General features: G+C 43.3%; 126 protein-coding genes, 2 pseudogenes and 1 other annotated feature (2 of these 129 only partly in view). Of the genes and pseudogenes, 109 read left to right on the top strand and 19 right to left on the bottom strand.

Features of this window, described 5'->3' with window-relative positions; all coding sequences use genetic code 11:
* A protein-coding gene (locus HNQ34_RS04665) for a chemotaxis protein (RefSeq protein WP_183252041.1) crosses the window boundary here: on the top strand, positions 1-884 show its 3' portion. 22 nt of this gene lie to the left of the window's left edge; only the last 884 of its 906 coding nucleotides appear in the window; its start codon lies beyond the left edge, outside the window; it ends in the stop codon at positions 882-884.
* 536 nt (positions 885-1420) lie between these two features.
* Here HNQ34_RS04665 and HNQ34_RS04660 read toward each other — a convergent pair.
* Positions 1421-1858 carry a YkyB family protein gene (locus HNQ34_RS04660; protein WP_183252040.1) on the bottom strand — a complete coding sequence of 146 codons (438 nt, stop codon included), beginning with the start codon at positions 1856-1858 and terminating at the stop codon, positions 1421-1423.
* Between the two features lie 365 nt (positions 1859-2223).
* Here HNQ34_RS04660 and ppx point away from each other — a divergent pair, with 365 nt between their 5' ends.
* The 4 genes from ppx to crcB (HNQ34_RS04640) are packed head-to-tail and all read left to right on the top strand — an operon-like array spanning position 2224 to position 6613.
* Complete coding sequence (gene ppx, locus HNQ34_RS04655) at positions 2224-3750, top strand: exopolyphosphatase (protein WP_183252038.1); 1527 nt, start codon at positions 2224-2226, stop codon at positions 3748-3750.
* 14 nt (positions 3751-3764) lie between these two features.
* Positions 3765-5852: an RNA degradosome polyphosphate kinase gene (locus HNQ34_RS04650; RefSeq protein ID WP_183252036.1), complete on the top strand. Its 2088-nt coding sequence runs from the start codon at positions 3765-3767 to the stop codon at positions 5850-5852.
* A 15-nt stretch (positions 5853-5867) separates the two neighbouring features.
* On the top strand, positions 5868-6260 hold the full coding sequence (crcB, locus tag HNQ34_RS04645) for a fluoride efflux transporter CrcB (protein ID WP_246363789.1): 393 nt from the start codon (positions 5868-5870) through the stop codon (positions 6258-6260).
* Complete coding sequence (gene crcB / locus HNQ34_RS04640; RefSeq protein WP_246363787.1) at positions 6257-6613, top strand: fluoride efflux transporter CrcB; 357 nt, start codon at positions 6257-6259, stop codon at positions 6611-6613. The genes crcB (HNQ34_RS04645) and crcB (HNQ34_RS04640) overlap by 4 nt, the downstream gene beginning before the upstream one ends.
* 10 nt (positions 6614-6623) lie before the next feature.
* Here crcB (HNQ34_RS04640) and HNQ34_RS04635 read toward each other — a convergent pair whose 3' ends face one another.
* The gene (locus tag HNQ34_RS04635; protein ID WP_409978356.1) at positions 6624-7493 is read right to left on the bottom strand and encodes a metallophosphoesterase; all 870 of its coding nucleotides are present in this window, start codon (positions 7491-7493) and stop codon (positions 6624-6626) included.
* Positions 7494-7653: 160 nt separating this feature from the next.
* Here HNQ34_RS04635 and fadH point away from each other — a divergent pair, with 160 nt between their 5' ends.
* The 13 genes and pseudogenes from fadH to HNQ34_RS04570 all read left to right on the top strand — a co-directional run bounded on the left by fadH (position 7654) and on the right by HNQ34_RS04570 (position 16305).
* Positions 7654-8418, top strand: coding sequence for a 2,4-dienoyl-CoA reductase (fadH, locus tag HNQ34_RS04630; RefSeq protein ID WP_183252030.1), 765 nt, complete (start codon positions 7654-7656; stop codon positions 8416-8418).
* A 390-nt stretch (positions 8419-8808) separates the two neighbouring features.
* Complete coding sequence (locus HNQ34_RS04625) at positions 8809-10026, top strand: EAL domain-containing protein (RefSeq protein ID WP_183252028.1); 1218 nt, start codon at positions 8809-8811, stop codon at positions 10024-10026.
* 52 nt (positions 10027-10078) lie between these two features.
* Positions 10079-10315 carry a hypothetical protein gene (locus tag HNQ34_RS04620; RefSeq protein ID WP_183252026.1) on the top strand — a complete coding sequence of 79 codons (237 nt, stop codon included), beginning with the start codon at positions 10079-10081 and terminating at the stop codon, positions 10313-10315.
* Positions 10316-10458: 143 nt separating this feature from the next.
* The gene (locus HNQ34_RS04615; protein WP_183252024.1) at positions 10459-10716 is read left to right on the top strand and encodes a YkuJ family protein; all 258 of its coding nucleotides are present in this window, start codon (positions 10459-10461) and stop codon (positions 10714-10716) included.
* Entirely contained in the window at positions 10716-10865 is a 150-nt protein-coding gene (locus tag HNQ34_RS04610) for a hypothetical protein (protein WP_183252022.1), read from the top strand. Before HNQ34_RS04615 ends, HNQ34_RS04610 begins: the two co-directional genes overlap by 1 nt.
* Positions 10866-10962: 97 nt before the next feature.
* Positions 10963-11163: an antirepressor AbbA gene (gene abbA, locus HNQ34_RS04605; protein WP_183252020.1), complete on the top strand. Its 201-nt coding sequence runs from the start codon at positions 10963-10965 to the stop codon at positions 11161-11163.
* An 83-nt stretch (positions 11164-11246) separates the two neighbouring features.
* A complete protein-coding gene (cbpB, locus tag HNQ34_RS04600; RefSeq protein ID WP_183252017.1) occupies positions 11247-11699 on the top strand; it encodes a cyclic-di-AMP-binding protein CbpB in 453 nt (150 codons plus the stop codon).
* A 78-nt stretch (positions 11700-11777) separates the two neighbouring features.
* A complete protein-coding gene (dapD, locus tag HNQ34_RS04595; RefSeq protein WP_183252015.1) occupies positions 11778-12488 on the top strand; it encodes a 2,3,4,5-tetrahydropyridine-2,6-dicarboxylate N-acetyltransferase in 711 nt (236 codons plus the stop codon).
* Positions 12489-12591: 103 nt separating this feature from the next.
* A complete protein-coding gene (locus tag HNQ34_RS04590; protein ID WP_183252013.1) occupies positions 12592-13713 on the top strand; it encodes an N-acetyldiaminopimelate deacetylase in 1122 nt (373 codons plus the stop codon).
* A 58-nt stretch (positions 13714-13771) separates the two neighbouring features.
* Positions 13772-14014 (top strand): YkuS family protein, encoded by a 243-nt coding sequence (locus tag HNQ34_RS04585; protein ID WP_183252231.1) that lies wholly within the window; start codon positions 13772-13774, stop codon positions 14012-14014.
* A 234-nt stretch (positions 14015-14248) separates the two neighbouring features.
* Complete coding sequence (locus HNQ34_RS04580) at positions 14249-14797, top strand: peroxiredoxin (protein ID WP_183252011.1); 549 nt, start codon at positions 14249-14251, stop codon at positions 14795-14797.
* A 50-nt stretch (positions 14798-14847) separates the two neighbouring features.
* Positions 14848-15307 (top strand): annotated as a pseudogene (locus HNQ34_RS04575) (TlpA family protein disulfide reductase).
* A 329-nt stretch (positions 15308-15636) separates the two neighbouring features.
* Positions 15637-16305, top strand: coding sequence for a potassium channel family protein (locus tag HNQ34_RS04570; protein WP_312856094.1), 669 nt, complete (start codon positions 15637-15639; stop codon positions 16303-16305).
* A gap of 219 nt (positions 16306-16524) precedes the next feature.
* Here the strand turns inward: HNQ34_RS04570 and rnjA are convergent, their stop codons facing one another.
* Both rnjA and HNQ34_RS04560 read right to left on the bottom strand, forming a co-directional pair.
* Positions 16525-18192 carry a ribonuclease J1 gene (gene rnjA, locus HNQ34_RS04565; protein WP_183252007.1) on the bottom strand — a complete coding sequence of 556 codons (1668 nt, stop codon included), beginning with the start codon at positions 18190-18192 and terminating at the stop codon, positions 16525-16527.
* Between the two features lie 3 nt (positions 18193-18195).
* Positions 18196-18405 (bottom strand): DNA-dependent RNA polymerase subunit epsilon, encoded by a 210-nt coding sequence (locus tag HNQ34_RS04560; protein WP_183252005.1) that lies wholly within the window; start codon positions 18403-18405, stop codon positions 18196-18198.
* A 705-nt stretch (positions 18406-19110) separates the two neighbouring features.
* Here HNQ34_RS04560 and HNQ34_RS04555 point away from each other — a divergent pair.
* Positions 19111-19887 carry a Cof-type HAD-IIB family hydrolase gene (locus HNQ34_RS04555; protein WP_183252003.1) on the top strand — a complete coding sequence of 259 codons (777 nt, stop codon included), beginning with the start codon at positions 19111-19113 and terminating at the stop codon, positions 19885-19887.
* 29 nt (positions 19888-19916) lie between these two features.
* Here the strand turns inward: HNQ34_RS04555 and def are convergent, their stop codons facing one another.
* Positions 19917-20471, bottom strand: a complete 555-nt coding sequence (gene def, locus HNQ34_RS04550) for a peptide deformylase (protein WP_183252001.1) — start codon at positions 20469-20471, stop codon at positions 19917-19919.
* Positions 20472-20575: 104 nt separating this feature from the next.
* Here def and HNQ34_RS04545 point away from each other — a divergent pair, with 104 nt between their 5' ends.
* The 6 genes from HNQ34_RS04545 to HNQ34_RS04520 all read left to right on the top strand — a co-directional run bounded on the left by HNQ34_RS04545 (position 20576) and on the right by HNQ34_RS04520 (position 26856).
* On the top strand, positions 20576-21178 hold the full coding sequence (locus tag HNQ34_RS04545; protein ID WP_312856098.1) for a YkyA family protein: 603 nt from the start codon (positions 20576-20578) through the stop codon (positions 21176-21178).
* Positions 21179-21633: 455 nt separating this feature from the next.
* Positions 21634-22743 carry a pyruvate dehydrogenase (acetyl-transferring) E1 component subunit alpha gene (pdhA, locus tag HNQ34_RS04540; RefSeq protein WP_183251996.1) on the top strand — a complete coding sequence of 370 codons (1110 nt, stop codon included), beginning with the start codon at positions 21634-21636 and terminating at the stop codon, positions 22741-22743.
* A 3-nt stretch (positions 22744-22746) separates the two neighbouring features.
* Positions 22747-23724 (top strand): pyruvate dehydrogenase complex E1 component subunit beta, encoded by a 978-nt coding sequence (pdhB, locus tag HNQ34_RS04535; RefSeq protein ID WP_183251994.1) that lies wholly within the window; start codon positions 22747-22749, stop codon positions 23722-23724.
* A 57-nt stretch (positions 23725-23781) separates the two neighbouring features.
* Complete coding sequence (locus HNQ34_RS04530; protein ID WP_183251993.1) at positions 23782-25092, top strand: dihydrolipoamide acetyltransferase family protein; 1311 nt, start codon at positions 23782-23784, stop codon at positions 25090-25092.
* 4 nt (positions 25093-25096) lie between these two features.
* The gene (gene lpdA, locus HNQ34_RS04525; protein WP_183251991.1) at positions 25097-26506 is read left to right on the top strand and encodes a dihydrolipoyl dehydrogenase; all 1410 of its coding nucleotides are present in this window, start codon (positions 25097-25099) and stop codon (positions 26504-26506) included.
* A gap of 110 nt (positions 26507-26616) precedes the next feature.
* Positions 26617-26856, top strand: coding sequence for a hypothetical protein (locus HNQ34_RS04520; RefSeq protein ID WP_183251989.1), 240 nt, complete (start codon positions 26617-26619; stop codon positions 26854-26856).
* Positions 26857-26881: 25 nt separating this feature from the next.
* Here the strand turns inward: HNQ34_RS04520 and HNQ34_RS04515 are convergent, their stop codons facing one another.
* On the bottom strand, positions 26882-27298 hold the full coding sequence (locus tag HNQ34_RS04515; protein ID WP_183251987.1) for a DUF1885 family protein: 417 nt from the start codon (positions 27296-27298) through the stop codon (positions 26882-26884).
* Positions 27299-27409: 111 nt separating this feature from the next.
* On the opposite strand from HNQ34_RS04515, the gene HNQ34_RS04510 reads away from it, so the two are divergent.
* Both HNQ34_RS04510 and HNQ34_RS04505 read left to right on the top strand, forming a co-directional pair.
* Complete coding sequence (locus HNQ34_RS04510; protein ID WP_183251985.1) at positions 27410-27712, top strand: DUF3055 domain-containing protein; 303 nt, start codon at positions 27410-27412, stop codon at positions 27710-27712.
* Between the two features lie 153 nt (positions 27713-27865).
* Positions 27866-27988, top strand: coding sequence for a GapA-binding peptide SR1P (locus tag HNQ34_RS04505; RefSeq protein WP_183251983.1), 123 nt, complete (start codon positions 27866-27868; stop codon positions 27986-27988).
* 280 nt (positions 27989-28268) lie between these two features.
* Here HNQ34_RS04505 and HNQ34_RS04500 read toward each other — a convergent pair whose 3' ends face one another.
* Positions 28269-29741, bottom strand: coding sequence for an aminotransferase class I/II-fold pyridoxal phosphate-dependent enzyme (locus HNQ34_RS04500; RefSeq protein ID WP_183251981.1), 1473 nt, complete (start codon positions 29739-29741; stop codon positions 28269-28271).
* Between the two features lie 239 nt (positions 29742-29980).
* On the opposite strand from HNQ34_RS04500, the gene HNQ34_RS04495 reads away from it, so the two are divergent.
* From HNQ34_RS04495 to HNQ34_RS04480, 4 genes are all read left to right on the top strand, one after another.
* On the top strand, positions 29981-30940 hold the full coding sequence (locus HNQ34_RS04495; protein ID WP_183251979.1) for an NAD(P)H-dependent flavin oxidoreductase: 960 nt from the start codon (positions 29981-29983) through the stop codon (positions 30938-30940).
* Positions 30941-30957: 17 nt separating this feature from the next.
* Positions 30958-31230 (top strand): UPF0223 family protein, encoded by a 273-nt coding sequence (locus tag HNQ34_RS04490; RefSeq protein WP_183251977.1) that lies wholly within the window; start codon positions 30958-30960, stop codon positions 31228-31230.
* 392 nt (positions 31231-31622) lie between these two features.
* Positions 31623-31811: a hypothetical protein gene (locus tag HNQ34_RS04485; RefSeq protein ID WP_183252229.1), complete on the top strand. Its 189-nt coding sequence runs from the start codon at positions 31623-31625 to the stop codon at positions 31809-31811.
* A 126-nt stretch (positions 31812-31937) separates the two neighbouring features.
* Positions 31938-32732 carry an inositol monophosphatase family protein gene (locus HNQ34_RS04480; RefSeq protein WP_183251975.1) on the top strand — a complete coding sequence of 265 codons (795 nt, stop codon included), beginning with the start codon at positions 31938-31940 and terminating at the stop codon, positions 32730-32732.
* A gap of 22 nt (positions 32733-32754) precedes the next feature.
* Here the strand turns inward: HNQ34_RS04480 and HNQ34_RS04475 are convergent, their stop codons facing one another.
* Positions 32755-32940 carry a YlaF family protein gene (locus tag HNQ34_RS04475; RefSeq protein ID WP_183251973.1) on the bottom strand — a complete coding sequence of 62 codons (186 nt, stop codon included), beginning with the start codon at positions 32938-32940 and terminating at the stop codon, positions 32755-32757.
* 116 nt (positions 32941-33056) lie between these two features.
* On the opposite strand from HNQ34_RS04475, the gene typA reads away from it, so the two are divergent.
* From typA to HNQ34_RS04460, 3 genes are read left to right on the top strand one after another with little or no spacing between them, the layout of a single operon-like run.
* On the top strand, positions 33057-34898 hold the full coding sequence (gene typA / locus HNQ34_RS04470; RefSeq protein WP_183251971.1) for a translational GTPase TypA: 1842 nt from the start codon (positions 33057-33059) through the stop codon (positions 34896-34898).
* Between the two features lie 14 nt (positions 34899-34912).
* The gene (locus tag HNQ34_RS04465) at positions 34913-35230 is read left to right on the top strand and encodes a YlaH-like family protein (RefSeq protein ID WP_183251969.1); all 318 of its coding nucleotides are present in this window, start codon (positions 34913-34915) and stop codon (positions 35228-35230) included.
* A 12-nt stretch (positions 35231-35242) separates the two neighbouring features.
* Positions 35243-35530 (top strand): hypothetical protein, encoded by a 288-nt coding sequence (locus HNQ34_RS04460; RefSeq protein ID WP_183251967.1) that lies wholly within the window; start codon positions 35243-35245, stop codon positions 35528-35530.
* Positions 35531-35560: 30 nt separating this feature from the next.
* Here HNQ34_RS04460 and HNQ34_RS04455 read toward each other — a convergent pair whose 3' ends face one another.
* The gene (locus tag HNQ34_RS04455) at positions 35561-35761 is read right to left on the bottom strand and encodes a YlaI family protein (RefSeq protein WP_183251965.1); all 201 of its coding nucleotides are present in this window, start codon (positions 35759-35761) and stop codon (positions 35561-35563) included.
* A 110-nt stretch (positions 35762-35871) separates the two neighbouring features.
* On the opposite strand from HNQ34_RS04455, the gene HNQ34_RS04450 reads away from it, so the two are divergent.
* Complete coding sequence (locus HNQ34_RS04450) at positions 35872-36327, top strand: pyridoxamine 5'-phosphate oxidase family protein (RefSeq protein WP_183251963.1); 456 nt, start codon at positions 35872-35874, stop codon at positions 36325-36327.
* A 36-nt stretch (positions 36328-36363) separates the two neighbouring features.
* Here the strand turns inward: HNQ34_RS04450 and HNQ34_RS04445 are convergent, their stop codons facing one another.
* Positions 36364-36960: a YhcN/YlaJ family sporulation lipoprotein gene (locus HNQ34_RS04445; protein ID WP_183251961.1), complete on the bottom strand. Its 597-nt coding sequence runs from the start codon at positions 36958-36960 to the stop codon at positions 36364-36366.
* A gap of 134 nt (positions 36961-37094) precedes the next feature.
* Here HNQ34_RS04445 and HNQ34_RS04440 point away from each other — a divergent pair, with 134 nt between their 5' ends.
* Entirely contained in the window at positions 37095-38426 is a 1332-nt protein-coding gene (locus HNQ34_RS04440; protein WP_183251959.1) for a PhoH family protein, read from the top strand.
* Between the two features lie 102 nt (positions 38427-38528).
* Here the strand turns inward: HNQ34_RS04440 and HNQ34_RS04435 are convergent, their stop codons facing one another.
* Complete coding sequence (locus tag HNQ34_RS04435; protein WP_183251957.1) at positions 38529-39026, bottom strand: peptidyl-prolyl cis-trans isomerase; 498 nt, start codon at positions 39024-39026, stop codon at positions 38529-38531.
* Positions 39027-39195: 169 nt separating this feature from the next.
* Between HNQ34_RS04435 and HNQ34_RS04430 the strand changes: the two genes are divergently transcribed.
* The 3 genes from HNQ34_RS04430 to pyc all read left to right on the top strand — a co-directional run bounded on the left by HNQ34_RS04430 (position 39196) and on the right by pyc (position 44324).
* On the top strand, positions 39196-39471 hold the full coding sequence (locus HNQ34_RS04430; protein ID WP_221277300.1) for a YlaN family protein: 276 nt from the start codon (positions 39196-39198) through the stop codon (positions 39469-39471).
* A 124-nt stretch (positions 39472-39595) separates the two neighbouring features.
* Entirely contained in the window at positions 39596-40816 is a 1221-nt protein-coding gene (locus tag HNQ34_RS04425; RefSeq protein WP_183251953.1) for an FtsW/RodA/SpoVE family cell cycle protein, read from the top strand.
* Positions 40817-40880: 64 nt separating this feature from the next.
* Positions 40881-44324 carry a pyruvate carboxylase gene (gene pyc, locus HNQ34_RS04420; RefSeq protein WP_183251951.1) on the top strand — a complete coding sequence of 1148 codons (3444 nt, stop codon included), beginning with the start codon at positions 40881-40883 and terminating at the stop codon, positions 44322-44324.
* Between the two features lie 28 nt (positions 44325-44352).
* Here the strand turns inward: pyc and HNQ34_RS04415 are convergent, their stop codons facing one another.
* Positions 44353-45306, bottom strand: a complete 954-nt coding sequence (locus HNQ34_RS04415; RefSeq protein WP_183251949.1) for a COX15/CtaA family protein — start codon at positions 45304-45306, stop codon at positions 44353-44355.
* A 490-nt stretch (positions 45307-45796) separates the two neighbouring features.
* On the opposite strand from HNQ34_RS04415, the gene cyoE reads away from it, so the two are divergent.
* From cyoE to HNQ34_RS04375, 8 genes are all read left to right on the top strand, one after another.
* Positions 45797-46669: a heme o synthase gene (cyoE, locus tag HNQ34_RS04410; RefSeq protein ID WP_312856097.1), complete on the top strand. Its 873-nt coding sequence runs from the start codon at positions 45797-45799 to the stop codon at positions 46667-46669.
* Positions 46670-46751: 82 nt separating this feature from the next.
* Positions 46752-47819 (top strand): cytochrome c oxidase subunit II, encoded by a 1068-nt coding sequence (coxB, locus tag HNQ34_RS04405; RefSeq protein WP_183251945.1) that lies wholly within the window; start codon positions 46752-46754, stop codon positions 47817-47819.
* A gap of 35 nt (positions 47820-47854) precedes the next feature.
* Positions 47855-49720: a cytochrome c oxidase subunit I gene (gene ctaD, locus HNQ34_RS04400; RefSeq protein WP_183251943.1), complete on the top strand. Its 1866-nt coding sequence runs from the start codon at positions 47855-47857 to the stop codon at positions 49718-49720.
* Position 49721: 1 nt separating this feature from the next.
* On the top strand, positions 49722-50342 hold the full coding sequence (ctaE, locus tag HNQ34_RS04395; RefSeq protein WP_183251940.1) for a cytochrome c oxidase subunit III: 621 nt from the start codon (positions 49722-49724) through the stop codon (positions 50340-50342).
* A 4-nt stretch (positions 50343-50346) separates the two neighbouring features.
* Complete coding sequence (gene ctaF, locus HNQ34_RS04390; RefSeq protein ID WP_183251938.1) at positions 50347-50679, top strand: cytochrome c oxidase subunit IVB; 333 nt, start codon at positions 50347-50349, stop codon at positions 50677-50679.
* 111 nt (positions 50680-50790) lie between these two features.
* The gene (gene ctaG, locus HNQ34_RS04385) at positions 50791-51696 is read left to right on the top strand and encodes a cytochrome c oxidase assembly factor CtaG (RefSeq protein WP_183251936.1); all 906 of its coding nucleotides are present in this window, start codon (positions 50791-50793) and stop codon (positions 51694-51696) included.
* 31 nt (positions 51697-51727) lie between these two features.
* Positions 51728-52195, top strand: a complete 468-nt coding sequence (locus HNQ34_RS04380) for a DUF420 domain-containing protein (RefSeq protein WP_183251934.1) — start codon at positions 51728-51730, stop codon at positions 52193-52195.
* A gap of 92 nt (positions 52196-52287) precedes the next feature.
* A complete protein-coding gene (locus HNQ34_RS04375) occupies positions 52288-52578 on the top strand; it encodes an Asp23/Gls24 family envelope stress response protein (protein WP_183251932.1) in 291 nt (96 codons plus the stop codon).
* Between the two features lie 26 nt (positions 52579-52604).
* On the opposite strand, the gene HNQ34_RS04370 is transcribed toward HNQ34_RS04375, so the two are convergent.
* On the bottom strand, positions 52605-52964 hold the full coding sequence (locus HNQ34_RS04370) for a YugN family protein (protein WP_183251930.1): 360 nt from the start codon (positions 52962-52964) through the stop codon (positions 52605-52607).
* Positions 52965-53186: 222 nt separating this feature from the next.
* Here HNQ34_RS04370 and safA point away from each other — a divergent pair, with 222 nt between their 5' ends.
* From safA to HNQ34_RS04355, 3 genes are all read left to right on the top strand, one after another.
* On the top strand, positions 53187-53771 hold the full coding sequence (gene safA, locus HNQ34_RS04365; RefSeq protein WP_409978355.1) for a SafA/ExsA family spore coat assembly protein: 585 nt from the start codon (positions 53187-53189) through the stop codon (positions 53769-53771).
* A gap of 27 nt (positions 53772-53798) precedes the next feature.
* Entirely contained in the window at positions 53799-54224 is a 426-nt protein-coding gene (locus HNQ34_RS04360; RefSeq protein WP_183251927.1) for a CBS domain-containing protein, read from the top strand.
* Between the two features lie 96 nt (positions 54225-54320).
* Complete coding sequence (locus HNQ34_RS04355; protein WP_183251925.1) at positions 54321-55349, top strand: CAP domain-containing protein; 1029 nt, start codon at positions 54321-54323, stop codon at positions 55347-55349.
* Here the strand turns inward: HNQ34_RS04355 and HNQ34_RS04350 are convergent.
* Positions 55270-55683, bottom strand: a complete 414-nt coding sequence (locus HNQ34_RS04350) for a hypothetical protein (RefSeq protein WP_183251923.1) — start codon at positions 55681-55683, stop codon at positions 55270-55272. The genes HNQ34_RS04355 and HNQ34_RS04350 overlap by 80 nt on opposite strands.
* A gap of 104 nt (positions 55684-55787) precedes the next feature.
* Between HNQ34_RS04350 and ylbD the strand changes: the two genes are divergently transcribed.
* From ylbD to HNQ34_RS04325, 5 genes are all read left to right on the top strand, one after another.
* Positions 55788-56165 carry a YlbD family protein gene (gene ylbD / locus HNQ34_RS04345; protein ID WP_183251922.1) on the top strand — a complete coding sequence of 126 codons (378 nt, stop codon included), beginning with the start codon at positions 55788-55790 and terminating at the stop codon, positions 56163-56165.
* Between the two features lie 12 nt (positions 56166-56177).
* Positions 56178-56411, top strand: a complete 234-nt coding sequence (locus tag HNQ34_RS04340; RefSeq protein WP_183251921.1) for a YlbE-like family protein — start codon at positions 56178-56180, stop codon at positions 56409-56411.
* A gap of 38 nt (positions 56412-56449) precedes the next feature.
* Positions 56450-56848 carry a hypothetical protein gene (locus tag HNQ34_RS04335; protein ID WP_183251920.1) on the top strand — a complete coding sequence of 133 codons (399 nt, stop codon included), beginning with the start codon at positions 56450-56452 and terminating at the stop codon, positions 56846-56848.
* Between the two features lie 96 nt (positions 56849-56944).
* Complete coding sequence (locus HNQ34_RS04330) at positions 56945-57394, top strand: YlbF family regulator (protein ID WP_312856093.1); 450 nt, start codon at positions 56945-56947, stop codon at positions 57392-57394.
* Positions 57395-57417: 23 nt separating this feature from the next.
* Positions 57418-57702, top strand: a complete 285-nt coding sequence (locus HNQ34_RS04325; protein WP_183251919.1) for a YlbG family protein — start codon at positions 57418-57420, stop codon at positions 57700-57702.
* A gap of 67 nt (positions 57703-57769) precedes the next feature.
* On the opposite strand, the gene HNQ34_RS04320 is transcribed toward HNQ34_RS04325, so the two are convergent.
* Positions 57770-58159 (bottom strand): DUF7147 family protein, encoded by a 390-nt coding sequence (locus HNQ34_RS04320; protein ID WP_183251918.1) that lies wholly within the window; start codon positions 58157-58159, stop codon positions 57770-57772.
* A 151-nt stretch (positions 58160-58310) separates the two neighbouring features.
* On the opposite strand from HNQ34_RS04320, the gene HNQ34_RS04315 reads away from it, so the two are divergent.
* The 3 genes from HNQ34_RS04315 to coaD all read left to right on the top strand — a co-directional run bounded on the left by HNQ34_RS04315 (position 58311) and on the right by coaD (position 61064).
* Positions 58311-59708 carry a hypothetical protein gene (locus tag HNQ34_RS04315; RefSeq protein WP_183251916.1) on the top strand — a complete coding sequence of 466 codons (1398 nt, stop codon included), beginning with the start codon at positions 58311-58313 and terminating at the stop codon, positions 59706-59708.
* Between the two features lie 292 nt (positions 59709-60000).
* Positions 60001-60570 (top strand): 16S rRNA (guanine(966)-N(2))-methyltransferase RsmD, encoded by a 570-nt coding sequence (gene rsmD, locus HNQ34_RS04310; protein ID WP_183252225.1) that lies wholly within the window; start codon positions 60001-60003, stop codon positions 60568-60570.
* A complete protein-coding gene (gene coaD / locus HNQ34_RS04305) occupies positions 60570-61064 on the top strand; it encodes a pantetheine-phosphate adenylyltransferase (protein WP_183251913.1) in 495 nt (164 codons plus the stop codon). The genes rsmD and coaD overlap by 1 nt, the downstream gene beginning before the upstream one ends.
* A gap of 47 nt (positions 61065-61111) precedes the next feature.
* Here coaD and ylbJ read toward each other — a convergent pair whose 3' ends face one another.
* A complete protein-coding gene (gene ylbJ, locus HNQ34_RS04300) occupies positions 61112-62335 on the bottom strand; it encodes a sporulation integral membrane protein YlbJ (RefSeq protein WP_183251911.1) in 1224 nt (407 codons plus the stop codon).
* 141 nt (positions 62336-62476) lie between these two features.
* Here ylbJ and HNQ34_RS04295 point away from each other — a divergent pair, with 141 nt between their 5' ends.
* On the top strand, positions 62477-63265 hold the full coding sequence (locus HNQ34_RS04295) for a patatin-like phospholipase family protein (RefSeq protein WP_183251909.1): 789 nt from the start codon (positions 62477-62479) through the stop codon (positions 63263-63265).
* Positions 63262-64275: a SepM family pheromone-processing serine protease gene (locus tag HNQ34_RS04290; protein WP_183251907.1), complete on the top strand. Its 1014-nt coding sequence runs from the start codon at positions 63262-63264 to the stop codon at positions 64273-64275. Before HNQ34_RS04295 ends, HNQ34_RS04290 begins: the two co-directional genes overlap by 4 nt.
* Here the strand turns inward: HNQ34_RS04290 and HNQ34_RS04285 are convergent.
* Entirely contained in the window at positions 64254-65471 is a 1218-nt protein-coding gene (locus HNQ34_RS04285; protein WP_183251904.1) for a nucleotidyltransferase, read from the bottom strand. The two genes, HNQ34_RS04290 and HNQ34_RS04285, sit on opposite strands and share 22 nt — an antisense overlap.
* Before the next feature lie 148 nt (positions 65472-65619).
* On the opposite strand from HNQ34_RS04285, the gene HNQ34_RS04280 reads away from it, so the two are divergent.
* The 48 genes from HNQ34_RS04280 to HNQ34_RS04050 all read left to right on the top strand — a co-directional run bounded on the left by HNQ34_RS04280 (position 65620) and on the right by HNQ34_RS04050 (position 113060).
* Positions 65620-66135, top strand: coding sequence for a YceD family protein (locus HNQ34_RS04280; protein WP_183251902.1), 516 nt, complete (start codon positions 65620-65622; stop codon positions 66133-66135).
* 64 nt (positions 66136-66199) lie between these two features.
* The gene (gene rpmF, locus HNQ34_RS04275; RefSeq protein WP_183251900.1) at positions 66200-66373 is read left to right on the top strand and encodes a 50S ribosomal protein L32; all 174 of its coding nucleotides are present in this window, start codon (positions 66200-66202) and stop codon (positions 66371-66373) included.
* A 107-nt stretch (positions 66374-66480) separates the two neighbouring features.
* On the top strand, positions 66481-67245 hold the full coding sequence (locus tag HNQ34_RS04270; RefSeq protein WP_183251898.1) for an enoyl-CoA hydratase/isomerase family protein: 765 nt from the start codon (positions 66481-66483) through the stop codon (positions 67243-67245).
* Positions 67246-67314: 69 nt separating this feature from the next.
* Entirely contained in the window at positions 67315-67911 is a 597-nt protein-coding gene (locus HNQ34_RS04265; protein WP_183251896.1) for an RsfA family transcriptional regulator, read from the top strand.
* A gap of 109 nt (positions 67912-68020) precedes the next feature.
* Positions 68021-68917 (top strand): 2-dehydropantoate 2-reductase, encoded by an 897-nt coding sequence (locus tag HNQ34_RS04260; RefSeq protein ID WP_183251893.1) that lies wholly within the window; start codon positions 68021-68023, stop codon positions 68915-68917.
* Positions 68910-69296 carry a DUF3397 domain-containing protein gene (locus tag HNQ34_RS04255; RefSeq protein WP_183251891.1) on the top strand — a complete coding sequence of 129 codons (387 nt, stop codon included), beginning with the start codon at positions 68910-68912 and terminating at the stop codon, positions 69294-69296. Before HNQ34_RS04260 ends, HNQ34_RS04255 begins: the two co-directional genes overlap by 8 nt.
* Positions 69297-69385: 89 nt before the next feature.
* Positions 69386-71014 carry a bacillithiol biosynthesis cysteine-adding enzyme BshC gene (gene bshC / locus HNQ34_RS04250; protein WP_183252222.1) on the top strand — a complete coding sequence of 543 codons (1629 nt, stop codon included), beginning with the start codon at positions 69386-69388 and terminating at the stop codon, positions 71012-71014.
* 264 nt (positions 71015-71278) lie between these two features.
* Positions 71279-72211 carry a 16S rRNA (cytosine(1402)-N(4))-methyltransferase RsmH gene (gene rsmH, locus HNQ34_RS04245; protein ID WP_183251889.1) on the top strand — a complete coding sequence of 311 codons (933 nt, stop codon included), beginning with the start codon at positions 71279-71281 and terminating at the stop codon, positions 72209-72211.
* A gap of 19 nt (positions 72212-72230) precedes the next feature.
* The gene (gene ftsL, locus HNQ34_RS04240; RefSeq protein ID WP_183251887.1) at positions 72231-72584 is read left to right on the top strand and encodes a cell division protein FtsL; all 354 of its coding nucleotides are present in this window, start codon (positions 72231-72233) and stop codon (positions 72582-72584) included.
* 6 nt (positions 72585-72590) lie between these two features.
* Positions 72591-74807: a penicillin-binding protein gene (locus HNQ34_RS04235; protein ID WP_183251885.1), complete on the top strand. Its 2217-nt coding sequence runs from the start codon at positions 72591-72593 to the stop codon at positions 74805-74807.
* Positions 74808-74898: 91 nt separating this feature from the next.
* A complete protein-coding gene (locus HNQ34_RS04230) occupies positions 74899-76839 on the top strand; it encodes a stage V sporulation protein D (RefSeq protein WP_183251883.1) in 1941 nt (646 codons plus the stop codon).
* Between the two features lie 110 nt (positions 76840-76949).
* A complete protein-coding gene (locus HNQ34_RS04225; RefSeq protein WP_183251881.1) occupies positions 76950-78416 on the top strand; it encodes a UDP-N-acetylmuramoyl-L-alanyl-D-glutamate--2,6-diaminopimelate ligase in 1467 nt (488 codons plus the stop codon).
* Complete coding sequence (locus HNQ34_RS17425; RefSeq protein ID WP_246363784.1) at positions 78413-78559, top strand: hypothetical protein; 147 nt, start codon at positions 78413-78415, stop codon at positions 78557-78559. The genes HNQ34_RS04225 and HNQ34_RS17425 overlap by 4 nt, the downstream gene beginning before the upstream one ends.
* Positions 78560-78804: 245 nt before the next feature.
* Entirely contained in the window at positions 78805-78951 is a 147-nt protein-coding gene (locus HNQ34_RS17420) for a hypothetical protein (RefSeq protein WP_246363782.1), read from the top strand.
* Positions 78945-79919, top strand: a complete 975-nt coding sequence (gene mraY, locus HNQ34_RS04215) for a phospho-N-acetylmuramoyl-pentapeptide-transferase (RefSeq protein WP_183251879.1) — start codon at positions 78945-78947, stop codon at positions 79917-79919. The genes HNQ34_RS17420 and mraY overlap by 7 nt, the downstream gene beginning before the upstream one ends.
* Before the next feature lie 2 nt (positions 79920-79921).
* The gene (gene murD / locus HNQ34_RS04210) at positions 79922-81274 is read left to right on the top strand and encodes a UDP-N-acetylmuramoyl-L-alanine--D-glutamate ligase (RefSeq protein ID WP_183251877.1); all 1353 of its coding nucleotides are present in this window, start codon (positions 79922-79924) and stop codon (positions 81272-81274) included.
* Positions 81275-81311: 37 nt separating this feature from the next.
* The gene (gene spoVE, locus HNQ34_RS04205) at positions 81312-82412 is read left to right on the top strand and encodes a stage V sporulation protein E (protein ID WP_183251875.1); all 1101 of its coding nucleotides are present in this window, start codon (positions 81312-81314) and stop codon (positions 82410-82412) included.
* Positions 82413-82556: 144 nt separating this feature from the next.
* On the top strand, positions 82557-83468 hold the full coding sequence (murB, locus tag HNQ34_RS04200; protein WP_183251873.1) for a UDP-N-acetylmuramate dehydrogenase: 912 nt from the start codon (positions 82557-82559) through the stop codon (positions 83466-83468).
* A 124-nt stretch (positions 83469-83592) separates the two neighbouring features.
* The gene (locus HNQ34_RS04195) at positions 83593-84378 is read left to right on the top strand and encodes a cell division protein FtsQ/DivIB (protein ID WP_183252220.1); all 786 of its coding nucleotides are present in this window, start codon (positions 83593-83595) and stop codon (positions 84376-84378) included.
* Positions 84359-85066 carry a DUF881 domain-containing protein gene (locus HNQ34_RS04190; RefSeq protein WP_183251871.1) on the top strand — a complete coding sequence of 236 codons (708 nt, stop codon included), beginning with the start codon at positions 84359-84361 and terminating at the stop codon, positions 85064-85066. Before HNQ34_RS04195 ends, HNQ34_RS04190 begins: the two co-directional genes overlap by 20 nt.
* 23 nt (positions 85067-85089) lie before the next feature.
* Complete coding sequence (locus HNQ34_RS04185) at positions 85090-85809, top strand: DUF881 domain-containing protein (protein ID WP_246363803.1); 720 nt, start codon at positions 85090-85092, stop codon at positions 85807-85809.
* Between the two features lies 1 nt (position 85810).
* A complete protein-coding gene (locus HNQ34_RS04180; protein WP_183251866.1) occupies positions 85811-86164 on the top strand; it encodes a small basic family protein in 354 nt (117 codons plus the stop codon).
* Positions 86165-86279: 115 nt separating this feature from the next.
* Positions 86280-87560, top strand: coding sequence for a cell division protein FtsA (gene ftsA / locus HNQ34_RS04175; protein WP_183251864.1), 1281 nt, complete (start codon positions 86280-86282; stop codon positions 87558-87560).
* Between the two features lie 131 nt (positions 87561-87691).
* Entirely contained in the window at positions 87692-88828 is a 1137-nt protein-coding gene (ftsZ, locus tag HNQ34_RS04170; protein ID WP_183251862.1) for a cell division protein FtsZ, read from the top strand.
* A gap of 345 nt (positions 88829-89173) precedes the next feature.
* Complete coding sequence (spoIIGA, locus tag HNQ34_RS04165; protein WP_183251859.1) at positions 89174-90100, top strand: sigma-E processing peptidase SpoIIGA; 927 nt, start codon at positions 89174-89176, stop codon at positions 90098-90100.
* 51 nt (positions 90101-90151) lie between these two features.
* Positions 90152-90871 carry an RNA polymerase sporulation sigma factor SigE gene (gene sigE, locus HNQ34_RS04160; protein WP_183251857.1) on the top strand — a complete coding sequence of 240 codons (720 nt, stop codon included), beginning with the start codon at positions 90152-90154 and terminating at the stop codon, positions 90869-90871.
* A gap of 104 nt (positions 90872-90975) precedes the next feature.
* On the top strand, positions 90976-91755 hold the full coding sequence (sigG, locus tag HNQ34_RS04155; RefSeq protein ID WP_183251855.1) for an RNA polymerase sporulation sigma factor SigG: 780 nt from the start codon (positions 90976-90978) through the stop codon (positions 91753-91755).
* Positions 91756-91853: 98 nt separating this feature from the next.
* Positions 91854-92096, top strand: a complete 243-nt coding sequence (locus tag HNQ34_RS04150) for a YlmC/YmxH family sporulation protein (protein ID WP_183251853.1) — start codon at positions 91854-91856, stop codon at positions 92094-92096.
* A gap of 78 nt (positions 92097-92174) precedes the next feature.
* Complete coding sequence (pgeF, locus tag HNQ34_RS04145) at positions 92175-92987, top strand: peptidoglycan editing factor PgeF (protein WP_183251851.1); 813 nt, start codon at positions 92175-92177, stop codon at positions 92985-92987.
* A gap of 1 nt (position 92988) precedes the next feature.
* Complete coding sequence (locus HNQ34_RS04140) at positions 92989-93663, top strand: YggS family pyridoxal phosphate-dependent enzyme (RefSeq protein ID WP_183251849.1); 675 nt, start codon at positions 92989-92991, stop codon at positions 93661-93663.
* Positions 93664-93679: 16 nt separating this feature from the next.
* Complete coding sequence (locus tag HNQ34_RS04135) at positions 93680-94117, top strand: cell division protein SepF (RefSeq protein ID WP_183251847.1); 438 nt, start codon at positions 93680-93682, stop codon at positions 94115-94117.
* A 3-nt stretch (positions 94118-94120) separates the two neighbouring features.
* On the top strand, positions 94121-94384 hold the full coding sequence (locus HNQ34_RS04130) for a YggT family protein (protein ID WP_183251844.1): 264 nt from the start codon (positions 94121-94123) through the stop codon (positions 94382-94384).
* 58 nt (positions 94385-94442) lie between these two features.
* Positions 94443-95216: a YlmH family RNA-binding protein gene (locus tag HNQ34_RS04125; RefSeq protein ID WP_183252219.1), complete on the top strand. Its 774-nt coding sequence runs from the start codon at positions 94443-94445 to the stop codon at positions 95214-95216.
* Between the two features lie 75 nt (positions 95217-95291).
* Positions 95292-95810: a DivIVA domain-containing protein gene (locus HNQ34_RS04120; protein ID WP_183251842.1), complete on the top strand. Its 519-nt coding sequence runs from the start codon at positions 95292-95294 to the stop codon at positions 95808-95810.
* Positions 95811-96035: 225 nt separating this feature from the next.
* Positions 96036-96249 (top strand) — a binding site (T-box leader).
* 49 nt (positions 96250-96298) lie between these two features.
* Positions 96299-99073 carry an isoleucine--tRNA ligase gene (gene ileS, locus HNQ34_RS04115; RefSeq protein ID WP_183251840.1) on the top strand — a complete coding sequence of 925 codons (2775 nt, stop codon included), beginning with the start codon at positions 96299-96301 and terminating at the stop codon, positions 99071-99073.
* 171 nt (positions 99074-99244) lie between these two features.
* Positions 99245-99709 carry a signal peptidase II gene (lspA, locus tag HNQ34_RS04110; protein ID WP_183251838.1) on the top strand — a complete coding sequence of 155 codons (465 nt, stop codon included), beginning with the start codon at positions 99245-99247 and terminating at the stop codon, positions 99707-99709.
* Position 99710: 1 nt separating this feature from the next.
* Positions 99711-100622: an RluA family pseudouridine synthase gene (locus HNQ34_RS04105; protein ID WP_183251836.1), complete on the top strand. Its 912-nt coding sequence runs from the start codon at positions 99711-99713 to the stop codon at positions 100620-100622.
* 154 nt (positions 100623-100776) lie between these two features.
* The gene (gene pyrR / locus HNQ34_RS04100; protein ID WP_183252217.1) at positions 100777-101334 is read left to right on the top strand and encodes a bifunctional pyr operon transcriptional regulator/uracil phosphoribosyltransferase PyrR; all 558 of its coding nucleotides are present in this window, start codon (positions 100777-100779) and stop codon (positions 101332-101334) included.
* A 99-nt stretch (positions 101335-101433) separates the two neighbouring features.
* The gene (locus HNQ34_RS04095) at positions 101434-102738 is read left to right on the top strand and encodes a solute carrier family 23 protein (protein ID WP_281375895.1); all 1305 of its coding nucleotides are present in this window, start codon (positions 101434-101436) and stop codon (positions 102736-102738) included.
* 231 nt (positions 102739-102969) lie between these two features.
* Positions 102970-103902: an aspartate carbamoyltransferase catalytic subunit gene (locus HNQ34_RS04090; RefSeq protein WP_183251832.1), complete on the top strand. Its 933-nt coding sequence runs from the start codon at positions 102970-102972 to the stop codon at positions 103900-103902.
* Positions 103868-105154 carry a dihydroorotase gene (locus HNQ34_RS04085; RefSeq protein WP_183251830.1) on the top strand — a complete coding sequence of 429 codons (1287 nt, stop codon included), beginning with the start codon at positions 103868-103870 and terminating at the stop codon, positions 105152-105154. The genes HNQ34_RS04090 and HNQ34_RS04085 overlap by 35 nt, the downstream gene beginning before the upstream one ends.
* Complete coding sequence (locus HNQ34_RS04080) at positions 105151-106245, top strand: carbamoyl phosphate synthase small subunit (protein ID WP_183251828.1); 1095 nt, start codon at positions 105151-105153, stop codon at positions 106243-106245. The genes HNQ34_RS04085 and HNQ34_RS04080 overlap by 4 nt, the downstream gene beginning before the upstream one ends.
* Positions 106238-109429, top strand: coding sequence for a carbamoyl-phosphate synthase large subunit (gene carB, locus HNQ34_RS04075; protein WP_183251826.1), 3192 nt, complete (start codon positions 106238-106240; stop codon positions 109427-109429). The genes HNQ34_RS04080 and carB overlap by 8 nt, the downstream gene beginning before the upstream one ends.
* 11 nt (positions 109430-109440) lie before the next feature.
* Positions 109441-110196, top strand: coding sequence for a dihydroorotate dehydrogenase electron transfer subunit (locus HNQ34_RS04070; protein WP_409978354.1), 756 nt, complete (start codon positions 109441-109443; stop codon positions 110194-110196).
* Complete coding sequence (locus HNQ34_RS04065; RefSeq protein ID WP_183251814.1) at positions 110193-111134, top strand: dihydroorotate dehydrogenase; 942 nt, start codon at positions 110193-110195, stop codon at positions 111132-111134. The genes HNQ34_RS04070 and HNQ34_RS04065 overlap by 4 nt, the downstream gene beginning before the upstream one ends.
* The gene (pyrF, locus tag HNQ34_RS04060; RefSeq protein WP_183251805.1) at positions 111106-111825 is read left to right on the top strand and encodes an orotidine-5'-phosphate decarboxylase; all 720 of its coding nucleotides are present in this window, start codon (positions 111106-111108) and stop codon (positions 111823-111825) included. Before HNQ34_RS04065 ends, pyrF begins: the two co-directional genes overlap by 29 nt.
* Positions 111822-112445 (top strand): orotate phosphoribosyltransferase, encoded by a 624-nt coding sequence (gene pyrE / locus HNQ34_RS04055; RefSeq protein ID WP_183251785.1) that lies wholly within the window; start codon positions 111822-111824, stop codon positions 112443-112445. Before pyrF ends, pyrE begins: the two co-directional genes overlap by 4 nt.
* A gap of 51 nt (positions 112446-112496) precedes the next feature.
* The gene (locus HNQ34_RS04050; RefSeq protein WP_183251783.1) at positions 112497-113060 is read left to right on the top strand and encodes a Uma2 family endonuclease; all 564 of its coding nucleotides are present in this window, start codon (positions 112497-112499) and stop codon (positions 113058-113060) included.
* Positions 113061-113148: 88 nt separating this feature from the next.
* On the opposite strand, the gene HNQ34_RS04045 is transcribed toward HNQ34_RS04050, so the two are convergent.
* The gene (locus tag HNQ34_RS04045) at positions 113149-114111 is read right to left on the bottom strand and encodes a hypothetical protein (RefSeq protein ID WP_183251781.1); all 963 of its coding nucleotides are present in this window, start codon (positions 114109-114111) and stop codon (positions 113149-113151) included.
* Between the two features lie 298 nt (positions 114112-114409).
* Between HNQ34_RS04045 and HNQ34_RS04040 the strand changes: the two are divergent.
* Positions 114410-114679 (top strand): annotated as a pseudogene (locus HNQ34_RS04040) (transposase); the annotation flags it as partial.
* Positions 114680-114872: 193 nt separating this feature from the next.
* Here the strand turns inward: HNQ34_RS04040 and HNQ34_RS04035 are convergent.
* Positions 114873-115343 carry the 3' portion of a LysE/ArgO family amino acid transporter gene (locus HNQ34_RS04035; protein WP_183251779.1) on the bottom strand. The gene runs 147 nt beyond the window's last position, so 471 of the gene's 618 nt are visible here — the last part of the coding sequence; its start codon lies beyond the right edge, outside the window; the stop codon is at positions 114873-114875.

Raw genomic sequence — 115343 nt, 5'->3', positions numbered from 1 at the left:
TATTAGAAAGCGGGACAAATGAACTGGAGGTTGTCGAATTTTTAATCGGGACAAATCAATTTGCGATTAATGTTATGAAAGTGAGGGAAATTTTAAATCCTGTTCCGGTTACAAAAGTTCCTCATTCCCATGTGAACGTAGAAGGAATTATCGAATTGCGTGGCGAGGTGCTTCCGGTTATTGATATGGCAAAAGCGCTTGGCTTGCCGCCTTCGGAAATGCCAGCGCAAGATAAATTTATTGTTGCGGAATTTAATCAGCAAAAAGTCGTCTTTCACGTGCATAATGTGACGCGCATCCATCGCATTTCTTGGAAGCAAATTGAAAAGCCTTCACAAATGTACCAAGGGCTAGATGGGCAAGTTATCGGTGTGATTAAGCTAGAAGGAAAAATGATTTTACTTCTCGATTTTGAAAAAATGATCGTCGACATTAACCCTGAATCTGGAATTAACGTTCAACAAGTAAAAAAGCTTGGAAAGCGGGAACGTTCGAACAAAAAAATTGTCGTGGCGGAAGATTCCCCGCTGCTGCGGAAACTGTTGCATGAGACACTTGCAGAAGCGGGATATGCGTTTGTTGAATTTTTTGAAAACGGGGAAGATGCGCTTCATTATTTACAGTCAGTCGTAAAACAAGAAAAACCGATTGAACAAGAAGTGCAGCTTGTCATCACCGACATCGAAATGCCGCAAATGGACGGTCATCATTTAACAAAGCGAATTCGCGAAGATGAAAAACTAAAAAAACTGCCGGTCATTATTTTCTCTTCGCTCATTACGGACGATCTTCGCCATAAAGGGGAGAAAGTGGGAGCGACCGCGCAAGTAAGCAAACCGGAAATCGGCGAATTAGTAAAAGTGATAGATAAACATATTTTATAAAAAATAGTTCTGTTGCCAAAGAAACAAAGGGATCGCTTATGGATAAATATAAAACAACATTTTTTAACGTGAGAAAAAATTAGAAGAGTAGGAACCACCGGCACATACTCGTCAAGTTAACAGCATATATGATATTTTTTCAAGCGTGTTGATTAACCAATAAAATTAGGAAATGATTGACATATATTTCTATTTTTCCGAAAGTCAAAATGATTATACAACTGGGATGTTTAACTTATGGCTGACGAAAAAGCAGACTCCCTATTTTTTCGATTGTCGGAGGCAAGTCACAGGCTTGTCTTCGTCACGCCTTCGCATGACAGAAGACCGAACAACCAACCGCTTCACAGACAAATGCATTTGTCTGTGAAGCGGTGTTGTTCGGCCACCTGACAGTCGAAACATACCGATTACTCCATAAAAGCCGAAAACGTTAAAGTTCTAAATTGTATCTATATAGCTACGAGCTACGGAGTGACTAATTAGATTGATTGTAATGAATGATAACAACTGAATGCGATAGGATCGTTCAGTTGTTATCGCTCGCCAAGCCGTTTGAATATCGGTTTTTGGTACGGTTTTTTCGTTGAAGGTTGCTTCGAAGCTTCTGTAATGCCAGTATACGATTGTAACAATGCTTTCGCTTGGGAAAGCGACATTTTAACGACAGGATTGCGATATGAACCGTTTAATGCGCCAAGGTGTGGAAGTGTCGCGAAGTCTTCTTTTGTTGGAGGAATGTGAAAATAATATTCGCCAACGGCTACAAGAACATCGGATTGCTGCTGGCTGTACTTTGGATTAGGTGAAAAATGAAGCCCGACTTTTTTTGCTTTCCCCTCATCAAGCAGCTTTTCAATCGCTTTTTTCTTTAAAAGATATAAAAACGAAGGGTTTAATGCGGTTTTTGCATGACGATTCACGGTAAAAATCGCTTTTGCCAAATTGTCTATCGTTGGTTCTAAACGTTCCATAACTCGTCTCCTTTTCATTAGGCTTGTCTAATACCTTTATTATACATCATGAACATTTGTTTGCAATATGTGATATAATGAAAATAAAGTTAATAAACAGGCGTGTTGATTAACCATTAAAAACCAGTTGATATCGCTCTATTCCCAGCTTTTCTGCCGTAGTCGGCTAAGCTCAGCTTGCCGACTGGGCATGCTGTATGCATGCCCTCCTCGAACAAGAACGCTTTGCGAGCAAATGACATTTGCCCGCTGGCGTTCTTGTTCGAGGAAAGAGGAAGAAAAGCTTGTGTTCAGCCATATGCTTCTATGTTTTTTAGTAAAATAATGGATAATCAACACTCATGGTTAATGAAGGATGAACGATCATGAAAAAAAAATACGGGATTATCGATATTGGATCGAACACGATTCGCCTAGTTATTTATGAACGGCAAAAAAGCGGACGGCTACGGGAAATTGAAAATGTAAAAGTGGTCGCACGGTTACGCAATTATTTAACGGACGAACATATATTAAACGATGAAGGAGTGTCGCTTCTTCTTGATACGCTGCGGAGCTTTCAAGAAATTACGCGCCATCACCAGTTAGATCGCGTCAAATGCGTGGCGACAGCAACGATCCGCCAAGCTAAAAACCAAAAAGAAATTGTTGATTTAGTGGAAGCGAATACCGATTTTCGCATTCGGGTGCTCACTGGAGAAGAAGAAGCGTATTACGGTTTTCTTGCGGTTGTTAATTCTACGATGATTACAGAAGCGGTAACGGTCGACATCGGCGGCGGAAGCACGGAAGTGACATATTATAAAGACCGCCAGCTGCTCGAATCATATAGCTTTCCGTTTGGTGCTTTATCGCTAAAGCAAGCGTTTGTTTCTGGAAACGTTCCGACGAATGAAGAGATTGCGCGGCTTTCTTCCTATTTGACGGAACAGTTTCGATCGTTACCATGGCTTTTAGGGAAGAAAGTTCCCATTGTTGCAATGGGGGGAAGCGCGAGAAACGTTGTGCAAGTTCACCAGCTCATGAAGCAATACCCGCTCGCTGGCGTTCATCAATACGAGATGAAACGGAAGCATTTGCTAGAAGTCCGAAGACTATTAACATCGCTACCGTTTGAAGAAATCCAAAAATTAGAAGGATTATCAAAAGATCGTGCGGATTTAATCATTCCGGCATTGGAAGTGTTTCGCGTTTTGTATGAAATTGTTGACGCTACCTCATTTGTATTAAGCCGGAAAGGACTTCGCGATGGAATTTTTTATGAAGAACTGATTCAGCCATTTGGTACTCGCGTGTTTCCAAATGTTCTGCAAGAAAGTTTTTTCGAACTGGCGCAAGACTATGACATTCGTTTGGACGACGTCCAGCATGTCAACCACTTAATTGCGCAGCTAGTCGAACAAATTCGTTCTCTTCAACTATATTCGCTTACGGATGAAGATATTCACGATATGAAACGGGCGGCCCACGTCTTTTATTTAGGGCAATATATTGACGAAGAAGCGAGCAGCCAACATACGTTTTACATATTAGCAAACCGCACGATTGACGGGTTGATGCATAAAGACCGCGTCAAGCTCGCGTTGATCGCTTCTTACAAAAACAAACCATTGTTTAAGCAATATATCGCTCCATTTGATGACTGGTTTACAAAAGAAGAGCAGAAACATATTCGCGTGCTCGGGGCACTTGTGAAATTTGCGTACAGTTTAAATGATACGAAACGAAAAATTGTAAAGCAAGTTAAGCTTTCGGAACAAAACGGTGCGATGATTATGGATATATATTGCGACGGCGATTTTCGTGCTGAAGAGTATCAAGCGGAAAAAAATAAAAAACACGTTGAAAAAATATTTAAACGGCCAATTGAATTACGTTTTCACCAAAAGTAAGGTAGGGAAACGAGATGGAACTGAACAATCCGAACTATTATAACAATCGAGAATTAAGTTGGCTTGCTTTTAACGAACGCGTATTGCAAGAAGCGTTTGATGAACGGAATCCGCTTCTTGAGCGATTGAAGTTTTTAGCGATTTTCAGCTCGAATTTAGACGAATTTTTTATGGTGCGTGTCGCTGGATTAAAAGACCAAGTGAAAGCGGGGTTTAACAAGCCAGAAAACAAAGCAGGATTGACACCGAATCAGCAGCTGAAAAAAATTTCCGAGAAAGTACACGAGCTTGTAAAATCGCAATACCGCCTTTATAATGACGTGTTGTTGCCAATGTTAGAAACAGAGGATATTCGGTTTGTTTCCGTCACTCAATTAACAGTGGAACAGCGCGAATTTTTGCGCACCTATTTTACAGAACAAATATTTCCAGTATTAACGCCGATGGCTGTTGACGCATACCGGCCGTTTCCGATGTTATTAAATAAAAGTTTAAATTTAGCGGTCGTGCTTGATGATGACGAGGAGGAAGAAGACGAACGGCGAAAATTGGCGATTGTCCAAGTACCGTCTGTGTTAAATCGTTTTATCCGCCTTCCGTCTGATCGCGACGAGTTTGTGTATATTTTGCTTGAAGATGTCATTACGGCTCATATTGAGATGTTGTTTAAAGGATATACCGTCATTTCGGTGACGCCATTTCGCATCACCCGCAATGCCGATTTGACGATCCACGAAGAAGGGGCGCGCGATTTATTAAAAGAAATTGAAAAAGAATTAAAAAAGCGAAAATGGGGAGCAGCTGTTCGTCTTGAAATGAGGAAAGATGGATTTGATCCATTTATTTTACATTATTTGCTAGAAGAACTTGAGATTCATGGAAAGGACGTGTATCAAATCGACGGTCCGCTTGACCTTACGTTTTTCTTTCATTTCTATAAAGGATTGGCGGCGTATAAAGAGCATTTAGTATACGAAACGCTCATCCCGCAGCCACCAAAAGATTTAGATTCCGATGAAGATATTTTTGAAAAAGCGACGGAGCAAGATATTTTGCTTCATCATCCGTACGAGTCGTTTGAACCGGTTATTGATTTCGTTTCCGAAGCGGCGGATGATCCGCACGTGCTGGCAATTAAACAAACGCTTTACCGCGTCAGCGGCGATTCGCCGATTATTGAAGCGCTGAAACGAGCGGCGGAAAACGGAAAACAAGTGACCGTTCTTGTCGAGTTGAAAGCGCGATTTGATGAGGAAAATAACGTGCAATGGGCAAAGGAATTAGAGAAATCGGGCTGCCACGTGATTTATGGCATTACGCATTTAAAAACGCACAGCAAAATTACGCTCATTGTCAGACAGAAAAACGGAAAAATTGAGCGCTTCGTTCATTTAGGAACCGGAAATTATAACGACGCAACGGCAAAGCTCTACACTGATTTAGGGCTGATTACGTCCAATCGTGAAATCGGTGAAGATGCGACGAACTTTTTTAACTATTTAAGTGGCTATATGGAAAAGCCTGATTTTCATTATTTATCTGTTGCACCGTTCGACCTTCGCCGCGATTTTATTCGTCTTATTGATGAGGAGATCCGTTTTCATCGCGAGTATGGAAACGGGCGCATTATCGCGAAAATGAATTCATTGACTGATAAAGAGCTTATCATGAAATTATATGAAGCTTCGCAGGCAGGGGTGGACATCGATTTAATCGTGCGCGGCATTTGCTGCCTGCGTCCGCGCATTCCGGGGGTAAGCGACCGGATTCGCGTTCGCAGCATCGTCGGCCGTTTTCTCGAACATAGCCGCATTTATTATTTTCATCATAATGGAGCAGAAAAAGTATTTTTATCATCGGCCGATATGATGACGCGAAACATGGAAAAGCGAGTAGAAATTTTATTCCCGATTTTCGCCGAACATTTGAAAAAGAGAATTATGAAAATTTTAGCGATTTTACTTGCCGATAACGTGAAAGCGCGCGAGCAAGATGAAAATGGAGATTATCACTATGTAAAACGGGTGGAGGGAGAGCAAGAAATCGATAGCCAACTATGGCTCTTTAACATGGCGTACCGTGTGAGCGAAGACGAGGAATAGAAAGGGAAGAAAAGCATGAACGGAATGTGGAAAATAGGGGTTGCTGTGGCAGTTGGCGGGGCGGTTGGCGCCGTCAGCCGCTATATGATCAGCACGGTGATCGAATCGCCATGGCCGATTGCTACCTTTCTTGTGAATATGGTCGGTTCGTTTATTTTAGGAATATTGACGGGATATGTGATGAAAAAGCCGCTTGCCGATTGGGTGAAAGCAGTGATCGGCACTGGCTTTTGCGGCGGCTTGACAACGATGTCAACGTTCAGCAAGGAAGCTGTTCAACTGTTTACGAATGGATACATATGGACAAGCTTTGTTTATGTGGCGATTTCACTTGTCGCAGGGCTTGCGGCCGGCTGGATTGGCTTACTGGTTACTGGACAATTTGCACGAAAGGAAGAAGCGCCTTGAAATTTATCGCCATTGCATTAGGAGGAGCGATTGGCGCATACTGCCGTTATTGGTTTGGAGCGTGGTTGGCGGCTCGCGTGAACATTCGAGCGTTTCCGCTTGCTATGGTTATTGTGAACTGGCTCGGTTCTTTCGGATTGGGAGTGATGACGGCTCTAGCGCTCAATTACCATCTATCAATTCCAACGGCTGTGACTGTCGGCTTTTTTGGAGCATTTACGACGTTTTCGACTTTTAGTCTTGAAGCGGTGCAGCTGTTGCGGCAAAGACAGTATGTATTTGCCTTTTTATATATTGTTGCTTCCATCTTTGGAAGTATTGCGTTGTTTGCGCTTGCCTATACGCTTTTTTAAATCAACCACCCTATGACGAGGGTGGTTGATGTTTTAATGTAAACACAGTCAGTTCAGGAGGAGTTAAAAAACGAAACGGCATTCTCGTTGTGCCTAAGCCGCGGTTGACATAAAGAGTCATGTCTTGAATTTGATAAAATCCTTCGTAATATTGGACGGCAAGCGGCGGTGTAATGAGCGGACCGATGAACGGGAGCTGAATTTGTCCACCGTGGCTATGGCCGGATAGTTGCAAATGTACACCGTAACGGGATGCTTCTTTCGCTCCGTCCGGTTCATGCAACAGCAAAATCGTATACGTCGATGGCGGAATCTTTTTTAGCATATCATCAAAATTTGGTTTGCCGAGCATAAGATCGTCAGCGCCGGCGATAGCGATTTTACTTTGGTCGATCTGTTCAATTAAGACATGCTCATTTACCAGCATGCGAAATCCGGCTTTGGTCATAACCTTCCTGTACAAACGAGTCCCGTATCCGCCGTGGTCGTGGTTACCGTAAATGCAAAACTTTCCAAACGGAGCGCGAATGTCTGCAAAAATGGGAATGATGTCATCCGCGTAACGGTATTTGTTTGGCGCGTCCATTAAATCCCCTGTAAAAAAGACGAGATCCGGCTTGATATCGTTGATTTGTTTGACGATGCGGCGAAGATGTGCAAGCGAATAATAATGGCCGAGATGTGTATCGCTGAACTGGACGATTTTCACGCCGTCAAAGCTTTTTGGAATCAGTGGATGGAAAATGGAATGGCTGGTGATTGTAAGCCGGTTTGGCTCGATAAAACGGGCGTAATAATAGCCGAAGGAAGTAACGAACATGCCGCCTAACAAAGAAAGGATACTTTTTTTGAGAAACGTTCTTCTGGTTATTGGAGTCATCATTTTCATTTTCCATACGTCCTTTCACAATTAGTTATATTATAAAATGGAAAAGCGGAACAGAAAAGCAACAAATCAATAAAAGAAATGTTAGAAAATTATGTATATTTATGGTACAATAAAAATGAATGAATAATCAGTCATTTTAAGGGGGAGAGGTATGAAGGGAAAAGTTATCATCGTAACGGGCGGATCAAGCGGTATGGGGAAATATATGGCGAAACGATTTGTAGAAGAAGGAGCTAATGTCGTCATCACTGGGAGAAAGCTCGAGGCATTAGAAGAAGCGAAAAAAGAAATTGAATCACCGAACGGAAACGTATTGCCGATTCAAATGGATGTACGCGATCCGGAGCTCGTGGCGGAAATGGTCAAGCGCACCGATGCGGAGTTTGGAAAAATCGATGCATTAATCAACAACGCCGCCGGCAATTTTATTTGCCCAGCAGAAAAGTTGTCGATTAACGGTTGGAATAGCGTCATTAATATTGTATTAAACGGAACGTTTTATTGCAGCCGAGAAGTGGGGAATTATTGGATTAATAAAGGCCAAAAAGGCTCGATCATCAACATGGTGGCTACATATGCATGGAATGCAGGAGCGGGCGTCATTCATTCGGCGTGCGCGAAAGCAGGGGTATTAGCGATGACGCGGACGCTTGCGGTCGAATGGGGGAGAAAATACGGAATCCGCGTGAACGCTATCGCTCCAGGTCCGGTTGAACGGACAGGAGGGGCAGAGCGGCTTTGGGAATCAGAAGAAGCAGCGAGGCGAACATTAGAGAGCGTTCCGCTCGGCCGGCTTGGTACGCCGGAGGAAATTGCTGCCCTCGCCTCATTTTTACTTTCGGATGAAGCGGCTTACATTAATGGGGAATGCATTACGATAGACGGAGGACAATGGCTGAACCAGCACCCATTCTAATAAAAAAATGAGCGGTTTCAATTATACGAAACCGCTCGCTTTTTTACAATAATATATAAATGCAATTTGGAACTTTAACGTTTTCGTCTTTTATGGAGTAATCGGTATGTTTCGACTGTCGGGTGACCGAACAACACCGCTTCCAGACAAATGCATTTGTCTGTGAAGCGGTTGGTTGTTCGGTCCTCTGTCACGCGAAGGCGTGACGAAGGCAAGTCACACACTTGCCGCCGACAGTCGAAAAAATAGGGAGTCTACTTTTTCGTCCGCCATAAGTTAAACCTCCCAGTTGTATTTATATAGTACGGCCGCGATTTTTTCTTTATGAGGTACGGGAGTCATATGGTATAATATGCAAAATGACGAGTGCAAAAAAAAGGAGGGAGCAACGTGGATGCATTAGATATTGTAGCTAATTTACAACATGTCATACCGTATTACCAAGCTATTTTTAGCGCAGATGAACATCGTGTGATTGGGTATGAGGTGTTGGGCAGATACAAGTCAGGAGAACATGTACATAGTTTAGGGCCGTTTTTTCATGATGAAACGATTCCAGAAGAATTTCGTTTGGAAGTTGATGAAACGGTGACAAAAAAAGCGCTCGATCATTTTCTTGCCATTGACGACTGTTCGACTCTCATTTTTCTCAATCGCGATGCGAACTTATTGATGCTCGATCGCGCGGAGTCATTTTTAAAACTTCTTTTTCAGTATGAAGAAAAAGGACTGCCGCTTGATCGCATTGTGTTAGAAATAAATGAGCAGCATTTTAAGGGGGACTTCAGTCAGCTTAGCCATTTATTAATGTATATTCGTACATATGGCATTCAAATTGCCCTTGATAATATTGGGGAACATAGCAGCAATCTCGAGCGAATCAGCTTGTTAGCACCGGACATTTTAAAAATTGATTTGCGCGAATTGCGAAAAACATCGATCAGCTATTCATATCAAGACGTGCTCTATTCTATTTCATTGCTGGCGAGAAAAATCGGTGCGACCCTTTTATATGAGGATATTGAAGCGTCGTTTCAACTGCAATACGCTTGGCGAAACGGGGGCCGGTATTATCAAGGCTATTATTTAGCGGAGCCGTCTCCAAACCTATTGCCGTCTGACTTTTTAAAAGAGCGTCTGCGCCAAGAGTGCCATCATTTTATTCAGCAAGAAAAGAAAAAGCTGCAAACGCTGTATAACATTTCAGAACAATTTCAGCAGCGAGTTACAACACTATTAGCGAAATACAAAAAAGCTACTGACTTTAATGAACTTATTTCTTTCTTAGCGGCGGAGCTTGGTGATGCATGCTTTCGTGTCTATATATGCGATGAAGATGGGTTTCAACAGTCGGCTAACATTTTTAAACGAAATGATACGTGGGAATTACAGCCTGAGTATTATATGAAAAACTGGAGTTGGCGCCCGTATTTTTTAGAAAACATTATTCGGATGCGCTCACGAAGACGGGGAATTCTTTCCGATTTGTATGCGGATATCGAAACGGGGGAAACAATTCGCACGTATTCGTATCCGATTGACGAGCGTCATTATTTGTTTATCGATTTATCTTACAGCTACTTATTTGAGCATGACGCCCATTATTAACAATGGATAAAATAAAGCGCTTGTGGAAAAGTAAGCGTGAGGTGAAAATACGATGGCACAATTTTCATTTATATTATCAATACTTGTACTGTTCATTGCTGTCATTGGATTTGTGTATACGTATTCACTCGGCAGACGTCAAAAGCTGCAAGAAGAACATGATGCGCCAGTGAATGAAAAAATACAAGAGCATCCTTATATTCGTAACCCTGTTCTTTTAGCGTATCTTTTGGCAGGGTTATTAGCAGCTGGATCGATTATTTATTTAGCCATGAATACAGGATGGTAAGATACACAACGGGCAGTCCTATGAAAGGATTGCCTTTTTTGTTATAATAGGGATGGAAAGAAACAGCGATATGCGCTTATTTTTACTGTTATTCGAGCTCATACTATAAGCAGCTCGTTGTCCGGAAGAAAGGGGAAGAGTTTATGTCTCAATTGTTAGGAATTATCCAACGTTTGATGCACCTTCGCGATCAAGAAACGAATGGAAGTGAAGCACCACAACGAAATTTTGAAGTGAATGGTGAGAGAAAATGCAGCGTCACGTATTTAGCCAAAAACGACATGTTCATGCTAGAAGTGTATGAAAAGGGGAAAAAGCCGAAAACGTATCAATTTGACAACATTGATATGATTGCCATCGAAATTTTTGAACTGCTAAATGAAAAAGGTGAGGCGATATAATGGTGAAACGACCTGTTGTCATGTGTCCGATATGTCAAAAACAGGCGCATTTAGAAGATGTGTTAACAGCACAGTCGAACGAAAATGTCATTTATACATGTCCTTCTTGCCGCTTTGTGTTGCGCAATGTTTACACAAGTAAAGGCTAAAAAAGTCTTCCCGTTAGCGAAGGCTTTTTATTTTTTGGACTTTTTTTCGCTTTTTTGAATATATACTCTAATGGACGATAGCAAGGAGGAGTAGTTTATGAAGAAACAATGGCCCGAACGATTGTCTTTAGACGAACAAAATTTGTTGTTGGATGTGTTATTTACCCAGCACTATGCATTGGAGATTATTAGCAGTGAACTCGCTGATATTGAAAACGGGTACAAACAAGCCGACGAAGCGCGATATAAAAATTTAGTGAAGCTGTATCATCGAATTCGTGAGGAACTATCGCTTTAAGGCGGTAGTTATTTTTTTTGTAAACGCGTTGAGTATGTTAAACTAAAAAGGTAGGAAGTATAAGAGAAAGGCGGAAAATGAGCATGATCAGTTTCAATAGCAAGCAATTTTTAGATAAGACGATTGCGCAATTCCTTATTCCTTCTGACAAAGTTGCCCACGTTCAAATCGGAAATTATTTAGATCACGCTTTGTTAGTATTAACAAAAACGGGCTATTCCGCGATTCCTGTGCTCGATACATCGTATAAACTTCATGGACTCATTAGCATGACGGCGATCATGGATGCCATTTTAGGGCTCGAGCGAATCGAATTTGAGCGATTAGAAAAGATGAAAGTAGAAGAAGTGATGAATAAAGACATTCCACGGCTCTCCTTGAATGACGATATCATGAAAGGAATCGAACTGGTTGTGAACCATCCGTTCGTTTGCGTCGAAAACGAAAACGGTTATTTTGAAGGGATTTTTACAAGACGCGAAGTATTAAAACGTCTCAATAAACAGCTGCGCCGCTTTAATCACCGTGAGTCGTAAATTAAATTTATGCTTGTCAGCGTGAACTTTGTTTTGCTAAAGTAAAAAAATAAGAGAACAAAAGAGGAGGATGCTGCAATGAAAATGATGGATGCAAACGAAATTATTGCGTTTATTCAAAACAGCAAAAAAGCAACACCTGTCAAAGTATACATAAAAGGAAATTTAGAAGGAATTGATTTTGGTGCAAATTCCAAAACATTTATTACGGGAAATACGGGCGTTGTATTTGGCGAATGGCAAGAAATTCAAGCAGCGCTAGAAGCGAACAAAGATCGCATTGAAGATTATGTCATCGAAAACGACCGCCGGAACTCGGCCATTCCCCTTCTCGATTTAAAAGGAATTAAAGCGCGCATTGAACCAGGCGCGATCATTCGCGACCAAGTCGAAATTGGCGATAATGCGGTCATTATGATGGGTGCGGTCATTAATATCGGTGCCGTTGTAGGCGAAGGTACGATGATTGATATGAATGCGGTGCTCGGCGGGCGGGCAACGGTAGGGAAAAACTGCCATGTTGGAGCTGGTGCCGTATTAGCAGGAGTCATTGAGCCGCCTTCTGCCAAGCCTGTCATCGTAGAAGATGATGTTGTCATCGGTGCGAACGCGGTCATTTTAGAAGGAGTGACAGTAGGAAAAGGTGCGGTGGTAGCAGCTGGTGCCGTCGTCATTGAAGACGTGCCTCCGTACACAGTGGTTGCCGGCGTACCAGCTCGCGTCATTAAGCAAATCGACGAAAAAACAAAATCTAAAACAGAAATCAAACAAGAATTGCGTCAATTATAAGAAAAGCGGAAATGGTCTGCCTGCTGGAGCTAGACAGTTTAAGAAAAATGGAGATGTTAAGCGTGGAGATATTCCACGCTTTTTTGCAAAGGAGAGGACGAAGATGAGTCAATTTGTTTCGATTCGCCGTGCTTTGCACAAAATTCCTGAGCTCGGCTTTCAAGAATTTAAAACACAGCAATACTTATTAGACTACATTTCTACATTGCCTCAAGAGCGGCTCGAAGTAAAAACATGGCGAACAGGCATTTTTGCTAAAATTCATGGTCTGCAACCGACTAAAACAATTGCTTATCGCGCCGATATGGATGGCTTGCCAATTAAAGAAGACACCGATGTATCGTATCGTTCGGAGCATGAAGGGAACATGCATGCGTGCGGTCATGATTTTCATATGAGCATTGCTCTTGGCGTGTTGACGCATTTTGTTCATCATCCGATCCGTGACGATCTGCTATTCATTTTTCAGCCGGCGGAGGAAGGTCCGGGCGGCGCCTTGCCGATGCTTGAAAGCGACACGATGAAACAATGGATGCCTGATATGATCGTCGCTTTACATATCGCCCCAGAATATCCGGTTGGCACGATTGCGACGAAAGAAGGATTGTTATTTGCGAATACATCAGAACTGTTTATTGATCTGAAAGGAAAAGGCGGTCATGCAGCATTTCCGCATTTAGCGAACGATATGGTCGTCGCGGCTTGTTCGCTTGTCACACAGCTTCAGTCAATTGTCGCGCGCAACGTCGATCCGCTTGATAGCGCCGTCATTACGATCGGGAAAATTTCTGGGGGGACGGTGCAAAATGTCATTGCGGAACGTGCTCGCTTAGAAGGCACGATTCGCACATTATCGGTCGAATCGATGCAAAAAGTAAAAGAGCGAATTGAAGCGATTGTGAAAGGCATCGAAATCGCTTACCAATGCGAGGCAACGATCGATTACGGTTCGCTTTACCATCAAGTGTATAATGATGAGACATTGACAAAAGAATTTATGAACTTTGCCAAACAGCTTTCGGACGTTCATGTTGTCCGTTGCAAAGAAGCGATGACAGGCGAAGATTTTGGCTACATGCTTGCTAAAATTCCAGGGTTTATGTTTTGGCTCGGTGTCGATTCACCATACGGATTGCATCATGCCAAGCTTGCACCTGATGAACGTGCTATTGATAAAGCGATTTCGTTGCTGGCTTCGTATATTTCATGGAAAGGAAACAATTAATTTTCGCATATTTTCACCTTCATTAAGACACATTATAGAAGTGAGGAGGTGGATGATGATGGCGAAAATAGGTGTAGAACCATCATTAACAAACGTACAAACCGCATTAAAAGAAAGAGGGCATGAAGTCGTTCCGCTCCGGCAGGAAAGCGACGCCAAAGGATGCGATTGCTGTGTGGTGACCGGGCAAGATTCCAACGTTATGGGCATTCAAAACACTGTCACGTCAGGTGCTGTGGTTGAGGCAAGCGGTTTAACGGCGGAAGAAGTGTGCGAAAAAGTTGAAGAAAAATTGCGCTAGAACGGTGCGTAAAAAGGCTAGGCGCATTTCCTAGTCTTTTTCTTTGCAACTGTTGTTCATTAGTAAAATAAGGTTAGAAGGCATGGATGAAATGCGAAAAACAAATATCTTTGTAAATTAATTTTAATATTGACTAAAAATATTGTGTTTAGCGTAATTGCATGTGGATACAAGCTAGATGATTGAGAAAACATATTTTGTTTTCCTAATAAAAATAATTGCCGGAGGGATCATATGGCAGAACGTATGGTAGGTAAACAAGCTCCACGTTTTGAAATGAAAGCTGTTTTACCAAACGGCGATTTTGGTACAGTCAGCTTAGAAGAAAACATGAGAAACGGAAAATGGACCGTTCTTTTCTTCTATCCATTAGACTTCACGTTCGTATGCCCAACAGAAATTACGGCCATTTCTGACCGCTACGACGAATTTGCAGATTTAGATGCTGCTGTCATCGGCGTATCGACAGACTCTGTATATTCTCATAAAGCGTGGATCAACATGCCGCGCACAGAAAACGGACTTGGCGAAATTAAATATCCATTGGCAGCGGATACAAACCATCAAGTATCTCGCGATTATGGCGTATTGATTGAAGAAGAAGGAATTGCGCTTCGCGGTTTATTCATCATCGATCCAGAAGGTGAGTTAAAATACGCAGTTGTTCATCATAACAACATCGGCCGCGATGTCGATGAAGTGTTGCGCGTGCTTCAAGCATTGCAAACAGGCGGCCTTTGCCCTGCAAACTGGAAACCAGGTCAAAAAACATTAGAAGTATAAGGAAGGTCTAACGTCATGTTAGGCCTTTGATTGTATGGAGGGATAAAATAATGAAACTACGTGAACCAATGCCTGAATTGAGCGAAGCAACTGCTTATTTAAATGGTGAAGTAACAAGACAAGAATTAATTGGAAAAAAACCGACGCTCATTCATTTTTGATCGGTGAGCTGCCATCTTTGCAAAGAAGTGATGCCACAAGTAAACGAGTTTCGCGACCGCTATAAAGATGAATTGAACGTAGTAGCAGTTCATATGCCGCGTTCAGAAAACGACTTGAGTATCGAGCTTGTCAAACAAACAGCAGAAGAACAGAACACGGCATTACACAGCCGATTTTAATTGATAACGAACATAAAATTACGGATGCGTTTGGAAACGAGTATGTTCCTGCTTACTATGTGTTTGATGCAGAAGGAAAACTACGCCATTTCCAAGCGGGGGAAGCGGAATGAAAATGCTAGAAAAACGCGTCAACCGCGTATTAGAGGAAAACGAAAAAGCCGAATAGTTTTGCGTAAGGGGCTATGCTGTCAGGCTAGTTCCTTTTTTGATTTGCACAGGCGCGTTGATCAACCAATAAAAACAAGTTGACATCGCTCTATTTCTAGCTTTTCTGCCTCTTCCCTAAAGCGTTCATTGTTCGAGGAGGGCATGCGTACAGCAAGCATAGCGAACCGCTTGCCGACTACGGCAGAAAAGCTTGTGTTCAGCCATATGATTGTGTGTTTTCTATTAAAATAATGGATAATCATCAACACTTATGGATTTGCATTTTTTTTGCTGACATATTACAGTTGAAATGTATAGCAGGTCCAACTTAGTATTGGGGGAATGGATGTGAAAAAGAAGCAGTTTGCGGTCATTGGGCTTGGCCGCTTTGGCGGTAGCATTTGTCGCACATTAAGCGAGCAAGGAATGGAAGTATTGGCGATTGACATTGATGAAGACCGCGTCAATGAATATGCTTCGATCGCTTCCCACGCGGTTGTTGGCGACTCGACCGATGAAGCGGTATTAAAAAGTTTAGGCATTCGCAATTTTGATCATGTCATTGTGGCAATTGGCGACAACATTCAAGCAAGCATTTTAACGACGCTGATTTTAAAAGAGCTCGGAGTACAAAATATTACAGTGAAAGCGACAAATGATTATCATGAAAAAGTGTTGAAAAAGATTGGCGCCGATCAAATTGTTCATCCGGAACGCGATATGGGGGAAAGAATCGCGCATAACATTATTTCAAACAACGTTCTTGATTATTTGGAGCTTTCCGACGTGCACAGCATCGTAGAAATTGTAGCAAGCGACCGCCTTGATGGACATTCGCTGCTTGAACTCGATATTCGCGCCCGCTATGGAATTAATATCGTTGCCATTAAGCGTGGAAACCAAGTCATCGTTTCTCCGCTTGCATCGGAAATTATTCGCAAAGGGGATGTGTTAATTGTGATTGGCGCTGATGAAGACATCGATCGCTTTGAAGCAAAAGTCGTGAGCAATGAATAAAAGCCGCCATAATGAGCGGCTTTTTTTGATGGATAGTTTGCATCGCTGTCTAGCTTCGGCTCGCAGCGTACCCACTACTTGAATTAGTATTTTCGCTGACATGAGCGAAGCAATCGCAGGCGCAGCTCATGGAAAATGTTCTTTCTCCGTGGAAGCGGCAAGCGCTTCTCGTCGGAAGAACACTTTCCTGCCGATGTTGAACGCGCGCCTTCGCTTTTTTTAAATTTCCATAATAATCGGTAAGATCATCGGTTTTCGTTTTGTTTTTTCATACAAAAACGGTGCAAGGGTGTCTGTAATTTCATTTTTAATTTCTGACCATTGGTTCGTTTTGCGCTCGAGCACTTTTTCGAGATGTTTTGTAATTAACGCTTGGGCGTCGCTAATTAAATCACCTGATTCGCGCATATAGACGAATCCGCGGGAAATAATATCAGGTCCTGCGGCAATTTTAAATTCTTTCATATTGATGCTGACAACGACGATGACAAGCCCTTCTTCGGAAAGAATGCGGCGGTCGCGCAGCACGATGTTGCCGATATCGCCGATGCCGCTGCCGTCAATATAGACAGAGCCGGACGGAATTTTGCCGACAATGCCTGCTTCTTCTTCGCTTATCCCTAACACTTCGCCGTTATCCATAATAAAGCAGTTCTCTTCGGGTACTCCGCAATCGACGGCGAGTTTAGCGTGCATTTTTTGCATGCGGTATTCGCCGTGAATCGGCATAAAATATTTTGGCTTCATGAGGCGGATCATCAATTTTTGTTCTTCTTGCCCGCCGTGGCCAGACGTATGGATATCGTTCAGCGGACCGTGGATGACTTCCGCTCCTGCGCGGTAAAGCATGTTAATCGTGCGATTCACGCTGACTGTATTCCCAGGAATCGGGGAGGATGAGAAGACGACCGTATCCCCTGGAATAATTTGAATTTGTCGATGTGTGCCATTGGCGATACGCGATAATGCCGCCATTGGCTCTCCTTGGCTTCCTGTGCATAAAATCGTAACGCGATTCGCTGGAAGGCGGTTGATTTGTCCGGCGTCAATGAACGTGTCTTTCGGACATTTAATGTAGCCGAGCTGCTGTCCAATTTCAATCGCTGCTTCCATGCTGCGGCCAAACACAGCAATTTTGCGGTTGTTCAGAACAGCGGCTTCAGTCACTTGCTGCAAGCGATGAATATTTGAAGCAAATGTTGCAAAAATAATTCGTCCTTGGACTTTGCGGAAAATATCGTGGATGCTTTCACCGACGCGACGCTCCGACATCGTAAAATGCGGAATTTCGCTGTTTGTGCTGTCTGACAATAAGCATAGAACGCCTTCTTTTCCGATCTCCGCCATTTTCGTTAAATTAGCCGGCTCTCCTACAGGAGTAAAGTCAAACTTAAAATCTCCTGTATGCACGATTTGCCCGGCAGGAGTTTTCACAACAATTCCATAGCTATCCGGAATGCTGTGGGTCGTACGGAAAAACGTGACCGCTGTCTTTTGAAAGCGGATGATATCATCTTCTTTAATTTCAATGAGCTTTGTTTGGCTTAATAGTCCGTGCTCTTCTAATTTGTTGCGAATAAGCCCTAAGGCAAGCTTTCCTCCGTAAATCGGAACGTTCACTTGACGAAGCAAATATGGAATGCCGCCAATATGGTCTTCATGCCCGTGAGTGATAAATAATCCTTTAATTTTCTCTGCGTTTTTTACTAAATAACTGTAATCAGGAATAACGTAATCAATTCCGAGTAATTCCTCTTCAGGAAATTTAATCCCTGCATCGATGACAATAATTTCGTCCTGAAATTGTACGCCATATGTATTTTTCCCGATCTCTCCTAATCCGCCGAGAGCAAATACGCCAACTTGGTTTTCTTTTAAGAACTTCATGGTCTAAATCTCCAATACGTTAAAATTTGGGCTTTGTTTTTCATATTCTAAATGAGTACCTTCAAGCGGCTGAATGTACTCGATGTTGATCGTGTGATTTTTCAATTTTTGGCGTACGTCGCGCTCTGATTCCGCTTCGATATACAACGTTTTCGTTTTTTCTCTCACAGGCACTTCATCCGGATTTTCTTGATAAAACACTTTAAAAATCATTGCAAAATCTCTCCTTACTGACCGATAATTTCCTTAACCTTTTCATTATATATAAAATGTAGATGATTTTCATGTTTTTTATTCCCGTATCTATACGCTTAATCTTAAATGAAAAACGATCCAAAAGGCTTTTATCATCTTTGACGAAATGAAATACTTTCATTCATGGGCTCTTTTAAAAGAAGCCCTTCTTGTTGAGAAGGGCTACAAGGCTAAGCGATGGATTTTTTGCGGAGCAAATCTTTCCATTGTTGGAGCAACTTTTTCTTGAGTTTTTTCAACATCTCTCATCACTCCCTACTTCTTATTGTACTCATTTCTTGTCGAAAGTAAATGTCCTCATTTTTAGTATATGAATATGAAGGCTTGTTTTTCATGGGGAAAGCTGGAATGGCTTTTCTAAATGGCAAGAATTTTGATTTTTTATATAAATACAACTGGGAGGTTTAACTTATGGCTGGCGAAAAAGCAGACTCCCTATTTTTTCGACTGTCGGAGGCAAGTCTGTGACTTCTCCGTCACGCCTTCGCGTGACAGAGGACCGAACAGCCGAAAAATACCGGCTACTCCATAAAAGACGAAGACGTTGAAGTTCCAAATTGCATCTAATATATACACGTCTCAGCTTTTCTTAATTGACATTTCTTCTTTTTTCCATTAACGTAATGATGAAGCAATGATTTTTATTATATAAGGTGAGAAATTATGGGTAAAAAGATTGTGTTTTTTGACATCGATGGGACGCTATTGGATGAAAATAAAGAGCTGCCGCCATCGGCCGTTAGTGCGATCGAAGCGTTAAAAGCATCTGGTATATATGTGGCGATTGCCACAGGAAGAGCTCCATTTATGTTTGCGGACTTAAGGGAGAAATTAGGAATTCATTCCTTTGTTAGTTTTAACGGCCAGTATGTCGTTTTTGAAGGACACGTGATTGATAAAAATCCTTTACATCGCCACAAATTGCACGAATTGAAGGAATACGCTCATGAAAATGGGCATCCGCTTATTTTTATGGATGCAGAAGACATGCGAGCAAGCGTGGAAGATCATCCATACATTCATGTGAGCATGGGAAGCTTAAAATTTTCTCACCCTCCCGTTGATCCGCTTTATTATGAAAATCGCGATATTTATCAAGCGCTGTTGTTTTGTAAACCGGAAGAAGAGCAGGCATATGTGAACGCATATCCGGAGTTTCATTTTGTTCGCTGGCATAGCGTGTCAACGGATGTGCTGCCGTCTGGCGGTTCGAAAGCCGAAGGAATTCGTAAGCTGATTGAACGAATTGGAATTGCAAAAGAAGACGTATACGCGTTTGGCGACGGATTAAACGATATGGAAATGTTGCAGTTTGTCGGCACGGGAGTAGCAATGGGCAATGCAAAAGAAGAAGTGAAAAAGGTAGCGGACCTTGTAACAAAGCGGGTCGATGAAGAAGGGATTTTATACGGATTAATGCAGTTGGAATTAATTAAATAAAGAAGGGCACATCCGCCCTTCTTTTTCTATCATCGCTCAATCGGGATTGCGTTTTCAGGAACTTTAAAAGGGTTTTCTTGGTCGATGTGATCGTAAAACATAATGCCGTTTAAATGATCAATCTCATGTTGAAACACGATCGCCGGCAACCCTTTTAAACGAAGGGTGACGTGGTCCCCTTCAAGAGTCGTACCTGTCACAGTAATCCGCGCATAGCGTGGAACGTAGCCAGGAACATCGCGGTCAACGGATAAACACCCTTCTCCGCTTGTTAAATAGCACATTTGAACAGAATGGCTTGTGATTTTTGGATTGAACAGCGCATAACTATACAACGTTCCTTTTTCATCTTGTACATGAACGGCAATCATTCGTTTTGAAACGTTAATTTGCGGCGCTGCTAATCCAATTCCCGGTCGCAGTCCATATTTTGCGGCTAAGTCTGGGTCTTGGCTCATTTTCACGTATTCAAGCAAGTTTCGCAAAATTTCCTTGTCTTCTTCAGCGGCAGGAAGAGGGACTGCTTCAGCGATTTTTCGCAATGTCGGGTGCCCTTCTTTAATGATATCTTTCATCGTAATCATCGTTTTTCACTCCTTTATACATGATAAGTCTATCAAACGTTTCCGTTTGGCGTAAACCGCGCACATAAAATTTCATAGAAGGAAGGGAATGGGCGTTGAAAGCAGTGCTTATGCTTATTGTTATTTTACTACAAGCTTGCAGCATGACGGCGCCTGAAAAAGAAATGATGGATGCGTTTGAACAAATCGCAAAATATGAACGCAACATGGCCAAGCAGCAAGCAGCTCTTGTCCGTTTAGAACGCGAGCAAACAACCCTTTACAACGAAATCATGTCTGTCGGAATGAAACAATTTGCAAAAGTCGCGCAATTGTCAAAAAAGGCGCAAATGATCATCGGAAAAAGAAGAAACCAAATCGAAGCTGAGCACCAAAACATGAAGAGAGCAAAAGAGAAACTGCAAATTGTAAAAGAACACGCTTCTCATTTGCGCGATCAAGCCAGCAAACAACGCGTGTTTCATTTGATTCGCGTGATGGAAAGACGCTATGCCGCATATGAAGAGGTGTATGTTCATTATGATATGGCATTAACATTAGAAAAGGAATTATATCGTCTTTTTGAAAATGAAAATGTGACGCTAAAGCAATTGCAAGCACAGACGGATAAAATTAATGACGTCTATCGAGAAATGATAGCTGCCAACGAGCGGTTTAACGACTATACAGAACAGTACAATCAAGAGAAAAAACGATTATTTAAATGAGGATGTCCCAAGTGACGGGACATCTTTTTTTATCGTTATATATACGCATGAAATAGCTATGTTGTGTCCCGTTTAAGAGCCGGTCACCTTTAGAGCCAGCCTCTTTTTTTCATATGTAAATGAGCAGAATGAATAGTACTATAGTACAGATTTAAATATATACTACAACAGATTTTTTTATTTTAAAAATATATAAATAGTGTAATTTAGGAAGGTCAAAGTAATTGACGTTCTATAGCAGAAGGTGTAAACTTAAAATGAATGTAACAATTGTACTAATTTATTTTTTGAAATTATTGATACAGTTTAATTATTTGCTATCTATTTCCATTGTGGGGTATGGCGATCGACGAAAGTTGTCTGTTTATGATGAAATTTGGGTAAATTAATGCTGTATGTAGCGCTGAAGATGTTTATTTTTTATTTTTTATACAAGAAAGGTAGAGGTGAATGGAATGGGTGCAAAAACATCCGTATTTAATGTAAAAGAACAACTTGAAAAAGTTGCTGAACAATTTCCAACGTTTCAAATTTTAAATGAAGAAGGCGAAATTGTAAACGAAGCGGCGATGCCGGATTTAAGCGACGAGCAATTAAAGGAATTAATGCGCCGCATGGTGTATACGCGCGTGCTTGACCAACGTTCCATTTCGTTGAACCGCCAAGGCCGTTTAGGGTTCTATGCGCCGACAGCTGGGCAAGAAGCAAGCCAGCTTGCAAGCCAATTTGCGCTTGAAAAAGAAGATTTCATTTTGCCGGGTTACCGTGATGTTCCACAAATGATTTGGCACGGGCTTCCGCTTTATCAGGCGTTTTTATTCTCGCGCGGCCATTTTCACGGCAATCAAATTCCTGAAGGCGTCAATGTATTGCCACCGCAAATTATTATCGGAGCACAAATTATTCAAGCAGCAGGTGTTGCTTTAGGAATGAAAAAGCGCGGCAAAAAAGCGGTAGCGATTACATATACAGGTGACGGCGGGGCATCACAAGGGGACTTCTATGAAGGGATCAACTTTGCCGGAGCATTTAAAGCGCCAGCGATTTTTGTTGTGCAAAACAACCGTTTTGCGATTTCGACGCCAGTAGAAAAACAATCGGCGGCACAAACGATCGCTCAAAAAGCGGTAGCGGCTGGTATTCCAGGCATTCAAGTAGACGGTATGGATCCGTTAGCGGTTTATGTAGCGGTGCGTGAAGCTCGTGCGCGTGCGATCAACGGCGAAGGGCCGACGCTCATCGAAACATTATGCTTCCGTTACGGCCCGCATACGATGGCGGGAGACGACCCAACTCGTTACCGCACGAAGGAACTTGAAAACGAATGGGAGAAAAAAGATCCGATCGTTCGTTTCCGCAAGTTTTTGGAGAAAAAAGGTTTATGGAGCGAAGAAGAAGAAAACAACGTGATTGAACAAGCAAAAGAAGATATTAAAGAAGCGATTAAAAAAGCGGATGAAACACCGAAGCAAAAAGTGACAGACTTAATGAGCATCATGTACGAAGAGATGCCATTTAACTTGAAAGAGCAATATGAAATTTATAAAGAGAAGGAGTCGAAATAGGCTATGGCGCAAATGACAATGATTCAAGCAATCACGGATGCATTGCGCATCGAATTGAAAAACGATCCAAACGTGTTAGTGTTTGGGGAAGACGTTGGGGTAAACGGCGGCGTATTCCGTGCGACAGAAGGATTGCAAGCGGAATTTGGCGAAGATCGTGTATTTGATACGCCGCTAGCAGAGTCTGGAATCGGAGGTCTTGCGATTGGGCTTGCGCTGCAAGGATTCCGTCCGGTTCCTGAAATTCAATTTTTCGGTTTCGTATACGAAGTGATGGATTCCATTTCGGGACAAATGGCACGTATGCGCTATCGTTCCGGAGGACGCTACCATGCGCCGATTACGATTCGTTCTCCTTTCGGCGGCGGCGTTCATACGCCAGAATTGCATGCGGATAGCTTAGAAGGATTGGTGGCGCAGCAACCGGGATTAAAAGTCGTTATTCCTTCTACGCCGTACGATGCAAAAGGGTTGCTCATTTCGGCGATTCGCGACAATGATCCGGTTATTTTCTTAGAGCATATGAAACTGTATCGCTCATTCCGTCAAGAAGTGCCGGAAGGGGAATACACAATTCCAATTGGCAAAGCGGACATTAAGCGCGAAGGAAAAGACGTATCCATCATTACGTACGGAGCGATGGTGCACGAGTCATTAAAAGCGGCGGCCGAGCTTGAAAAAGAAGGAATTTCTGCGGAAGTCGTTGATTTGCGTACCGTTCAACCGCTCGATATCGAAACGATTATCGGTTCTGTTGAAAAAACAGGCCGTGCGATCGTTGTGCAAGAAGCGCAAAAGCAAGCAGGTATTGCGGCAAACGTTGTGGCAGAAATTAATGAACGGGCGATTCTTAGCCTAGAAGCGCCAGTGTTGCGCGTGGCAGCACCGGATACAGTTTATCCGTTCTCACAAGCAGAACCTGTTTGGTTACCAAACTTTAAAGATGTCATCGAAGCAGCGAAAAAAGTAATGAATTTTTAATGTAAAGGGAGGAAGAATATTTCCCTAGCATTGCGAAAAATAGGAGGTCGACAAACAGTGGCGTTTGAATTTAAACTACCGGATATCGGTGAAGGTATTCACGAAGGCGAAATTGTCAAGTGGTTTATAAAACCTGGGGATGAAGTAAACGAAGACGACGTGCTATGCGAAGTGCAAAACGATAAAGCGGTCGTTGAAATTCCTTCACCTGTCAAAGGGAAAGTATTGGAAATTTTAGTGAGCGAAGGAACGGTTGCAACCGTCGGACAAACGCTCGTGACATTTGATGCCCCTGGATATGAAAACTTAAAATTCAAAGGACAAGATCACGATGAACCGAAAGCAGAAGAAAGAAAAGAAGAAGCTTCGCAAACACAGCAACCAGCAGCACCGGCAACAGAAGTAGATCCGAACCGCCGCGTCATTGCGATGCCTTCTGTGCGCAAATATGCGCGTGAAAAAGGTGTGGATATCCGTCTTGTACAGGGGACAGGGAAAAATGGCCGTATTTTAAAGAGCGATATTGATGCGTTCCTAGCCGGCGGTGCAGTAGCTGCTACTACAAAAGCAGAAACAGTTCAAGCAGCGCAAGCACCTGCAGAAGAAAAAGCAGCTCCAAAAGCGGAAGCGAAGCCTGCAGCTCAACCGGTTGTGCTTGAAGGCGAATTCCCTGAAACACGCGAGAAAATGAGCGGCATCCGTCGTGCGATTGCGAAAGCGATGGTGAATTCGAAACATACTGCGCCGCACGTCACATTAATGGACGAAGTGGATGTAACAAAATTGGTTGCGCATCGTAAAAAATTCAAAGATATCGCTGCGCAAAAAGGAATTAAGCTTACATTTTTGCCATATGTCGTAAAAGCATTAACATCGGCATTGCGCGAATTCCCAACGTTAAATACGTCGATTGATGATGCGACCGAAGAAATCATTCACAAACATTACTACAATATCGGAATTGCAGCAGATACAGACAAAGGACTTCTCGTTCCTGTTGTGAAGCATGCGGATCGCAAATCGATTTTTGCGATCGCTAAAGAGATTAATGAGTTAGCGACGAAAGCGCGTGAAGGAAAGCTTCTTCCAAATGAAATGAAAGGTGCATCGTGCACGATCACGAATATCGGTTCTGCGGGCGGACAATGGTTCACGCCGGTCATTAACCATCCGGAAGTGGCGATCCTTGGTATCGGTCGCATCTCTGAAAAACCGATCGTCCGTGATGGGGAAATTGTCATCGCGCCGGTGTTGGCGTTGTCGTTAAGCTTTGACCATCGCATGATTGACGGTGCAACGGCACAAAATGCATTGAACCATATTAAGCGTTTATTAAATGATCCTGAATTATTATTAATGGAGGCGTAAAACAATGGTAGTCGGCGATTTTGCAATTGAAACGGAAACTCTTGTCGTTGGCGCAGGGCCAGGCGGGTATGTAGCGGCGATCCGCGCCGCGCAATTGGGCCAAAAAGTAACGATTGTCGAAAAAGGAAACCTTGGCGGTGTTTGCTTAAACGTTGGATGTATCCCGTCGAAAGCGTTAATTTCAGCTGGTCATCGCTATGAAGTGGCAACACATTCCGAAGAGATAGGCATTAAAGCAGAAAACGTGACGGTTGATTTTGCCAAAGTGCAAGAGTGGAAAGCGAGCGTCGTGAAAAAATTAACAGGCGGCGTCGAAGGGCTTTTAAAAGGAAATAAAGTGGAGATCGTCCGCGGCGAAGCCTATTTTGTCGACGCGAATACGGTGCGCGTCATGACAGAAAACAGTGCGCAAACGTATAAATTCAAAAACGCGATTATCGCCACTGGTTCTCGCCCGATTGAACTGCCAGCGTTCAAATTTTCAAAACGCGTTCTCGACTCAACAGGGGCGTTGAATTTACCTGAAATTCCGAAATCGATGATCGTCATCGGCGGCGGATACATCGGAACAGAATTAGGTACAGCGTATGCGAACTTTGGCACAAAAATCACGATTCTTGAAGGCGCAGATGAAATTTTATCCGGTTTTGAAAAACAAATGAGTGCAGTCGTCAAACGCCGCTTAAAGAAAAAAGGTGTCGACATTTTTACGAATGCGTTAGCTAAAGGTGTCGAGGAACGTGAAGACGGTGTAACGGTGACGTTTGAAGTGAATGGGGAAACGAAAACGATCGACGCAGAGTACGTGCTTGTAACGGTCGGTCGCCGTCCAAACACAGATGAACTAGGACTCGAACAAATGGGCATTAAAATGACGGAGCGTGGGTTAATCGAAATCGACAAACAATGCCGTACGAGCGTACTGAACATTTATGCAATTGGCGATATCGTTGCTGGTCCGCCGCTTGCGCATAAAGCATCGTATGAAGGAAAAATTGCCGCAGAGGCAATTGCAGGGCATCCGTCTGAAATCGATTATTTAGCGATTCCAGCAGTTGTGTTCTCTGACCCTGAGTGCGCATCTGTCGGTTATTTTGAAAAACAAGCAAAAGACGAAGGCATTGACGTAACAACGGCGAAATTCCCGTTTGCGGCAAACGGCCGTGCGCTTGCGTTGAACGATGCGGAAGGCTTTATGAAGCTCGTTGTGCGCAAAGACGACGGCGTGATTATCGGAGCGCAAATTGTCGGTCCGAACGCGTCGGATATGATCGCCGAACTCGGCCTTGCGATCGAAGCAGGCATGACCGCTGAAGATATCGCGATGACGATCCATGCTCATCCGACATTAGGGGAAATTGCGATGGAAACAGCGGAAGCAGTTCTTGGTAGCCCGATTCATATTATAAAATAATGACACAAAAGGACATCTCGGTAAACGGGATGTCCTTTGTTCATTTATTTGTGACTATTTTGTCCAGTTCACTCATATTGTTATGGTAAAAGGAAAAAGGGGATTGTCCGATGAAGGAATATGTCGTTTTTTTGCTGCAGATGATGATTTGGAGCAGTTTTTCGCTTATTGAATGGCTGTCCGGTCGCGATCGTCCGGTGTTCCGTGGCATGCTACTTTGCATATTTTTGTATCTTGCTTTTTTGTTGGCGCGGAAAATAGGATTGCGGACGAAGAAAGCGCTTTTGACAACATTGGTTACGGCAGCTGTGTATTTCAGCTGTCAGCATTTTGTTTGGGAAGCATTTTAAGTAAAAAAAAACGATAGCTAGCGTGCTATCGTTTGTAATAATACATCACTCTGCCGTTAAATAAATGAAGTTCTCCTTCTAATTTTTTGGCGAGAAATTTGCAAAATTCGTTCGCTTTTCCTTTATCGCCGTGGGTAGCTCCATTTGGAAGTGTCACTTGAATAAAGGATGTTTCTTCATTTTCGTTTTGTTCTTGTCCGACGCCGATAATAATCGTTTGATAACGGTTGCTCGTTCCTTGTAAATAAAACCATTGCCCTTTTCCATCGGCTGACTCCACGATTTGATAAGGAAACGCGGCATTTTCATATCCCCATCCTAGCTGCTCTCCGGTTTTTTTTGTCATTTCTTGATACGAATAGAGCAGCTCTTTTACTTCTTCTAATGTAATCGTTTTCTTTTTCGATGCTGGGACAAGCTTTATGTATGCATGAGTAGACATTCAACATCACCCCTAATTTTATTCTAACATTGTTGCAAAAATTTTTCTATTGATTTTAAGATATATTTGAATTATAATAAAATTCAATATATTTATAAGGAGGGGAGTTTTATGAATTTATTTGAAAAGTTGTATGACGAATACGAAAAAGTGAAAGTGCGGTTCGTTGGGTTTACGACAAAAGATACGCGTTATGATTTCGGAATCGTGTATACGAACATGTTTTTTGGCAAACCTCTTGTCATTTGTATGCAAACAGGCCGCTCGACTCTCCTCGATCCAAAAGATGTAGAAAACCACGAGTATTTGCAGCGAATTTTCCGAATTGACACAGCCAAGCAGGCGGCTGATTTGGCCGAGTTTTTCTCTGATGTCATTCCGGCAACAGCATTACATCCTGAATATGATTACTAACATGTAACAGATAACAGAAAGCGGGCATGATGCCCGTTTTTTGTATGTAATAAAAAAATAAATGTGATATACAAATCATCGATTGACAATATAAATATGTTATATTATTATGGAATTAGCCAATCACTAAATCAGCATAAAGGGGTTGTGGGGATGGGTACAATCGTTTGTCAAACATGCAATTCAACTATCGGGCATTTTGAGGACGAAAAAGTTACAACTCTTTACGGCAAATGCACAGAGTGCAATCATGAAGAAATAGACGAAAACGAATAAGTTCCGGTTAACTTAATGGGGGAAAGGTTCAAATAAATGAAAGCGCATGCAGAGCGGGGATGGCATGCGTTCTTTTTTTGTCCAAAAGCGGTGAGCGATGCTAAAAAGGGCCCCCCTAGAATGACGAGGCCGCTGAAAAAATAACGCTTTTTGAAAGCAGCGAAGATTTTTAAGCCATATTAAAATGAAGCTAACAACCTAAATGTAGTAGGTCGCTAGCTTCATTTTCTCTTTCAGCTGACTTTTTCAGTGCCCGCAGAAATGACGGGCATCTTTTTTATTATTGAATCGGCTTATGCTCTTTAATAACGCGCAATGTTTGCAGCGTATCGTCTTCCGGTCCTTGCACCGGCAAGCCGACTTCCAAATTCTTTTTAATGTAGTTTAAGTTTTCTTCTGTAATGACTTCCCCAGGAATAAAAATTGGAATGCCCGGCGGATACACCATGACAAACTCTGCGATGATCCGTCCTGCCGATGCTTCAAACGGCACGACTTCCGTTTCGGAATAAAACGCGTCACGAGGTGTTAACGCAAGAGCCGGAATGTCCGGCAATAATACTTTCGGTTTCACGCCTGCATCCGCTTGATGACGATACTGTTCGGACAAATGGCGAAGAGCCGTTACTAATATGTCGGTTTCTTTCTCCGTATCTCCCGGTGTAATAATACATAAAATGTTGTATAAATCGGACAATTCGACTTCAATATGATACATTTCCCGCAACCATTTTTCAACGTCATAACCGGTTAAACCAAGCTCTTTGACCGAGATGATTAGTTTTGTTGGATCGTAATTGTACGTTGCTTTTGTTCCTAAAATTTCTGTACCGACACAATACAGATGCGGAATTTCGTTGATTTTTTTGCGGGTCGCTTCCGCTAGTTGAATCGCTTTTTCAGCAAGCGCTCGGCCTTCCGTTGCTAACCGTTTGCGCGCCACGTCGAGCGACGCCAACAACAAATACGATGTTGATGTCGTCGTCAGCATGCTTAAAATTGCTTGAACGCGTTTGGCTGAAACGAGCCCTTCGCGCACGTTTAAAATGGAACTTTGCGTCATCGAACCGCCCAGTTTATGAACGCTCGTTGCTGCCATATCGGCTCCTGCCTGCATGGCCGAAAGCGGCAATTTTTCGTGAAAATGAATATGCACGCCATGTGCTTCGTCAACAAGGACAGGCACGTGGTGAGCATGGGCGATTTCCACAATTTTTTTCAAATCTCCGGCAATGCCAAAATACGTCGGGTTAATGACGAGAACCCCTTTAGCATCAGGGTGTTGTTTTAATGCTTTTTCCACAGACTCCGGTGTAATTCCGTGCGAAATCCCTAGTTCTTTATCTACTTCTGGATGAATAAAAATCGGTGTGGCGCCGGAAAAAACAATTGCTGACATGACGGATTTATGAACGTTGCGCGGTACGATAATTTTGTCGCCAGGTCCTGCGACGGACATGACCATTGTCATGATCGCTCCACTCGTTCCTTGCACAGAAAAAAAAGTATAATCGGCGCCAAATGCCTCAGCCGCCAGCTCTTGGGCGCGCTTAATCATTCCTTTTGGCTGGTGCAAGTCGTCTAACGGACTGATGTTGATTAAATCAATGGCTAACGCATTTTCACCGATAAACTCACGAAACTGCGGATCCATTCCCGCTCCTTTTTTATGACCGGGAATATGAAATTGAATCGGATTTTTTTTCATATGTTCCAATAGTCCAGTAAATAACGGCGTTTCAAACTGTGACAACGCTCCTTCACACCTCTTTTTGCATAAAAATAAAACAAATGCATTATAGCACTTATTTCCCCGTTTGCAAAGCATATGTTTTGCATTAGCGGATGATAAAGTGATACAACGGCTATACATGCTTTTCTGCCGTGTTCGGCGGCATGGAAAGTTCGCATTAAAGAACGTCAAAAAAACAGGAAAATAGCCAAGAGATCTCGAAACATATTATACTTATATATACATAGGAGGGATTAAATATGAACTGGAAGACAAGAGTTACGGAATTGTTAGGAATTGAATATCCGATCATTCAAGGAGGGCTTGCTTATTTAGCGTATGCCGATTTGGCAGCGGCTGTTTCCAACGCCGGCGGGTTAGGACAAATTACGGCGATGTCGTTACCATCACCGGACGCATTGCGTGAGGAAATTAAAAAAGTAAGAGAAAAAACCGACCGGCCGTTCGGAGTAAATTTTGCGATCGGACAACACGGCCGTGCGTTTTCACATATGCTCGAAGTGGCAATTGAAGAGCGTGTGCCTGTCGTATCGGTTACGGGAGGAAATCCTGCCCCATTTTTTGAACAATTAAAAGGCGTTGATGTCAAAAAACTTGTGCTTGTTGCAGCCGTTCGTCAAGCGGTGAAGGCGGAAGAATTAGGCGCCGATGCGGTCATGGTGGTTGGTCAAGAAGGAGGAGGGCATTTAGGAAAATACGATATCGGGACGTTTGTACTTATTCCGAAAGTAGCTGATTCAGTCGACATTCCTGTCATCGCTTCAGGCGGCATTGGGGACGGAAGAGGATTGATGGCGGCACTTGCGCTTGGAGCAGAAGGAATTGAAATGGGAACAAGGTTTATTGCAACGCAAGAATGTGTCCATGCCCATCCGTTATATAAAGAAATGCTCGTCAAAGGATCGGAAAATGACACGGTCGTCATTAAACGGAGCTTAGGAGCGCCGGGAAGAGCGATTGCAAATGAGTGGACAGAAAAAATTTTACAAATCGAACAACAAGGCGGAACGTACGAACAGCTGCAAGAATACATAAGCGGAGAAGCGAACCGCCGGTTTATTTACGATGGAAAAACGAACGAAGGGTTTGCTTGGGCCGGACAAGTGATGGGCTTGATTCATGACGTTCCGACAGTGGCCGAACTATTTGCTCGCATGATTCAAGAAGCGGAACAAATTCGAAGCCGATGGGCAAACTAATGCCGGAGGTGAAAACGTTGAATTATTCGTATCCGTTTTCTTATGACTGGACGACGCAAGAAATTATCGATGTCATTAAGTTTTTTGAAGCGGTTGAAACCGTGTATGAACAAGGAATGGAGCGGGGACAGTTAATGAGCGTGTACCGCCGTTTTAAAGAAATTGTCCCGAGCAAAAGCGAAGAGAAAAAATGGTGCGATGAATTTGAAAAAGCGAGTGGCTATTCTTCTTATCGCGTTGTAAAAAAAGCGAAAGAATCTAAAAACGGCGACTGGATTCAAATGGGATGAAAAATAACTAGACGAATACACAAATTTGTTGCATAGCCCCCTTTCCTTACATAATATATTATAAACACACGAGTGTTGATTATCCATTATTTTACTAAAAACCATAGAATCATATGGCTGAACATAAGCTTTTCTGCCACATCCCTCAAACAAGAACGCCGGCGGGCAAATGTCATTTGCCCGTAAAGCGTTCATTATTCGAGGAGGGCATGCGTACAGCATGCCCAGTCGGCAAACGGTACGTTTGCCGACAACGGCAGAAAAGCTAGGAATCGAGCGATGACAACTGGTTTTTATTGGTTAATCAACACGCCTGTTATAAACAATAACTATCAGAAAATTTCGTGATTTCTTCAGGGGAGAGAATGATAAGGAAAGGGGTGCTCATGTTGATGAAAAAAACGGTCAATTCGCTAAAGCGGACGGATGGAGAAAAAAGGATGGCAGTACTAAGGCTCGAACTCGATTATGAATTGGCAACCCTTTACGAAGCGATGATGGAAAACGATGAAGAAAAGAAAAAAGAATGCAAACGAAAATTAGAAAAACTACGCCAAGAACTTATGCGTCTTCAACTATAAAGAAACTTGTATGGCGAACCATGCAGCTCGGTTCGTTTTTTCTTGCCGAATGTACAAATTTGCACTATTCTAATTTATATTCGAACATAGAGGTTTATGACGATTTTTTATAACAGGAGGATAAAAATGAGCACGAATTGGGAACAAATTAACGAATATGCCCAGCAATGGATCAAAGAAGCAGGAGATCGCATTCAAGAAACATTTGAAAAAGAATTGACGGTTCAAACGAAGTCGAATCGGAAAGATTTAGTAACGAACGTAGATAAAGAAACTGAACAGTTTTTTATCGAACGGATTAAGGAAACATTTCCGACTCATCGCGTTCTTGGCGAAGAGGGATTTGGCGACGATGTATCGGCACTAGATGGCATTGTCTGGATTATCGACCCGATCGACGGAACGATGAACTTTATTCATCAACAACGAAACTTTGCGATTTCGATCGGCATTTTTCAAAATGGTATTGGCATGCTCGGTTATATTTATGATGTAGTGCATGACGAGTTATATTATGCGCAAAAAGGGAAGGGAGCTTTTTTAAACGATCAGCCGCTTCCTCGATTACAGCCTGTGTCGATTAGAGAAGCGATCATTTCATTGAATGCGACATGGGTGACGGAAAATATGCGCATCGATCCGAAAGTATTAGCGCCGCTTGTAAAGGAAGCGCGAGGAACAAGGTCGTATGGCTCAGCCGCACTTGAAATGGCATATGTCGCTGCCGGACGGTTGGATGCATACATCACGATGAGATTGTCGCCGTGGGATTTTGCCGGCGGGCTTATCATCGTCGAAGAAGTAGGCGGCATTGTGACGAATCTATACGGCGAACCGCTTCATCTTCTTGGACAAAACTCTGTATTTGTGTCGAAGCCAGGGCTTCATGAAGAAATTTTGACCCAGTACATACGAAAATAAGATCGGGACGAACTTGTCCCGATTAAAACATGCCTTTTTCGCGCATCCGTTTTTTCGTGGCGAATCCGATTCCCATGATGACAATGAAAACGATAATAGAGATGATAATGCCGAGTACGCTTTGTTCCGCAATAAAAATGCCGATCGCCATAATCGAAGAGGCGGCTAAGATCGCAAACAATAAAAAGACCGGTTGAAACGGTTTCATGAAAATCCCCTTTCTCGTCTTTTGTCTTCTTTATTTAAGTCTACACGAAAACATTCCGCTTTTCTATCATCTTTATGATATAATAAACGAGCAATTTACACATAGGAGTGAAAAAGGTGAAACGGCGAGAAGATCTTCGGAATATTGCGATTATTGCCCATGTTGACCATGGGAAAACAACATTGGTGGACCAATTGTTGCGGCAGTCGGGAACGTTTCGCGCCAACGAGCACGTGCAAGAACGTGCGCTAGACCGCAACGATTTAGAAAGAGAACGCGGGATTACGATTTTAGCGAAAAATACAGCGATTCATTATAAAGATACGCGCATCAACATTTTAGACACACCGGGGCATGCGGATTTCGGCGGCGAAGTAGAGCGGATTATGCGGATGGTCGACGGAGTGTTGCTTGTTGTCGATGCTTATGAAGGATGCATGCCGCAAACGCGCTTCGTGTTGAAAAAAGCGCTTGAGCAACAGCTCACGCCGATTGTCGTCGTCAATAAAATTGACCGTGAATTTGCCCGTCCAGAAGAAGTTGTGGATGAAGTGATCGATTTGTTTATTGAGCTAGGCGCTTCGGAAGAGCAGCTGGAATTTCCGGTTGTTTATGCATCGGCGTTAAACGGAACAGCAAGTCTGGATCCGCACAAACAGGAAAGTGATATGACGGCTCTGTTTGAAACGATTATTGCGCATATTCCGGCTCCGATTGACAATCGAACGGAGCCGCTTCAGTTTCAAGTGGCCCTTCTTGACTATAACGACTACGTCGGACGGATCGGAATCGGCCGTGTGTTCCGCGGTACAATTAAAGTGGGGCAACAAGTCGCATTAATGAAATTAGACGGTTCGGTCAAGACGTTCCGCGTTACGAAATTGTTCGGCTTTATCGGGTTAAAGCGGATTGAAATTACGGAAGCGGAAGCAGGGGATATTATCGCGGTCTCAGGAATGGAAGATATTAACGTCGGTGAAACGGTTTGCCCGATTGAACATCAAGAAGCGCTGCCGGCACTGCGCATTGACGAACCGACGTTACAAATGACGTTTTTAGTAAACAACAGCCCGTTTGCCGGGCGGGAAGGAAAGTACGTTACCGCCCGCAAAATTGAAGAGCGTCTTCGCATGCAATTAGAAACCGATGTTAGCTTGCGGGTCGAGCGAACTGATTCTCCTGATGCTTGGATCGTTTCTGGACGCGGTGAGTTACATTTATCAATTTTAATTGAAAATATGCGTCGTGAAGGGTTTGAATTGCAAGTATCGAAACCGGAAGTCATTATGAAAGAAATTGACGGTGTACTTTGCGAGCCGATGGAACGCGTGCAAATCGATATTCCAGAAGAATATACAGGCGCGATTATGGAGTCGCTCGGCACGCGCAAAGGAGAAATGGTCGATATGATTCATCAAGAAAATGGACAAGTTCGCCTCATTTTTATGGTGCCGGCACGTGGTTTAATCGGCTACCGCACGGAATTTATGTCATTGACGCGTGGATATGGAATTTTAAACCATTCATTTGACCATTACGCCCCAGCACAAAAAGGTTTTGTCGGCGCGCGGCGTCAAGGTGTATTAATTTCGATGGAAACAGGAAAAGCGACGTCTTATGGAATTATGCAAGTTGAAGACCGCGGGACGATTTTTGTGGAGCCAGGGACAGAAGTATATGAAGGAATGATTGTCGGAGAGCATACGCGGGAAAACGATTTAGTCGTCAATATTTGCAAAGTGAAGCACGCAACAAACATTCGTTCAGCGACGAAAGAGCAAACGGTGACGATGAAAAAACCGCGGTTGATGACGCTTGAAGAAGCGCTCGAATATTTAAACGACGACGAATATTGCGAAGTTACACCGAAGTCGATTCGCTTGCGCAAGAAGATTTTAGATAAAAATGAGCGCGAGAAGCTGGCGAAGAAAAAGAAAGCGGCTGAGCAAGCGAAATAAAGGGGGCGAGAATGATGGATATAGTAGAGCGGCTTTCCTTTTTTGCATCGTTATATCAAGTTCACACAAATCCAAAGCAAGGGATGTGGCTTCTTTATATGACGGTGCTCATATTATCAGCCATTGTTTACCGGCTCGGGTTTGCGAAAAAGCTGCCGTTATTAAAAAATGTTGTGATTTACGTACTGCTTGCATTAGGATGCACGATTTTAACATTTTTTGCTGTGTTTTTGCCGGTCGCAGAAGGTTTGGTCGTGGCAGCGCTCATTTTAACCATTTATAAAATTCGGTTGCATCGGGCGAAAAAACAAGAAGCAAAAGCGAATGAATAAGGCGGTGGCAGCGTGAAATCATTGCAAGATGCCCTTTATAACTGGCTGACGATTCAAGTTGTTGCTGATGCACGTCCTGAGGATCGAGCGGCGCAAGAAACGGCTTCCTTTTTTCGCGACATCTTAAAAAATGATTTTCATCTTACAAATGTCGAAGTGAAAAAAGATGAAACGATGTATATCGTTCATTATGAGGACGAACAACAGGCAAAAACAGCGCGTTTTCCGGTGGAGTTGATCGAAGTCATGCTAGAACAAATCAATCGCGATCCCGAAAAATATATAAACTATCCGACATAACAAAAGCACCGTGCACAGCGCGCGGTGCTTTTACCATTCATCATGCGGCATGTTGGAACGATAGATGCGGAATTTTCCCGTCGCAAGCCGCGCTTTTGTTTTTTCGGCGATACGTCGATAACACTGTTCGCACATATACGTATGGATCGGGCGGTTGCGCAGCCGTTTTGCCAACAATGATTCATCGTCGATAACGTTAATTTGATCGCAAAGAACACATTTAACTTTCATCATGCACCTCATGATTCAAATGATCTGTTTTGATTATATCATTTTCCTTTTCAACTTTGGAGAAAATAGGTATGATAAAAACATATCACTACCGTGTTGGAGGGATTTTCATGGCAAACGAAGTCGAACAAAAACTGATTGAACCGCTTTTTCAGGCGTTGCAAAAAGAGAGATTTGTAATGGTCGCCACAATTGACCATGAAACGGGCGGTCCGAATGTAAGCGCGATTTCGTGGGTGTATGCGCCGAGCCAAGACCGTCTTTATTTTGCCGTCGATAATCGCTCGCGCATCGTGCAAAACATTCAAAAAAACTCGCTTGTCGTCATAACGCTAATCGCCAATGAATCAACGTATTCGATCAGCGGCAACGCGCACGTTAAAATCGAAAAAATGGAAGGAGTTCCTCTGAAATTAGCGCTTGTGGAAATCGCCATTACAGAAGTGCGCGATGTTATGTTTTACGGCTCCAAAATTTCAGTGGAACCGAAATACGAGAAAACGTACGATGCCCAAGCGGCGGCGAAGTTGGACAATCAAGTGATGACAGCGCTACGAAACGCTTAACGAAAAAGAGCTTAGCCAAACGTGGCTAGGCTCTTATTATTGATTTAAGTAATGATTCGATTGTTTATCTTGGCGGTTATTCAGCTGTTTTTCTTCTTGTTTATTCAATTGTGCATCATTTTCTTTTGTTGGCGGAGGATTTTTCGTTTGCAATAAATCGCTCGGAACTTCTGGCATAACGCGGCCGACAATATCGGCGATTTCATTCATAAACGCCTGCACGGGGCGGCCGTTATCCACTTGGCGGACAATGTTTTGCAAACGTGTATATAAATCGGGGTCGGCGATAATGATGGCGTTGGCTCCGTATGGATCTTTCTGCAAACTTTCGGCAACGGAATATTTAACTGTTCCGACACGCGAGCTGTCAATTTTGTCGTTCACATCGATGCCGACGATCGCATACTTCCCGACAACAAGGGCTGTGGCTTTTTCGACATTTGGCACGCGGTCCGCCAAATTCGCCAAATGCCGGGCGATTTGCTGGCCCGATTTATTTTGCACGTTCTCATTCACCGTATTTTTGACATGAACGAGAGAACGGTTCGTTGCATCTTGTCGGTCATTGCCTATACCGCATCCCATCAAAATAAAAAAGGGAAGAATAGCGTTGAGAAAAGAGCGATAATTCATTGTTTTTGCACCTCGGTCTGTTTTTTACTTTATTTTGTGAACAACCTTCTATCTTTATACATTTCCTCATACTATATAACAACAATCCCGTCCAAAGAAAACGAACAAACTAAACGAAATGGGGGCGTGGGAATTTGGGAAACAAAATATATGTGCTGGATACAAACGTGCTCCTGCAAGACCCTTATTCGATTTTTTCATTTGAAGATAATGAAGTCGTTATTCCCGCTGTCGTATTAGAAGAAGTGGATTCGAAAAAGCGGTATATGGATGAGGTTGGCCGAAACGCGCGGCAAGTGTCAAAGTTGATCGACAGCTTGCGCGAAAACGGAAAATTGCACGAAAAAATTTTACTCGATAACGGAGGGGTGCTCCGCATTGAACTAAACCACCGCTCGTTTCAGCAGCTGCAAGATATTTTTGTGGAAAAGACGAACGATAACCGCATTTTAGCGGTCGCCAAAAATTTATCGTTGGAAGAACAGGCAAAAGAAGACGGTCGATCGGTTATTTTAGTGAGTAAAGATGCGCTCGTTCGCGTGAAAGCGGATGCGATTGGGTTGCAGGCGGAAGATTTTTTAAGCGACCGTGTCGTGGATATCGACCATATTTACACAGGATTTCTTGAGCTGTACATAAACACGGAGCATTTAAGTCGTTTTTATGAGAAGGGTGAGCTCGTTCTTTCCGAAATTGCGCATCATCCGTTTTACCCGAACCAATTCATTATTATGAAAGATGCGCTTGGCAGCTCGGCATCCGCGATCGGGATCGTCGATCATACAGGCAAAAAAGTCAAAAAAATAATTTTTCATCACGAACACGTCTGGGGAATCCGCCCGCGCAACGTCCAGCAGACGATGGCGTTTGAGCTGCTTATGCGCGAGGACATTTCACTTGTAACGCTTATCGGCAAGGCAGGAACGGGAAAAACACTTTTGGCGCTTGCAGCGGGACTGATGCAGACAGAAGATTTGGGAACATATAAAAAGCTGCTTGTGGCCAGACCGATTGTTCCGGTCGGCAAAGATATCGGATTTTTGCCGGGCGAAAAACAAGAAAAATTGCGCCCGTGGATGCAGCCGATTTTCGATAACCTAGAATATTTATTTAATACGAAAAAACCAGGGGAGCTAGATGCGATTTTGGCGGGGATGAGCTCAATCGAAGTGGAGGCGCTCACGTATATACGGGGTCGCAGTTTACCGGAGCAGTTTATCATTATTGACGAAGCACAAAATTTAACGAAACATGAAGTGAAAACGATTTTAACGCGTGTCGGCGAAAAAAGCAAAATTATTTTAATGGGCGACCCGGAACAAATTGACCACCCATATTTAGATGAGTACAACAACGGTTTAACGTATGTCGTTGAGAAATTTAAAGAGCAAAAAATCGCCGGTCACGTCCGACTGATTAAAGGAGAACGCTCAGGGTTGGCACAGCTTGCCGCAGACTTATTATAAAAGGCTGTCCGTATCATACGCCGTCATGGGGTTTTGGGGTCCCATGCGCGCGGCTTATTATAAAAGGCTGTCCGTATCATACGGCCAGCCTCATTGTCCGCCCTAGCGAACAATAAATTGTCGGACGTGCGTAATCGGATTTTGCCGGTTGGAACCGTCGCCAAAATACACATGCACCGGTCCGTCCTCTTTTAACGGTTTTCCGTCCTTAGAAAAGCAAAGAATGAGTTCATGCGCTTGCTCAAGTGGAATCGGCACTTCTCCGTTTTCGGTCACGACAACGAATGCGTCCGCTTCTGGAAGCGCTTCGGCGTTGCGCAAAAACGGAGCAAGCGGCATCGCAAACGTTCCCGTAATGAGCTTTTCTTTGGCGAATTTTTTCTCTGTTTTCAACGTCGGCGGAAAGACCGCCCCTTCTTGAATTTCACGATCCCAGTAAGCGGAAATTTTTTGAATCTCATCTTCTTCCTGCGGTTGTTCCTCTTTTTGGCCAGAAAAATAAGTATCCAAGTCAATTTTTCGGTCATCAAAAATCCATACACCAGGGTCTAGCGTAATAGAAAATTTTACTTTTCCTGTAATTGGAATAATGCGATCCATAGCTGTCCTCTCCTCTCCCGTCATTTACTGTATTCAGTATAATGATAAATAAACATTTTGTCATGTCCGATCATTTGTGACAAGTCTTTCATCTTGCAAAATTTTGCGATTCACGTTAAGATTTATAGAAGGATTAGGGGAGAACGGAGGGATCGATGTGACGGATGGGATGATTAACTATCGTGAAAAAGCGTACGCGCTTCTAAAAACAGATGCGGATAAAATTGTTAAGCTCATTCAAGTGCAAATGGATAACTTAACAATGCCCCAATGCCCTCTTTACGAAGAAGTGCTAGATACGCAAATGTTTGGCTTATCGCGCGAAATTGATTTTGCGATTCGACTAGGTCTTGTCGATGAAAAGGATGGTAAAGCGCTTCTTGATACGTTAGAGCGGGAGCTGTCGATGCTTCATGAAGCTTCCACAAAAAAGCGCGTACGATAATGATAAACGTCAACTCAAACGGTTGAAGTCGCCGCAATCGTTTGAGTTTTTGTGTTTTTTAGAAGGAAAACGCAATCTTGTTACGAATGTTACTATAGTACAACATCGGTAAGGAAGAGGAAAGATGGATAAGCAACTCATTAGAAACATTCTTAAATCATATGACTATCCGTTAATCATTGCGATTTGGATGTTGGCGATCTTCGGATTGATTATGGTGTACAGTTCGAGTATGATATCGGCCGTCACTCGATTTGGAGTGCCGAGCGATTATTTTTTTCAAAAACAAAAAATGTGGCTTATCGCTTCAGCTTTTTGTTTTTTCATCACGACGCTTGCTCCATACAAAGTGTTAGCAAACAAAAAAATCGTTCAAGCGATCTTTTTCGTTTCTCCGCTCGTGTTGATTGCGGTCGCTCTCGTTGGCCATACGGCGAACAACGCAACAAGCTGGTTTAAATTTGGTTTTTTTAGCGTGCAGCCAGCAGAGCTCGTCAAATTAGGCTTAATTATATATTTAGCAGCGGTATTTGCTAATAAACAAAAGAGAATGGCGGAACCTGTTAAAGGACAGCTATTTCCAATTTACTATACGTTATGGATTTGTTTTCTCATTGCGATTCAGCCGGATTTTGGAACGGCGATGATTGTGCTTTTCATCGCTTCGTGCGTCATTTTATCATCCGGTTTAAGTTTTCGGTTGTTATTTAAGCAGTTATTGTTTTTTACGATGATTGCAGCGGTGTCTGCTCCGGCTGTTCTTCCTTTTGTGTGGCATAAAATTTTTTCTAAGGAAAGAGTTTCGCGCATTTACGGATTTTTAGATCCGTTTAAATATGTTGATGACGCAGGATTTCAGTTAGTGAATTCTTATTTGGCGATTGGTCTCGGAGGATTAAAAGGACTCGGATTGGGGAAAAGTATCCAAAAATATGGGTATTTGCCGGAATCGCATACGGATTTTATTATGGCAGTTGTTGCTGAAGAGCTAGGATTATTTGGAGTGGCGTTTGTGTTGCTTCTATTGGCATTTATCGTCTTGCGGGGGCTTCACATTGCGAGAAAATGCAACGATGCGTTTGGAAGCTTGTTGGCGATTGGGATTTCTTCGATGATTGGCATTCAAACGTTCATTAATGTAGGTGGTGTGACAGGACTGATCCCGATTACCGGTGTCCCTCTTCCGCTCGTCAGTTACGGCGGTTCTGCTCTCATTCTTTTTATGACTTCGCTCGGTGTATTAGTCAACATATCGATGTTTGTAAAGTACGAATCGAAGTATAAACATAAAGCGAAAACGATCGATCACTCAAAAAAACAATCAAAAAGAGGTCTGATTTTTTAGAAAATATATTTACAAATTTGCAAAACCGTTATAGTTTTATTAAAAAGGAGGAGAGAAACAGGACATGAAAACACGTCGAATTAACAAAGTACTAGTTGCAAACCGCGGCGAAATCGCGATTCGCGTATTTCGCGCCTGCAATGAGCTCGGCATTCGCACTGTTGCGATTTATTCGAAGGAAGATGCGGGCTCTTACCATCGTTATAAAGCCGATGAAGCGTATTTAGTCGGCGAAGGAAAAAAACCGATTGAAGCTTATTTAGATATTGAGGGGATCATTGAAATTGCAAAAGCCCATGATGTTGATGCGATTCACCCAGGATATGGGTTTCTTTCGGAAAACATTCAGTTTGCGAAACGATGCATCGAGGAAGGCATCATTTTTATTGGACCGAACGAAGAACATTTAGATATGTTCGGCGATAAAGTGAAAGCCCGTCATCAAGCAGAGTTAGCCGGAATTCCTGTCATTCCGGGAAGCGATGGGCCGGTACATAGCTTGGAAGAAGTGATTCGTTTTGGTGAAAAGTATGGATACCCGATCATCATTAAAGCAGCTTTAGGCGGCGGTGGACGCGGCATGCGGATCGTTCGCTCGAAAGCAGAAGTAAAAGAAGCGTATGAGCGTGCCAAATCAGAAGCGAAAGCAGCGTTTGGAAGCGATGAAGTTTATGTTGAAAAATTGATTGAAAGACCAAAGCATATTGAAGTGCAAATTTTAGGGGATTACGAAGGAAATATCGTCCATTTATATGATAGGGATTGCTCGGTGCAGCGCCGCCATCAAAAAGTCGTCGAAGTTGCTCCGAGCGTATCGTTGTCTGATGAATTGCGCCGCGATATTTGTGAAGCGGCCGTCAAGCTGATGAAAAACGTCGGCTATGTCAATGCCGGAACGGTAGAGTTTCTCGTTTCCGGCAACGAATTTTATTTCATCGAAGTTAATCCGCGCATTCAAGTCGAGCATACGATTACGGAAATGATTACCGGTATTGATATCGTCCAGTCGCAAATTTTAATTGCCGAAGGGCACTCGCTTCATAGTGAGCATGTCGGTATTCCGAAACAAGAGGACATTCGGATTAACGGCTATGCGATTCAATCGCGCGTGACGACGGAAGACCCGCTCAATAATTTCATGCCGGATACTGGAAAAATTATGGCCTATCGTTCAGGCGGCGGATTCGGCGTGCGTCTGGATGCTGGGAACGGATTCCAAGGAGCAGTCATTACACCGTATTATGATTCGTTGCTTGTGAAGTTGTCTACATGGGCGTTGACGTTTGAACAAGCGGCGCGGAAAATGCTTCGCAACTTGCGCGAGTTCCGCATTCGCGGAATTAAAACGAACATCCCGTTTTTAGAAAACGTAGTTCAACATCCGAAATTTTTATCCGGAGAGTACGATACGTCGTTTATCGACACATCGCCGGAGTTGTTCGTGTTTCCAAAACGAAAAGACCGCGGGACAAAAATGCTGACATATATCGGCAATGTGACGGTGAACGGATTTCCGGGGATCGGCAAGAAAAAGAAACCGGTGTTTGAAAAACCGCGCATTCCGAAAGTCGACCATTTGCAGCCGATTGTCAATGGAACGAAGCAAATTCTTGATGAGCGCGGTGCCGAAGGGCTTGTCGCTTGGATTAAAGAGCAAAATCGCGTGCTTTTAACCGATACAACATTCCGCGATGCCCATCAATCGCTCTTGGCGACGCGCGTGCGCACAACGGATTTAGTGCACATTGCCGAACCGACGGCGCGGTTGTTGCCGAATTTGTTCTCGCTTGAAATGTGGGGAGGAGCAACGTTTGATGTCGCTTATCGCTTCCTGAAAGAAGATCCGTGGGATCGGTTATTGAAGCTGCGTGAACGCATTCCGAATGTATTGTTCCAAATGCTGTTGCGCTCAGCGAATGCGGTCGGCTATAAAAACTATCCGGATAACGTCATTCGTGAATTCGTTGAGAAATCCGCGCATGCCGGCATTGACGTTTTCCGCATTTTCGACAGCTTAAACTGGGTCAAAGGCATGACAATTGCGATTGACGCGGTGAGACAAACAGGGAAAATTGCGGAAGCGGCCATTTGCTATACTGGGGATCTTTTAGATCCGAATCGCCCGAAATATAACTTAGATTATTACAAGGCGTTAGCGAAAGAGCTCGAGGCTGCAGGCGCCCATATTTTAGCGATTAAAGATATGGCGGGGCTGTTAAAACCGCAGGCGGCTTATGTGCTTATTTCCGTTTTAAAAGAAACGGTTGATCTTCCAATTCACCTTCATACGCATGATACGAGCGGAAATGGCATTTACACGTATGCCAAGGCGATTGAAGCGGGTGTCGATATCGTCGATGTGGCGATTAGCTCGATGGCTGGATTAACGTCGCAGCCGAGCGCAAACACGTTATATTACGCGCTAGAAGGAACAGAGCGTGCGCCGCAAGTGGATATTCAAGGGCTGGAGCAGCTTTCCCGCTACTGGGAAGATGTGCGCAAATTTTATCAGGAATTTGAAAGTGGGATGAATGCTCCGCATACGGAAGTGTATATGCACGAAATGCCTGGCGGGCAATACAGCAACCTTCAGCAACAAGCAAAAGCAGTGGGGCTCGGTGATCGCTGGGATGAAGTAAAAGAAATGTACCGCCGCGTCAACGATTTATTTGGCGACATTGTGAAAGTGACTCCTTCGTCCAAAGTTGTGGGTGATATGGCGCTTTATATGGTGCAAAACAACTTGACGGAACAGGATATTTACGAGCGGGGAGAAACGCTTGATTTTCCGGATTCAGTTGTTGAGTTATTTGAGGGATATTTAGGACAAATGCCTGGTGGTTTTCCGAAAGAGCTGCAACGCATTATTTTAAAAGGGCGCGAACCGATTACAGTCAGACCGGGAGAACTGTTGGAGCCGGTTGATTTTGACAAAATCAAGGAAGAGTTGTTCCATACGCTAGGAAGACAAGTCACTGACTTTGATGCAATCGCCTATGCCCTTTATCCGAAAGTGTTCTTAGAGTATACGCAAACCGTGGAAAAATTTGGTGATATTTCTGTGCTTGATACACCGACGTTCCTTTATGGTATGAGGCTTGGAGAGGAAATCGAAGTCGAAATCGAAAAGGGAAAAACATTAATTGTGAAGCTGGTGGCGATCGGCCAGCCGCAAGCGGACGGTACGCGCATCGTCTACTTTGAATTAAACGGTCAGCCGCGCGAGGTCATCATTCGTGATGAAAGCATTAAATCAGCGGTTGTTGAGCGGATTAAAGCGGATAAAAACAACCCGAATCATATCGCTGCTACAATGCCGGGAACGGTCGTGAAAGTATTGGTTGAGCCGGGAGAAAAAGTGAATAAAGGCGATCATTTAATGATTACCGAAGCGATGAAAATGGAAACAACGGTACAAGCGCCGTTTTCGGGAGTCGTCAAAGATATTTATGTAAAAAATGGAGATGCGATTCAAGCGGGAGATTTGTTGATCGAATTAACGAAATAAAAAAGCGCTAGGATTTTCCTAGCGCTTTCTATTTTACGATGACGTGCGCTCTATGATAGAGTTGCGACAGTTGTTGTTGTTGCTCGTTTCGCTTGCTTCGTACAGCGAGAAGTAACAAGTAACTTAGCACGCCAAATAAGCATGAAATGAAAAAAGCATGAGCGAGAGCGATGTATAAATTTAGCTTTGTAAAAACGATCAATGCTCCAGTTGTCATTTGTAGCAATACGAGAATAAGCGAGGCGATCCATCCCCAATAAATGACGCGCTGATGCTTATGATATTTGATCGCCCGAATTGTCGCGATCAAAATCCAAATAACAATCAAACCAGCAGCAAGACGATGTCCCATTTGGATCCATTCGTGAAGCTGGAGAGGAAAAGGGCGCGTATTGGAGCAAAGAGGCCAGCTAGGACATGCTAAGCTTGCTTGTTTATGGCGAACGAGCGCTCCTGTATAGACGACAATATAGCAATAAGCGATAACTCCGTAAATGTGCATTTTCATTTTTGCATCGATGACTAATGATTCTGCATCAAATTTTTTATCGACTTCAAAAATTAACAAAGTTAATAAAAACACGGAGGCAAACGAAATGAGCGAAATGCCAAAATGCAAGGCAAGCACAAAACTGGACTGCCCCCACACGACAGCAGCTGCACCGATGAGACCTTGGAGCACAAGAAACACAAATGAAACAGTCGCTAAAAATTTTGTTTCCCGAATGTGACCGATCGCCCGCCATGACCAAATCGATAAAACGAGCACTAAAAAGCCAGCGAGGCCGGACACAAGCCGATGACTAAGCTCAATGACCAATTCGGGAGTGATGTTGGAAGGAATGAGTTCACCGTCGCAAAGCGGCCAAGATCGCCCGCATCCCATCCCTGAACCAGTCTTTGTGACGAGTGCACCGCCAATCAACACAAACAACATTGCGATCGTTGTCACTACAGCAAACCATTTTAACGTGCGTTGCAAAATTCTTCACCTACTTGTATTGGAAAGTATTAATTTTGTCAATAATCTAGTAAAGTATACGTTTATCTTACACGAAACAAGCGATAAGAGCAATTTCGACAATAGGTAACATCATTTTACAACATACAAAAGATGAAAAACAAATGAATATTTATTAACTTTATTATTGTAAAAAATATTGAATGTTACTCGTGAGTTTGCTAGAAATATTAATGGGTGCATCTAAGGTGGTGACAATTTGGTCGAATTTTTGACACAAATTGTTCAAAAAAAGTTCACAATTCGTCAAAAAAATGTGATTTAATATATAGAGAAAGGAACTTTATGGCTTATATTAATCATAAAAAATGTGTTAAAATACGTTAGGACTCGTTAAACGGTTGAAAACGTATTCATGTTGCCTGTCGCTTCAGGAAGGAAGCGCGGTATGAAGGAGGAATAAATGGTGGCAAATGAAGCGGCTTCTCAAGTAGGTGAAACACCGCAAAATATACAAGTAACGACCGTTTGGAAAGATTTTTTTTCTGTCATTAAAATTGGTATTGTAAACTCCAATTTAATTACGACGTTCACCGGATTATGGTTAGCGTTTTATTTTATGGGAGAAGGTTTTTTAGAAAATCTCCAAACAGTTTTTTTTACTCTTTTTGGTTCGGCTCTTATTATTGCAGGAGCTTGTAGTTTGAATAACTTTATTGACCGTGATATCGACCATTTAATGGAGAGAACGAAAACAAGACCGACTGTCAAAGGGACGATGGAGCCAAAGCGCGTTCTATGGCTAGGTATTTTTCTTACAGTTATAGGAACTATTAGTTTGTTAATGACAACGGTCACGGCTGCTGTTATTGGATTGATCGGTGTTATCACATATGTGTTTTTATATACGATGTGGTCAAAGCGGAGCAATACGTTAAACACCGTCATTGGCAGCATCTCTGGCGCTGTGCCGCCTGTGATTGGCTGGACGGCTGTTGATCCGCATTTTCATGTTGTGCCACTTGTTTTATTCTTGTTGATGTTTTTGTGGCAGCCGCCGCACTTTTTAGCGCTAGCGATGAAGCGGTGTGAGGAATATCGCGCAGCGGGAATTCCGATGTTGCCGGTTGTCCATGGATTTGCGATGACAAAGCGGCAAATTGTCGTGTGGGTTGCCTGCTTGTTGCCGCTTCCATTTTATTTGTTTTCGCTAGGCATTCCGTTTCTCGTCATTGCTACGTTATTAAATGTCGGATGGCTCGCGTTAGGGCTTTATGGCTTTAAAATGAAAGATGATTTGAAGTGGGCCAAATGGATGTTTATTTATTCGTTGAACTACTTAACGATTTTGTTTGTCACAATGGTGATTGCTTCCATTGATTAAAAATGGTTTATAATTCTTTCTATATTTTTAGAGAAAGAATTTATATATTTTATTTAAATTGAAAGAGGGGTTTGATTAGGCTATGAAGAAATGGCTACTCAATTGGCGCTTATTTTCTCTTTTTAGTGTAATTGCGCTTCTATTAGCTGGCTGTGGTAAGCCGTTTTTATCAACGCTTCAGCCAGCCGGTGAAGTAGCAGATATGCAGTATTCGCTCATGCTGCTCAGTACGGCCATTATGGTTCTCGTTATTATCGTTGTAACGATTATCTTTGTCTATGTTGTCATTCGCTTCCGGCAACGTAAAGGCGAAGAAAAGAAAATTCCGAAGCAAGTGGAAGGAAGTCATAAGCTTGAAATTATTTGGACTGTCATTCCGATTTTGCTGCTGATCATTTTGGCAGTTCCGACGGTTTCAGCGACGTTTAAGCTTGCGGATGTAAAGCCAATGAATAAAGAAAAGCGCGATAAAAACATAGTTGTTGTCAACGTACGTGCTAATCTTTACTGGTGGGAGTTTGAATATCCTGACTACGGCATTATTACAAGCCAAGACTTAGTCGTTCCGACAAATGAACGAGTATATTTTAACTTAAAAGCTTCTGACGTAAAGCATTCGTTCTGGATTCCTGCTGTCGGCGGAAAAATGGATACGAACGTTGAAAACAAAAATCAGTTTTGGCTAGAGTTTGATCAAAAAGCGACAGATGAAGCAGGAGGCATTTTCTACGGAAAATGCGCAGAGCTTTGCGGTCCTTCCCATGCGTTAATGGACTTCAAAGTGAAGCCGCTTCCTAGAGAAGAGTTCGATCAATGGGTAGAAAAAATGAAAAATGCGAAACCAGTTGTAACGGACTCTGTCGCAAAAGAAGGCGAAGCGATCTTTAACAAAAGCTGTATCGGTTGCCATGCCGTTAGTCCGGTAGATAACCGTCCAGAGCAAGCCCGTACGGCACCAAACTTAGCGAATTTCGGCGATCGTACGCGCATTGCTGGAGTTTTGGAACATAATGAAGAAAACTTAAAGAAATGGTTGAAAGATCCTGACAGTGTGAAGCCTGGCAACAAAATGACAGGTACATACGGAAACTTAACAGATGAACAAATTAATGCGTTAACAAAATATTTAATGAGCTTGAAAGTGGAGTAATCAAGGGGATTTATATTAAAAAGGGAGGTTAAATCGTGAGTACGTTAGCTCGTAAAAAGGGTGTCGGCGCTGTAATTTGGGACTACCTTACAACGGTCGACCATAAGAAAATCGCCATCCTTTATTTAATTGCCGGCGGCTTTTTCTTCCTCATTGGTGGTCTTGAAGCGCTATTTATTCGTATTCAGCTTGCGAAGCCGAACAACGACTTTTTAGTTGGCGGTCTATATAACCAAGTGTTAACGATGCATGGTACGACGATGATTTTCTTGGCAGCGATGCCGCTTGTGTTTGCGATGATGAACGCTGTTGTGCCGATTCAAATTGGTGCGCGTGACGTTGCGTTCCCATTTTTAAACGCGCTAGGTTTCTGGTTGTTCTTTTTCGGAGGAGTTTTCCTCAATTTGTCGTGGTTTTTAGGTGGAGCGCCTGATGCTGGGTGGACTTCTTATGCATCGTTGTCGCTCGAATCACCGGGACACGGCATTGACTTTTATGTGCTCGGTTTGCAAATTTCTGGGTTTGGAACATTAATGGGTGGTATTAACTTCCTTGTTACGATTATTAACATGCGTGCACCTGGAATGACGTATATGCGCATGCCGATGTTCACATGGGCAACGTTTGTTACATCTGCGCTCATTTTATTTGCGTTTCCTCCGCTTACTGTCGGTTTAATTTTCATGATGATGGACCGGTTGTTTGGCGGCAACTTCTATAACCCTGCCGGAGGCGGAAACACGATTATTTGGGAGCACTTATTCTGGATTTTCGGTCACCCGGAAGTATATATTTTAGTGTTGCCGGCATTCGGCATTTTCTCGGAAATTTTTGCGACGTTTTCGAAAAAACGCTTATTCGGATATTCTTCAATGGTGTTTGCGACGGTGTTAATCGGCTTTTTAGGCTTCATGGTATGGGCTCACCATATGTTTACAGTTGGTATGGGACCAATTGCGAATGCGATTTTCGCCGTTGCGACAATGGCGATTGCGGTTCCAACTGGTATTAAAATTTTCAACTGGCTCTTTACGATGTGGGGTGGAAACATTCGTTTCACAACGCCAATGTTGTATGCGGTTGCGTTTATCCCATCGTTCGTTATGGGGGGCGTCACAGGTGTCATGAATGCAGCAGCAGCAGCGGACTATCAATATCATGATAGCTATTTCGTTGTTGCGCATTTCCACTACGTTATTGTTGGTGGGGTTGTATTCGCACTCTTAGCGGGGGCTCACTACTGGTGGCCAAAAATGTTCGGTAAAATGTTGAACGAGACGCTTGGAAAAATTACGTTCTGGTTGTTCTTTATCGGATTCCATTTAACGTTCTTTATTCAGCATTTCCTTGGTTTAATGGGAATGCCACGCCGCGTCTTTACGTACTTGCCTGGCCAAGGACTTGAAACAGGTAACTTGATCAGTACAGTTGGCGCCTTTTTCATGGCAGCTGCAACGATCGTTCTTTTAGTAAACGTTGTGATTACAACGGCAAAAGGACAAAAAGCGGAAGCGGATGCATGGGGAGATGGACGTACGCTTGAATGGGCGGTTGCTTCGCCGCCGCCGGAATATAACTTTGCGCAAACTCCGCTTGTGCGCGGATTAGATGCGCTTTGGATTGAAAAAATGGAAGGTAAAAAAGGATTGACACCTGCCGAACCGCTCGGTGATATTCATATGCCTAACCCGTCAATTTTACCGTTTATCATTTCGCTCGGGTTATTTATTGCCGCATTTGGATTTATGTACCATAATGAATATTCTTGGGGATTGTTCGTAGGAATTGGTGGGTTATTGATCACGCTCGGCTCGATGTTCTTGCGTTCTGTCATCGATGACCACGGATTCCACATTCATAAAGAAGAAGTTCTTGAAGCGGAAAAGGGGGTTAAGGCATAATATGCATGTTGAAGAAAAATTAACAGCAGAAACGTTCCCTGCGTCGCCTGAAAAAGCCACCCTCGAAGGGAAAAATAAATTTTTAGGTTTCTGGTTATTCTTAGGGGGAGAGACGGTTCTCTTCGCCTCCCTCTTTGCTACTTATTTAGCGTTGAGAGATAAGACAGCAGGTGGACCATCTGCCGAAGAACTGTTTAAAATGCCGCTTGTATTTGTGGCAACGATGCTTTTATTAACGAGCAGCTTGACGAGTGTATATGCGATTTATCACATGAAAAATTTTGACTTTAAAAAAATGCAGCTTTGGTTTGGGATTACAGTGTTATTAGGTGCAGGCTTTTTAGGTCTTGAGATTTTTGAGTTTAATGAATACGTCCGTGAAGGACACGTGTTTACGAAAAGCGCCTTTGCATCTTCGTTTTACACGCTAGTTGGTACGCACGGTGCCCACGTGGCGTTCGGTTTATTATGGATTTTGACGTTAATGATTCGCAACGCGAAACGAGGCTTGGATCTATACAACGCACCGAAGTTTTATGTCGCAAGTTTATATTGGCACTTCATTGACGTTGTATGGGTGTTCATTTTTACCGTTGTATACTTAATGGGAATGGTGGGGTGATTGTATGGCGAATCAGACGAATACAGGCAACCCAAATGTGGACTTAGCATACCGCCGCAAAAAAAATGCGGAAGAAATGAAACACCAGGTCATCTCGTTTATCCTAATGATTGCACTAACGTTAGTTGCTTTCTTTGCGGTCGGTTATGACGAATTTTCACATTGGTTTTCTGTTCCATTTATTTTACTTCTTGCGGTTGTACAAGTCGCGTTCCAATTGTATTACTTTATGCATATGAGTCACAAAGGACATGAACTTCCGGCGCTCTTTCTTTATGGCGGTGTGCTTGTTGCGTTTTTAACGGTTTGGGCGTTTATGACCGTTGTTTGGTGGTAATAGACAAAAGGAAATCGGCGTATGCTGATTTCCTTTTTCGTATGATGAAGCGCTCATTAATGGACAAACGCTCGGTGTATTATAGTATAATGAATGGAGAGAGGTGAGAGTATGATTACATCATTGCAAATGTTTGGTTTTATGGCGTTATGGAGCCCGTTTTTTCTAGGAGCGTTATTGCTCGTCGCACTGTTTTATTTATTGGCGGTCGGGCCGTGGCGTGAGAAATTTACGACAGAAGGGCCACCGCCGATGAAACAAAAAGCATATTTTTTTGTAGGGCTTTTCTTGCTTTATGTGATCAAAGGATCGCCGATCGATTTGCTTGGCCATCTAATGTTTAGCGTGCATATGACGCAAATGGCGATTTTATATTTAATTATTCCGCAATGTTTGATTTTAGGGATTCCGAATTGGATGTATGAAAAGCTGTTTCGCATACGAGCAATTAAGCAGTTGTTTTCGTTATTTACAAAGCCGCTTATTTCTCTTTTGCTATTTAACGGATTGTTTTCGTTTTACCATGTCCCGTTTATTTTTGACGCCATTAAAACGAATATGATTTACCATGCGGTCGTTACGACTATCATTTTCATTGCCGCATGGTTTATGTGGTGGCCGATCGTCAACAAACTATCAGAGTGGCAAACGCTTTCAGGTATTAAAAAAGTTGGGTATATTTTTGCTAATGGTGTGTTGCTAACCCCTGCATGTACCCTTATTATTTTTGCGGATACACCTTTATATAAAACGTTTTCTGATCCACAAGCATGGTTAAACGCCCTTCAGCTATGCGTGCCAAAAGGGACGTTAGCTTCTTTGCATTTAACGGGGCCGGAAATGTTTTTATCGATGTCGCTCCTTCACGATCAACAGCTCGGCGGCGTCTTAATGAAAATTATTCAAGAAATTGTGTATGGAACGATGTTGTTCTTTATTTTCATTGAATGGTATCAAAAAGAGAGAGAGAAGGAGCGGTTAGAAACGATTGCATCACCGCATCCTTCCGAATCATAATTATAAATAAAAATAAAGTGAGGAAAAGGACATGGAATATTCACTGCCGCTTTTGCCCACCATTAGTACAAGTTGCATTGTGATTAGTGCTGCGCTCGTAGCGTATGGATGGTATCTCATTCGAAAAAGAAACATAGAGGCTCATAAAAAAGTAATGCTCTGGGCAGCCGCTTTTGCGCTATTGTTCTTTCTCATTTATTTATCAAGAACAATATTTGTTGGTAATACAAGTTTTGGTGGACCAGATAACATTAAAATATATTATACGATTTTCTTAGTGTTCCATATTTTCTTAGCGACCGTCGGAGCTGTTTTTGGAATCGTTACGCTGTTAACAGGCCTAAAGAACAATCTCATCAAGCATAAAAAGTTAGGTCCGATTACAAGTGTGATTTGGTTTTTTACAGCGGTGACCGGCGTTGTCGTCTATTTGCTCCTTTACGTGTTTTATCGTGGTGGCGAAACAACATCGATGATCAAAGCGATTTTAGGATTTTAGATGACCCGACATAAATGTCGGGTTTTTTATTCTAGGGAACAGAGAGGGACAGACGGCATATAATAAAAATATTGATTTGGGGGAGGGAAACGATGAGGGAAGCGGTTCGATTGCGTCGATCTAATGTTGCGTATTCGACGTTGGTGACGATTGTGATGATGTGTGTAAAAGAGCAAGAAGGAATAGTGGCAGAAGAAACCGTTATCGAGGTGTTGCTTGCCGCAAATAATCATTGTACAATCACGGTTGCAGTTGTGATGAAATACGGGGCTGAGATTATTCCGATATGTAAGAAATTACAGGAACAAATTGTAAATGAAATCGGGATGATGACTCCGTTTACGGTTCAACAAGTTCATATTATCGTAAAAAGGATTGCGTAATTAAAAAATCAACGCATGAGAATCACTCATGCGTTGATTTTGGCTAATCCTTCTTTTACTTGTGCTAAAATGCTTTGGCATTGGCTGACTAATGAAGATGGGAAGTTTTCTCCTTCGCCATATTCAACACCGTGTGGATAATAATGTTTTCCGAGAAGCGGGGGGAGCAATTTAATCAACGCATAGCGCGTGTCGACTTCGCCTTCAATCGCATAGCCTTGCACGCGGAGATAGTATACGTCGCCTTTCATTTCGAATTTACGATCGTATGTAACGCGCTCATAATCCCATTGGCCTGCACGTACGAATCCTAAGCTTTCCATTAACTCATCTAAGCGGGACAATTCTGCTGTTTGATTCTCAATTCCCGTGTTTTCAAATTTCATTACATATTCCCTCCTACAATATCCCGATAAATAAAAACACTCCTTCATCTATAATATTATGAAAGCGTTCAACTTTCAATCAATACTTCGAATTCGAGTTCATACCGAGAAAAAATTTTTTACTGTATTCGTCATTTTTTTTCTATTTTGGTGAAACTAAAAAGCGAAAGGAGGAGAAAAGTGATGAAAAAAGTTTTGCTGCTTTTATTGTTTAGCGCCATCATGTTCAGTGTAAGCGTTCCACTAAACGTTTACGGTCAAGGAACGACGACTTATGTCGTTCAACCTGGGGATAGTTTATGGAAAATTGCGGTTCGTTATCAAGTAGGGCTTTCAGAAATTATTGAAGCAAATCCGCAATTTTCCAACCCTCACTTAATTTATCCCGGTCAAAAGGTATATGTTCCGATTTTAGATGATGTGAAACAAATTGAAAACGAAGTGGTACGTTTAACCAATCAACAGCGAGCGAAGTACGGATTGCCGCCACTGCAAATCGATTGGCAATTAGCGCGTGTCGCACGCTATAAATCAGCCGATATGCGCAATAAAAATTATTTTTCGCATCAATCTCCGACGTACGGCTCGCCATTTACGATGATCAAAAATTTTGGAATTAGTTATCGCACAGCGGCAGAAAACATTGCAGCGGGCCAACAGACGCCCCAAGAAGTGATCAATGCTTGGATGAACAGCCCAGGACATCGAGCTAATATTTTGAACAAAGATTTTACCCATATCGGTGTTGGGTACGCGAAAGGCGGCTCATATGGTCATTATTGGACGCAAATGTTCATTGGAAAATAAAGATTGAAAATTGAAAGGGGAAGAAACATGACGACTGTGCGTGAGATTATGACAGCGAATGTCGATTATTGCACTCCACTTGATAACGTGTTTGAAGCAGCTGTAAAAATGCGCGATTTAAACGTAGGGGCGATCCCAGTTGTCGAAAACGGTCGGCTCATTGGAATGGTTACCGATCGAGATTTAGTCGTTCGCGGAATTGCGGAAAAACGACCTGGATCGAGCCAAGTAACGGAAGTGATGAGCAAAGACGTTATTACGACATCGCCGGATACATCTGTCCAAGAAGCAGCACAACAGATGGCGGAACATCAAATTCGTCGCTTACCTGTTGTTGAAAACGGCCGGCTTGTCGGCATCGTTTCACTCGGCGATTTAGCAACACATCGATATTCAGATGAAAGTGCTGGCCGCGCATTAAGCGATATTTCCGAACAAAATTTCCTTCACTAAAAAACGAAATCCCTTTTCGTAAGGGATTTCGTTTTTTTTTACAAAGAAAACACGATATAATGACAGTAAGAGATTTTGTGAAAGTGGGGTTGCCTAGTGAAATGGTTTTTTTTGTTTTTTCTCTTATTGATTAGTTTTTTATATTTTTCTCCTAACCATAATACACCCCCGTTAAGTCCTACACAACCACAAAAAGAGCGTGACCGCATTGAAAAAGAACAAACCGCAAAAGCTGGGGTTGTGTCTTTGATTGGAAAAACGGAGGAAGAAGTCAAAAAGCAGTTCGGGCAACCAATACGTATCGATGACTCTGCTTATGATTACAAATGGTGGATTTACAATGAGCAAACGAGTACGTATTTACAACTTGGAATGATGAACGGTCGAGTTGTTACTGCTTTTATAGGCGGGGAACAAATTGATGTTACGCCATTTCGAATTGGTCAACCTGTTCAAGAACTGTTTAACCTTATCCCCCTTTCTTCTACGGTCGAAGTATCGTTACGCACGGGCACTTATCGTTTTGAATTGTCAGAGCAAGATATGACCGTTCAGCCGATCGTGAAGATGAATGGTGTGTATGTACAACTTTATATCGATCATTTCACTGGAAAAATTTCAGGTATTCGAGTTATGGATGGAGAAACGCTCGTAAAGTTACGTCCTTACGAATTAGTGTATCGCGGTACGTTGCCGTCAGCCGCCCCTTTATCTTTGCAGCAACAAAAGCGAGTCGAAATGGCGAATGCGAAGCAAATTTTTGAGATTACGAACGTCATTCGAAAGCGCTATAACGTTCCGCCGTTAGATTGGCATGAAAAAGCAGCTCAAGTCGCTTATGAGCATAGTAAAGATATGAAAGACAATCGATATTTTTCTCACCAATCTCCTACTCGTGGTGATTTAAAAGACCGATTGTTATCCGCACGCATTCCATTTCAAGTAGCGGGTGAAAATATTGCGGCACAATATATCGACGGAATTGCTGCTGTAGAAGGATGGTTAAACAGCAAAAGACATCGCGACACGTTGTTAAATCCGCAATTTACTCACCTTGGCGTCGGTGTCGCCGGTCAATATTATACACAAGATTTTTTGAAACCGTGGAAGTTGTCTGATAAGTAGCGAACAAAAAAAGCTGATTTTTCCATTGACCGTAGCAAATAATCGTTTCACCGATTTGAAATGATGGTTTTTGCAGCGAGTCCGTCATCGGAAATTGAATGCGCGCGGCGATTTTTTCGTTTTCATGCTGTAACAATAAATCGATGATGTAAATGGAATAATGGTAATAATACCGTTCTGTTTTTTCGCGGATACCGACGATCGTTCCTTTGACGAACGATTCTTCAGCAACTTTTCCGATCTGAAGCCATTTGTTATAAAATTTTTTTCGTTCTTTGCGCGTCAAGTAATAAAAATAAAGAAATAACAGTGGGATTGCAATCGCAGTTACCAACGTTTATTCCTCCTCTTCCTCATTATTGTATCAAAAAATGGGCGCACGCCACATCCGTTTGTTCGATAGTATATGGTAGAAGAACAAAGAGGGGGTAGAGGAGGATGGAAAAACATCTACATCCTTCCGTCGAACAGTTTAAGAAATTTGTAAAAAAACATCCAAAAATTATTCAAGATGTGCGCGAAGGAAAAAAAACGTGGAAACAGTTTTATGAAGATTGGTATTTATTCGGTGAAGAAGATGAAATATGGAATGACTATAGGGAAGAGCAAGAAAAACAAGCAATCGATAGCCATTCTTTTATAAACAAAATTTTATCCACATTAAAAAAGATGGATCCGAATGAGATGCAGAAACATATCGCGGCCGTCCAAGAGGCTATTTCGGCGATTCAAAGCGTCATCGGACAGCTTCAAGGAATGAAACAATCATCTGCTGTTCCGCCAGAGCATCATCCGTTTTCATTTCGGAAAGATTAGAGGGCCTTATTGATGAGAAAAGAAGTTGTGCAATATATCGAATCGAAGAAATGGTTACAAAAATTTATTCGTGAACAGCCGCGCTGGTATCGGACGCTTGCTCGCGATCCGAACAAGCTACAATCATTTGAGTTAGCTGCGCTTCAATATTACGAGCAAACGATTCCGCATAAAGTAGAAAAAATTGCTAATTCGTTAGAAATGGCCTCTCTCATGCTGCATATGTTTAAAGCGATGCGGGATTAATTTTTCCAAAAAAGCAAAGACTACTTCGTAAAGGAGTGATGTCTTTGCGAACAAAAATGATAGCTAGTGTCTTTTCATTATTGTTGTTGGCGGCGTGGGAAAACCACAAAGAGGCTGAAACGATGCATAAAGCAGTTCCGATCGCTTCTGCGCACATCGTCCAAACGATGCACGTCAAACATGAAGTGCGCGGAAAAGAGGTGTTTGTTGAGTGTATCGTCAATAACTTTTCTTTTAAAAAAGGTGCGCGCCATAAAAAAGACGGGGAAGGCCATATCGATGTTTATTTGAATGGCCAAAAAGTAAACGAAGTGTTTACTGCTGCCTTTGTTGTAAAAGGATTACCAGCAGGGAAGCATACGGTCCGCCTTGAACTCGTTCATAACGATTCGACGAAATACGGAGTATCACATGAGTTTGAGGTCAATATTCCTTAATCGAAAGTCTGACGAGCGGGTCAGACTTTTTTTGATATAGTCATCGCTTTTCTTCTATGTCTTTCTCATGATATGATGGTAGTGGAGGTGCATACCGTGATCGTTGCGACGTTCGAGCGGCTCGAGATTTTAAATAAAGCCGAATCGTTAGGAAAGATGGTTGTCCAGTCAGAAGTAGCGGAGCATTATCGACGTTGTTTGCAACGATTGAAAAATGATCGCTCCGCCCAAGAACTGATTGCGCATTTTACAAAGGCAAAAGAACGCTATGAAGAAGTACAGCGTTTTGGTAAATATCATCCAGATTATCATACAATTATGAAAGAAATACGTGAGGTTAAACGAAAGCTTGATTTTCACGAAACCATTTCTGCTTTTAAAAAAGCAGAAAAAGAATTGCAAGATTTGCTGGATGAAATTAGCGTACTGATTGGAAAGGCTGTATCGGAGCAAGTCAAAGTGCCAACAGGGAATCCGTACTTTACCTCGCTATCTAGTTGTTCAGGCGGGTGTGGTACAGGAGGAAGCTGCGGCTGTCGGTCGTAAATTGTCAAAAGGGGAATGAAGTTATGTTTCCAAAGCGTCAAGCAATGATTGTTTGGTTATATTCATTAAAACATAGCAAACATTTGCGGAAATTTGGTAATATTCATTACATTTCTAAACGTCTTAAATATGTCGTGCTATATTGCAATATGGAAGATATTGATCTCCTTATGAAAAAGATCGCTTCATTGCCATTTGTGAAAAAGGTCGAGCCTTCGTATCGCCCGTTTTTAAAAATGGAATTTGAATCGAAAGGCGATAAAGAAAAAGAACAAAAGTATTTAGGTTATTCGATTGAAAAAGGCTGACTTTCCGAGAAAAGCCAGCCTTTTTTTTATTGCCTAGCTGTGAACGAACATCCTCCCCCACTTTTCGTTATTGAAGAGGTGGAATAAAACGGTTCATGCGCATAATGCCGATTAAATGTTGATAATATAACTCAACTTCAGCAAAAAATGTCGACGGTTTTACTTCTAAATGTATAATTTCATGGCCGAGTTCTTTTGCCAATTCGGCAAATAGTTCATATCGTTTGTTTGGTTTAACAGATGGATTCGGAATGCCTTCTCGACAAATATATAAAGGCTGAAATTCTCCCGGATCAGTCGGATGCAGAACAACGACACAAGAAGTTACCGCTTGTCCATTTTTAATCGTATGGAGAGCAAAAAGCCCAGATAAACGATGGCGGTTTGCTTTTGCCAATTCAATCAGTTCATAAATATCGGAATATCCTTCCCCAAGTTCAATAAATCGTTGAATCATGTGCGATTCTCCCCTTTTCCTATTCTCTCCAACTCACTACTTTATCATTGTTTTTGAAAAAGATAAACAAATTTCGACATTTTTGTACAAACAGTGTAGTTTTTTTGGTATCTTTATTGGTAAGAAACGAATTTGAATGAGGGATTGCATCGTGATGAGGACGGCTATTTTAATGATTGCTCTTTTTTTAGGAATCAGCGGTGGTGCTATGTATATGCAATGGCGCGATTACGAGCAGACTAATAATAGAAATGGCGCTACACCATTAGTTCATACGATCGATATTCGCCATGTCGGAAAACAACTTGAAATTACACAAACGATCGAAGGGCTTACAGAACGATCGTATGAAGTGATGATACCAAGCGGAGCAAAGCAAATGACCTATATCATTGGAAACAAACGACAAACGCTTGCGTATGAACGAAATGGAAAATCGTCCGTGCAAGTAGGCGGGAATAACCGAATCTCCTTTCGCTATGTCATCTCGTTGCCATCATTGAAAACCATTTGGCTGGAACGCTGGTCTGTCGTTGTTTTTTCAAAGCAACCGCAGCAATTTCGTGTCCAGCTCATCGATTATGCAACGAAAAATGGAATGTGGATGGCCGGTGCGCCGCTTGATGGGAGAATAAAAAAAGACTCGTTTACTCTCTATTCGTGGTCGCAAAAAAATCTTCTTTCGTTTCCGCTTTATTTTCAACCAGCAGAACTGTCGAGAAACGTATACGGTTCTATAGAAGTGTACGGGCAAAATAAAGCGAACATGAAAGCAACGAAATGGGCGGATGTTCCTTCATTTACGCTCGTATTGTCACCGTGGGGCGATCAGCATCTTTCTCCGACGTTAGTCGTTGTTCCTGAAACTACATCGCTTTCATCGATTCAAGCGGAATATATGCGTACATATTATGCGTCTTACTTTTTGCCAAGTGGTGAAATAAATGAGTGGGTAGCGGACTTATTAACAGCGATTGCGCTACAAACACAGCCTGTTACTCCGCAAGCGAAAGCGGTTTGGCAACAATTTCAGGAAAAATTGACGGAAGATGAAAAAAAAGCATTTCTCTCTTTTGTTTTACAGTATAGAGGGAAAATGCTAACGCCTTCGATGCTCGATAAGGCTTTATCGGCATCTCGTACAGGAGAAACAACGTATTTTACTGATTTAATGAAAAAAGGACGTTCTCTTTTGCTTATTTTTACAAATGAAGGAAATGTATATGTGAACGATGTGCCTTTGAAAGAAGCGAAAGCCGTTTTACAAAATGGAGAGATTCTTTTACCGTTTACTGAAGTGATGAGTCGCTTAAGGTATGATGTAAGGCGGTCAGGAGATGCGGTGTTTATTGAAAATAATGATAATCGTTGGCGCTTTTTTGTCAATTCTTCTGTTTATATGCAAGGAAATGATCGGTTTGGTGCCCCTTCTATCATTATTCGTGATATTAACGGAATGCTGTACATGAGCACGGATATAATCCAACGCTGGTTTTCTGTTCAAGTGTGGACGACTGACCGCGATGTTTATGTGAAAGCTGTTCCATAAAAAAGTCCCTGCAGCTTCCTGCAGGGGCCTTTGATGCTTATTTGTTCCCGCGCATCGAAAAGGAACGCATAAGCCAAAGGAAAAGGGAGAGGAGAAACCGGAGGAAGAACTTATGGGGAACGTAAGTCTTCTCCGTGGTTGGCAACAGCATCCATACGGACGTTGCCATTACTCATTATGACCAATGCATCAATTTGTATACATCTTCTTTCAAAAAAATGACAAAGTGGTATTATTTAAAAGTTTGTGATAGGATAAGAAGGGCAAAACGCTTAAAATGTGGTGAAAGATGATGAGGGTCATTTCAGGGAAATGTAAAGGAAGATTATTGCAAGCGGTTCCAGGTATGTCGACAAGACCAACGACGGATAAAGTAAAAGAAGCGATCTTTAATATGATCGGTCCTTATTTTTCAGGGGGAATCGGTCTTGATTTATTTGGAGGAAGCGGCGGCCTTGGAATTGAAGCGTTAAGCCGCGGAGTGGATCGTATGATTTTTGTTGATCACGACATAAAAGCGGTGCAGACGATTCGAAAAAATATAGAGGCATGTGGATTGACGGAACAAGCAGAAATTTATCGCAATGATGCGGAGCGTGCGTTGAAAGCGATCGTTAAGCGCCAACTTCGGTTTCATGTTATTTTTCTTGATCCACCTTATAAAAAGCAGAAGTTGCAAGCGCTCATTTCTTTTATTGATGAGCATGCTCTTGTTGAAACTGACGGATTTGTCATTGCCGAACATGCTCATGACATCGAACTTCCCGACCAAATCGGGGAATTGCTGCGAATCAAGCGTGAAACTTATGGAATTACCGCCGTTTCCGTTTATGCCTATGCAGAGAAAGGGGAATCGATTTAATGGCAAGCATTGCGGTTTGCCCGGGGAGCTTTGACCCGGTTACATATGGACATTTAGATATTATTCGGCGCGGTGCGAAAGTATTTGATCAAGTATATGTCGCGGTTTTGAATAATTCATCGAAAAAACCGCTATTTTCAGTGGAAGAAAGAATAGAATTGTTAAAAGAAGTGGTGAAGCCATTTCCAAACGTGACCGTCGAATCGTTTAACGGTCTTCTTGTCGATTACGCCCGCAGCAAAAGTGCCAATGCGATTTTAAGAGGGTTACGCGCTGTCTCCGACTTTGAGTATGAAATGCAAATCACCTCGATGAACCGCGTGTTAGATGAAAATATCGAAACTTTTTTTATGATGACAAATAGTCAGTACGCTTTTTTAAGCTCCAGCATCGTAAAAGAAGTTGCAAAATATAACGGGAATATTTCAGAGCTCGTACCTCCTATTGTTGAGGAGGCGCTCCGCCAAAAATTTGCGCCTTTCAAGCTAGAATGATGATGAAAACGAAAGAAAGCTGACTTGAGAAGGGAGTCGCACCTTTTTCAGTCAGCCTTTTTATTAAGTGTAAGAAAAAGCAATAGTGCGTACATACATAACGATAGCAAAGTAATGAGTGGGCCATATTGAGTTAAAAATTTCCAATATTGAAACAACCATAAAGGGGCGTGTTCCGTTAAAAAAACAGGAATCGCTCCTTTCGTTTCATGAATCGAGTAGAAACGGACGTAAAGCGGCTCCCATAAAATGTATGTAAATAAGGCGGAAACGCATCCATGAATCATTCGCGCTACAAAAAAAGGTTGAAACCGAATGTTAGCTTCCGCAAGGATGCTTGCTACTTGCGCCTGTACAGAAAAGCCGCCAAAAGACAAAATAAAGCTTGTGACGATCGCTTTTTCTAAAAGATTCGCCTGTTCGACTTGGCTGATCATTTGGCTGCCGAGCGTAATTTCAAATACGCCGGAAATGAATGGAATGCTTAACTCTTTTGGGAGTTGAAACAGATGAAGCATATATTGAAACAACAAAGCGATATGTTCGGTCATGTGAATCATATATAAAAGTTTATTAATGACCGAAAAGAGAATAATAAACCCACCGATCATTAATAACGTTTGAACGGAAGAACGAACGGCATCTCCTAACAATTTTCCTAACGGTTGCTTGTTTTTTAGCCGCGTTTCATGCAATATATGAAAGGCGTGGCGAATCGAAAAGGAATGTTGTTTTGTTGGCTGAGTACGCTGTTCTTCCGCTTTTCTGTGAAATCGCATGATAAGGCCGACAAAGACGTTTCCGATGTAATGCGATAAAGCAAAGATCATTCCGAGGCGAGGGTTATGAAAAAATCCAACAGACACCGCTCCAAAAATAAATAAAGGATTGGATGAATTTGTAAATGAAGAAAGACGTTCTGCTTCGATCATCGAAATTTGCTTTTCTTGATATAGGCGGGCCGTTAATTTTGCTCCCGACGGATATCCAGACGCCATTCCCATCGCCCAAACGAAACCTCCGACGCCGGGAACATTAAAAAGCGGTCGCATAAGCGGTTCTAACAGCACGCCAAGCAAATGAACGACCCCAAAACCGATTAACAATTCGGAAACGATAAAAAAAGGCAATAGCGAAGGAAAAACGACTTCCCACCACATATTTAAACCACGAATCGACGCTTCGAGCGATTGTTGTGGATAGAAAATGAGAGAAAAGGCAAAAACGGTAACGGATAAAGCTAAAAGAATGGTATGTGCTTTCGTTTTCATATACGCGTTGCCTCCTGAGCGCGACGTTTGTTCACATCTTTTCTCCCCTTTCTTTTTCATACCATGTACAACCTCGTGTAGTTTAATATACGAGTATAGGGGGCTATTTTAGACCATAAGAATGAAAGAGGGGAGAAAAAGATGAAGCCAAAAATTGGCTTAGCGCTAGGGTCTGGAGGAGCGAGAGGTTTTGCACATTTAGGGGTTATTAAAGTGCTTGAAGAAGAACGCATTCCGATTGATTATATAGCAGGCAGCAGCATGGGTGCTCTCGTTGCGGCATTATATGCGAGCGGATTAGGGATCGACCGTCTTTATAAATTGGCAAAAGCTTTTCGCAGAAACGATTTCATTGATATAACGATCCCGAAAATGGGGCTAATTGCCGGGAAAAGAATAAAAGAGTTTGTTCGATTAATAACTAAAGGGAAGCGAATAGAAGAATTGCCAATCCCGATTGCGATCGTTGCGACAGATCTTCAAAAATGCGAAAAAGTTGTTTTCAAGAGCGGCAGTGTTGCTGATGCGGTGCGGGCAAGCATTTCGATCCCCGGCATTTTCGTTCCTGAAGTCATAAATGGGCGCATGCTTGTCGATGGCGGGGTGATTGATCGCATTCCAGTTTCGGTGGCGCGAGAGATGGGAGCGGATATTGTAATCGGTGTAGATGTTTCGCACGTGAAAGTGACCGAGGAAATCACTTCTATTTTCGATGTCATTTTGCAAAGCATTGATATTTTGCAAGACGAGCTCGTCCGCCATCGTGAATACGCTTCTGATGTGATGATCCGTCCGCGCGTCGAGCAATATAGCTCTCGTGCATTTACACATACAGAAGAAATTATTAAGATAGGAGAGGAAGAAACGCGGAAATACGTGCATAAAATTCATCAAGCAATTGAGAAATGGAAGGGGTCACAGCATATATGAAAAAACGAACGTATATGATCACGTTTTTGCTTGGGGCTGTTGCTAGTCTGCTTTTTATCTTTGTACAGCTGCCATATTACGTGACGATGCCAGGAACGGCGCAAGCGCTAGAACCGCTTGTTCATGTTGAAAATGGCGACAAAGATGAAGGTAGTTTAATGTTAACAACAGTAAGGATGGGGAGGGCGAATATCGCTTCTTATTTGCTCGCACACGTTCGCCCGTATTACGAACTTTATCCGTTGCAGGAAATTAAACAGGAAGGAGAAACGGATGAAGAATATACGAACCGCCAGCTTTACTTGATGGAAGAATCAAAAGAAGCCGCTATCGTCGTGGCATATAAAAATGCCCATAAACCGGTTTCTTATCAACCGCGCGGCGTCTATGTGATGAGCGTTGTGCCGGGCATGCCGGCAGAGCACATTTTGCAAGTAGGAGACCGCATTGTCCGCATAGATGGGAAAACGATGAATACTTCCGAACAATTGATACAATATGTTCGCCAAAAGAAAAAAGGCGATCAAGTGAGTATAACGTGGAAGCGAAATGGGAAAGAGAAAACAGCTTCCCTTTCGCTTGCACCATTTCCGCAATCCCCGCAACAAATTGGCCTTGGCGTTTCATTAATGACGGATTACGATGTCGTGACTGAGCCTCCTGTTCGTATTGATTCGGAAAAAATTGGCGGTCCTTCTGCTGGTCTCATGTTTTCGCTAGAAATTTATAACCAACTAGTAGAAGAAGATATTACGAAAGGTTATAAAATTGCAGGGACGGGCACGATCAATATGAACGGAGAAATCGGGCCGATTGGCGGAATTTCACAAAAAGTTGTCGCTGCTGATCAAGCGGGAGCGGACATTTTCTTCGCTCCAAATGAGAAAGGGGCGAAAAACTCTAATTACCGTCAAGCGGTCAAAACAGCAAAAAAAATCGGAACAAAAATGAAAGTTGTTCCGGTCGATACGTTTGATGATGCGCTCCGTTATTTGCAAGCTCTCCAATAAATCGGCGGAGTCGCATATTCTTCTTTAGTTGCATTTGTGCGAATTGGTTCGGGAAAAATAGCGGTATAAGCAGCGACCGCTTTTTTTTCTTGCTCATATATATAATCAGAGTGCAAGCGCGCAGCGTTCGTTATCAATGGCAACGAGAGCTTCTTTTTTACTATTTGCAAATAGCGACGTCCGTTTTCGCTCATGCCGAGCAGACGGATATAAGCCGGTTTTTTTGTAGCGGCCATTTGTTCTTTTGTAAAATTGGTTAAAATATGAGCGCACGTTCTTTGCAATCGCGTCCACGTGTATCGCTTCGTTTTGATGGAATGAATGAATTGAGAAAATGTTTCGGCTTCGACGATCGCCTGCTTGAAACGGTATTCGAGCCCTTCGTCTACGTTCGCCATGCGCTGTAATTCGTTTTCTTCCATTGTCATGATGCGGTATTTTAGGAGAGGGAAATAGTGCTCCCACTCATGGAATGTACCGTATGTCGAATAGTATTGTTCGAGCGCATGTTTTGTATAGGAAGGAATATATGGTGAAATATGCTCAAGCTGTTCAATTGATCCGCTCAATGTTTTCCGCAAGCTTGTTGCGCTAGCGATGAATGGGTGGGAGAACGTTTCATCATGATAACCGGAAGCGATCCGTTGAACGGTTCGCGGGATGATGGAGCTATTTTGCTCCTTGATCGCTTTGACATAGGAAAAGCCGAGAATATTGTTTGGCTTTGTTAAATCAATGTCGGCGATTTGGAGCTGTTTCCAAGCTCGCGTGATTGCTTGCGGATAGCTGATTCCCGTTTTTAATGCTTGCTGAATGTGCATATCGTATTCTTGTTGCCGTTTTTGCAGCGTATGGACCGCTTCGATAAACGGATCGATCTCTCCACTTTCGCTTCCGAAACAAATCTCTGCACAATGTAATGCATCGAGTAAAGCGACTGCTCCGCTTGCAAACATTTCTGCAGACTGTACGGCAAACACATAAGGTAGCTCGACGACGAGGTCAACGCCAGCCGATAGCGCCATGTTTGTCCGTGCCCATTTAGAAACGAGTGCTGGCTCTCCTCTTTGCAAAAAATTTCCGCTCATCACAGCGATCACGCAATCAGCACTTGTCTTTTTTTTCGTTTCTTCAAGATGATACAAGTGCCCGTTATGAAATGGATTGTATTCAACGATGATTCCAACCGCTTTCATTTCATTTCTCTCCATTCGGCATTTTGTGTTTTTAATGGAAACGTGATAAATTGTATGTAAGCTGACAATCATTATACTGTAAAGAAAAAATATTGACAAACAGAAAAACGAAACGTATAATTTTCTTTGTTGCCTTGAGGTGATTTTTATGAAGTGGTCTGTTCACCAACTTCATCAATTGCAAACGAAAGGGCTTGTGATTGATGAAACGGTCGATGTTTCCGATTTAAAACAAATTGACAAGTTGATTCGCGACATTTCGCCTGTTCATGTTGAAGGAAGGGCGGATATTGGCGCGACGAAATTTACGTTTCATTTAACAATTGAAGGAACGATGGTGCTGCCTTGTTCCCGTACGTTAGTCGATGTTTCTTATCCGTTTACGATTCAGACGACGGAAACGTTTTTTTTGAACGATTATGATGTCAATCCGGATGAGGATACGCATCTTGTTCAAGGAGACTCGATCGATTTACTGCCGATTGTGAAAGAACTCGTTCTTCTTGAGATTCCTTTGCAAGTGTTTGCAGAAGGGGACAATGTACAAGGCGGTGCGCCGCAATCAGGAGTAGGATGGGAAGTCATTACTGAAGAACAAGCAAAAAACAAAATCGACCCTCGCCTAGCTGGCTTAGCGAAATTTTTTGATAAGAAAGAAGAGTAAGCGAAGAACCGGCATGATCCGGCCTTCATCATAATTTCTAAATCCTATTAAGGAGGTGGAAAGAATGGCTGTACCTTTTAGAAGAACATCGAAAACAAAAAAAAGAATGCGTCGCACACATTTCAAATTGCAAGTTCCTGGCATGGTTGAATGCCCAAATTGCGGTGAAATGAAATTAGCACATCATGTCTGCAAATCTTGCGGAACTTACAAAGGAAAAGAAGTTGTCAACAAATAATGATGAAAAACGAGCGTAAGGAGATCATCCTTATGCTCGTTTTTTTTGTTGGAAGAGAAGGAAAATGAACAAAAACGGCCAACCTATTATTACGAGGAGGAGAGAAAATGAGTGCGGTTTTATTAGAGCGAGATTATGATGGCATTGTTTGGTTTACGATTAATCGACAAGAAAAACGAAATGCGATCAATTATGAAGTGATGGATGCTTTGCAAGAAACGATTCGGCTTGTCGAAGAAAATGATAAAGTGAAGGTACTTGTCATTACAGGAGCGGGCGATCAAGCGTTTTGCTCAGGCGGCGACTTAAGTGAATTTCACCATTTGCATGCGAAAGAAGAAGCGTATCACATGCTGGCAAAAATGGGTTCGATTTTATATTCTTTGTTAACGCTTTCGAAGCCGACAGTCGCATTGCTAAATGGAACGGCAGTTGGCGGAGGGTGCGAATTAGCGACTGCCTGTGATTTTCGCTATGCCAAAAAAGGTGTTAAAGCAGGGTTTATCCAAGGAACGTTAGGGATTACGACTGGATGGGGCGGAGCGACGATGTTATTTGAGAAAATCCCGTATGCTAATGCGCTCGATCTTTTATTAAGAGCAGAACGTGTTCCTATCGAAAAAATGTACGAGTATGGTTGGGTTCATAAGCTACTATCTGGAGAAACGATCAAAGAACAGTGCCGAAAGTTGCTTTCTCCGTATTTGTCACAATCGGTCCCTGTCTTGCGTGCATATAAACAAATAGCGGTAAAAAAATGGAAGACAGATGAATTTCGAGCAAAATTTTTTGCGGAAATTGAGCAATGTGCGGTGCTTTGGGAATCGGAAGAGCATGAGGAAGCCGTGCGAACTTTTTTAAACCGATCGTAACTTTCCATCTTCTATCTTTTCTACTAGCCGCATACATATAGTGAAAAAAGCGACTAGGGGGAAGGAAAGATGACAAGTGTACGCCAAGATGCATGGACGCAAGATGAAGATTTATTGTTGGCCGAAGTGGTGTTGCGTTATATTCGTGAAGGCGGAACACAGCTTCAAGCGTTTGAGGAAGTAGGCAGGCGTTTATCACGTACTGCTGCCGCTTGCGGATTTCGCTGGAATTCATATGTAAGAAAACAATATAAAGAGGCGATTGAACTAGCGAAAAAGCAACGGAAAGAAAAGAAAAAAGAATGGGAACAATTAGAGCAAAAAGAAGAAAGTATGCCGGAAGAAAAAACAGCAAAGTTAACATGGCAAGATATTATTGCCTTCTTGCAATCGCATCAGCAGTCTTCTTCTCAATATCAGCACGTTGTAGATGAAAATCGCGCGTTAAAACGAGATATGGAGCAGTTGCAACAAATGATCACAAAACTGCAAATGGAAAAAGAACAGCTACAAAAAGAGCTAAAAGCGGTGCAAGAAGATTATCAAACGCTCATCGGTATTATGGAAAGAGCGCGCAAAATGGTTGTCTTGGAAGAAGAGGAACAAGCAAAAAAAGTAAAATTGCAAATGGAACGAAACGGAAACTTCGAAAAAATTGAAAAGTAATATTACAAGCTGGTCATTTTCGATCAGCTTTTTTCTGTTAACGTATGCATTGAGAATTTGATAAAATAGGCCTAAGAGCTGTTTTGACAGAAAGTGAGGAAAAGTGGGAATGAAAGTAGGAGTGATCGGAGGAGGGGCGATAGGGCTATTAGTCGCTTCTTATTTGCATGAACAATATGATGTAACGATCTATACGCGTCGCCAGGAACAAGCGGATCTTTTAAACAGGCAAAAACTGCGGTTAATAAAGCACGGCAACGAACAAAACATTCCGGTTCGTGCCATACCATTTGGCTGGGAAAGGGTAGAAGCGGATCTTTTATTTATTACTGTCAAACAATATGATCTCGCCCATGTGATCGAACAATGGAATGAATGGTCAGAAACAGCGACGCTTATCTTTTTACAAAACGGAATGGGCCATATTCGTTTATTGTCTCAGCTGAAGCAACGAAATGTCGTAATAGGAGTCGTTGAACACGGGGCGTTGAAACGGGATGATCGAACGGTTGAGCATACAGGAATCGGAAAAATAACGCTCTCTTTATTTCAAGGACAGTTCGGACGATTGAAGCGACTGCTAAATGCTTCTATTCCCGATTTTCCGATCGGCTACGAAGAAGATTGGTACGGAATGCTGACAAAAAAATTAGTCGTCAATGCGCTGGTCAATCCGCTCACGGCCGTTTTGCGCGTTCGAAATGGGGAATTGTTGAACGTTCATGAATATAAAGAGATGATGAGATTGTTATTTACTGAGGTTTGTGCAGCGTTAGCGCTATCTAACGGAGAAGAAGCGTGGGAACATATTGTGCGCATATGTGAAAAAACGGCGAACAATCGCTCTTCAATGCTATCTGATCTCGAACAAGGGCGAAAGACAGAAATTGAAGCGATTTTAGGATATGTGATGGAAAAAGGGAACGAACGGAATATTCCAACTCCGCTTTGCCAGTTTTTATTTCATGCGGTGAAAGGGATGGAAGGAAGGGATTGGAATGAGTAATATTATCGCTCATGTAACAGCGGCTTTTGTCACGATGCCGCTGCTTGCATTTTTCGTTGTTTATGTTTTAGCTAGGAAACTGACGAATAAGAAAAAAAAATCATTTTATATCGCCATCAACATTTCCACGTTGTTTTTTATGAGCGCTGTTCATTTTCTCATCGTCGCGATTTGGGGGAAATCGTATTTATGGGAGATCATCATTTTGTTATTGATAATAAATATTTTGTTTGCAATCGGATATTGGCGGAAAAAAGGTGATTTACATATTGCGATCGTTTTTCGTCTTTTTTGGCGGTTTAGCTTTCTTTTGTTTTTCTTTCTTTATTTCGGCTTGCTTGGTTATGGCATCTTCATAAGAGTATCTAGCAATATGTAAATTCGCTGCGAGCGCATGTTTTTTCATTTTTTAAAAAGGATGGTATACTCATGAAAGAAAATAAAGAGCGAGAAAGGAAGTTTTTTAGCATGGAGATATGTGAAATCTCTTTACGGGCAACGACTCCGTTAGCAACGGATTACATCATCGGGGCATTTCCGATCGAAAAAGGATTCGTATATGACATTAGCGAAAGAGATGCGTTTCAGCGGCGTCTAAACGATCTCAACGAACGAATTTATCCACGGCAACAACTCGTGGAACATTTGCTTTTGTATCATCAAAAGCTTCAAGCAAGTCCGCAAACATTTGAAAATATTAAAAAGCTATCAGATCGGTCGAGCGTTGTTGTGATCGGAGGACAGCAAGCAGGATTGCTTACAGGACCGCTTTATACGATTTATAAAATTATGTCGATCATCCGTCTTGCGAAAGAACAAGAACAAAAATTAGCGGTTCCGGTCGTGCCGGTCTTTTGGATTGCCGGAGAGGATCATGATATCGCAGAAGTTGATCATGTGTATGTCGCCGAGAAAGGAAAGATCAAAAAACGAACATACCCGCATTCCGTTCAAGAAAAGCGAATGGTCGCTCAGTTACCTATTGATAAACAAATTTGTTTTCAATGGATTAAAGATGTAGTGGAAACATACGGCGAAACAGAAACAACAAACGAATTGCTCCATTTTTTAGAGAGATGTGTTGAACAAGCGCATACGTTTGTTGATTTTTTTGCGCGCATCGTGTTGCAGCTGTTTGCTTCAGACGGATTGGTGGTCGTCAATGCCGCAGATGAATCGTTGCGGGCGATTGAAAGCGAGTTTTTCGCCACGTTCATTGAACGACACGATGAAATCGCAAATGCAGTGCTCAGACAACAAAAACGTTTAGCACAACTCGGGTATCGCAAAACGCTCGATGTGCAGCCACAGTCAGCCAATCTCTTTTATTATGATGGATGTGAGCGGTGGTTGCTAGAGTGCAACGGAGAGGATAAACTTTTTTACAACAAAAAAGGTGGAGTGGTATTTTCGAAAGAAGAATTATTATCGCTGGCGAAAACGTCTCCGTATAAATTAAGCAACAATGTCGTGACGCGGCCATTGATGCAAGAATTTTTATTCCCAACGTTAGCCTTTATTGCCGGCCCTGGCGAAATCGCGTATTGGGCGGAACTGCAGGAAGCGTTTTCACTGCTTGGCTATGCGATGCCGCCTGTCGTTCCAAGGCTGAATATGACGCTTGTCGAGCGATCGATTCAGACGGATTTACAAGAAGTAGGATTGACGGTCGAAGAAGTGTTGCAAGGGCGCATCAATGAAGCGAAAGCGGAGTGGAGAAGGCGGCAAATTCAATATCCGCTTGATGAGATGATTGCGCATGCAAAGGAGAGAATTGAAGAGATTCATCGCCCGTTACGAGAAATTGGCATGGAAATTGATCGCGGTTTAGCCAATGTATTGACGAAAAATGCGACTTTTCTTCAATCACAAATCGATTTTCTTCATCAAACGTTGCATCGCTCCATTGAGAAAAAATATGAGGTGGAATGGAAAAAATTCGCTCGCATCGAAATGTCTTTATGGCCGAACCAAGCGCCACAGGAGCGAATTTGGAACATTTTTTATTACATAAACAAATACGGATTTGATTTTGTGGAACGTCTGATGGGGCTTGAATATAAATGGAATGGTTTGCATAAAATTGTATATATATAACAGAAAACGTCGAACGAAAAATCCTGTTTCATACAGGATTTTTTTTTGTGAACAAGAATAGTACAGAGAGAATATATTTATGGAAATAAAAGTAAAATAAATGTTCGCTTTGGCGGATGGAATGATGAGACGAAAAACGACAAAATAAAACAGAATAAGATGATTTTTTACAGAAAGCACCTAAAAATTTGTTTAATTTTGTTGTATAATAAATAAACAGCTAACTGACAAGGATCATACATCATGAAAAAAGGTGGTGAGACTGTGTTTCAGCATACAACAGTCTTATTGAGGGAAACAGTCGATGGATTGCAAATAAAGCCGAATGGCATCTACGTTGACTGTACACTCGGCGGTGGAGGGCATAGCGAATATTTGCTCTCACAGCTGTCGGAACAAGGGAGATTATTTGCGTTTGATCAAGATGATGTTGCGATTGAACACGCAAAAGAAAAATTGTCACAATATAGAAATCAAGTGACGTTTATTAAAAGCAATTTTCGCTTTTTAGCTGTGAAACTAGCTGAATACGGTGTTTGCGAAGTCGATGGAATTTTGTTTGATTTAGGAGTATCTTCGCCGCAATTAGATATGCCTGAACGAGGGTTTAGCTACCATCACGATGCGCCGCTTGATATGAGAATGAATCGTGATGCGCCGCTAACAGCATACGATATTGTCAATACTTGGCCATATGAACAGCTTGTACATATTTTTTTTCACTATGGAGAAGAAAAGTTTTCGAAACAAGTAGCGAGAAAAATTGAAGCTGCTCGAAAGCAAAAACCGATTGAAACGACGGGAGAATTAGTGGAGTTGATTAAAGAAGCGATTCCTGCCCCGGCACGAAGAAGCGGAGGGCATCCGGCAAAGCGGATTTTTCAAGCGATTCGCATTGCCGTTAACGATGAGTTACAAGCGTTCAAAGAGGCAATTGCTCAAGCGATCGATCTATTGAAGCCAGGCGGAAGAATTAGCGTCATTACATTTCACTCCCTTGAGGACCGCATTTGCAAGATGGCGTTTAAAGAGGCGAGCGAAGGACCGAAACTCCCGCCTGGGTTGCCGATGATTCCTCAAGAGTACTGCCCAAAGTTAAAGCTTATTACTAAAAAACCGATCGTTCCTTCAGAAAAGGAAATTGCCGCAAATAACCGCGCTCGCTCTGCGAAGCTACGCATCGCTGAAAAACGATAAAATTGAAGGAGGGGAAATCGTGAATAATACAGCTGTCAAAATCCAAGAGAAGCAGCGACAACATGCGTCCGTCCGTCCGAAAATAAAACGAAAAATCAAACTGCGCCTGACGTTTAGAGAAAAATTCGTTTTGTTCTCATTTCTTTTATTTGCTATTTATGCATCCGTTAAAATCGTTTCAAACCAAGTGATGATTTATCATGTCAATAAAAACATTCAGCAGCTAGAAGGGGCGATCGATGAGCAAAGGAAATATAACAACGACTTATATGTCGAGGTACAGCAGCTAAGCACATATGAACGAATTTTAGAAAAGGCGAAGGAATTAGGTCTTTCGCTCAACGAAAATAACGTGAAAGTCGTACAGGAATGATGAACGATGGCGAATAAAAAACATAAGAATACGCATAAAGGAGCAGCATTGTTGTTTTGTTTATTTAGCCTGCTCTTTTTTGTGTTAATTTTTCGGTTTGTTCAACTGCAAGCAACCGGTGTAGCGGATGGACAAGTGTTGGCGGTAAGGGCAGAAGAACAGTATAAACAAAAACGAACGATCGAAGCAAAACGTGGAGCGATTTTGGATCGGAACGGCGAAGTGCTTGCGGAAGATACGCCGTCGTATACGCTTATGGCGGTGCTTGATCCAAAAATGACGACCGATCCGAACGATCCGAAGCATGTGGTGGACCCGGAAATGACGGCGCGAAAATTAGCCCCACTTTTACGTATGGATGTGAGCGAAGCAGAGCGCATATTAACAAAAAAGGCGAAGCAGGTGGAGTTTGGCGCATACGGACGGAATATTAGCTATGAATTGAAGAAAAAAATCGAAGCGCTGAAACTGCCAGGCATCGGTTTTATTCGCGATGCGAAACGATTTTATCCGAACGGAACATTCGCTTCCTACGTGATCGGTTATGCGCAAAAAAACGAAGAAAACGGAAACGAAACAATTGGAATGATGGGGATTGAAAAAAGTTTAAATCGCTATTTGCAAGAAAAAGATGGGTACGTTGTCTTTCAGCGGGATAAAGACGGCTTTCGTTTGCCTGATACGAAGGAAACGGTCGTACCGCCAGATAACGGCGATGAAGTGTATTTAACCATCGACCAAAAAATTCAAACGTTTTTAGAAGATGCCATGAACCAAGTGGAAAAACAATATAAACCGAAAAAAATTATCGCTATTGTTGCTAACCCGAAAACAGGAGAAATTTTGGCGATGGGAACGCGGCCGAGTTTTGACCCGAACAAACGCAACATTACCAACTATTTAAACGATGCGATTTCTTATCCGTATGAACCGGGTTCCACGATGAAAATGTTTACGTTGGCCGCCGCTATTAATGAAGGAGTATACAACGGGAACGAACTATATCGTTCCGGAGCGTATCGGGTAGGACCAAACGAAATTCGCGATCATAACAAAGTCGGATGGGGAACGATTACGTTTAACGAAGGTGTGCAGCGTTCGTCGAACGTTGCATTTGCCAAACTAGTGAAAGAAAAATTAGGAGAAGATCGCTTTTTACAATATTTATATCGTTTCCGTTTTAATGAGAAAACAGGAATTGACCTTCCAGGGGAAACGGTCGGGAATATTGTGTATCGATATCCGATCGAAAAACTAACGACGGCGTTTGGACAAGGGACATCGATCACACCGATTCAGCAAATTCAGGCGGCGACGGCGATTGCAAACGGTGGGAACATGATGAAACCGTACGTTGTCGACCGCATCGTCGACCCGGACACAAAAAAAGTAATCGTTCAACATAAACCAGAAGTCGTCGGGGAACCGATCACAAAAGAAACAGCACAAAAAGTATTGGATATATTGGAAACGGTCGTGACATCTGAAAAAGGAACAGGCCGCCCTTATCAAATCGAAGGATATCGAGTGGCGGGGAAAACAGGAACGGCACAAATTCCTTCTCCAAAAGGAGGATATTTGACGGGCTATGAAAACTATATTTTTTCCTTTTTAGGAATGGCGCCAAAAGAAAATCCGCAGCTGTTAATGTACGTAGCTGTCCAGCAGCCGAAACTTTCTGTTACGGAAACAGGCTCTGCACCGGTTTCGATGATTTTTAAGAGCGTGATGAAGAACAGTTTGCAATATTTGAATATCCGCCCTTCTTTCGAAAAAATGGAGAAAACCGCTAATAAAAAAGGAATTAAACTGCCATCATACGCTGGACAATCGGTGGATAGTGCTGTGCAAGACTTAAAAGAAAAAGGATTGCAGCCGGTGGTCGTCGGAAGCGGAAAGCAAGTAGAAGCACAGCTGCCTTTAGCGGGCGATGAGGTGATTGTGCGTGAACGCATCATTTTAAAAACGAACGGGACAGCGATGATGCCAGATCTTCGTGGATGGTCTCTGCGCGATGCGATGAAAGCTGCTGAATTGCTAAATCTTGAGCCGAGTATCAAAGGAAGCGGATATGTGGTGACGCAAAGCATTCGTCCGGGAAGCGGAGTGAAAAAAGGAGATTATTTAATTTTGGAATTGACTGAGCCGGACAAGTGGGAAGAGCAGATAAACGAAAGCAAAACGCCGCAAGCGGACCAAGAAGAAAAAGCGCCCGTCGATTGAGCCTGTTGCCGGCATGATGGCAAGGCATGTTCTATAAAAGCGAGTACAAGCATATAGTGGAACGAGCCGATTATAAGGGAGGTTCTACGATATGCGCGTTTCACATGTTACGGTTCGTAAGCGGCTTGCCGTTGTGTTACTCATTGGAGTGCTTATTTTTGCGATTATCGATATTCGTTTAGGGTATGTGCAATTGATTGTTGGTGATATGCTCGCACAAAAAGCGAAAGATTCATGGAGCCGCAATATTCCATTTGAACCGAAGCGGGGAGAAATTTTAGACCGCAATGGCATCCCGCTTGCAACAAATATGAGCGCTCCAACCGTTTATGTCATACCAAGGCAAATCGAAAACCCAGCCGATACAGCGGAAAAGCTAGCCAAAGTGTTAAATATGCCCGTTGAGAAAGCGTACAAGCATATCACAAAACGTACGCTAATCGAACGCATTCCAGAAGGACGGAAAATTTCCAATGATCAGGCGAAAGAAATTCGCGCTCTTGGCTTAAAAGGAGTATATATTGCTGAAGATACGAAGCGCTACTACCCATTTGGCAGCTACTTATCTCATGTTCTCGGTTTTACCGGAATTGATAATCAAGGCTTAACCGGTTTAGAGTTGTATTACGATAAAGAGCTGAAAGGGCAGCGAGGGTCTGTCGAGTTTTATTCGGACGCGAAAGGGAAGCGAATGCCGAACATGGCTGACCATTACACGCCACCGACAGACGGACTGAATTTAAAATTAACGATCGATTCACGCATTCAAACGATCATCGAGCGCGAATTAGATATTGCGGAAGCCAAATATAACCCTGATGGAATCATTGCGATTGCGATCGATCCGAACACAGGCGAAGTGCTGGCGATGTCGAGCCGTCCGACGTTTGATCCTGCTAATTATCGCAACGTTCCATCTGAAATTTATAATCGCAATTTACCGGTGTGGAGCACGTACGAACCAGGATCTACGTTTAAAATTATTACGTTAGCGGCTGCGCTAGAAGAAAAAAAAGTGAACTTATTAAAAGATCGTTTTTACGATCCAGGCTATGTGAAAGTAGCTGGAGCGACGCTGCGCTGCTGGAAAAAGGGTGGACACGGGGACGAAACGTTTTTAGAAGTGGTGCAAAATTCGTGTAATCCAGGTTTTATCGAATTAGGGGAGAGATTAGGAAAAGAAAAGCTGTTTCATTATATTAAAGCGTTTGGTTTTGGACAAAAAACAGGAATCGATCTACAAGGAGAAGGAACAGGCATTTTATTTGATATGGAGCGCGTCGGTCCTGTTGAACAAGCGACGACGGCTTTCGGCCAAGGAGTTTCCGTCACACCGATTCAACAAGTGACCGCAGTCGCGGCAGCGATTAATGGAGGGATACTATATACACCGTATATCGCTAAAGAATGGATCGATCCTGAAACAGGAAAAGTGATCAGTCGCAATACACCAAAAGTGAAACGGCGCGTTATTTCCGAGGAAACGTCGAAACAAATCCGTTTTGCATTAGAGAGCGTCGTTGCGCAAGGAACCGGAAAAGGCGCTTTTGTCGAACAATATCGTGTCGGCGGAAAAACGGGAACAGCGCAAAAAGCCCAAGGGGGACGTTATTTAAAAGACAATTATATTGTTTCGTTTATTGGGTTTGCGCCGGCAGATGATCCGAAATTGGTCGTTTATGTAGCCGTTGATCATCCGAAAGGAACGGTGCAATTCGGCGGAGTTGTTGCCGCGCCAATAGTTGGAAAAATCATGGAAGATAGCTTACGCACACTCGGGATCAAACCGCGAAAAGGGCAAATTGAAAAAGAACGCGCATGGAATGACCCGAAATTGGTGGAAGTTCCGGATTTAGAAGGTTTAACAAAAAAAGATTTGCAAGAGCAACTTTTTAACTTAAAATTAGATGTTAGTGGAGAAGGCGAAGTCGTCATTGATCAAGCGCCAAAAGCAGGTGTTAAAGTAAAGCAAGGGGCCACGATCCGCATTTTCTTGGGGCCAAAGGATGCATCATCATCTAGCCTTCGTTAATAAAATGAGCTTTTATGTGATGATAAGGGGGATATTTGCAACCCCTTCTTTTCCGTTTTTTAGAAAGCTACATTCTCTTCCAAGGGAATTTAAATGAGAGGAATGAGCATATGAAGCTACAAACATTGCTTTCTTATTTGCATGATTTTACGACATATGCCGGTGAAAACCCGGCCATTACATCCATTGAAATGGATTCGCGGAAAGTAAAAAAAGGAGCGTTATTTATTTGCATTAAAGGGTTTACTGTCGATGGACATGATTTTGCCAAGCAAGCGGTTGAAAATGGTGCGGTGGCGATTGTAGCGGAGCGGAATGTGGATGTTCCGGTTCCAGTCATTATCGTCCGCGACAGTAAAAGAGCGATGGCGGTGTTGGCTGATGCGTTTTACGGGCAGCCTACCCATCAACTGCATTTAATCGGAGTCACAGGAACAAACGGAAAAACAACGACAACCCATATCATCGATCACATCTTTCGGAAGGCAAAAAAGAAAACGGGGTTAATCGGAACGATTCATATCAAAATTGGTGACGAAACATACGATGTTCAAAATACGACTCCTGAATCGCTTGTGTTGCAAAAAGCATTTAAACAAATGGTGGATGAACATGTCGACGTCGCGGTGATGGAAGTATCTTCCCATGCGTTGCATATGGGGCGCGTTCATGGGTGCGACTACGATGTCGCCGTATTTACGAATTTAACACAAGATCATTTAGATTACCATCAGACGATGGAGGAGTATCGTTTGGCGAAAGGACTGCTGTTTGCACAACTCGGCAACCGTTTCGATCATGAACGGCCGAAGTTTGCGGTGCTCAACAACGATGATCCAGCATCGGAGCAATATAAACAAATGACAGCAGCAACGGTGATTACATATGGCATTGATCAAGAAAGCGACATTATGGCAAAGCGAATCGACATTTCGCCAAGTGGAATGGTGTTTGATTTAGTGACACCGTTTGAAACCGTTCGAGTCAAAACAAAGCTGATCGGCCAGTTTAACGTGTATAATATACTAGCGGCAACCGCAGCTTGCCTCGTATCAGGTGTTGCACTTTCGACGATCGTAAAGGCGGTTGAAGAAATATCTGGTGTTTCCGGCCGGTTTGAAACGGTCGACGAAGGGCAAGACTTTACAGTAATCGTCGATTATGCCCATACGCCGGATAGTTTGGAAAACGTGCTCAAAACGATTCGGCAATTTGCCAAACGAAACGTTTACGTCGTTGTCGGCTGCGGAGGGGATCGCGATCGTACGAAACGTCCTTTGATGGCGCAAATTGCTGTTCGATATGCAGATGTGGCGATTTTTACATCCGATAATCCTCGTTCGGAGCGTCCGGAAGATATTTTGAAAGATATGGAAGACGGAGTCGCTGGACAACACTATATTTCAATTGTTGATCGAAAAGAAGCGATTCGTTATGCGGTTCAAGAGGCGAGAGAAGGCGACGTCATTTTAATTGCAGGAAAAGGGCATGAAACGTATCAAATGATAGGGGATCGCGTTTTGCACTTTGACGATCGCATCGTTGCCCGCGAAGCGATTAAGGAGCGGAAATCGTGATGTTAACATATCGAATCATCAAACGGTTGTTCCCTTCTGCATGCGGAATTGCCGATGATCACATTTTGTTTCATTCCGTTTTTGTTGACCCTTATCAGCAAGTAAACATCCATGAGCAAGTTTTGCCCGCTACTCAAGCATGAAAATAGTCGCTTATGGATCCGTTATTTCACAGAAAAAGGAATGTTTGTTCCATTAGCCGTCGGGAAAGAGGAATTAAAAGCGGCAATTGAACACGGGGCAAATTGCTTCTCTCTGGCAAGAAGGAGGAGAGTTGCCGCCCTATCTTCCAAATCAGTTTCCGATTCTTTTTTGTCCTTCGCCGTTTAAAGCGTTGGCTGCCATTGTTCAAACGTATATGCAAACAAATAGAGTGGAGAATTGCGGTATGGTAAAATTTTACTTAAAAATAAATGTTCTGCATCATATTGCGCAAAATTGTTCATATGATATAGCGGTAATGAACGAACTGCAACAGCTAGAGCGAAAATGGTTCAGTGTTCAAGAGAAAGAAGGATGTGAACCGTCATGGTAGAACAAGTCATGATGTTTTCAATTGTTACAGCTTTTTTCATTACGGTGTTATTGTCACCTATTTTTATTCCGTTTTTACGAAGGTTAAAATTTGGGCAAAGCATACGTGAAGAAGGTCCGAAGTCGCATCAGAAAAAATCGGGCACCCCAACGATGGGGGGAATTATGATTTTATTATCGATTGTGATCACAACTCTTTTAATGACGAAAAAATTTGCGGATTTCACGGTCGAAACGTATTTGCTTCTATTTGTTACAATTGGCTATGGGCTGCTTGGTTTTATCGATGATTTTATTAAAGTCGTCATGAAACGGAATCTTGGATTAACAAGCAAGCAAAAGCTTATCGGGCAACTAGCCATTGCGCTCATCTTTTATATTGTTTATCGCCAACATGACTTTTCGACCGTTTTACATATTCCTGGAACAAATCTATCGTTTGATTTAGGATGGGGATATATCGCATTGATGATTTTTATGCTTGTGGGCGGTTCGAATGCGGTCAATTTAACCGACGGCCTTGACGGTCTGTTATCCGGAACAGCGGCTATTGCATTTGGCGCTTATGCTGTGTTGGCATGGAATCAGCAACAATATGATGTCGCCATTTTTAGCACAGCCGTTGTCGGATCGGTTCTTGGCTTCCTCGTCTTTAATGCCCATCCAGCGAAAGTGTTTATGGGGGATACCGGTTCGCTGGCGTTAGGCGGAGCGATTGCGACTGTGGCGATTTTGACGAAATTAGAAATATTGCTCGCCATCATCGGTGGGGTATTTGTGATTGAAACATTATCGGTCATGATTCAAGTCATTTCATTTAAAACAACAGGAAAACGAGTATTTCGCATGAGTCCACTGCATCACCACTATGAACTCATCGGGTGGTCGGAGTGGCGCGTTGTCGTCACGTTTTGGGCGATTGGTTTATTATTTGCAATACTCGGAATCTATATCGAGGTGTGGATGTAAAATTGAAACAAGTAACATATCAAAATCAACGTGTATTAGTGCTTGGTTTAGCGAAAAGTGGATTAGCTGCGGCTATGTTGCTTCATGAACTTGGAGCAAGTGTGACGGTGAATGATCAAAAGCCGCTTGATGAAAATGAAGAAGCAAAACAGTTGGAGAAGCTTGGAATTCGTGTTGTTTGCGGACGACACCCGCTTGATTTGCTTGATGAACCATTTGATTTGCTTGTGAAAAATCCGGGGATTCCGTACTCCAATCCAATCGTTGCAAAAGCGATGGAAAAAGGCTTGCCGGTCGTGACCGAGGTGGAACTCGCCTACGAAATTTGTGAAGCACCGTTTATCGGCATTACCGGTTCGAACGGAAAAACAACGACTACGACCTTGATTTATGAGATGTTACAAGAAGGCGAAAAAAAGCCACTAATCGCTGGAAATATCGGAACGGTTGCCTGCGAGGTGGCGAAAACAGCCCGTGAAGACAATTGGCTTGTTACCGAGCTGTCCTCGTTTCAACTGATGGGTGTTCGGACATTTCGCCCGCGTATTGCTGTACTGCTCAACATTTTTGATGCCCATTTAGACTATCACGGAACGAAAGAGGCATACGCACAAGCGAAAGGGAACCTGTTTAAAAACCAAACCGCAAACGATTATGCGGTTGTGAACGCGGACGACGAATGGGTGAGAAAGATTGCCGACTTGTCTAACGCTACGAAAATATGGTTTTCTGCAACGAGACCGTTGGAATGCGGTGCTTATTTAAAAGATGCTCTTCTTTATTGGAACGATGAAAAAATCATCAATGTGTCCGAGATTGCGCTGCCTGGAAAGCATAATCTTGAAAATATATTAGCTGCTGTTTCTGTGGCAAAACTGATAGGTGTAGACAATGAGGCAATCGTCCGTGTGTTGACGACATTTACAGGTGTGAAACATCGCCTTCAATATGTAAGCACGATTAACGGAAGAAAATTTTTTAACGACTCAAAAGCAACGAATATACTAGCGACGCAAAAAGCACTGTCAGCATTTCACGATCAGCCGGTAATTCTTTTGGCAGGCGGACTTGACCGAGGCAATGAATTTGACGACCTCATCCCTTATTTGCACCACGTAAAAGCGATCGTTTTATTTGGCCAAACGGCTCCAAAATTAGAGAGAGTGGCTAAAGAAGCAGGAATAGAAACGATTTATCATGTCGATAATGTGGAAAAAGCGGTGCCTGTTGCTTATGAAATATCGCAACCGGGCGATATTATTTTGTTGTCACCTGCTTGTGCAAGCTGGGATCAATATAAAACTTTTGAACAAAGAGGGGACATTTTTATAAGTGCGGTGCATAAGCTGAAATAAGAAGGACAAACCGTTCATAAAGCTGAGGTGTTGGGCATTGCCGCAAAAAAAGTCTGCGCCTGATTTTTTGCTTATTTTTCTTACGTTTTCGCTTCTTGCGATCGGGCTTGTCATGGTTTATAGTGCTAGCGCGGTGTGGGCGGAGTATAAGTTTCATGATTCATTTTTCTTTGCGAAAAGACAGCTATTATTTGCCGGTGTTGGTATCATCGCCATGTTTTTTATTATGAATGTTGATTACTGGGTATGGCGCGACTGGTCGAAAATGCTGCTCATTATTTGCTTCGTGCTCCTTGTGCTTGTTCTCATTCCGGGGATTGGAATGGTTCGCAACGGTTCGCGTAGCTGGATTGGCGTCGGTGCGTTCTCGATTCAACCGTCTGAATTTATGAAGCTGGCGATGATCGCTTTTTTGGCGAAGTATTTATCGGAACATCAAAAAAAAATGACGTCGTTTAAACAAGGATTACTTCCTTTGTTAGCGCTTGTGTTTGCAGCGTTCGGCATGATTATGTTGCAGCCTGATTTAGGGACGGGAACGGTCATGGTCGGTACTTGTATTGCGATGATTTTTGTCGCCGGTGCCCGCATCAGTCATTTTATCGGGCTTGGAATACTCGGACTGGCCGGCTTTGCCGCACTTGTTTTATCAGCTCCGTATCGAATTAAACGCATTACGTCTTTTTTAAACCCATGGGAAGATCCGCTTGGAAGCGGATTTCAAATTATTCAATCATTATATGCGATTGGACCTGGCGGGTTGCTCGGTTTAGGGTTAGGACAAAGCAGGCAAAAGTTTTTTTATTTGCCTGAGCCGCAGACGGATTTCATCTTTGCGATTTTAGCTGAGGAACTAGGATTTATTGGCGGTTCGCTCGTGTTGTTATTATTTAGTTTGCTTCTTTGGCGAGGGGTGCGAATCGCTTTCGGTGCCCCTGATTTATACGGAAGTTTTTTAGCGATCGGGATTATTTCGATGATTGCGATTCAAGTGATGATTAATATTGGAGTTGTAACAGGACTTATGCCTGTAACCGGGATTACGTTACCGTTTTTAAGCTACGGCGGTTCATCGTTAACGCTAATGTTGCTAGCGATTGGCGTATTACTGAATATTAGTAAACATGCTCGATATTGATGCAAAAAAAGGGGACGATCTCTCAGCAAGATTTTCGGAGAGACAGCCCCTCTCGTTTTGTTTATGTCTTAGTAGCGGTTGGCGAGAAAAAATCATACGATAATAGTAAAGGCAACAAGAGATGCAGGAAAGGGGAGGATGTGCATGCAAACATTAGTAAAAGAACTATTAGAAGCAAACGTCGGGAAAGTGAAAGAAAATGAACCACTTGCTCATCATACAACGATCAAAATTGGCGGGCCTGCGGATGTGTTTGTCGAACCAAATAGCATCGAAAGCTTACAAAAAGTAATGGCTATTATTCAAAAACATCAAATGAATTGGCGGGCGATTGGCCGCGGATCGAACTTGCTTGTGTCCGATGAAGGAATCGAAGGAGTCGTCATTAAGCTTGGTGAGGGGCTCGATGACCTGCTCATTAACGATGAGGAAGTAACGGTTGGCGGCGGCTATTCTCTCATTAAACTAGCGACACTTACTAGCAAACAAGGATTATCAGGGTTAGAGTTTGCTGGAGGAATTCCAGGTTCGGTTGGTGGAGCCGTCTATATGAATGCGGGGGCGCACGGGTCAGATATGTCACATGTTTTGAAAAAAGCGCAAATTTTATTTCCGGATGGAACGATTGAGTGGCTGACAAATGAAGAAATGGAGTTTGCTTATCGAACGTCGATTTTACAAAAGAAACGTCCGGGTGTTTGCATCGCCGCTGTTTTGCAGTTGAAAAAAGGGAAACGTGAGGAAATTGTAACCGCGATGCAAAAAAATAAAGATTATCGCCGCGATACGCAACCGTGGAACTATCCTTGCGCGGGTAGCATTTTTCGCAATCCGCTGCCAAATTACGCCGGAAAGCTAATTGAAGAAGCAGGATTAAAAGGGTATGCGATCGGCGGTGCGAAAATTTCTGAACAGCATGCGAATTTTATTGTTAATATTGGAAATGCAAAATCTCAAGATGTTTTAGATTTAATTACCTATGTCAAAGGGACGATTCAACGATTATATGGAATTGAACTGGAAACAGAAGTAGAAATTATTGGTCGAAAGTCCTAAAAATTAGGCCGCCTTCTTTTCCGATATTGTGTTATAATAAAAGTAGATTTGTTCAAAAAATGTAACGGCATGAAAAAATGCCGTTTGTTTTATTGTTTGTAGGTGTCGGAAAGCGGTGAGCGAGTTGGAAAAAGAAAAAGTTGTTGTTTTAGAAGAACGTGTTCCGAAGCTGAAACAGCGGCGAAGACAAAAAGTGAATCGCCGATTAACGGCTTATATTGCTTTCTTTTTTATGCTTATTTTATCCATCATTTATTTTCAATCACCGTTAAGCAACATTCAGCATATTGAAGTAAAAGGAAACCAGCATGTTTCGGCCGGACGGATCATCGAATTAAGCGGTTTAACAAATCGGACAAGCTTTTGGAAAGTAAAAGCAGAGCAGGTCGAACGGGCGATCGAGTCACATCCAGAAATCAAGCAGGCGAAGCTGAAAAAGCAGTTTCTGAATACAATTGTACTATACGTAAAAGAGCGAAGAAGAATCGCTTACATTGAGCATAAACAAACATTTTTTCCGCTCCTTGAAAACGGTCAAATTTTAACGGAAAATAAGCCGAAAACGGCGTTAAGTGACGCGCCGATTTTAGTTAATTGGAAAAAAGGAGAAGACATTCAAGAAATGGCAGGACAACTGGCGCAACTGCCTCCGTACATATTGAATGCTATTTCCGAAATTCATTATGCACCGACAAAATACGATCGATATCATATTACAGTCTACATGAATGATGGATTTGAAGTGAGTGCTAACGTGCAAAACTTTGCTGAAAAAATGTTGTTATATCCAGCGATTGTAAAGCAGCTGAATCCGAACGTAAAAGGCGTCATTCATTTAGAGGTAAGCAACTACTTTAAAGCTTATGACGAAGAAAAAAAGGGAGATGGCAATGAAAAAAATACGAGGTAACGATGTCATCCTTTCCTTTGTTTGTCTTGTGTTAGGATTTATGCTTTCCTTTTCCTATCAATACACAAAAGATCAAGCGACAAAGCGAAACATCACGGATCGGCAGTGGCAAAAAGAGTATGAATATAGGCAAATGCTCATTCATGCGCAAAAAGAAAACCGAAAGTTAAAGGAAGAGCTCATGAAAAAACAAGAAAAAGTGAGACAAATCGAAACATCGTTAGCAAACAAAAAAGCAGCGTATGTCGATCTAGTAAAAGAGGCAGAACAATTGCGCATGTACGTTGGAAAAGTGAAAGTAAAGGGAAAAGGAGTCGAAGTGACGCTAGCGGATGCTTCTTATATTCCGAACGAACAAAATGCGACAAACTACATCGTTCATGAGCAGCACGTGTTTGCAGTCGTGCATGAATTGTTGATCTCTGGAGCGGAGGCGATTGCGATCAACGGCCAGCGAATATCGCACCGATCTTATATTGTTTGCAACGGGCCTGTGATCGAAGTTGATGGTGTGCAGCACGCTGCCCCGTTTGTTATTTCAGCGATCGGCGACCCCAACGTGCTTACTTCAGCACTCAATATCGCCGGAGGTGTGAAAGATCAATTAGTGAATGACCATGTTGTTGTTAAAATTGCGAGCAAAGAAGAGATCGTATTAGAGCCGATTTTTCGTACGAATCATGATTAGAGATGGAAAGTTTGGTGATCGCGTTGAAACGAAAAACAATCCTTCATTTCACACTGATTGCAGCGATTATCGGGTTTATGCTCGCTGTTCAGTTTCAAACAACTAAGCGGCCGATCGTGCGCGATACGCGCGATATTTGGGAGCTGCGTCAAGATTTAAAACAAGAGCAAGAGCTAGAGCAGCAACTTTTGTTAGAAATTCGCCGCAATGATGAAAAGATACAAAATTATGAACAAAACCATCTTGCTGATCAACAAACGGCGTTGCAAGAAACTGTTGATGAGTTAAAAAAAGAAGCGGGATTAACAGAAATACGAGGCGCCGGATTGATCTTGACGATCGCACCGTTTTATCCGGAAAATTATGTAGGTCCAATTGCGTATACCGTTTCTCCTGAATTATTAAAGCGGTTTATAAACGAGCTGAACATGTATGATGCAAAAGAAATCGCCATCGCAAACGAACGGATCACCAACACAACAGCGATTCGCGATGTGAACGGTGTGACACAGGTAGGAAACGCGAAAATTTCCTCGTTGCCGATACAGGTGAAAGTCATTTCGGACGATGTCACAACATTATATAATCGATTAAAAGTGTCGACGATTTATGACGATTTTGTCATTGAAAACTTGCAACTCACTGTTTCCGAACCGATGTCTGCGATTGTTATTCCAAAATATTACAGAGAATGGCAAATCCGCTACATGGAAGCAGTAAAAGCCGAAAAGGAGGAATCATAACGTGTGGCTTCCGTTTATCGGCTTCATTATTGGCGTTATATTAGGACTGTTAACGGATTGGCGCATTCCTGATGAATACTCAAGCTATTTATCGATTGCGGTATTGGCGGCATTTGATACGCTAATCGGTGGAATTCGTGCTCATTTGCAAAATGTGTATGATGAAAACGTCTTTCTAACCGGATTTTTTTTTAATATCATTTTAGCTGCAAGTTTAGCTTTTCTCGGTGTTCATCTTGGTGTAGACTTGTATTTAGCAGCCGTGTTTGCTTTCGGAGTGCGATTGTTTCAAAACATCGCTGTCATTCGCCGAATTTGGCTTGCTAAATGGATGGAGAAACGGCAAAAGTCATAAAAAGTTGATGCAAATAAAAAGGAATGATTCTTACCATGTTGAATATATGAATAAAAACTTGTTTGTCGCTGTTCGATCCATCGATACGTTAGTTTGTTAAAGGGGGTGCCAAAGAATGAACAGCAATGAAATCGTTGTTAGTCTTGACATCGGTACATCCAGTGTTAAGGTGATTATTGGGGAAATGCTGAATGAATCATTGAACATTATTGGCGTTGGCAATGTGAAATCCGAAGGTCTGAAAAAGGGTTCCATTGTTGATATAGATGAAACGGTTCAGTCGATTAAGCGAGCGATTGACCAAGCAGAAAGAATGATTGGTTTAACGATTCATCGTGTTGTTGTTGGTGTGAATGGAAACCATATACAATTGCAAGATTGCCATGGCATTGTCGCTGTTTCAAGCGAAAATCGCGAGATTACGGATGAAGATGTGGCGCGCGTCATCGATTCCGCTCAAGTCGTGTCGATTCCACCTGATCGCGAAATTATCGGGGTCATTCCGAGGCAGTTTATTGTTGATGGCCTTGATGGCATTAGCGATCCGCGCGGAATGCTCGGAGTGCGCTTAGAGATGGAAGGAACGATGATTACAGGAGCAAAAACAGTTTTACATAATTTGCTTCGCTGTGTCGAGCGAGCAGGATTGGAAATTAGCGATATTTGCTTGCAGCCACTTGCAGCTGGTTCGCTTGCTTTATCGAAAGATGAAAAAAATTTGGGTGTCGCTTTAGTCGATATCGGCGGCGGGTCTACGACTGTTGCTGTTTTTGAACAAGGATTTCTTCAAGCGGCATCCGTTCTCCCAGTCGGCGGCGATCATATTACAAAAGACATATCGATTGGATTAAGAACGTCTACGGAAGATGCTGAAAAAATTAAGCTGAAACATGGCCATGCTTTTTATGACCTTGCTTCAGAAGAAGAAATCTTCAGTGTTCCGATCATCGGCACAGATCAGCATCAACAGTTTACTCAGCTTGAGGTTGCTGATATTATTGAAGCAAGGCTTGAAGAAATTTTTCAATTGGTGTATCAAGAAATTCGTAAATTAGGATTCCGTGATTTGCCGGGCGGATACGTTTTAACAGGAGGAGTGGCGAACATGCCAGGAATTTTGGAACTAGCTCAAGTGGTGCTAGGGAATAATGTTCGCGTTGCTATTCCTGATTATATCGGCGTCCGCGACCCGCAATATACAACAGGGGTAGGGCTGATTAAATTTGCTTACCGACACGCGAAATTGCAAGGCCGGGGGACTCCTGTGGCAGCTGCAGTAGCTGAATCGTCGGAAAAGCGGCTGCCAAAACAGCAATCGTCTAAAGCGAAACCAAAAGGAAAAGAAGAAAACTTAGGACAAAAAGTAAAAAAGTTTTTCGGTTATTTCTTCGAATAGCCCCCCTCGTGATACAAAAATGCATCATCAGTCGGAAGGATGAAAATTATTTTGTCGAATACTTTTAATTTACACATTTTACGGTTTTACTATTTTCAGGATCGAGATCGAATTATTGGGAGGATTTTGTCATGTTGGAGTTTGACACTACTGTTGATCAGTTAGCAACGATTAAAGTCATCGGTGTTGGCGGCGGCGGAAACAATGCTGTAAATCGAATGATTGAACATGGCGTACAAGGTGTAGAATTTATTGCGGTCAACACCGATGCACAAGCTTTAAATTTATCAAAAGCTCCAGTTAAATTGCAAATTGGTGCGAAATTAACGCGCGGATTAGGAGCGGGGGCAAACCCAGAAGTTGGGAAAAAAGCGGCGGAAGAAAGCAAAGAACAAATTGAAGAAGCGTTGAAAGGCGCTGATATGGTGTTCGTAACGGCAGGAATGGGTGGTGGAACAGGCACAGGAGCAGCGCCGGTTATTGCACAAATCGCGCGCGATTTAGGCGCGTTGACAGTTGGTGTCGTTACACGTCCGTTCACATTTGAGGGGCGGAAGCGGGCGATGCAGGCGGCCAACGGGATTGCGGCGATGAAGGAAGCCGTTGATACGCTCATCGTTATTCCAAATGACCGTTTGCTCGAAATCGTTGATAAAAATACGCCAATGCTCGAAGCGTTCCGCGAAGCAGATAACGTGCTTCGCCAAGGGGTACAGGGCATTTCCGACTTAATTGCCGTTCCAGGACTAATCAACCTTGACTTTGCCGATGTGAAAACGATCATGTCGAACAAAGGTTCAGCGCTCATGGGTATCGGGATTGCCAGCGGTGAAAACCGTGCGGCAGAGGCTGCGAAAAAAGCGATTTCTAGCCCATTGTTAGAAACATCGATTGACGGGGCGCAAGGGGTATTAATGAACATCACTGGCGGCATGAACTTAAGTTTATACGAAGTGCAAGAAGCTGCAGATATTGTTGCGTCCGCTTCTGACCAAGATGTAAATATGATTTTTGGCTCTGTCATTAATGAAAACTTAAAAGATGAAATTGTCGTGACAGTCATTGCAACTGGGTTTAATGAAAGCGAAGCGCAATCGTCTCGTCCGCTTCGTACTGGATTCGGAACGACACCGAAGCCAAGCGCTGGCGTCAAACGCGAAAAACGCGAAGAACAAGCGCAAGATTATAATAACTCATTCCGTTCTTCGCAAGCGGAAGATCCGCTTGATATCCCGGCTTTCTTGCGCAACCGTAACCGCCGTAGGTAACAAGAAAAGCGGAGGTGGCTCGCGCCTAAGGTTAGCGGCGAAATGTTGCTTAGCTCCTTTGACAGGCGCTACAGGGGTCTGCGAGGATGCTTTGACCGCCACAGCAGGATCGAAGCGGCTCAAGAGGCTAGATGCTGTAGACAATAAAGCGAAGCGGTGCGATAATGTGATTGTAAGCAAAAGAGCATGGATCATTGTGATTCGTGCTCTTTTTTTATTCGCTTTTCTTTGACAAAAAATTCGTTTTTTCACCATCATAAATTGACAGACTTTCCAATAAGATGTACTATATACTATTTTCAGAAATTGCTTGGCTCTGTTCCTTATAAAAAGGAGGCTATTGGATTGACGGTGTATTTAGATGTCATCTGGCTGCTAAATTTTTGCTTTGATGGATTATTGCTTTGGTTGACGGCGGTTATGTTAAAAAGGAATATCATATGGTGGAGGATGGCCGCAGGAGCTTTAATAGGTTCTTTGATGGTGCTACTCATGTTTACTCCGTTTTCGTTATATGTTCAGCAGCCGTTTATCAAACTGCTTTTTTCGATTCTTATCGTTTTCATTTCATTTGGATTTAAACGTTTTCGCTATTTTTTGGAGAATTTATTTACTTTTTATTTTGCTACCTTTATGGTCGGAGGGGGATTGATAGCCGTTCACTACTTTTTACAAAACGAAATACAAATGACAAAAGGAACGCTTACGACATACTCATTTGGAACAGGAGATCCTGTCAGCTGGCTATTCGTCTTAATCGGCTTTCCGATCTTATGGTTATTTTCGCGAAAACGGATCGATGGCATTCGTGAGAAAAAAATACGCTTTGATAGCATTGTAGACGTGATGCTTGCGTTTGATGGGGTGTCTATTTCGTTAAAAGGACTCATCGATAGCGGCAATCAACTTTATGATCCGATAACTAAAACTCCTGTCATGATCGTTAGCGCAGATGAAATGAAAGATGTTTTGCCGCCCTCATTGTTCGAAATTATGAAATTACAGAACGGTTTAACCTCTTTATATGATGAACAGATTGGAAAATGGTCACATCGATTGCGCCTCATTCCTTATCGTGTCATCGGCAAAGAACAGCGGTTTTTACTAGCGGTAAAACCAGACCGAATGATGATTTGTTATGAAGCGCAGTGGCTCAACGTATCAAAAGGGCTCGTTGGATTGAATGAAATGAGCTTATCAACAGATGGAGAGTATCAATGTATTATACATCCGAAAATGATCCAGACAGGAAAACGGATAAGTGCTTCATAAGTTTGTTACTATATCATACGCATTTTTAACTAAATTAGAAGGGGGATTTTCGTGAAAGTGTGGAAGCTTCGCCTCATTTATTTATGGCATAAGCTGTTAATGAAGCTAGGGATCAAGACCGATGAAATTTATTATATCGGCGGGAGCGAAGCATTGCCGCCGCCGCTTACAAAAGAAGAAGAAGAGATGTTGCTGCAAAAGCTTCCGTTAGGAGATGAAACGGCCCGTTCGATGTTGATTGAGAGAAATTTGCGCCTTGTCGTTTACATTGCGCGGAAATTTGAAAACACCGGCATCAACATTGAAGATTTAATTAGCATCGGCACAATTGGGCTTATTAAAGCCGTCAATACGTTTAATCCTGACAAAAAGATTAAGTTAGCGACTTACGCTTCCCGCTGTATTGAAAATGAAATATTAATGTACTTGCGGCGCAATAATAAAGTGCGATCAGAAGTATCGTTCGATGAACCGCTTAATATCGACTGGGATGGAAATGAGCTGCTGCTGTCAGATGTGCTCGGTACAGAAGATGATGTTATTACGAAAGACTTAGAAGCAGATGTCGATCGCCACCTTTTGCTGAATGCACTTCGGCAATTAAGCGATCGTGAAAAACAAATTATGGAACTTCGCTTTGGCCTTTCCGGCGGGGAAGAAAAAACACAAAAGGATGTAGCCGATTTGCTTGGGATATCGCAATCGTACATATCACGTCTAGAGAAGCGGATTATTAAACGATTGCGTAAAGAATTTAACAAAATGATGTAATGAGGGGCGCACTGTCCCTTTTTTCATGCATTGGATATGTGCATATTTTTCCTCCCTGAGGAGATACTGAACATTGACAGCATCTCCTGATGGGAGGGAAAGACTTGACAAGAAACAAAGTAGAAATTTGCGGTGTGGATACATCAAAGCTTCCAGTATTAAAAAACGAGGAAATGCGAGAACTGTTTAAGCGAATGCATGAAGGAGATTTAGAAGCGAGGGAAAAGCTTGTAAATGGGAACTTGCGCCTTGTGTTAAGCGTCATTCAACGTTTTAATAACCGCGGAGAATTTGTCGATGACTTGTTTCAAGTCGGTTGTATCGGACTTATGAAATCGATTGATAATTTTGATTTAAGCCAGAACGTTAGATTTTCCACGTATGCTGTACCAATGATTATCGGTGAAATTCGTCGCTATTTGCGCGACAACAACCCAATCCGTGTGTCACGTTCATTGCGTGACATTGCTTACAAAGCGTTACAAGTGCGTGAAAAATTAATGGGGGAAACGGCGAAAGAGCCGACCGCTGAAGAAATCGCGAACGTACTTGGCGTGCCGCACGAAGAGGTCGTGTTTGCGCTTGATGCGATTCAAGATCCGATTTCGTTATTTGAACCGATTTATAACGATGGAGGAGACCCGATTTATGTGATGGACCAATTAAGCGATGAAAAAAACCGTGACAGTCAATGGATTGAAGAAATCGCTTTAAAAGAAGGGTTGCGCCGCTTGAATGAACGAGAAAAAATGATTATTCGCAAACGTTTTTTTCAAGGAAAAACGCAAATGGAAGTGGCCGAAGAAATCGGCATCTCGCAAGCGCAAGTGTCGCGTTTAGAAAAAGCGGCTATTCGCCAAATGAATAAAAATATTCAAGTATGAAGAGTTGTTCTATCGCGAGCAACTCTTTTTTTTCGGAAAGGTCACGGCGAACATGTCATATAGTGAATTAGAAGATGATAAAAGCGGGAGGACTTGCGATGATTAAAATTTCCGAATTTCAAACGAAAGATGTGGTAAATGTAGCAAACGGAAAAAAATTAGGGAATATTGGTGACATTGATATCAATTTGCAGACAGGACAAATTGAATCGCTTATTATTTTAGGAGCAGGAAAAGTGCTCGGGCTTTTTGGCCGTGAAGAAGAAACGGTCATACCGTGGCGCAACATCGTAAAAATCGGAACTGATGTCATTTTAGTTCGTTTAAATGAAAGTGAATAAATAATAATTATCATCTGTAAGCAATCTATGATAAAATAGGAAAAAAAGTGATAAAAATCTACAAAGAGGATGACGAGGATGTCGGAAATTTTTCATCCAGTTGGCGAGGAGCTGCTAATGTTAACAGACTGGCCGAATGTGGCCGCCGGCTTTACAACGAAACACGGAGGCTTTAGCGAATCGCCGTTTGCGACGTTTAATCTCGGCTTGCACGTCGGCGATGCCGAACCGTTTGTCGAGCGCAATCGTCAGAAATTAGCGCAATTATTGCAGTTTCCGCTTGAAAGCTGGGTTTGTTGTGAGCAAACACATGATTCACGTATTGAAAAAGTAACGAAACGCGATGCGGGAAAAGGGGTATGGCATCTCAATACGGCGATTGCTCATACGGACGGATTATATACGAATGAAACAGGACTTTTATTAGCGTTATGTTTTGCAGATTGCGTGCCTCTTTATTTTGCTGCTCCTAAACATGGAATGATTGGCATTGCTCATGCGGGATGGAAAGGAACGGCCAAAAACATCGCGGGGGAAATGGTTCGGCTTTGGCATGAACGGGAACATATTCCGCTTGAGGATATTGTTGTCGCGATCGGTCCATCGATTGGTTTTTGTTGTTATATTGTCGATGACCGCGTCGTCGATGCGGCGGAAAAAGTGTTAGGGGCAAAAGAAGTGCTTCCTTATCGTGAAATAAGCGTAGGACAATATGCTCTTGATTTAAAAGAGCTGAATCGGCTATTACTTATAAAAGAAGGAGTGCGCGAACAACACATTAAAGTGTCAAATTATTGCACGAGCTGTGCGGCAAATGTGTTTTTCTCGCATCGCCGCGACAACGGCCGAACTGGAAGAATGATGGCGTTTATCGGCAGGAAGGAGGAGTGACATGTCCGTTCGCGATCATTTAGCGATTATTCGTGACAACATCGAAGCAGCATGCAAACGAGTTGGCCGTGATCCTGCTGGCATTCGTATCATTGCGGTAACGAAATACGTAAGTATCGAACGGGCAAAAGAAGCACTAGCTGCGGGAATTACAGATTTAGGAGAAAATCGCGATGATGGGCTGTTGCAAAAATATGAAGCAATAGGGCGAGAAGCGATATGGCATTTTATTGGAACGTTGCAGTCGCGCAAAGTGAAAAATGTCATTGATAAAGTCGATTATATTCACTCGCTTGACCGTCTGTCGCTCGCACATGAAATCGAGAAGCGGGCAGCAAAACGAATCAAATGTTTTGTGCAAGTGAACGTTTCAGGAGAAGAAACGAAACATGGCTTGTCGAAAGATGAAGTGATTCCGTTTATTGAACAGTTACGTGATTTTTCAAAAATTGAAGTGGTGGGGCTGATGACAATGGCACCATATACGGATGATGAAGCGTTCCTTCGGCAATGTTTTCGGCAATTGAAAACATTGCAGCAACATGTACAAGCATTACATATTCCGAACGCTCCGTGCACTGAATTATCGATGGGAATGTCGAACGATTACGTCATTGCAATCGAAGAAGGAGCAACGTTTATTCGGCTAGGAACATCGCTTGTTGGAAATGAATGATAGGAGGTGTAGAAATATGGGACTCATCAAAAAGTTTAAAGATTATTTTTTAGAGGAAGATTATGAAGAATATGAAGACGAATATGGAGAAGAGGAGGAGCAGGAACCTTCTCCTCTATCGGCAGGAAAAGGGACGGCAAAGCAAAATGTCGTCAGTTTGCAAAGCGTGCAAAAATCGTCGAAAGTGGTGCTTATTGAACCAAGAGCTTATGCGGAGGCGCAAGAAATCGCCGACCATTTAAAAAACCGCCGCGCCGTCGTCGTGAATTTGCAGCGAATTCAACATGATCAGGCGAAACGCATCGTCGATTTTTTAAGCGGCACGGTTTATGCAATTGGCGGAGACATTCAACAAGTTGGTACGAGAATTTTCTTGTGCACTCCTGATAATGTCGATGTCACTGGTTCGATTTCAGTTGTTTCCGAAGACGAGACATCAATGAAAAGGTGGTAACATATGTATAGCTTGCTTACGTTTTTAACAACGATTATTGATATATATTCTTATGCGTTGATCGTGTATATTTTAATGTCATGGTTTCCGAATGCGCGAGATACGAAAATCGGCCAGCTGTTAGCGGCGATTTGCGAGCCGTATTTAGAGCCGTTTCGCCGCTTCATTCCACCGCTTGGCATGATTGACGTTTCACCAATTGTGGCTCTATTTGTGCTCAACTTTGCGACGAGGGGATTATACGCGCTATTTAACATGTTGAATTAGTGTAGGGAATCCGGCACAAGGGTTCCCTTCTTTACGAGAAGGTGTAATGGTAATGGCTATGAATCTATATCAACATTTTCGCAAAGAAGAACATCATTTTATTGACCAAGTGCTTCAATGGCGGGAGTTTGTCAAAGCGCAATATTGTCCGAAGCTCACCGATTTTCTTGATCCTCGTGAACAAGAAATCGTTCGGCTTGTGATCGGGAACGATGAAGAAGTGAATCTTTCATTTTTCGGCGGCGCTTCGTTCGTCGAACGTAAAAGGGCACTTTTATATCCATCGTATTTTCAACCGGAACAAGAAGATTTTGCTCTTACGCTTTTTTCTGTTCGTTATCCGAGCAAATTTGTCTCACTTGAACACCGACAAGTATTAGGCTCGCTTATGTCGCTCGGCTTAAAACGCGGAAAGTTCGGCGATATTTTAATAAAAGATGAAGGTGTTCAGTTTATAGTGGCAAAAGAAATCGCTGATTACACTCGCCTTCACTTTCACGCTGTGGGAAAAACAAAAATTTCACTGGAAGAAAAGCCGTTGACCGAAATAATCGTCCTTGAAGAACAATGGAAGGAAGCGACGGTCACCGTTTCATCGTTAAGGCTTGATGCGGTCTTATCGCAAGTGTTTGGCGTATCGCGGCAAAACGCACAGTCGCTCATCGAAAACGGCCTTGTCAAAGTGAATTGGAAAGTTGTCGAACAAGCGCATTTAGAATGCAAAGAAGGGGATGTGCTTTCTGCGCGCGGGCTAGGCCGTTTGAAAATGATCGCGATCGATGGAAAAACAAAAAAAGATCGATGGCGCATTCAAGTTGGAACGCAAAAATAATCGAATCGTTGCAGGGATTCACAGAAATATGTCGAATGATAATAAAAAGGAATTATGCAGACGGAGGTGGCATTCGTGCCTTTAACGCCATTAGATATTCATAATAAAGAATTCAGCAAAGGATTTCGCGGCTATGATGAAGATGAAGTCAATGAATTTTTAGATCAAGTGATTAAAGATTATGAAATGGTTATTCGCGAAAAAAAACAGCTTGAAGAAAAAGTAGCGGAATTGACGGAAAAGCTTAATTATTTTACGAATATTGAAGAAACATTAAATAAATCGATTTTAATCGCTCAAGAAACAGCGGAAGAAGTTAAACGAAACGCACAAAAAGAGGCAAAACTCATCATTAAAGAGGCGGAGAAAAATGCGGATCGCATCATTAGCGAAGCGCTCGCTAAATCGCGGAAAATCGCGCTTGAAATCGAAGAGTTAAAACGGCAGTCGAAAGTGTTCCGCACCCGCTTCCGCATGCTCGTAGAAGCGCAGCTTGAAATGCTGAACAACGACGACTGGGATCATTTAATGGAATATGAAGTCAAAGACATTGAAATCGATGAAGATGAAAAGGAAGAAATGAGCCAATCTTGACGAATTTTGCCCGTTTCGCATATAATCAAAATAAATGTTCATTTTAATACAAAATACAGATCATGAAAGAAGTATATCCAAACGCGTTTGCGAATGGAGTAGAAGGTGTAGAGCTATATCCGGTTAAGCGGAATATTGCTTAGCGATAATGTTTCATAACAATTTTTCATGTCTTTTATATGTTGAACATTATTCATGACTTAATAACAGGTAAAATGGACATATAAATTGACGATGAAAGGGACAGTAGCTCTTTCACATGCTTATGATAGCGAGCCGAGGATGGTGGAAGCTCGGCATAAGCGAAAGAGTGAACATCACCCTGGAGTTCCATGCTGAACAAAAGTAGGCAATGGCGCGTCATTCCCGTTACGAATGCAGAGTGGACTATTTGGATAGTCAATAAGGGTGGTACCGCGAGACCGTTCTCGTCCCTTTTTGGGAGAGGACGGTTTTTTATGTTGATAAAAAATTTGGAGGAATGAGGAATGGACTATAAAGACACGTTATTAATGCCACAAACAGATTTTCCAATGCGCGGAAATCTTCCGCAGCGTGAACCGCAAATTCAAGCAAAATGGGAAGAGATGGACATTTATCGAAAAGTGCAAGAGCGTACGAAAGGCCGTCCATTGTTTGTATTGCATGACGGTCCTCCGTATGCGAACGGCGATATTCATATGGGGCATGCGCTCAACAAAATTTTAAAAGACTTTATCGTCCGCTATAAATCGATGAGCGGCTATTGTGCACCGTATGTTCCGGGTTGGGATACGCACGGTTTGCCGATTGAAACGGCGCTCACGAAAAATAAAGGCGTAAACCGCAAAGAAATGAGCGTGGCGGAGTTCCGCAAACTTTGTGAGGAGTATGCCTATGAACAAATTGACAGTCAGCGCCAGCAGTTTAAGCGGCTCGGCGTGCGCGGTGACTGGAACAATCCGTACATTACGCTAAAGCCGGAATATGAAGCACAGCAAATTAAAGTGTTTGGCGAAATGGCGAAAAAGGGCTTGATTTATAAAGGATTGAAGCCTGTCTACTGGTCTCCGTCAAGCGAATCCGCGTTGGCGGAAGCGGAGATTGAATATAAAGATAAACGTTCCCCGTCTATCTATGTAGCGTTTCCGGTGAAAGACGGAAAAGGTGTGCTTGACGGCGATGAAAAAGTCGTCATTTGGACGACGACTCCTTGGACGATTCCGGCGAACTTAGGGATCGCGGTTCATCCTGATTTGGAATATAGCGTCGTTCAAGTCGGTCAAGCAAAATATGTAGTTGCTTCAGCATTGCTTGAGTCGGTGAAAAAAGAAATCGGTTGGGAAGAAACAACGGTTGTTAAAACGTTGAAAGGAAAAGAGTTGGAGTACGTTGTGGCGAAGCATCCGTTTTACGATCGCGATTCGCTCGTCGTGTGCGGAGAGCATGTCACGACAGACGCAGGTACAGGATGCGTTCATACTGCGCCAGGACACGGGGAAGATGACTTCATCGTTGGGCAAAAATACGGTTTAGGGGTGCTTTGTCCGGTCGACGAGCGCGGATATATGACGGAAGAAGCGCTCGGATTTGCAGGGCTTTTTTATGATGAAGCGAACAAAGCAATTACGGAAAAATTGAACGAAGTCGGCGCTTTATTAAAGCTAAGCTTTATTACGCACTCGTACCCGCACGATTGGCGCACGAAACAACCGACGATTTTCCGAGCGACTTCGCAATGGTTTGCATCGATTGATAAAATTCGCGACGAATTATTAAAAGCGGTGCACGAAACGAAATGGGTGCCTGCTTGGGGAGAAACTCGCCTTTACAATATGATTCGTGACCGCGGCGACTGGTGTATTTCCCGTCAGCGCGCGTGGGGTGTGCCGATTCCCGTCTTTTATGCGGAAAACGGTGAGCCGATTATTACAGATGAAACGATTGAACACGTATCGAACTTATTTAGACAATACGGCTCTAACGTGTGGTTTGAGCGGGAAGCAAAAGATTTATTGCCGGAAGGATTTACACATCCAGGAAGTCCAAACGGTCATTTTACGAAAGAAACCGATATTATGGACGTATGGTTTGACTCCGGTTCTTCGCATCAAGCCGTGCTTGAAGAACGGGACGATTTGCAGCGCCCTGCTGATCTTTATCTCGAAGGTTCCGACCAATACCGCGGCTGGTTTAACTCTTCGCTTTCTACGGCAGTCGCTGTGACAGGGAAAGCGCCATATAAGGGAGTGCTCAGCCACGGATTTGTTCTCGACGGCGAAGGGCGGAAAATGAGCAAATCGCTCGGAAACGTCGTTGTGCCAGCGAAAGTGATGGAACAGTTAGGTGCGGATATTTTGCGGCTTTGGGTCGCTTCTGTCGATTATCAAGCGGATGTGCGCATCTCTGACAGCATTTTGAAACAAGTCGCCGAAGTGTACCGCAAAATTCGCAATACGTTCCGCTTCTTGCTTGGCAACTTGTTTGATTTTAACCCGGAAACAAACGCTGTTCCGTTGGCGGAGTTGCGCGAAGTGGACCGCTACATGCTAGTGAAATTAAACCGTTTGATTGAAAAAGTGAAACGTTCGTATGAAATATACGATTTTGCAGCGATTTATCATGATGTGAACAATTTCTGCACCGTTGATTTGAGTGCCTTTTATTTAGATTTTGCTAAAGACATTCTTTACATTGAAGCGCCGGATCATCAAGAACGCCGTTCGATTCAAACGGTGTTATACGAAACGCTTGTGGCGTTAACGAAGCTGATTGCGCCAATTTTACCACACACAGCGGATGAAGTATGGAGCCATATTCCGAATCGAAAAGAGAAAGAGGAAAGCGTTCAGCTTGTCGATATGCCGGAAGCGATGGAAATCGAAGAAGCAGATCAGCTGCTTGCAAAATGGGATGCGTTCATGAACGTGCGCGATGATGTATTAAAAGCGCTTGAAGTGGCGCGGAACGAAAAAGTAATCGGCAAATCGTTGACAGCGCATTTAACTGTGTATCCGACGAAAGAAACGAAACAGCTTCTCGATTCGATCGAGGAAAGTTTGAAACAGCTCTTTATTGTGTCTGGTTTCGAAGTTGCCGGAGATTATGCAGTCGCACCTGAAGAGGCGCAAAAATTTGCAAGCATGGCGATTGTCGTTCGCCAAGCAGAAGGCGAAACGTGCGAACGATGCTGGGTTGTGACGCCAGAAGTCGGCCAAGATAAAGAGCATCCAACATTATGCCCGCGCTGTGCTCACATTGTGAAAGAGCATTATATGGCCTAAAAACAGGGCTCGCCTGATGATGGCGGGCTCGTTTTTTTTGGATTGTACATGAAGCGCTATGGGGCAATGAGGTCGCTCGAGGATTACGGCAAAAAAGCGCTCATCATTGTCTATCTGTTTACGATTGTGCTACAATTCATTAAGTACATATGTTGAGTTGGAGGGAATCGCGTGTTTTATTATTTAATTGCGCTCGTGGTGATTGCGATCGATCAGTTTACAAAATGGTTAGTTGTAACGAATATGAAGATTGGCGAAAGCATTACGATCATTCCGAACGTGCTATATATTACTTCCCATCGCAATCGCGGGGCGGCATGGGGAATTTTGCAAGGACAGTTTTGGCTATTTTATCTCATTACGATCATTGTTGTTATCGGCTTAGTAATTTATATTCAGCGCCTGCCCCGCGAAGAGCGGTTATTTGGCATTGCGCTCGGCTTTATGCTCGGTGGAGCGATCGGGAATTTTATTGACCGGCTCGTTCGAAAAGAAGTTGTCGATTTTATTCATACGTATATTTTTACATACGATTTCCCGATTTTTAATATCGCTGATTCCGCCTTATCTATTGGTGTGGCGCTCGTTTTTTTACACACATTTGTGACTGGTGCGAAGGAAAAGGGGAATCAATAATATGGACGTAGTAAAATTTCATATTGAGGAAGAGTATGATCGTGAACGAATTGATAAAGTCATTTCTGCGTTGAATGAAGAATGGTCGCGCTCGCAAGTTCAGCAATGGATCAAAGACGGGCTTGTGATGGTGAACGGCAAAACGGTAAAAGCCAACTATAAATGTTCTGTCGGCGATGAGGTGGTCATTGCTTTACCGGAACCGGAGCCGCTTGACGTTGAGCCGGAAGAAATGGATTTAGATATTTATTACGAAGATGCCGATGTGCTTGTTGTGAATAAACCGCGCGGGATGGTGGTCCATCCTGCGCCTGGACATATGCGCGGCACGTTGGTGAACGGTTTGCTTGCCCATTGCAAAGATTTATCAGGCATTAACGACGTGCTTCGGCCGGGGATTGTACACCGCATCGATAAAGATACGTCCGGCTTGTTGATGGTCGCGAAAAACGATATGGCGCATGAGTCGCTCGTCAACCAATTAGTGAACAAAACGGTGACGCGCAAATATAAGGCGATTGTCCACGGCGTTATTCCGCATGATTACGGAACGATCGATGCCCCGATCGGACGCGACAAACATGACCGCCAAAGTATGGCGGTTGTCGAAGACGGGAAAGAAGCGGTGACACATTTCCGCGTGCTCGAACGGTTTTCGAATTTTACGTTTATTGAATGCCAATTAGAAACAGGGCGGACGCATCAAATTCGCGTCCATATGAAATATATCGGTTATCCGCTTGCTGGGGATCCGAAGTATGGCCCGAAAAAGACGTTGCTGATCGATGGACAAGCGCTGCATGCCGGCGTGCTAGGGTTTACCCATCCGCGCACGGGGGAGTATTTGGAGTTTGAAGCCCCGCTGCCGCCGGAGTTTGAACAGCTGCTGTATACGTTGAGAAATAATCGTTGACAAACAGCTTCATGCAACATACAATGAATTCAAGTGAAAAGAACCTTTAAATTCAGTCCCGTGAGGCTGAGAAGGTGGCGGATACAGGTGAAATATGCCCAATTCTACCCTCTCGCCAATCGGTGAGAGGGTTTTTTGCATGGGGGTGAAAGAAGTGCAAAAAGCAGTCGTGATGGACGAACAGGCGGTTCGCCGCGCCTTGACGCGCATCGCCCACGAAATTATCGAGCGGAATAAAGGGATTGACGGCTGTGTGCTTGTCGGCATTAAAACGCGTGGCATTTATTTAGCCAAACGGCTAGCGGAACGGATTGAACAAATTGAAGGTGCGGCGATCCCGGTTGGGGAGCTCGATATTACGCTCTACCGCGATGATTTGACGACAAAAACAAGCGATAAAGAACCGCTTGTGAAAGGTTCCAATATCCCGTTTGATGTGACTAATAAAAAAGTCGTGTTAGTCGATGATGTATTGTTTACAGGACGAACGGTGCGAGCGGCAATGGATGCGATCATAGATTTCGGCCGTCCGGCGCAAATTCAGCTGGCCGTGTTAGTCGATCGTGGCCACCGCGAACTACCGATTCGCGCGGACTTTGTCGGCAAAAATATTCCGACGTCAAGCGCGGAAATGATCGTTGTCGAATTGCAAGAAGTAGACGGATTGGATCAAGTAAGCATTCATGAAAAAATAAATGAACACCCTTTTTAAAGGCAGTCCTGCGAGGCTGACAAAGGGGGGCGATTTTGTCATACCCTCTTTGTGCCTTGCGCCAAGAGGGTTTTTATTATGGAAAAGGGGAGAAAGATGATGAATAAACCAGTATTAGATATTAAAGACGTACCTTCACCGTTGCAATGGCTAACATTAAGCTTACAACATTTATTTGCGATGTTCGGGGCGACGATTTTAGTTCCATATCTTGTCGGATTAAGTCCAGCGATGGCGCTCATTTCGAGCGGCCTTGGAACGCTTGCCTTTTTAATTATTACAAAATGGCAAGTGCCTGCGTATCTCGGCTCTTCGTTTGCATTTATCTCGCCGATTATCGCAGCAAAAGCAGCCGGAGGCCCTGGCGCGGCGATGATTGGCAGCTTCTTGGCGGGGCTTGTGTACGGCGTTGTGGCTCTCATCATTAAAAAAGCAGGCTATCGCTGGATTATGAATTTGTTGCCGCCTGTTGTCGTCGGGCCGGTCATTATCGTCATCGGTTTAGGGCTTGCGAATGTCGCTGTCGGTATGGCGATGAACGGACCAGATGGCAAGTATAACCTCACGTATTTTTCAGTGGCGCTTGTGACGCTTGCAGCGACGATTGTATGTTCCATTTTCTCGCGCGGCTTGTTCAGCTTAGTTCCTGTCTTAGCAGGAATTATCGTCGGGTATGTATATGCACTAATCATCGGTGTTGTCGATTTATCGAAAGTAGCGAAAGCAAAGCTGTTTGAAATGCCAGATTTCTTATTGCCAGGCATCGATTATCCAATTCATATTACCGGACAAATTGTCCTGCTTATGGTGCCAGTTGCGATTGTCACACTGTCGGAGCATATCGGCCACCAGCTTGTCTTAAGCAAAGTCGTCGGACGTGACTACATTAAAAATCCAGGCTTGCATCGCTCCATTTTAGGCGACGGTACAGCGACGATGATTTCTGCATTGATCGGTGGACCGCCAAAAACGACGTACGGTGAAAATATCGGCGTGCTCGCGATTACGCGCGTCTATAGCGTATACGTATTAGCCGGAGCGGCCGTGCTTGCGATTGTGTTCGGATTCATTGGAAAAATTACTGCGTTGATCGGCTCGATTCCGACGCCGGTGATGGGCGGAGTATCGATCCTTCTGTTTGGAATTATCGCTTCTTCCGGCTTGCGCATGCTTGTCGATAGCAAAGTCGATTTCGGCGATAAGCGAAACTTGGTTATCTCGTCCGTCATTCTCGTCATCGGCATTGGCGGTGCGATATTAAAAATATCGGAGACGTTTCAAATTCAAGGAATGGCATTAGCCGCGATTGTCGGCGTCATTTTAAACTTGATTTTACCGGGACGTCCGGAAGTCAACGAAAATATGTTTGAACTCGAAAAAACAAATGATGATCATGTTGCGTAAGTCACCTTTTAATTAAGTCCAGTGAGACTTAAAAGGGTGTTCCTGTTCGCGTAAAAAGAAAAAGAACCAACGCCAGCAACCGTTGGTCTCTTTCTACACACCTTTTTACGCCTAAAAACGGTGTAGCACCCTGTCAATTGGACAGGGTGTTTTTTTATAAAATAAGAACGAGTTTTGAGTTGCTTTCCGGCTTTTGCCTCAGTTTTTCTTAACTTTAAGGGGGAAGAAAAAATGAATCATTTACTGACATTAGCGGAATTATCGTTAGAGGAAGTTCTCACATTGCTCGATGAAGCGGAACAATTTTCGCGTGGAACGCATTGGCGTATGCCAGAACCGGCTTTTGTCGCGAACTTATTTTTTGAACCGAGCACGCGAACAAAATGCAGCTTTGAAGTGGCAGAAAGAAGATTGGGGCTTCATGTCATTCCGTTTGATGCCGATATGTCGAGCGTGCAAAAAGGAGAAACGCTGTATGATACGATTCGCACGCTTGAGTCGATCGGGGTTCAGACGGTTGTAATCAGACACCCGGAAGATCGCTATTTCGAGGAGTTGCGTCATTCGGTCCACATTCCGATCATTAACGCCGGGGACGGATGCGGCCACCATCCAACGCAATCGCTATTGGATTTAATGACGATCCGGCAGGAGTTTGGCACGTTTCGTGGCTTGACTGTTGCGATTGTCGGCGATATTCGCCATAGCCGCGTTGCTCGCTCGAATGCAGAAGTATTGACAAGGCTTGGGGCAACGGTACTGTTTTCTAGCCCAGAACAATGGAAAGACGACACAAATTCGTATGGAACATACGTTGATTTGGATACGGCTGTTCGCGAAGCAGATGTCGTAATGCTCCTTCGCATTCAGCATGAGCGGCACGGTGAAAAAATGGGGCTGACGAAAGAGCAATATCACGAGCAATACGGGCTAACGATCGCGCGGGAACAAATGATGAAGCCGAAAAGCATCATTTTACACCCAGCTCCTGTCAACCGTGATGTCGAAATTGCGAGCAGTCTTGTCGAATGCGAACGGTCCCGCATTTTTAAACAAATGGAAAATGGAGTGTACGTGCGCATGGCCGTTTTAAAACGGGCGCTTCAATCAGACGAAAGGGGAATGCACAATGGCTATTATTTTAAAAAATGCTCTCTCGCTTAATGAAGCAGGGGTGCTTGTGCCAACAGAAATCAAAATCGCCGGAGACGTGATCGCTGAAATCGCCCCAACGATCGCAGCAAACGATGAAGATGAAGTGATCGATGTTGCTGGTCAACTGCTTGCGCCAGGATTTATCGATTTGCATGTGCATTTGCGCGAGCCGGGAGGGGAACATAAAGAAACGATTGCAACGGGGACGCTTGCGGCGGCCAAAGGCGGTTTTACAACAGTTGCGGCGATGCCGAATACTCGCCCTGTTCCTGATACGAAAGAACAAATGGATTGGCTCGTTGAACGCATCCGCCAAACCGCCCATGTAAATGTCCTTCCGTATGCGGCGATTACGATTCGCCAGCTCGGAAAAGAACGAACTGATTTTGCTGCATTAAAAGAAGCGGGCGCGTTTGCGTTTACGGATGATGGTGTCGGAGTGCAAAGCGCGCACATGATGTATGAAGCGATGAAGCAAGCAGCTGCTCTCGATATGGCGATTGTCGCTCATTGCGAAGATGAAACGCTAACATATAAAGGATGTGTCCATGACGGTACATTTGCGAAAAAATATGGACTTTCCGGCATTCCATCTGTAGCGGAATCCGTTCATATCGCCCGCGATGTGTTGCTAGCGGAAGCGACGGGATGTCATTATCACGTCTGTCACATCAGCACGAAACAATCGGTTCGCATCGTGCGCGAGGCGAAGCGGGCCGGCATTCGCGTTACCGCCGAAGTGACGCCGCACCATCTTCTTCTTTGCGATGAAGACATCCTAGGGCTTGACGCAAATTTTAAAATGAATCCGCCGCTAAGAAGCAAAGAAGACCGAGAAGCGTTGATTGAAGGGTTGCTTGATGGGACGATCGATTTTATCGCAACCGACCATGCGCCGCATACAGAAGCGGAAAAACAGGAAGGAATGGAACTAGCACCGTTTGGCATTGTCGGGTTGGAAACGGCGTTCCCGCTCCTTTACACGCATTTCGTTGAAACGAACATTTGCACATTAAAGCAGCTCATTGATTGGTTGACGAAGAAGCCGGCAGAAGCGTTTCAGCTGAACCGAGGGACATTGGCCGTCGGCGCCAAAGCGGATGTAACAATTATCGATTTGCAGGCAGAACAAACGATTGATCCGGCTACGTTCGTATCGAAAGGAAAAAATACACCGTTTGCCGGCTGGACGTGCAAAGGGTGGCCGACGATGACGTTTGTAAACGGAAAACTTGTATGGAAGAAAGGAAGAGAATCATGAAGCGACAACTCATTTTAGAAGACGGGACATTTTTCATCGGGGAAGCGTTTGGCAGTACGGAACAAAAGATCGGGGAAGTCGTGTTTAATACGGGAATGACCGGCTATCAAGAAATTTTGTCCGATCCGTCTTATTGCGGGCAAATTGTCACAATGACGTATCCGTTAATTGGCAACTACGGCATTAACCGTGACGATTTTGAATCAATTGAGCCGCACATTCACGGATTTGTCGTAAAAGAAATGTGCGATGTGCCTTCCAACTGGCGAAATGAGATGACGCTTGATGAATATTTCAAAGAAAAAAACATTCCAGGCTTAGCAGGCGTCGATACGCGTAAATTGACACGCATCATTCGCCAATATGGAACGTTAAAAGGAATGATTTGCGATGCGGATGTAAGCGTGGAAGAGGCCGTTACTTATTTAAAAGAAACGAAGCTGCCGCGTGATCAAGTAAAGCGCGTTTCGACAAAAAGCGCCTATCCAAGCCCGGGCCGCGGTCATCGGGTCGTATTGGTTGACTTTGGAATGAAGCACGGCATTTTGCGCGAATTAAATAAACGAAACTGTGATGTAATCGTTCTTCCGTATAATGCGACAGCACAAGATGTGCTACGTTTGCATCCGGACGGCGTCATGTTATCGAACGGACCTGGCGACCCGAAAGATGTGCCGGAAGCAATTGATATGATTCAAGGGATACTCGGGCGCGTTCCGCTCTTTGGCATTTGCCTCGGTCACCAGCTGTTTGCGCTCGCTTGCGGTGCGGATACGGAGAAAATGAAATTTGGCCATCGCGGTTCGAACCACCCGGTCAAACATTTGGCGACCGGAAAAGTGGCGATTACGTCGCAAAACCACGGCTATACTGTCAACGCTGAATCGCTTTCGAATACCCGTCTGGAAGTGACGCACGTTGCATTAAACGACGGAACGGTTGAAGGGCTTCGCCATCTCGATTATCCGGCTTTCACGGTGCAATATCATCCGGAAGCTTCGCCAGGGCCGGAAGATGCGAACAATTTATTTGATGAATTTATGGCGATGATTGAACAGTTCAAAAAAGAAGGGGAGATCGTTCATGCCTAAACGCCACGATATCGAAACGATTCTTGTCATCGGTTCTGGTCCGATTGTGATCGGGCAGGCAGCCGAGTTTGACTACGCCGGAACGCAAGCGTGTCTGGCGCTGAAAGAAGAAGGATACAAAGTGATTTTAGTCAACTCCAATCCGGCGACGATTATGACCGATACAGAAATTGCCGACAAAGTCTATATGGAACCGTTGACGCTTGAGTTTGTTTCCCGCATTATCCGCAAAGAGCGGCCGGATGCGATTTTGCCGACGCTTGGCGGCCAAACGGGGTTGAATTTAGCCGTTGAGTTGGCGAAAGCGGGCATACTTGAAGAATGCGGAGTAGAAATTCTCGGAACGAAATTAGAAGCGATTGAAAAAGCGGAAGACCGCGAATTGTTCCGCGCCTTGATGAATGAATTAGGCGAGCCAGTACCGGAAAGTGAAATTATTCATAGCTTAGAAGAAGCGTACGGGTTTGTGGAAAAAGTCGGCTATCCGGTCATCGTTCGTCCGGCGTTTACGCTCGGCGGCACAGGGGGCGGCATTTGTACGAACGAAGAAGAGTTGATCGAGATTGTTTCGAGCGGTTTAAAATTAAGCCCTGTTCACCAATGCTTGCTAGAAAAAAGCATTGCCGGCTATAAAGAAATTGAATACGAAGTGATGCGCGACTCAAACGATAATGCGATCGTCGTATGTAATATGGAAAATATCGATCCTGTCGGCATTCATACAGGCGATTCGATCGTCGTTGCGCCAAGCCAAACGTTAAGCGACCGCGAATATCAACTGTTGCGCAACGCATCTTTGCGCATTATTCGCGCGCTAGGCATTGAGGGCGGTTGCAACGTGCAGCTAGCGCTTGACCCGCATAGTTTTCATTATTACGTCATTGAGGTGAATCCTCGCGTCAGCCGCTCATCGGCGCTAGCGTCGAAGGCGACCGGCTACCCGATTGCTAAGCTTGCGGCAAAAATAGCGGTCGGACTTACGTTAGATGAAATGATTAATCCAGTAACAGGAAAAACGTATGCTTGCTTTGAACCGGCGCTTGACTATGTCGTGACAAAAATTCCGCGCTTTCCGTTTGATAAATTTGAATCGGCGAACCGTCATCTCGGTACGCAAATGAAAGCGACCGGCGAGGTAATGGCGATCGGCCGGACGTTTGAAGAGTCGTTGCTGAAAGCGGTGCGCTCGTTGGAAACAAATGTGTACCATCTTGACATAAAAGGCGATGTGAGCGCCGAGTTACTCGAAAAACGCATTCGCAAAGCAGGCGATGAGCGGTTGTTTTACATTACGGAAGCATTGCGCCGCGGCATTTCTATCGAACAAATTCACGAATGGAGTCAAATCGACCGCTTCTTTTTAACAAAAATCGACCGCATCGTCCGCTATGAAACGGTCGTGCGCGATCACGTTGGCGATATCAATGTATTGCGAAAAGCAAAACAAATGGGCTTTTCCGATGTGGCGATTGCGAAACTTTGGAACATGAATGAACGCGATGTGTATGAAATGCGCAAACAAGCGGGCATCGTCCCTGTTTACAAGATGGTCGATACGTGCGCAGCTGAGTTTGAGTCAGAAACGCCATATTACTATAGCACGTATGAAGACGAAAACGAATCAATCGTTACGCCCCGCGAAAGCGTCGTCGTTCTTGGGTCCGGTCCGATTCGCATCGGGCAAGGAATCGAATTTGACTACGCGACCGTTCACTCGGTTTGGGCGATTAAAGAAGCGGGATATGAAGCGATTATTATTAACAACAATCCGGAAACGGTATCGACCGACTTTAGCATTTCTGACAAGCTCTATTTTGAACCGTTAACGATCGAAGACGTGATGCACGTCATTGATTTAGAACAGCCGGTTGGTGTCATCGTGCAATTTGGCGGCCAGACGGCGATTAACTTAGCAGCTGAGCTGGCTGCGCGCGGCGTACGCATTCTCGGCACATCGCTTGAAGATTTAGATCGTGCGGAAAACCGTGATAAGTTTGAACAAACGTTGTCGCAATTAGGCATCCCGCAACCGAAAGGAAAAACGGCGTTTTCGGTTCGTGAGGCGGTGCGCATCGCCGAAGAAATCGGCTATCCTGTGCTCGTCCGCCCATCGTATGTGCTCGGCGGCCGTGCGATGGAAATTGTCTACAAAGAAGAAGAGCTATTGCATTACATGGAACATGCGGTAAAAGTGAACCCGCAACATCCGGTGCTCATTGACCGGTATTTAATCGGAAAAGAAATTGAAGTCGATGCGATCTCGGACGGAGAAACCGTATTTATTCCAGGGATTATGGAGCACATTGAGCGGGCTGGCGTTCACTCAGGGGACTCGATTGCCGTTTATCCGCCGCAAACATTAACGAGCGATATACAGCAAAAAATTGTCGACTATACGGTGAAATTGGCGCGAGGATTGCGAATTGTCGGGTTGTTAAACATTCAGTTTGTCATGTACAAAAACGAAGTATACGTGTTGGAAGTGAATCCGCGCTCAAGCCGCACCGTTCCGTTTTTAAGCAAAATTACCGATGTTCCGATGGCCAATGTTGCGACAAAAGTCATTTTAGGCGCAAAGCTAAAGGATCTCGGTTATGAAACAGGGTTAAAGCCAGCAAGCGAAGGGGTATATGTAAAAGCGCCGGTTTTCTCATTTGCCAAATTGCGTAATGTCGATATTTCCCTCGGGCCGGAAATGAAATCGACAGGCGAAGTGATCGGAAAAGATCAAACGTTTGAAAAAGCGTTATATAAAGGGCTTGTTGCATCCGGCATTCATATTCGTCCACACGGTGCGGTGTTGTTGACGATTGCGGATAAAGATAAAGAAGAGGCGATTGAATTGGCCCGCCGTTTTTACGAGATTGGCTATCAGCTGTTAGCGACGAACGGAACAGCGGAAACGTTACGAGCGGCAGACATTCCAGTGACGGTTGTCAATAAAATCCATTCCGACTCGCCCAATATTTTAGATGTGATTCGGCAAGGAAAAGCGCAAGTCGTCATCAATACGCTAACGAAAGGCAAACAGCCGGAAAGCGACGGTTTCCGCATTCGCCGCGAAGCAGTCGAAAACGGCATTCCGTGCTTAACGTCGCTTGATACAGCAAAAGCAATGCTCTTAGTCATTGAATCGATGACGTTTTCAACGACGGCGATGTCGGAAAAGAAGGTGTACGCATGAAAACAGAAAAAATGACGATCGTTCATCACGAACGAATCGCGAAAAACATTTATCAAATAAGGCTAGCCGGTGCGCTTGTTGCTGAAATGAACGAGCCGGGACAATTTGTTCATATAAAAGTGACGGAGCAAGCCAATCCGTTGTTGCGCCGGCCGCTCAGCCTTTGTGACATCAACAAAGAAGCGGGTGAATGTACAATTATTTATCGGGCGGAAGGAGCGGGGACAACGCTTCTTGCGAAAAAACGTCCGGGGGAAATGGTCGATGTGCTCGGTCCGCTTGGGAATGGGTTTCCAATTGAAGCGGCGAAAACAGGGGAGCGTGCCCTCCTTGTCGGCGGCGGCATCGGCGTCCCGCCGCTGTATGAACTAGCAAAGCAGTTAGTGAAAAAAGGAGTTTCAGTGACGGTTGTGCTCGGCTTTCAAACGAAAGATGTCGTCTTTTATGAACAAAAGTTTGCCGAATTTGGTGAAACGTATGTCGCCACCGTTGACGGCTCTTACGGAACGAAAGGCTTTGTCACCAATGCTATTGATGACCGAGCGATCTCATTTGATGTGCTGTATGCGTGCGGACCGAAACCGATGTTAAAAGCGCTTGAACAAAAGTTTCCTGACAAAGACGCATACCTTTCGTTAGAAGAGCGGATGGGCTGCGGCATCGGGGCTTGTTTTGCCTGCGTTTGCCGTGTGCCGAACAGCGAAACGGCGTATAAAAAAGTGTGTAGCGACGGCCCTGTATTTAAAGCCGGGGAGGTAGTGTTATGAACCGTTTAGCCGTTCAATTGCCAGGTCTTTCGTTAAAAAATCCGGTCATGCCGGCGTCGGGCTGTTTCGGATTTGGTCGGGAATATGCGAAACTATATGATTTAAACGTGCTTGGGGCGATTATGATTAAAGCGACAACGCTTGAGCCGCGTTTCGGCAATCCGACACCGCGCGTAGCGGAAACGCCGAGCGGGATGTTAAACGCGATCGGCCTGCAAAATCCCGGCTTGGAAAAAGTGATGGAGGAAGAACTTCCGTGGCTAGCCCAATATGACGTGCCGATTATCGCCAATGTCGCTGGTTCGACGATGGAAGATTATGTAGAAGTCGCCAAACATATTTCAAAAGTGCCGAACGTTCATGCGCTCGAGTTAAATATTTCATGCCCGAACGTGAAAAAGGGCGGCATCGCATTCGGAACTGTTCCGGAAGTGGCGGCCGAATTGACGAAGTTAGTGAAAGAAGTGTCAGAAGTGCCGGTATATGTGAAACTGTCGCCGAATGTAACGAACATTGTCGAGATGGCGAAAGCGATCGAAGCGGCGGGAGCAGACGGGCTGACAATGATTAATACGCTGCTTGGTATGCGTATTGATGTGAAAACGGCCGAGCCGATTTTAGCCAATCGTACGGGAGGGCTATCTGGACCAGCGATTAAACCGATTGCGATTCGCATGATTTATGAAGTGAGTCAGGCGGTATCGATTCCGATCATCGGCATGGGCGGCATTCAATCTGCGGAAGATGTGATTGAATTTTTCTATGCTGGCGCAAGCGCCGTTGCGGTCGGAACGGCCAATTTTATCGATCCGTTCGTTTGCCCGAACATTATTGCCGAGCTGCCGGCATTGCTTGATGAGCTTGGCTTTGACCATATTTCCGAATGCACGGGAAGGAGCTGGAAAAAAGGTGGACCAACCGTTTATTGTGGCGCTTGATTTTTCATTAAAACGAGAAGTAAACGAATTTTTGCGGCCGTTTTCCCGCACACCGCTCTTTGTGAAAGTTGGCATGGAGCTGTATTACCAAGAAGGACCGGCGATCATTGCCGAGTTGAAAGAACAAGGGCACCGCATTTTTTTAGACTTAAAGCTTCACGATATTCCGAATACGGTAAAACAGGCGATGAAAGGGCTCGCCCGCCTAGGAGTTGATTTAGTGAACGTGCACGCTGCTGGCGGCACAAATATGATGCAAGCAGCGCTTGAAGGATTGGAATTAGGAACGCCAAGCGGAGCGCGCCGCCCGCATTGTATTGCGGTAACGCAGCTGACAAGTACAAGTGAACAAATGCTTCGTGATGAGCTTTGGATTGCGCGGCCGATGGAAGAAACGGTGCTTCATTATGCGGAGCTTGCGAAAGAAAGCGGGCTTGATGGTGTCGTCTGCTCAGCGAAAGAAGTGCCGTTGATTCGCGAGCATTTTGGCGAAACGTTTGTGACGGTGACACCAGGCATTCGTTTTGCCGACGAGGCAAAAGGGGATCAAGTGCGCGTTGTGACCCCAGCAGAAGCAAGAAAGCTTGGAGCGAATTTTATCGTCGTTGGCAGAAGCATTACTCGCGCTCTTGATCCATATGCGGCGTATGAGCGGCTACAATGGGAATGGAATGGAGGAGAGGGAAGATGAAAAAAGAAGTGGCGACACAATTGTTACAAATCGGGGCGGTATCTTTGAATCCTAGCGCGCCATTCACATGGTCATCAGGAATGAAATCGCCGATTTATTGCGATAATCGGTTGACGTTAGCATATCCAGCTGTTAGAAGCATGATTGCGGAAGGGCTTGTTTCACTCATTCGCACGTATTTTCCGAACGTCGAAGTCATTGCTGGCACCGCAACTGCCGGCATTCCGCATGCGGCATGGACGAGCGATCGTCTCAACTTGCCGATGTGTTACGTGCGCAGCCAAGCGAAAGGGCACGGAAAAGGGAAGCAGATTGAAGGGAAAGTGGAAAACGGACAAAAAGTTGTTGTCGTCGAAGATTTAATTTCAACGGGCGGCAGTTCACTAAACGCGGTGCGGGCGTTGCGCGAAGCAGGCTGTGAGGTGCTTGGTGTCGTTGCGATTTTTACATATGGGTTGGATAAAGGGAAGCAAGCGTTTCAAAAAGAAAACATCCCTGTCTATACGATTACCGACTATGATACGCTAATTGAAGCCGCTGTGGAACTTGGGGTTGTCACCGAACAAGAGCTTGCGACATTGCGCGCTTGGCGGGAACAGCCAGAAACGTGGGAGAAATGACGCGGATCAGCATCATGTTGTATAATGGAAGAAAAGAAAAGAGGGATGAACGTGTCGTTGCCTCGCTTTTCGAACGTTTCGTATGAACAATACGTTGCTTTGCGGCAAAGCAGCGATGAGCGATTAGAATATATTGACGGTGTTGTTTATATGACACCTTCACCAAGCATTCAGCATCAGCTCGTCTCGAGCAATCTTCATACACAGTTTGGGATGTATTTAAAAGGGAAACAATGCAAAGTGTTTGCGGCTCCGACTGATATTGAGTTAGTGAACGAAAAATTTCCTGAACGAAAAGTCGTCATTCCTGATTTAAGCATTATTTGTGATGAAAAAGGATTTACGGAAACGAAATATGTCGGTGTCCCGACGTTGATTGTCGAAATATTAAGCCCGTCGAACCAAGCGCATGATTTAGTAACGAAGTTTAATTTATACATGGCATATGGTGTAAAAGAATATTGGATTGTCAATCCGATGAAACAAGCTGTCACTGTCTATGTGCTAAATGAAGAAGGGCTTTATGAACAAGCAGATATTAAGGTTAGTACAGGAACGATCCAATCTGTCTGTTTTCCTAGTCTATGTGTCGATTTGCAAGAAATATTCCATTAATGGCGAAAAGCAACCGTGCGTGCGGTTGCTTTTTTGCGCTTAGTATTGGGTTAATTGCTGCGATGAGAAGTGTTGTTGCGTGGCTAGATTATTTCGCTTTTAATGCGCGAATCTCATTTTCCTGTTCAAGCGAACGAAATGCGAGTGATTGGAGAACGAGCTCTTGCCGCGCTTGGCCGGCGATGACATCGTCTAGTTTTCGTAGCGCTTGGGCGAGGGTTTGTTTCATGGCTGGGATTTCGTTAATGGCTTCTAACGTTTCCATCACCGCTTGTTTAATAAATGGAATGTCTGCCACATCCTCTTTCGTCGCCATTGTTTGTTCGATGTGACTCACACGACTTTCTAGAGATTGAATATCCTCTTTTAGCGCAGCCACATCCTCTTTCGTCGCCATTGTTTGTTCGATGTGGCTCACACGACTTTCTAGAGATTGAATATCCTCTTTTAGCGCAACAACGTCCTCTTTCGTTGCCATTGTGTGTTCCATGTGTTCGATTCGTTTGCTTACAGCGACAATATCGTCTTTGGTAGCCATCCGCTGTTCGATGCTGGTGATATCGTCTTTCGTTGCCATCGTTTGTTCAATGTGGCTAATGCGGTTGTCCATGGCAGCGATATCGTCTTTCGTTGCCATCGTTTGTTCAATGTGGCTGATGCGGTTGTCCATGGCAGCGATATCGTCTTTCGTTGCCATCGTTTGTTCGATGTGGCTGATGCGGTTGTCCATGGCAGCAATATCGTCTTTCGTCGCCATCGTCTGTTCGATCTGCTCGATTCGTTTGTTTACAGCGACGATATCCTCTTTTGTCGCCATCGTTTGTTCAATGTGGCTGATGCGGTTGTCCATGGCAGCAATATCGTCTTTCGTCGCCATCGTCTGTTCGATCTGCTCGATTCGTTTGTTTACAGCGACGATATCCTCTTTTGTCGCCATCGTTTGTTCGATGTGGCTAATGCGGTTGTCCATGGCAGCGATATCGCCTTTCGTTGCCATATTTGTCCGCAAAAACGCCAACTCATCAAAAATGCGTTGTAACAACTGCTCCATCATGTTCACCTCCTTTTTTCGTTATCCATTATATCATCATTCGACAAAAAAGAAGCAGGATCGAAAGGAAAATATGACAAAAAATTTTTTGAACTTTTTTGGCTCTTCACCAAAAGTTGTACTTGATTTTTTCATAATATGCCCTACTTATGTTTCCGAGGGAAAACCAGCGAACTAATGTTTTTTTGCATATACTTGTTCAGAGAAGTTTACCGTTTGTCAAGTACATGTTGTGGTGATGAACCTTGAAAAAGTAGTTCTGGAATAGTGTGCTAATTTACACCATTGGCCGAAGGGACAACTTTTTGTCATTCGCATGAAAGAAAATGTACAGATTCATCGTCATCACCGTTTACAGCGTCTTGCTTCTTCTGATTCCAATGTCATCGCTGATTTGACTGGTCAGCTAGGAACGAAGCAATGCCGTTCGAAGAAACGTCATCGAGTGGTCATCTTTGGTGATGCCCATGGAAAGGAGATTTGCGTCGTAACGAATGTCTTTGACGTATCGGCAGAAAAGATTGCCGACATGTATCAAGAGCGTTGGGCAGTCGAAGTCTTTTTTCGATGTCATAGGCCCCCATTCTTGATTTTTTAAATATTGTTCATTACTCCTTATAAACTCTTCTAAAATAGTACGTGATGCATAATTTTCTTTTACTACGACATTCTTCGCTATCATGCATGTAATATGTGTATTTGGATATTGTTCAAAGATTTTTGGATCCACCGCAACAGTTATCAATTGCATCACTCCCTGCTTACAACATTTTATACAATTGAACGGCTATGTATAAAGCTACTCCCCATATGATCAAAGCTGATAGTTTATTTATCATTTTTAAAAGTGTTCCCTTTGTATCGAAATTACCGACTATTCTTCCGGCAATGGCAAGACATAAAAACCAAATCCAAGAAACCGAAATGGTCGCAATAGTAAACACAACTTTGTCTAAACCATTGTAACTAAGCGAACTAGTTCCAATCACCCCCACTGTATCTAGGATGGCATGTGGATTGAGAAGAGACACAGATAATGCAAACATAATCTGTTTTTTAGGAGTCAACGCAACTTCTTTCATGCTTAAGCTTGCAGGGGCGCTATTCCAAATAGACCACCCCATATAAATCAGAAATAATAACCCTAAAGAAAAGAGTACAGTTTGTAGTAAAGGAACTGTAAAAACAATAACAGAGACTCCAAACACAGCTAACAAAATGAGTAAAGTATC

Origin of the sequence: Anoxybacteroides tepidamans, assembly GCF_014201465.1 — a bacterium.
Taxonomy (GTDB): domain Bacteria; phylum Bacillota; class Bacilli; order Bacillales; family Anoxybacillaceae; genus Anoxybacteroides; species Anoxybacteroides tepidamans.
This window is presented reverse-complemented; position numbering and strand designations above follow the sequence as displayed.

Coding starts and splice junctions, on each gene's coding strand:
- HNQ34_RS04475 (WP_183251973.1), bottom strand. CDS start 32,940: ATGAAACCGTTTCAACCGGTCTTTTTATTGTTTGCGATCTTAGCCGCC.
- pyc (WP_183251951.1), top strand. CDS start 40,881: ATGAAAACACGTCGAATTAACAAAGTACTAGTTGCAAACCGCGGCGAA.
- dapD (WP_183252015.1), top strand. CDS start 11,778: ATGAAAATGATGGATGCAAACGAAATTATTGCGTTTATTCAAAACAGC.
- HNQ34_RS04450 (WP_183251963.1), top strand. CDS start 35,872: ATGGCAAACGAAGTCGAACAAAAACTGATTGAACCGCTTTTTCAGGCG.
- ftsA (WP_183251864.1), top strand. CDS start 86,280: ATGAACAGCAATGAAATCGTTGTTAGTCTTGACATCGGTACATCCAGT.
- HNQ34_RS04660 (WP_183252040.1), bottom strand. CDS start 1,858: ATGGAACGTTTAGAACCAACGATAGACAATTTGGCAAAAGCGATTTTT.
- HNQ34_RS17420 (WP_246363782.1), top strand. CDS start 78,805: ATGGTAAAATTTTACTTAAAAATAAATGTTCTGCATCATATTGCGCAA.
- HNQ34_RS04260 (WP_183251893.1), top strand. CDS start 68,021: ATGAAAGTAGGAGTGATCGGAGGAGGGGCGATAGGGCTATTAGTCGCT.
- mraY (WP_183251879.1), top strand. CDS start 78,945: ATGGTAGAACAAGTCATGATGTTTTCAATTGTTACAGCTTTTTTCATT.
- coaD (WP_183251913.1), top strand. CDS start 60,570: ATGGCAAGCATTGCGGTTTGCCCGGGGAGCTTTGACCCGGTTACATAT.
- HNQ34_RS04555 (WP_183252003.1), top strand. CDS start 19,111: ATGGGTAAAAAGATTGTGTTTTTTGACATCGATGGGACGCTATTGGAT.
- HNQ34_RS04580 (WP_183252011.1), top strand. CDS start 14,249: ATGGCAGAACGTATGGTAGGTAAACAAGCTCCACGTTTTGAAATGAAA.
- HNQ34_RS04515 (WP_183251987.1), bottom strand. CDS start 27,298: ATGTCTACTCATGCATACATAAAGCTTGTCCCAGCATCGAAAAAGAAA.
- HNQ34_RS04190 (WP_183251871.1), top strand. CDS start 84,359: ATGAAAAAAATACGAGGTAACGATGTCATCCTTTCCTTTGTTTGTCTT.
- rnjA (WP_183252007.1), bottom strand. CDS start 18,192: ATGAAGTTCTTAAAAGAAAACCAAGTTGGCGTATTTGCTCTCGGCGGA.
- pgeF (WP_183251851.1), top strand. CDS start 92,175: ATGTCGGAAATTTTTCATCCAGTTGGCGAGGAGCTGCTAATGTTAACA.
- ileS (WP_183251840.1), top strand. CDS start 96,299: ATGGACTATAAAGACACGTTATTAATGCCACAAACAGATTTTCCAATG.
- ftsZ (WP_183251862.1), top strand. CDS start 87,692: ATGTTGGAGTTTGACACTACTGTTGATCAGTTAGCAACGATTAAAGTC.
- HNQ34_RS04105 (WP_183251836.1), top strand. CDS start 99,711: ATGGACGTAGTAAAATTTCATATTGAGGAAGAGTATGATCGTGAACGA.
- HNQ34_RS04425 (WP_183251953.1), top strand. CDS start 39,596: ATGGATAAGCAACTCATTAGAAACATTCTTAAATCATATGACTATCCG.
- HNQ34_RS04445 (WP_183251961.1), bottom strand. CDS start 36,960: ATGAATTATCGCTCTTTTCTCAACGCTATTCTTCCCTTTTTTATTTTG.
- HNQ34_RS04520 (WP_183251989.1), top strand. CDS start 26,617: ATGAAGGAATATGTCGTTTTTTTGCTGCAGATGATGATTTGGAGCAGT.
- ylbJ (WP_183251911.1), bottom strand. CDS start 62,335: ATGAAAACGAAAGCACATACCATTCTTTTAGCTTTATCCGTTACCGTT.
- HNQ34_RS04095 (WP_281375895.1), top strand. CDS start 101,434: ATGAATAAACCAGTATTAGATATTAAAGACGTACCTTCACCGTTGCAA.
- coxB (WP_183251945.1), top strand. CDS start 46,752: ATGAAGAAATGGCTACTCAATTGGCGCTTATTTTCTCTTTTTAGTGTA.
- pyrE (WP_183251785.1), top strand. CDS start 111,822: ATGAAAAAAGAAGTGGCGACACAATTGTTACAAATCGGGGCGGTATCT.
- HNQ34_RS04265 (WP_183251896.1), top strand. CDS start 67,315: ATGACAAGTGTACGCCAAGATGCATGGACGCAAGATGAAGATTTATTG.
- HNQ34_RS04320 (WP_183251918.1), bottom strand. CDS start 58,159: ATGATTCAACGATTTATTGAACTTGGGGAAGGATATTCCGATATTTAT.
- rpmF (WP_183251900.1), top strand. CDS start 66,200: ATGGCTGTACCTTTTAGAAGAACATCGAAAACAAAAAAAAGAATGCGT.
- HNQ34_RS04150 (WP_183251853.1), top strand. CDS start 91,854: ATGATTAAAATTTCCGAATTTCAAACGAAAGATGTGGTAAATGTAGCA.
- fadH (WP_183252030.1), top strand. CDS start 7,654: ATGAAGGGAAAAGTTATCATCGTAACGGGCGGATCAAGCGGTATGGGG.
- lpdA (WP_183251991.1), top strand. CDS start 25,097: ATGGTAGTCGGCGATTTTGCAATTGAAACGGAAACTCTTGTCGTTGGC.
- HNQ34_RS04230 (WP_183251883.1), top strand. CDS start 74,899: ATGCGCGTTTCACATGTTACGGTTCGTAAGCGGCTTGCCGTTGTGTTA.
- HNQ34_RS04285 (WP_183251904.1), bottom strand. CDS start 65,471: ATGAAAGCGGTTGGAATCATCGTTGAATACAATCCATTTCATAACGGG.
- HNQ34_RS04590 (WP_183252013.1), top strand. CDS start 12,592: ATGAGTCAATTTGTTTCGATTCGCCGTGCTTTGCACAAAATTCCTGAG.
- HNQ34_RS04370 (WP_183251930.1), bottom strand. CDS start 52,964: ATGAAATTTGAAAACACGGGAATTGAGAATCAAACAGCAGAATTGTCC.
- HNQ34_RS04070 (WP_409978354.1), top strand. CDS start 109,441: ATGACGATCGTTCATCACGAACGAATCGCGAAAAACATTTATCAAATA.
- HNQ34_RS04485 (WP_183252229.1), top strand. CDS start 31,623: ATGAAAAAAACGGTCAATTCGCTAAAGCGGACGGATGGAGAAAAAAGG.
- HNQ34_RS04480 (WP_183251975.1), top strand. CDS start 31,938: ATGAGCACGAATTGGGAACAAATTAACGAATATGCCCAGCAATGGATC.
- HNQ34_RS04255 (WP_183251891.1), top strand. CDS start 68,910: ATGAGTAATATTATCGCTCATGTAACAGCGGCTTTTGTCACGATGCCG.
- HNQ34_RS04380 (WP_183251934.1), top strand. CDS start 51,728: ATGGAATATTCACTGCCGCTTTTGCCCACCATTAGTACAAGTTGCATT.
- HNQ34_RS04270 (WP_183251898.1), top strand. CDS start 66,481: ATGAGTGCGGTTTTATTAGAGCGAGATTATGATGGCATTGTTTGGTTT.
- HNQ34_RS04065 (WP_183251814.1), top strand. CDS start 110,193: ATGAACCGTTTAGCCGTTCAATTGCCAGGTCTTTCGTTAAAAAATCCG.
- HNQ34_RS04335 (WP_183251920.1), top strand. CDS start 56,450: ATGTCTTTGCGAACAAAAATGATAGCTAGTGTCTTTTCATTATTGTTG.
- HNQ34_RS04090 (WP_183251832.1), top strand. CDS start 102,970: ATGAATCATTTACTGACATTAGCGGAATTATCGTTAGAGGAAGTTCTC.
- rsmD (WP_183252225.1), top strand. CDS start 60,001: ATGAGGGTCATTTCAGGGAAATGTAAAGGAAGATTATTGCAAGCGGTT.
- HNQ34_RS04080 (WP_183251828.1), top strand. CDS start 105,151: ATGAAGCGACAACTCATTTTAGAAGACGGGACATTTTTCATCGGGGAA.
- cbpB (WP_183252017.1), top strand. CDS start 11,247: ATGATCAGTTTCAATAGCAAGCAATTTTTAGATAAGACGATTGCGCAA.
- abbA (WP_183252020.1), top strand. CDS start 10,963: ATGAAGAAACAATGGCCCGAACGATTGTCTTTAGACGAACAAAATTTG.
- ctaG (WP_183251936.1), top strand. CDS start 50,791: ATGATTACATCATTGCAAATGTTTGGTTTTATGGCGTTATGGAGCCCG.
- HNQ34_RS04280 (WP_183251902.1), top strand. CDS start 65,620: ATGAAGTGGTCTGTTCACCAACTTCATCAATTGCAAACGAAAGGGCTT.
- ctaF (WP_183251938.1), top strand. CDS start 50,347: ATGGCGAATCAGACGAATACAGGCAACCCAAATGTGGACTTAGCATAC.
- ppx (WP_183252038.1), top strand. CDS start 2,224: ATGAAAAAAAAATACGGGATTATCGATATTGGATCGAACACGATTCGC.
- HNQ34_RS04495 (WP_183251979.1), top strand. CDS start 29,981: ATGAACTGGAAGACAAGAGTTACGGAATTGTTAGGAATTGAATATCCG.
- HNQ34_RS04455 (WP_183251965.1), bottom strand. CDS start 35,761: ATGAAAGTTAAATGTGTTCTTTGCGATCAAATTAACGTTATCGACGAT.
- HNQ34_RS04620 (WP_183252026.1), top strand. CDS start 10,079: ATGGCACAATTTTCATTTATATTATCAATACTTGTACTGTTCATTGCT.
- HNQ34_RS04650 (WP_183252036.1), top strand. CDS start 3,765: ATGGAACTGAACAATCCGAACTATTATAACAATCGAGAATTAAGTTGG.
- HNQ34_RS04610 (WP_183252022.1), top strand. CDS start 10,716: ATGGTGAAACGACCTGTTGTCATGTGTCCGATATGTCAAAAACAGGCG.
- murB (WP_183251873.1), top strand. CDS start 82,557: ATGCAAACATTAGTAAAAGAACTATTAGAAGCAAACGTCGGGAAAGTG.
- HNQ34_RS04045 (WP_183251781.1), bottom strand. CDS start 114,111: ATGGAGCAGTTGTTACAACGCATTTTTGATGAGTTGGCGTTTTTGCGG.
- HNQ34_RS04615 (WP_183252024.1), top strand. CDS start 10,459: ATGTCTCAATTGTTAGGAATTATCCAACGTTTGATGCACCTTCGCGAT.
- HNQ34_RS04325 (WP_183251919.1), top strand. CDS start 57,418: ATGTTTCCAAAGCGTCAAGCAATGATTGTTTGGTTATATTCATTAAAA.
- HNQ34_RS04430 (WP_221277300.1), top strand. CDS start 39,196: ATGATTAACTATCGTGAAAAAGCGTACGCGCTTCTAAAAACAGATGCG.
- safA (WP_409978355.1), top strand. CDS start 53,187: ATGTTCAGTGTAAGCGTTCCACTAAACGTTTACGGTCAAGGAACGACG.
- HNQ34_RS04505 (WP_183251983.1), top strand. CDS start 27,866: ATGGGTACAATCGTTTGTCAAACATGCAATTCAACTATCGGGCATTTT.
- HNQ34_RS04340 (WP_183251921.1), top strand. CDS start 56,178: ATGAGAAAAGAAGTTGTGCAATATATCGAATCGAAGAAATGGTTACAA.
- HNQ34_RS04235 (WP_183251885.1), top strand. CDS start 72,591: ATGGCGAATAAAAAACATAAGAATACGCATAAAGGAGCAGCATTGTTG.
- ylbD (WP_183251922.1), top strand. CDS start 55,788: ATGGAAAAACATCTACATCCTTCCGTCGAACAGTTTAAGAAATTTGTA.
- HNQ34_RS04125 (WP_183252219.1), top strand. CDS start 94,443: ATGAATCTATATCAACATTTTCGCAAAGAAGAACATCATTTTATTGAC.
- bshC (WP_183252222.1), top strand. CDS start 69,386: ATGGAGATATGTGAAATCTCTTTACGGGCAACGACTCCGTTAGCAACG.
- HNQ34_RS04140 (WP_183251849.1), top strand. CDS start 92,989: ATGTCCGTTCGCGATCATTTAGCGATTATTCGTGACAACATCGAAGCA.
- crcB (WP_246363789.1), top strand. CDS start 5,868: ATGAACGGAATGTGGAAAATAGGGGTTGCTGTGGCAGTTGGCGGGGCG.
- HNQ34_RS04360 (WP_183251927.1), top strand. CDS start 53,799: ATGACGACTGTGCGTGAGATTATGACAGCGAATGTCGATTATTGCACT.
- carB (WP_183251826.1), top strand. CDS start 106,238: ATGCCTAAACGCCACGATATCGAAACGATTCTTGTCATCGGTTCTGGT.
- HNQ34_RS04585 (WP_183252231.1), top strand. CDS start 13,772: ATGGCGAAAATAGGTGTAGAACCATCATTAACAAACGTACAAACCGCA.
- HNQ34_RS04135 (WP_183251847.1), top strand. CDS start 93,680: ATGGGACTCATCAAAAAGTTTAAAGATTATTTTTTAGAGGAAGATTAT.
- pdhA (WP_183251996.1), top strand. CDS start 21,634: ATGGGTGCAAAAACATCCGTATTTAATGTAAAAGAACAACTTGAAAAA.
- HNQ34_RS04465 (WP_183251969.1), top strand. CDS start 34,913: ATGGATATAGTAGAGCGGCTTTCCTTTTTTGCATCGTTATATCAAGTT.
- HNQ34_RS04290 (WP_183251907.1), top strand. CDS start 63,262: ATGAAAAAACGAACGTATATGATCACGTTTTTGCTTGGGGCTGTTGCT.
- HNQ34_RS04085 (WP_183251830.1), top strand. CDS start 103,868: ATGGCTATTATTTTAAAAAATGCTCTCTCGCTTAATGAAGCAGGGGTG.
- HNQ34_RS04225 (WP_183251881.1), top strand. CDS start 76,950: ATGAAGCTACAAACATTGCTTTCTTATTTGCATGATTTTACGACATAT.
- HNQ34_RS04375 (WP_183251932.1), top strand. CDS start 52,288: ATGAGGGAAGCGGTTCGATTGCGTCGATCTAATGTTGCGTATTCGACG.
- HNQ34_RS04130 (WP_183251844.1), top strand. CDS start 94,121: ATGTATAGCTTGCTTACGTTTTTAACAACGATTATTGATATATATTCT.
- ctaE (WP_183251940.1), top strand. CDS start 49,722: ATGCATGTTGAAGAAAAATTAACAGCAGAAACGTTCCCTGCGTCGCCT.
- HNQ34_RS04510 (WP_183251985.1), top strand. CDS start 27,410: ATGAATTTATTTGAAAAGTTGTATGACGAATACGAAAAAGTGAAAGTG.
- def (WP_183252001.1), bottom strand. CDS start 20,471: ATGATTACGATGAAAGATATCATTAAAGAAGGGCACCCGACATTGCGA.
- HNQ34_RS04295 (WP_183251909.1), top strand. CDS start 62,477: ATGAAGCCAAAAATTGGCTTAGCGCTAGGGTCTGGAGGAGCGAGAGGT.
- pdhB (WP_183251994.1), top strand. CDS start 22,747: ATGGCGCAAATGACAATGATTCAAGCAATCACGGATGCATTGCGCATC.
- HNQ34_RS04435 (WP_183251957.1), bottom strand. CDS start 39,026: ATGGATCGCATTATTCCAATTACAGGAAAAGTAAAATTTTCTATTACG.
- HNQ34_RS04560 (WP_183252005.1), bottom strand. CDS start 18,405: ATGATTTTTAAAGTGTTTTATCAAGAAAATCCGGATGAAGTGCCTGTG.
- HNQ34_RS04635 (WP_409978356.1), bottom strand. CDS start 7,493: ATGACTCCAATAACCAGAAGAACGTTTCTCAAAAAAAGTATCCTTTCT.